This window comes from Arthrobacter sp. NPDC057013, assembly GCF_042674585.1.
Lineage (GTDB): Bacteria > Actinomycetota > Actinomycetes > Actinomycetales > Micrococcaceae > Arthrobacter.
Window position 1 is genome coordinate 1 of record NZ_JBHUSE010000016.1, and the last position, 114,444, is coordinate 114,444.

Genomic DNA, 114,444 nt, shown 5'->3' on the forward strand with positions numbered 1-114,444 from the left:
AGATCATTTTCAAGACAAACCCTTCGCGGGGGCGTCAGTCAGAACCAGAGCCACACCGGCGGCACAAGCCAATTTCATCATTACTGTCAGACCCCCCGATCAGACTGTTTCTATGGAAGCCGTTGGGGGATTCAGCGATGACCGGGCCGTAGGGCCCGGTGCCGGTGGGTTAGCGTCCGCCCAAGCCGGTGGGTTTGTTTCCATCGGCGCCACCGCGCTTCAGAGCGTCCCTGCCGAATTGGACGCGGTTGATCACGCCATTGCTTGGCTGGAGTCGAACCCGATCACCGCCGAGGACACCGCGCTGTGGGGTTTCCGCCAGTCCGCTGACTTCGCAGCCCGGGTCGAGCAGCTCTCAAGAAGAGTGGAGCATCTGCAGGTGATCGCCGCCGGCGCCGTGGACAGGTCCCGCACAGCCGCCGTCACCGTCGCCGCCTCACCCCTCGTCCCAACCGCTGCTTCGGGTCAGGATGCGGACGCGGACCCGACCGCCGGCGCTGCCCGGAACACCGTCGAGTTCCTCCGGATAAGGCTGGGCATCAGCGCCTGCGAGGCCCGCCGCCGCCTCACCCTGGCCGAGTCCATCCTGCCCCGGCCCGGGTTCGGCGGCCAGCAGCTCCCGCCCCGCTACGAAGAGCTCGCCGCCGCGGTCAGCACCGGACAGGTCTGTTCCCGGGCCGCGACTACCATCACCCTCGCCCTGGACAAGGCCCGGCACTTCACCACCCCCGCCCGCACCGCCGAGATGGAACACGAACTCACCGTCACCGCCGTGGACAACGACGCCGACTTCGTCACCCAGGTCGCCCGGCACTGGGCCGAAGCGATCGACCAGGACGGCACCGAACCCTCCGAAGCGGCCCTCCGCCAGATCCAGGGTGCCTTCGTCCGCCGGCCCAAACACGGCCTGCACCACCTGGAAATCTTCGCCACCCCCGAACAGTTCGAAACCATCACCACCGCCATGAACACCGCCACCAACCCCCGCACCCCACCACCAGGACACGAGAACACGGCCGACGGAAACGGGAACGGCAATAACAGTGCGGGGAACGGTGAGGGGGTCCTTGCCCGCTGGGACACCCCGGGCGTCCCGGAGATCGATCTGGACCACCGCTCCCAGGGGCAGAAACGCCTCGACGGTCTCGTCGGCGCGCTGAAGGCTGCCCTCACCACCGACGCGCTGCCCGCCAACGGCGGGCACCGGCCCCAAATCCTTGCCACCATCGACTACCGCGACCTCTACGCCACAGTCGAGCAATGGCAGAACCAAAACCTCCTGGGAACCCAGGACGTACCAGGACGGGAGCCTGCCTACACCGGCCACGGCGGTGACGGCACGGCATTGTTCGCGTTCAGCGGGCCGGTGAACCCGGCCACGATCCGCAAAATCGCCTGCGATGCCGACATCATCCCCGTCCTCCTAGGCACCGACGGCAGAATCCTCGACGTCGGCCGCGCCTCACGGATCTTCCCGCCCCACATCCGCAAAGGCATTATGGCCCGCGACCAGGGCTGCGCGTTCCCCCAATGCACCATGCCCGCACCCTGGTGCGAAGCCCACCACATCACCTACTGGTCACAAGGCGGACCCACCAGCACCGCCAACGGCGTCCTCCTCTGCGGCCATCACCACCACCTCATCCACAAAGAAAACTGGACCATCGAAGTCACCAACGAAGTGCCCTGGTTCAAACCTCCGCCAGAACTCGACCCGCAAAGAAAACCCCGCCGCAACCAATACTTCAGATCACGACCGCGACGGGAATGGCGGGAATAGGCGGTCGCGGGTGGCGCCTGACTTCAGCTACCGTCCGCTGGAGAAGTCCGACGAAATGCGCTCCGCCGTGGCCACGATTTCTTTCCGCACCGACTCAAGGTAAGCCTCGCGGTCCGGCTTGGCGGCGACGGACTGTGCCTGCAGAGATACGTTGACGGCTGCCACGACTTTGCTGCCGTGGTAAACAGGCGCGGCCACGGACATCAGCCCCAGTTCGAGCTCCTGGTCCAGCACGCACCAGCCTTGGGCGCGGACCTTATCGAGGACGGCCAACAACTCTTTCACCGTGCCGACCGCGCGCGGGGTGAGCGGCTTGATCTCCGCCGCGGCCAGGTATTCCTTCAGCTGCTCCGGCGGGAGCCCGGCGAGCAGCACCCTGCCCATCGACGTCGCATAGGCGGGGAACCTGGTGCCCACGGTGATGCCGATCGTCATGATCCGGCGGGTGGTTACCCTGGCGATGTAGGCGATGTCGGTCCCGTCCAGCACCGCTGCCGACGTCGACTCCCCCAGTTTCAGCGACAGCTCTTCAAGGTGCGGCTGGGCCAGCTGCGGCAGGGAGAGCCCGGATAGGTAGGCGTAACCGAGCTGCAGTACCTGGGCCGTCAGCGCGAAGGTCTTGCCGTCGGTCCTGACGTAGCCCAGCTCCACCAGGGTGTGCAGGAACCGGCGTGCCGTGGCGCGCGTCAGGTCCGTGCGGGCGGCGACCTCGGTGAGCGTCATGTCGGCATGCTCGGTGTCGAATGCGCGGATGACCGCGAGGCCGCGTGCCAGCGACTGCACGTACTGGTCGCTCGCCGCCGGCGTCCCTTCCTTCGGCGGGCGGCCCGCCCGGGGCGTGGTCCCTGCTGCTGCGTCGGTCATGGTTACCAATCCTAATCGGCGCGAACGGACGCTTCCGGCCCCGCCCCACACCGGGGAGGCGGGAGGGAAAGCGCTACTGCTCGACGGCGGGGGCTGCGGTGAGGGGGACGGGGACCAGGGCCTGGAGTTCCTCGAGGGTGCAGCCGAAGGTTTCGCGGACGCGGACGCCGTCGGGGCCGGTGAGGAACACGGCCTTGTCGGTGTAGACGCGGGTCACGCAGCCCACGCCGGTGAGGGGGTAGGTGCAGGCTTCCACGATCTTGGAGGCGCCTTCGCGGGTCAGGAGGGTCATCATGACGAAGACGTCCTTGGCCCCCGTGGCGAGATCCATCGCGCCGCCGACGGCGGGGATGGCGTCGGGTGCTCCGGTGTGCCAGTTGGCGAGGTCGCCGGTCGCGGAGACTTGGAACGCGCCGAGGACGCAGATGTCCAGGTGCCCGCCGCGCATGATCGCGAAGGAGTCGGCGTGGTGGAAGTAGGACGCGCCGGGGAGTTCGGTGACGGGGATCTTGCCGGCGTTGATGAGGTCCTCATCGATCTGGTCGCCGGTGGCCACCGGGCCCATGCCGAGCATGCCGTTCTCGGTGTGGAGCGTGATGTTCTGCTCCGGCTTGAGGTAGTTCGAGACCAGGGTGGGCTGGCCGATGCCCAGGTTCACGAACGATCCCGGTGCGATGTCCCGGGCCACGAGCCGGGCCAAGTCGTCGCGGCCCAGCGGGGTTTCGGACGTCTGGATGGACGTTTCTACAAGGCTCATCTCAGGCCACCTGTTCTGTGCTGCCGGCGGCGGCAGTACCGCTGGAATCGATACGGACGATGCTGTTGACGTAAATGCCGGGGGTCACGATGTTCTCCGGGTCCAGCGCACCGGTGGGCACGATCTCGGAGACCTGCACGATGGTGTGTTTCGCGGCGGCGGCCATGATCGGGCCGAAGTTCCGGGCCGTCTTGCGGTAGACCAGGTTCCCCACGGCGTCGGCCTTCAAAGCCTTGATCAGCGCGACGTCGGCGTGGATGGGCGTCTCGAAGACCTGGCCGCGGCCGTCGATGATGCGGGTTTCCTTGCCCTCGGCCAGCATGGTGCCGTACCCGGTGGGGGTGAAGAACCCGCCGATCCCGGCGCCGGCGGCGCGGATGCGTTCGGCCAGGTTGCCCTGCGGGACGAGTTCGAGTTCGATCTGTCCGGCCTTGTATTTGGCGTCGAAGTGCCACGAGTCGGACTGCCGCGGGAAGGAACAGATCATCTTCCTCACCCGGCCCTCCTTGATCAGCAAAGCGAGGCCCTGGTCGCCCTGGCCGGCGTTGTTGTTCACCACGGTCAGGTCGGTCGCACCACTGTCAAGCAGCGCGTCGATCAGTTCGAACGGCTGGCCGGCGTTGCCGAAGCCGCCGATCATCACGGTGGAGCCGTCCTTGACGGCCGCGACGGCCTCCTGGGGGGAATCTACGAAGTTCAGCATTACTGATCCTTTCCGGCAGTCACGTTTTCGAGGACGACGGCGAGGCCCTGGCCGACGCCGATGCAGATCGCCGCGACACCCCACCGCTGGCCGGAGGCCTGCAGGGACCGGGCGAGGGTGCCCAGGATGCGGGTGCCGGAGGCGCCGAGCGGGTGGCCCATCGCGATCGCGCCGCCGTGGCGGTTCACGATTGCCGGGTCGATGCCCCAGGCCTTGATGCAAGCCAGGGACTGCGCGGCGAACGCTTCGTTAAGTTCGACGGCGCCCACCTGGCCCCAGCCGATTCCCGCCTTCGCGAGGGCCTTGTTCGCGGCCTCCACCGGTGCGAAACCGAAGAACTGGGGGTCGTTGCCGTGCGCACCCCGCCCGGCGATGCGGGCCAGAGGTTCCAGGCCCAGGATCGAGGCGGCGTTCTCGGACCCGATCCACGCGGCCGACGCGCCGTCGGAAAGCGGCGAGGCATTCCCGGCCGTGACCGTGCCACCCTTGGTGGCACCCGATGCAGCGTCGTCGGCCTCGGTCCGGAACACCGTCTTCAGCCCGGCGAGCTTCTCCGCCGACGAGCCCGGGCGGATGCCCTCATCACGGACCAGGTCAGTGCCCGGGACCGGGGCGACCAGGTTGTCGTAGAACCCCTCGTCCCACGCCGCGGCGGACAGGTTGTGGGAGTTCGCGGCGAACTCGTCCTGCTGGGCCCGGGTCACGCCGTACTTCTCACGCAAACGCTCGGTGGCCTCACCCAGGGAAATGGTCCACTCCTTCGGCATGGCCTTGTTCACCAGGCGCCAGCCCAGCGTGGTGGACGCCAAAGTCATGTCGCCTGCCGGGTAGGGCTTCTCCGTCTTGGGCAGCACCCACGGCGCCCGCGACATTGACTCGGCGCCGCCCACCAGGACCAGGTCGGCGTCGCCGGCGTTGATCTGCCGCGACGCGATAATCGCCGCGTCCAGCGACGAACCACAGAGCCGGTTCACCGTGGTACCCGGGATCGAGACCGGAAGCCCGGCCAGCAGCGTACCCATCCGGGCGATGTTGCGGTTCTCCTCGCCGGCGCCGTTGGCGTTGCCGAACACCACCTCGTCGATCCGCTCCACATCAAGGCCGGGAGCCCGGCGGACGGACTCGCTGATCACATGCGCGGCAAGGTCATCGGGCCGGACCCCGGCGAGGCCGGAGCCGAACTTACCGAACGGCGTGCGTACGGCGTCGTAAACAAAAGCCTGGTTCATGAATTCCTCGAATTGTCTGGGTCCCAATTGGCAGGCAGTTAATGTCGTTTTGAGGGTTCAAAACGGCAACAACTGCGAGCTAGTTGGGTGGGGTGGTGGTGTTGTCGGGCCCGGCGCTGTCCGCTGCTGCATTGTCCATGTCTGCGTTGTCCATTGCATGGAATACCTGCTGGGCAGTCTTGAAGGCGGTGTTGGCGGAGGGGACTCCGCAGTAGATGGCGGTCTGCAGCAGGATCTCCTTGATCTCGTCCCTGCTCAGTCCGTTGGTGATGGCCGCGCGGATGTGCATGGCCAGTTCTTCCCAGTGCCCGTGCGCCACCATGGCGGTGATGGTGACAGCGGAGCGCATCTGGCGCGGCAGGCCCGGACGGGTCCAGATCCCGCCCCACGCGATGCGCGTGATCATGTCCTGGAAGTCCTCGGTGAAGGCGTCCTTCTTGGCGTTGGCCTGGTCCACGTGTGCGTCCCCGAGCACTTCGCGCCGCACCACCATGCCGCCGTCGTAAATCTCCTGGCTGGTGGCATCCGGCTGGACCACACCGTTGCGCCGGGCGCCGGCCGTTTCGGTGGCTTCGGCGCTGGTCCCTTCAAATGTGCTCATTTCGCTGCTCCGCGGGTTTCGGCCCAGGAAATGAGGCTCCGCATCAGCTCGGCCACGTGGGCCGGTGCCTCAGCGGGCGCCAGGTGCGCCACGCCCTCGAGCGTGACTGCCGACGCGGTGCCGCCGCCTGCGGTGATGCCGGCGGCCACTTCTTCGGCGAACGACGGCGGCACAACAGCATCGTGGGCGCCGGCAACGGCCTGCGTGGGGACGCTGATGCTGCCGAGTTGCTCGCGCACGTCGAAGCCGGCCAGGGCCTCGCAGCAGAAGGCGTAGCTGAAGCGGTCAGCGTCGCGCAGGGAGTGCAGGAGCCGGCTGCTGACTTCGGGTTCGCGGTCCATGAACCCGGGTGCAAACCAGCGTTCGGCCGATCCCTGGATCATCACCGGGGTGCCCTGGGTGCGCACGGTCTCGGCCCGTTCCAGCCAGCCCTCGGGGGTGCCGATCTTGGCGCCGGAGCACTGCACGGAGAGGCTCTTAAGCCGGTCGCCGTGCTTAATGCCCAGCTGCAGTCCGGTGGCCCCGCCCAGGGACACGCCCGCGTAGTGGAACTTCTCGCCGGGGGCGATCGAGTCGACAAGCTCGACGACGGCGTCCGCCAGGTCGGCGACACTGAACGTTTCGGCGGCCGGGGCAGAGACGCCGTGACCGGGCAGGTCCCAGGCGACGACGTCGTAATCGTTGCCCAGGAGCGAGCCGGCCTGAGTCCACAGCACCGAGGAGGTGCCGAGCGACGGCCCGACGACCAGGAGCGGTTTGTCCCCCAGCGCGCGCTGGGGGGAAAGCAGCACTGCCTTCACTGCTGGTTTAGCCACGGGAGTCTCCGTTTCGGTCGGTTTCGGTTGAAGTGAGCGCAAAATCAGGGAAAGCTGCCAGGATACGCCGCGAGATTTCGGCGGCCTGGCCAAGGTAGCTGGCGGGGTCGAGCAGTTCCTCCAGCCGGGCGTCGGAGAGCCTGTCCGCGGGGACGGCGTCGCGCAGCAGCCGGCGGTACGTTGCGGCCTGTTCGGCCGGCGGCGCCTGCAGCGCCTTGTTGACGACGGCCTGCAGCTGCTGCTTCCCGTCGCCGTTAGATCCGGCAGCGCCGGCGTCCCCGGCGGGAAGAAGCGGTGCCACCGCGGCGGTGACCCCTTCGCTGAGCAGAAGAGGCCCGGACAGGTCCAGGTTCCGCCGCATGCCGTCGGGGAAGACCTGCAGACCCTCCGCGAGTTCCCGCACGTGGCCGGCGGCGCCGAGGGCCAGGGCGAGCAGCTGGCGCAGGGCCGGCCATTCGGCGTGCCACGCACCGTCGGGGCGTTCGTCATTGAAGGTGGCGGCCGCAAGGTGCAGCTGTGCCGCCAGACCGGGGGCCTGCAGGGCGGCGCTGCGGACCAGCACGGACAGCACGGGGTTCTGTTTCTGCGGCATCGCGGAGGAGACTCCGCGGCCGGGGGCGCGGGGTTCGGCCACTTCGGCCACCTCTGGACGGCTCAGGAACAGGACGTCCGCGGCGATCTTGCCGAGTGCGTCCACCACGGAGGCGACGCCGTCGCCCAGCGACGTCACGGCCAGCCGGTTCGTGTGCCACGGCGCGGGTGCGGCCGCGAGTCCAAGCTGCGTGGCCAGGGCGTCAGACAGCGCGAAGGGGTCCGTGGCCGGACCGGAGGTCAGCCCGGCCTTTGAAGTAAGCACGGTCCCGGCGGCGAGCGTGCCCGCCGCGCCGCCGAACTGCACCGGCAGCTCCAGCGCCTCGAGCCGGCGTGCCGCGGCCGCCAAACCTTGGAACCACTGCGCGGCCCGAAGCCCGAACGTGAACGGCAGCGAATGCTGGGTCAGGCTCCTGCCGGCGCACAGCGTGTCCGCATGCTGTTCCGCCAGCCGGGCGAGCGCCGCCGTCGTGCCTTTCACGTCGGCGAGCAGCGCCTCAACGGTGTTGCGGGCCACCAGCATGAGGGCCGTGTCCAGCACGTCCTGGCTGGTCAGCGAGGTGTGCACGGCTTTCCCAGCTCCCGCGCCGGCAGTATCCAGCGCCTTGACCTGGGTCCGGAGGTCGGCCAGCAGCGGGATCACCGGATTCCCGCCGCCCTGGGCGCGGCGGGAGATATCGGCAAGATCGTACCGGGACGCGTCGGCGGCGTGGGCCACCACGGCAGCGGAACCGGCGGGAGCGAGGTCATGCTGCTCCAGCACCGCGGCCCAGCCGGCCTCGACGGCGAGAATCGCTGCGAGGACGGCCCGGTCACCGGTCAGGGCCGCCACCAGGGGCGACGCCGACACGGGACTCAGCAGGCCGACGTCGCCCGCTGCCTGGAAGCCGGTCACTTTGCGGCGCCCCCTGTTCCGGTTCCCTCGAAGTCGAGGAAGACGGTTTCACCCTCGCCCTGGAGGCGGATGTCCCAGGTGAGTCCGCCGTCGGCGTCGCGGCGCGCGATCAGCGTCTTGCGGCGCTCGGGATCCAGTGAGGACAGCAGCCGGTCCTTCGCCAGTGCTTCCTCGTTCTCCGGGAGGTAGACGCGGGTAAAGAGGCGGTTCATCAGCCCGCGGGCAAAGACCGCGACGGAGATGAAGGCAGCGGCGCCGGGTTCGGTCGGGCCCGGGTTCACCGTGGTGAAGGTGTAGACGCCGGTATTGCCGACGGCACTGCGGCCAAAGCCGGTGAACGTGTAGCCGTCGCGGACCAGCGAACCGGTCCGGTGCACGATGTTGCCCTCGGCGTCCGGCTGCCAGATTTCGAGGATGGCGTCCGGAATCGGGTGCCCGGCTCCGTCATAGACGGTGCCCTGGAGGCGGATGGAGCCCGGGGATCCGGGGGCCAGCAGTTCGCGGTCCTTGTTGTAGGGCAGGGCGTAGCCGTAGAACGGGCCCACTGTCTGGCCCGGGGTGGGAACAAGCTTGGTGGAGTTACTCATGGTCGTCGCCTTCCGCGCCCAGCGCCTCGTTCTCAGTCCAGGTCCGCTTGGAACCCGTCAGGACGATGTCCCAGTTGTAACCCAGCGCCCATTCCGGCTGGGTCAGGTTGTGGTCGTAGGTGGCCACGAGGCGGTCGCGGGCATCCTGGTCCACGATCGACTGATAGATCGGGTCCAGCGGGAAGAGCTGGTCGCCCGGGAAGTACATCTGGGTGACGATGCGCTGCGTGAACTCGCTGCCGAACAGCGAGAAGTGGATATGCGCGGGACGCCAGGCGTTGAGGTGGTTCTTCCATGGGTAGGCCCCGGGCTTGATGGTGACGAAGCGGTAGGAGCCGTCCGGGCCGGTGATGCAGCGGCCCACGCCGGTGAAGTTGGGGTCCAGCGGCGCAGGGTGCTGGTCGCGCTTGTGGATGTAGCGGCCCGAGGAGTTGGCCTGCCAGATCTCCACCAGCTGGCCGGCAACCGGGCGGCCGTCGCCGTCGAGCACCTTGCCCTGGACGATGATCCGCTCACCCAGCGGTTCGCCGTTGTGCTGGATGGTCAGGTCTGATTCCAGCTCGTGGACGTCCTGGTGGCCGAACGCCGGCGAGTACAGCTCGATGCTTTCGGGGTCCGCGTGGTGCAGGCTCTTGGTGGGGTGGCGCAGGAGGCTGCTGCGGTAGGGCGGGAAGTCCAGGCGCGGCTGGGTTTCCGGCGCCGCACCGTCCTTCAGGGCCCGGGCGTAGGCGTCTCCGAGGGCCTTGATCTCCGCGGTGAGATCCTGCTGGGTTTCCACGCGCGGCTTCGCTGCCGGGGCCGGGGTTGCGGGTACCGCGTCCGACAGGTCCTCGGTCAGCGCGTCGGCGTTGTACGTTGCGAGATTCACGTCTTCAGGCACAGCAGCCTCCTTTCAATCTGTGGTTGGAATCAGTGGTTGGTTTGGGTCAGGCGGTGCAGATGGTCGTACTGGACGGCGTGGCGCACCGGCGCGTTGGGCGCCCCGTAGCCGTCGTAGTTGCCGCGGCGTTCCACCATTTCGAAGAACACGCTGCCCACCGTGGCGGTGTAGAAGTGCAGGAACTCGCCGTCGGCGTCGCGGTCGTAAAGCAGGTTGAGGTCCCGGAGCGTGGCCAGGAAGCCGGGGTCGAGGTCGAAGCGGGCGTCCAGGTCCTCGTAGTAGTTCTCCGGGATCTGCAGGAAGGCCAGTCCCCGGTCGCGGGCCGCGCGGGCGGTGGCCACCAGGTCATCCACGGCGAAGGCGATGTGCTCCTGGTAGGCCTTCCGCGGGGCCGTCCCGGAGTCCGCGCCGTCCTGCTGGATGACCGGGGCCAGGTTCAGGACCAGGCGCACGTCCCGGTCCGAGGTCTGCATGACCTGCGACCGGACCAGTCCGCTGGGGCTGGCCACCTCGGCGTACGGCTGCGGCTCCAGCGCCAGGGCGCTCGTGTAGAAGAGGACAGCCTCGTCGAAGTGCTGCCACGGCTGGGCCAGGTTCACGTGGTCGATCACCGCGGTCCGGTCGCCGGTGGGCACCTCGAGCCCCTCACCGAATTCGCGCGTCCAGGCGGCTGTCCCGTCGGGGTTGCCCTGGCAGAGGAAGATCTCGGTGGAGTCGGGGGCCGCGAAGCCCTGGAACACCTCCTCGTTGGCCTGGCTCTTGCGGGGAACCACGGGGGCCTTGAGCTGCTGGGCGCGGGCGGAGGCAATGACCGGGGAGTCGACGTCAAAGCCGAGCGCAGCGATGGCCGGCTCGGCGGCTTCGGGGGCCTGCTCGTTGATGATCACCCGGGCGTGGCCCATGGTCCAGAGCTGGACGTCCTTGGTGCGGTGGCGGCCGTTGAACTCGAAGCCGAGCTGGCCGAGCACCTTTTCCAGCACTCCGGTGTCCGCGGCCTTGACCTCGGCGAAGTTGAAGCCGGCGGGTTCCGCCACCTGGGGAAGGGTGGCCAGTTCCATGGGATAACGACGGCGGGCAGGGGCCGGAGGACCACCGGCAACAGCGCCTCCGGTGGCGGCCGGCGCGTTTGCGTCCAGCCACTTGGCGCTCTGCTCCTCCAGCCAGATCAGCGAGCGCATCGCGTCCACGGCGGTGCGTTCGACGTCGGACTGGCGGAAGACGTCGTTGAAGACCTCCAGCGATACCGGGCCGGTGTAGCCGGCGCGGACCACGTGGCCCATGAACTTGGCGAGCTCGAACTGGCCCTCGCCCGGAAAGACGCGGTAGTGCCGGCTCCAGGAGAGCACGTCCATGGAGAGCTTGGGGGCGTCGGCCACCTGCACGAAGAAGATCTTGTCAGCGTTGATGCCCTCGATGGGCGCGGTGTCCCAGTCCCGGGACAGGATGTGGAAGGAGTCCAGGCAGGTGCCGAGGTGGGGATGGTCTACCGTCTCCACGAGGCGGTGGGCGTGCTCGTAGTCGTTGACGTACTTGCCCCAGGCGAGGGCCTCGTAGGCGACCTTGACTCCGTGCTCGCCGGCGAGGTCCGCCAGGGCGGCGAGCTGCGCGGCCCGGAGGTCGTCGTCGTCAATCGTGGCGGTGGCAACGTTGGTGCAGACCAGGATGGTGTCCATGCCCAGCCGGGACATGAGCTTGAACTTGGCCCCGGCCCGTCGGAGGTTGGCCGCGAGCAGGTCCTCGGTCACGCTGTCGAAGTCGCGGAACGGCTGGTAGAGGTCCAGCGTGAGGCCCAGGTCGGCGGCCATCTTGCGGACGTCCTCGGGGCTGAGCGACGAGGTGACCAGGTCCTGTTCGAAAATTTCGATGCCGTCGAAGCCCGCGATGGCGCAGGCCTGCATCTTTTCCTTCAGCGTGCCGGAGAGGCAGACGGTGGCGATTCCGGTGCGCATCAGACGGCCACCTCTTCCGCCGCGATGAGCTCCAGGAAGTGGGCGCGCATCCGTTCGGCGTCGGGCTCGAGTCCGGTGAAGATCCGGAAGGCGTCGGCGGCCTGGCCCACGGCCATGCGACCGCCGTCGAGCACCTGGCAGCCCTTGGCCCGCGATTCGCGGACCAGCTCAGTTTCGATGGGGCGGTAGACGATGTCCGCCACCCAGTGCCGTGGCTCGACGAGGGCCATGTCCAGCGGGGTGCCGGGGTGGGCGGCCATGCCCACGGGGGTGCAGTGCACCAGACCGTCGGCCGCAGGCATCAGCTGCGGCAGCTCCGCCGTCGTGCGCGCGGTGACGGTGCGGTCCGGGAAAAAGCCGGCCAGTTCGGCGGCGCGTTCGGCGCAGCGCACCGGATCCATGTCCACGAGCTCCAGCGTCTGCACGCCGGCGGTGAGCAGGGCGTAGGCGACGGCGGATCCGGCACCGCCCGCTCCCAGCTGCACCACGCGGTCCAGCTTGGCGTCGGGGAGGCCGGAGGCGAGAGCAGCGGCAAAGCCGGAGAAGTCTGTGTTGTGGCCGATGAACCGGCCGTCCTGGATGACCACGGTGTTGACGGCACCGAGGCGTTGGGCGTCGGGGGCAATCTCGTCGAGGTGCCCGAGGACCAGCTGCTTGCACGGGTGCGTGATGTTCAGCCCGTTGAAGCCCATCCGGTAGGCGCTTTGCAGCAGGTCGCCAACGGAGGTGGCCGGAAGGTCCAGGTCGTGCAGGTCGATGGGCCGGTACAGGTAGCGGACGCCCTGGACGTCGCCTTCGCGTTCATGCATGTAGGGCGAGAGCGACGGCATCACGCCATCCCCGACAAGTCCTATCAGGTAGGACTCGGTTCGATTGCTCATGCGTGCGGCTCCTTTGACAACGGCACTCGGCCGGTTCGGGCGCCTGCTGCGCCCCGTGCTGGCCGGGTGATACGGATAATGGTACAGGAAAAGTTCATATGATGCACTATTGTTCTACATACGAACAACATTCTTGGAACGGCTTGTTTTCCGCGCGGTTCAGCGCTGGGGGAGCCGGGCGGAAAGCTCGACGGCGGCCGCCTGCAAGAGCGGAACCAGCGCCTCCATCGCCTCCAGGCTGAGCCGGAACACCGGAGCGGCCGTGGCCAGGGAGGCAAAGGCGACGCCCTGGGAGTTGAAGACCGGCACGGCGATGGCCCGCATGCCCAGCTCGTTTTCCTCATCCATGACCGCGTACCCCTGCCGCCGGACCTTCTCGATCTCAGCACGGAAGAGGTCCCGGTCGGTGATGGACAGGGTAGTCAGTGGCTCCAGCGGAAGCTCTTCAAGCAGCTTTTCCCGGTCCTCATCCTCGGCGAAAGCCACGAGTGCCTTGCCGACGGAGGTGGTGTGGAGCGCACCGAGAAAGCCGGGGTCACTGGTCACGCGGAAGGTCTGCGGGCCGTCCACCTTGTTCACGGTGAGGTGGTGGATGCCGTCGCGGACCGAGAGGATGGTGGCCTCGCCCGTCTGCTCGGTAACCCGGCGCAGGATGGGCAGCGCGGTACCGGCGAAGCCGTGGTGGTTGGAGACCGCCTGGCCCAGCTGGAAGATGCGCAGGCCGAGGTGGTAGCGCCGGCCGTCCGGCTCGTAGTCCACGAACCCGTCGCGCGTGAGTGATCCGAGGAGCCGGTAGGTGGTGCTGAAGGGAAGGTCCGCGCGGCGCGAGATCTCCGCGGCACTGGCTCCGCGCGGCTCGTCCCCCAACAGGACCAGCAGGCCCAAGGCCTTGCCCACCATGTCGGTGCGGGATTCCCCCTTGGCGGACCTTGTTTCTACAGATGATTTTGCGGTTTCGACCTGGGCGCCGGCTTCAGCGGGGGTCCCTGGGGAGGCGCCTTCGCCTGTGGCTTCCTTCACACTCATAACTCGATGTTGCCACAATGTGAGAGCTATTTCTAGATGGTGGGTAGGTTTCTTGACAGGTGACCGTTCTCACAGCCATCATTGCTGTATCGCACAAGTAGCTCTCACCATGTGGCTACAGAGTCCGGGTCTTCCCGAGGACCTCCACCCGCCCGTTCCCCAACCAGGACGGCGGCCGCGATCACTGATACATCCCGCGACAACGTCGTCCCCCTGAAGGAACACCATGAGCCAGACCATCCCGTCCGCCGCGCCGGGCACTGTTGCCCCGGCCGGGACACCGAAGAAGGCAGCCCTTGCCAGCTTCCTCGGCAGCGCCGTCGAGTACTACGACTTCTTTATCTTCGGCTCGGCAGCCGCCCTGATCTTCCCGCACGTGTTTTTCCCGGACGCGGACGCCAACGCCGCCATCATGTCCTTCGCGACGTTTGGTTTCGCCTACGTCGCCCGGCCCGTCGGCGCCGTTATCCTGGGCCACTTCGGTGACCGGGCGGGCCGGCGCAAGGTCCTGATGTTCACCCTGGTCCTCATGGGTGCCTCCACCTTCCTGATCGGCTGCCTGCCGGACTTCAACACTGTTGGCTGGTGGGCTCCGGCGCTGCTGGTGCTGGCCCGCCTCTGCCAGGGCCTCTCCGCCGCCGGCGAACAGGCCGGCGCCTCCTCCATGACCCTGGAGCACGCTCCGGACAACCAGCGCTCCTTCTTCACCTCGTGGACCCTGACCGGTACGCAGGGCGGCCAGATCCTGGCGGCGCTCGTCTTCATTCCGGTCCTCGCCCTGCCGGACGAGATCAAGTACGGCATCGGCTGGCGGATCCCGTTCTGGCTCAGCGCCGTGGTTGTGCTGATCGCGTTCTTCATCCGCCGCTCCCTGCACGAGCCGCCGGCCTTCGAAGCCGCCCAGAAGTCGGCGCAGATCGCCAAGCTGCCCGTGGCGGACCTCCTCAAGGCCCACTGGCGGGACGTCCTGCGCGTCATCTGCTGCGCCTTCATCGCCGCCGTCTCCACCGTGTTCGGCACCCTCGCCATCAGCTACGCCAAGACCGTCGCCGGCGTGGACGGCACCATCACCCTCTGGCTCGTAGTGGGCGCCAACCTTGTGGCCCTGGGCACCCAGCCGCTCTTCGGCAAGCTGGCCGACCGGATCGGCCGCAAGCCGGTCTACATCTACGGCGCCCTCTCCAGCGCGGCCTTGGCCCCGGTGTTCCTGCTGAGCCTCGAGTCCGGCAACGTGCCGCTGATGTTCCTGGCCGCCATCGCCTTCTTCTCCTGCGGCTACGCCGCCGCGAACGCCGTCTGGCCTTCCTTCTACGCAGAGATGTTCAGCACCAAGGTCCGGTTCTCCGGTTTGGCCATCGGCACCCAGCTCGGCTTCCTGATGGCCGGCTTCGCCCCGGCCATCGTCGCGGCCATGGGCGGCATCAAGCCCGGCGGCTGGGTGCAGATCAGCATCTTCACCGCTGTCATCTGCGTCATCGCCGCCGTCTCCGCCCTCACGGCCAAGGAGACCTTCAGGGTCCCCACCAAGGAGCTCGGCCTCAAGTAGCCTCCAGCTCTTGAAAAGCTAAAGCACGACGGCGGTCCGACCCTTTTCGAAGGGGCGGACCGCCGTCGGGCGTTAATAGAAGGCGCTCAGGTGGCGAGGACTTCGGCGAGGTCGAACTTCACCGGCTCGTCGAGCTGTTCGTAGGTGCAGGACTCCGGATCCCGGTCCTGCCGCCAGCGCACGAACTGGGCGGTGTGGCGGAACCGCTCGCCTTCCATGTGGTCGTACTTCACTTCCAGCACCCGTTCCGGCCGCAACGGGGTAAAGGACAGGTCCTTGCCCGCACTCCACCGGCTGCCCTCCGCGTTGCGGGGCGTCCGGGTGCCGTCCTCCTGCTTGGCCCAGGCCCACGGGTGCTCGTCGAAGCTGGTGACCAGGGGCTGGAGTTCCTCGAAAAGCTCCTTGCGCCGCTTCATCGGGAACGCCCCGACGACCCCCACGCTGGCGAGCTCGCCGTCGGGTTTGTACAGGCCCAGCAGCAGCGAGCCGATCGCGTCCGGGCCGCTTTTGTGCACGCGGTAGCCGGCCAGGACGCAGTCGGCGGTCCGTTCGTGCTTGATCTTGAACATCACGCGCTTGTCCGGCTGGTAGGACCCGTCCAGCGGTTTGGCAATGATCCCGTCCAGGCCGGCGCCCTCGAACTGGTGGAACCACTTTGCGGCCAGCTCCGGATCCTGCGTGGCGGCGGTCAGGTGGACCGGGGATCTGGAGGAGGTGAAGGCCTGCTCCAGGGCTGCCCGCCGCTCCGCGAAGGGACGGCCGCTGAAGTCCTCGTCGCCGAGGGCCAGCAGGTCGAAGGCCACGAATTTGGCCGGCGTCTGTTCGGAGAGCATCTTGACCCTGCTGGCCGCGGGGTGGATCCGCTGCTGCAGGGCGTCGAAGTCCAGCCGGTCCCCCGACGCGCCCACCAGGACGATCTCGCCGTCGATCACGCACTTGGGCGGCAGGTTGGCCTTCAGTGCCTCCACGAGCTCGGGGAAGTAGCGCGTCATCGGTTTCTCGTTGCGGCTGCCGATCTCCACGTCGTCGCCGTCCCGGAAGATGATGGAACGGAATCCGTCCCACTTCGGCTCGTAGCTCAGGCGTCCTTCGGGGATGGCGCCGACCGATTTGGCCAGCATGGGGGCGACGGGGGGCATGACCGGCAGCTGCATAGGCCCCATTCTTGCCCGGGACCTTGCCGGACGCCACCCCTACGCCCCGGCGTCTCCGCCATGGCCTCCGCCCTCGACACGGCCCCCGCCCGCCGGTAGACATTAACGATGGCAGCTATCGGTTTCCACGCATCGCATGAACAGATCAGCCCCGGCCAGCTCCTGAAGGACGTCCGGCTCGCCGAGGAGGCGGGCTTCGGCGCCGCCATGTGCTCGGACCACATCGAACCGTGGTCCGCGCGGCAGGGACATTCGGGCTTCGCGTGGTCCTGGCTCGGGGCCGCCCTGGCCACCACCAGCCTGGGCTTCGGCGTGGTCACCGCGCCGGGCCAGCGGTACCACCCCGCCATCATCGCCCACGCGTCGGCCACGCTGGCGTCCATGTTTCCCGGCCGGTTCTGGATGGCTCCGGGCAGCGGCGAGAACATGAATGAGCACGTCACCGGCGATCCGTGGCCGCTGAAGGAAACCCGGCAGCAGCGGCTGGAGGAGTGCGTGGACGTCATTCGCCGGCTGCACGCTGGTGAGGAGGTCACCCACCACGGCCTGGTCACCGTGGAACAGGCGCGGATCTGGGATGTGCCCTCGCCCCCGCCCCCGCTGATTGCGCCGGCCATTAGCGTGGAAACAGCACGCAGGGCTGCCGGCTGGGCTGACGGCCTGGTGACGGTGAACCAGCCGGCCGAGAAGCTCACGGAAATGCTGGCGGCCTACCGGGCGGAGGGCGGCAGGGGAAAAGCCGTGCTGCAGATCCACCTGTCCTGGGCTCCCCGCGAGGAGGACGCCGTCGCCATTGCCCTGGACCAGTGGCGATCGAACGTCTTCGCCCCGCCCATCCCCTGGGACCTGCCTACGGCGGCGCACTTCGACGGCGTCAGCACCGACGTCGGGGAAGCCCAGGTCCGGAAGTCGGTGAACATCTCCGCCAGCCTGGACCGCCACGTGCAGTGGCTGGGCGAGTATCTGGACCTCGGCTTCGACGAGCTGTACCTGCACTTTGTGGGGCAGGAGCAGGCGCCGTTCATCGACGCCTTCGCGGACAGTGTCCTGCCGCAGCTGCGGAAGGTGCCGGTGGCATGAACATCGCCGAGACATCTGACCTGTGGTGGAAGACCGCCGTCATCTACTGCCTGGACGTGGAGACGTTCTTTGACCGCGACGGCGACGGCACCGGGGACTTCGGCGGCCTGACCCAGCGCGTGGACTACCTGGCGGCGCTGGGCGTGAACTGCATCTGGCTCATGCCCTTCTACCCGTCGCCGGACCGGGACGACGGCTACGACGTGACCGACTTCTTCGACGTCGACCGACGCTTCGGTACGCTGGGTGACTTCGTGGAGTTCATCCGCACCGCGAAGGACCGCGGCATCCGGGTGATCGCGGACTTCGTGGTCAACCACACCTCCAACCAGCATCCGTGGTTTGTCGAGGCCCGCAAATCCGTGGACAACCCGTACCGGGACTACTACGTGTGGCGCAGCGATCCGCCGCCGGACACATCCTCCGAAGTGGTGTTCCCGGGGGAGCAGACCTCCATCTGGACCCAGGACGACGCCACCGGCGAGTGGTACCTGCACATGTTCATGGAGCACCAGCCGGACCTCAACGTCACCAACCCCAACGTCCGCAACGAGATCGCCAAGGCGATGGGCCTGTGGCTGGAGCTCGGCCTGGACGGGTTCCGGCTGGATGCGGTGCCGTTTTTCCTGGAGACCCGGGGCGCGCCCAAGGACGAGGCGGCCAACATCGACCCGCACGATTACCTCAGCGCCCTGCGCAGCTTCGTCAACCGGCGCAATGGCGGCGCGGTGCTGCTGGGCGAGGTGAACCTTCCGTACAAGGACCAGCTGGAGTATTTCGGCGGGGCCGAGGGCAATGAGCTGAACATGCAGTTCGACTTCATGTCCATGCAGCACATCTACCTCTCGCTGGCCAGGCAGGACGCCCGGCCGCTGGCCGAGACGCTGAAGACCCGGCCGCGGCTGCATCCGGACAACCACTGGGCCATGTTCGTGCGCAACCATGACGAACTTACGCTGGACAAGCTCAGCGACGGCGAACGGGAGGAGGTGTTCGCCGCGTTCGGGCCGGACAAGAACATGCAGCTGTACGGCCGGGGTCTGCGGCGCCGGCTCCCGCCGATGCTGGGCGGCGACGCCGACAGGATCCGGATGGTCTACTCGCTGATGTTCTCGCTGCCGGGCACGCCGGTGCTCTTCTACGGTGAGGAGATCGGCATGGGCGAGGACCTGCGGCAGAAGGGCCGCGCCGCCGTCCGCACGCCCATGCAGTGGAACGATGAAAAGAACGGCGGCTTCTCCAGTGCCAAGGTGTCCGATCTGGTGGTCCCGCTGCCCCGCGGGGAGTACGGTCCCGAGAAGGTCAACGCGGCGAGCGCCAAGCGGGACCCGGAGTCGCTGTGGAACTTCATGGCCACGCTGATCCAGCGGTACCGCGAATCACCGGAGCTGGGCTGGGGCGAGTTCGCCATCCTCGAACAGCCCGAGCCGGCCGTGTTTGCACACCGGTGCCGCTCGGCGGAGGCCACCGTGGTGCTGCTGCACAACTTCGGCGATGCGCCGGTCAAGGTCGCCGCGAACGTCGGGGCCGGAGACAGCCAGCCGCGGGCGTTCCGGGACGCGATCTTGCTGGACCTGTTCGACGGCGGGAACGTTCCGTTGGAGGCCGACGGCGGGTTCACCGTTGAGCTGGGACGGTACGGCTACCGCTGGTTCCGGGTTCACCGGCCTGGCGACCGACTGGCGCCGTAGTCCCATAGAAATTCCGGCGCCGGCCGCGGAGCCGTACTAAAGGTTCCGGCGGAACACCTTCACCTCCCAGGGGCGCAGGTCGAACGGCTGGCGTTCGCCGGCGTCCGGCGGGTAATTGCCCAGCACCAGCTCAGCAGTTCCCCCATCAGCCCAGCCGCCATCGTCGACCCCGGACGTCCGGCCGGTTCCCGAAAAGTTGGCCAGCACCAGCAGTTCCGCCTCCGGAAGGGAGCGCGTGAACGCGTAGATGTGTTCGTCGTCGGGCAGCAGCATGCGGAAATCCCCGTAGGCAACCACGGGATCCGAGTGCCGGAGGGCTATGACTTTGCGGTAGAAGCTGAAGACGGACCCGGGGTCGTCAACCTGGGCGGCGGCGTTGATGGTGTTGGCGTTCGGGTTCACGGCAATCCAGGGCGCCCCAGTGGTGAAGCCGCCATGCCGGCTGGCGTCCCACTGCACGGGTGTCCGGGCGTTGTCCCGGTTCAGCGGCGCCAGGGCGGCGAGGACCTCGGCGTCAGTGTGGCCCAGGTGCGTGGTGGCTTCGCGGTGGTGGTTGAGGACTTCAATATCGCGGTAGTCGCTGATGGCGCCGAAGGCCATGTTGGTCATGCCCAGCTCTTCGCCCTGGTAAACGTACGGCGTGCCGCGGTGCAGGTGGAGGACTGCTGCCAGCATCTTCGCCGACACTTCCCGGTACTGCCCGTCGTCACCGAACCGGGAGACGGCCCGGGCCTGGTCGTGGTTTCCCCAGTAGAGGCTGTTCCAGCCGCGCTCCGCGAGCCCCTCCTGCCAGCGGCCGAGGGATTTCTTGAGGTCGGTCAGGAGCAGCTTCTTGGGCCGCCACTTGTTGCCGCCCTCCTGGTCCAGCGCCACATGTTCGAACTGGAACACCATGTCCACCTCCCGGCGGGCGGGATCCGTGAACAGCGCCGCGTCCCCGACGGTGACGCCGGGCATCTCGCCCACGGTCAGCAGGTCCTTGTCGCGGCCCGCGAAGACTTCCTCATGCATCTCCTGCAGGAACTCGTGGATGCGCGGGCCGCAGATGAAGTGCGGGCCGCCGTCGCCGTAGAGCATGCCTTCGGCCTGCGGGCCGTCCGGCAGCGACTGCTGTTTGGAGATGAAGTTGATGACGTCCATCCGGAAGCCGTCCACGCCGCGGTCCAGCCACCAGTTCATCATGTCGTACACGGCGGCCCGCACCTCCGGGTTCTCCCAGTTGAGGTCCGGCTGCTTCCGGGAGAACAGGTGCAGGTAGTACTCCCCCGTCTCCGCGTCGTACTCCCACGCCGGCCCCGAGAAGGCCGAGCCCCAGTTGTTGGGTTCCGCCCCTGGTGTTCCGGGCTCCGTACCCTCGCGCGGCGGCCGCCACCAGTACCAGTCCCGCTTAGGGTTGTCCTTGCTGGAGCGGGATTCCGCGAACCACGGGTGCTCGTCCGAGGTGTGGTTCACCACGAGGTCCATCACCAGTTTCATGCCCCTCGAATGCAGGCCGTCCAGCAGTTCGTCGAGGGTCTCCAGGGTGCCGAATACGGGGTCGATGTCGCGGTAGTCGCTGATGTCGTAGCCGTTGTCATCCTGCGGTGAGCGGTATACCGGGGACAGCCAGACGACGTCGACCCCCAGCTTTTGCAGGTAGTCCAGTTTGCCGATGATCCCGCGGAGGTCGCCGATGCCGTCGCCGTCCGAGTCAGCGAAGCTGCGCGGGTAGATCTGGTAGACCACCGCGCTCTTGAACCACTCCCTGCCGGCCCGGTAGGCCGCCTCTGCCTCGGTTTCCTGCGTGGTCATCGCTGACTCCTCCTGGTCGACGGTGGCGGACTGCTGGCCCACTGAAAGTCTTGTTCCAGAAGAATCGCCGGTCAATGGCCCGGCTTAGGGAAGTGGCCCGGCCGGGCGCCGATGCCGCGCGGAAACCGACTCGGTGCCGGAAACTAACCGGGCGCTAACGGGCAGGAAACGCATGCGCAACAATGCCGCGCGACACTGGTTGTGCCGGCAATTGCAGGCACCAGCTCCAGCTCAGGAGGCCACGCCATGTTGAAGGAAGCAAAACCCCACATCACCCGGGTCCGTGCCCTGGACCAGCTGCATCGCGGCGACGAGATCGAGGCCCGCCTGTCAGTGGGCCCCAGCTATGACGACGTCATCATCCGCCGGGGCAGCGTCCAGGAGACAGCCCCGGGCATCGGCGTCGTGTGGATCATGGATCATCACACGGGCATGCGCAAGGCCATCAATACGGACGAATGCAGCGTTTGGCGCGTCGCCTGAGCCGCCTAACCGCCGGCCACCGACTGAATAATCAGTACTTCCTGGCCTGCGGAGACTTCCGTTTCCAGGCCGCGGAGACGCCGGACCTCCTCACCGTTCACGTAAATATTCACGTAGCGGCGGAGTGCACCGGTCTCGTCCCGCAGCCGCCTGGCGAGCACCGGGTAAGTCCCGGTCACGGAATCCAGCAGCCAGCCCACAGTCACCGCCCCGTCGGCGGGTGTAGTCAGTACGGACTGCCCGCCGGCGAGCGGCTGGAGGACGCTGGGAAGGACCACGCTGATCTCAGCCACTGCACACCCTCATGCGCCGGTCCCAGCGGCAACCGGGGCCCCGGCCACAACGGCAGCGCGGATGCACAACACATCCGGCAGGTGGGACGCCACCTCCGCAAAGGTTTCGCCCTCGTCGGCACTGGCGTACACGACGCCGCCGCGCGTTCCGAAGTACACCCCGGCGGGTTCGGCAGAATCCACGGCGGCCGCGTCACGGAGCACGGCATTGAACTCTGACTGCGGCAGGCCGGAGTCCAGGCGCTTCCACGTGGAGCCGGCGTCGTCCGTACGGTGCACGGCGAGCTTTCCGTCCGGCGGGATGCGTTCGCCGTCGGCCTTCAACGGAACAACCCAGGCCGTGCCGGCACGCCTGGGGTGCGCCAGCATGACGAACCCAAAATCGGCTGGCAGGCCCTCCGCTATCGATTCCCAGTTCTCGGCATTGTCATCGGTCCGGTACACGCCGTGGTGGTTCTGCGCGTAAAGGCGGCCTTCGACGGCGGCGTCCGCCGCAATCTTGTGCACGCACTGGCCGAATTCCGGGTTGGGGTCGGGCATGAAGTAGGCGGAGATGCCTTTGTTCCGCGGCTCCCAGGACGTCCCCCCGTCGAGTGAGCGGTACACTCCTCCCGTGCTCATGGCCACGTGGACGTTGTCCCCGGAGGGGTTGACCACGATCGAGTGGGCGGCGGCGCCGCCGTATCCGGCACCCCACTCGCTGCGGTGCGGGTGGTCCCAGAGTCCGCGGTTCAGCTCAAAGTGCTCGCCGCCGTCGGTCGACTTCCATACCGAAATCGGCTCCGCTCCGGCCCAGACGACGCCCGGGCGGGATTCGGCGTCGGGGTAGATCTGCCAGATGCGTTCGACGGCGGCGTCGGTGCCTTCGGGGAACTTGATGGCGCCCTGTTCGGGCTCGGTCCAGCTGGCGCCGAGATCATCGGAGTGGGCTACGTACGGGCCCCAGTGCTCGGACCGCACCCCCACCATGATGCGCGTGCGGCCGTCCCGCGTGTCGATTCCGATGCTTGGTATCTCGCTCATGAGGAAGTGCGGTCCGGAAAAGGACCACTGCTTCCGGTCCTGGCTGGTGGCCAGCCAGAGACCTTTTTTGGTCCCGATTGCTAAAACGAAGCTCTTTGAGGCATTCATGAACCCCATGCAACCACTCGCGCGGAGGGGCTGCAATGGTTCTGGCCCCCATGGGTTTGGCTGGATTCGTTGCTTGGGCCGGGCCTAGGACCCGAGTTTCGCGCCGTCCTTGGCGGTGCCGTCGTTGGGCGTGCCGCCATTGCGGGTGCCGCTTTGGGCGGTACCCGCCTTCGCGGCGCGACGGTTTCGCCACCACCGGCGAAGCAGGTCCGCCGCGGCCAGGATGCCGGCCAGTGGCGTGAGGACGGCAGCGGCGTAAACGAACAGCAGCCAGGTGAGCGTGGCAATCGGGGGCTGGCTCCGGCTCAGCAGCGAGAGGCCGCCAAACAGGCCTGCAACCCAGAAGAGCACCACCAGCGTCAGCACGGCCGCTGCCGGAAAGTACTCGTTCCGCACCACCCTCTTCAAGGTTTCCACCACTGATCCTCCTGCGTCTTGCATCCCCATGAGACCAGTATGCGACGGAGACCCGCTGTGACGGAGACGGCACGACGAACGTGTGATGAACACAACCGCTGTCTCACACAGCTGCATTCTGTCGGCCCCGGGGGCTACACTGAACTATCGAACATATATTCGAAAAAAGGTGTGTTGTGGGCGTCATTATTGGTCCCCGAGTGATAGAGGCGGGACTTTCCCTGCGGCTGGTGCTGGTCTCCCCCGTGGCCGTGGCGGCGGGCTTCCCGTCCCCCGCCCAGGACTACTTTGACGGCCGGATCGACCTGAACGAGCACCTGATCCAGGACATCACCAGCACCTACATCGTGCGGGTGTCCGGCGACTCGATGGAAGAGGCCGGCATCAGCGACGGCGACGAACTGATCGTGAACCGCGCGCTGGAACCGCGCGACGGATCCGTGGTGGTGGCAGTGCTGGACGGCGAGCTCACCATCAAGCGCTTGAAGATCACCGCGGCCGGCGTGGTGCTCCAGGCGGCCAACCCGCTGTATCCGGACATCGTTGTCCCTGCGTTGTCCGACCTCACCGTTTGGGGCGTGGCCACGAGGTGCCTGCATCATGTCTGAGGCCCGGCAGCAGATAGCCCTGGTGGATGTGAACTGCTTCTACGCCAGCGCGGAGCGGGCCTTCGATCCCTCCCTCGAAGGTAAGCCGCTGGTGGTGCTTTCCAACAACGACGGCTGCGCCGTGACCCGCAGCCCGGAGGCCAAGGCCCTGGGGATCAGCACCGGTGAACCGTGGTTCAAGATCGCCCCGCGGGCCAAGGAGTGGGGCCTCGTTGCCCGGTCCAGCAACCATGAACTGTACGGCGACATCAGCGCCCGGGTCATGGAGCTGCTGGGACGCTACTCGGCCTGGCTCGAGGTGTACAGCATCGACGAGGCGTTCCTTGGCATCAAGGGCAGCCCCGAACAGGTGATGGGTCTTGGCCGGACCATCAGGGCCGCGGTCCGGCGCAACGTCGGGGTGCCTGTGTGCGTCGGCATCGCCGGCACCAAGACGCTGGCCAAACTGGCCAACCGGTGGGCCAAGAATAACGCCGCCCTTGACGGGGTGTGCCGCTGGGAATCGATGGCCCCGGAGACGCGTGAACTGCTTATGTCCCGGTTGGCGGTCTCGGAGGTCTGGGGCGTGGCGGGCCGGCTGGAAAAACGGCTGAACGCCATGGGGATCTGCTCCATCCTGGAGCTCAGCCGGGCGGATCCGGTGATGGTGCGCGACCGCTTTTCGGTGGTGCTGATGCGCACGGTACTGGAGCTGCGCGGAACGCCGTGCATACCCCTGGAGGAGGAACGCGTGGGCCGGGACCAGCTGATCTTCTCCCGCTCGTTTTCCACTCCCCTGACGTCCGTCCGCGAATTTCGCCAGGTCCTGAGCGTCTATGCGCAGCAGGCGAGTGCGCGGCTCGCCCGGCACAATCTTCAGGCCAAGGTCCTCACCGCGTTCGCCGGCACGTCCCACTACAACCCGAAGGACAAGTCGTTTCCGTCCGTCTGCGTGCCGCTGCCCATGCCCACCGCCGACCCGGTGCTGCTCACCAGGGCAGCCCACGCCCTGCTTCCCGCCATCCTGGACGGCGTCAGATACGCCCGGGCCGGCATCATGGTCACCGACCTGCGGCCGTCCGGCAACCAGCAGCCACTGGATCCCTTCACCAACCCGCACGAGGAACGCGGAATCGGCCCGCTGGTTGAGCAGATCAGCCGGAAGTACGGCAGGGGCACCATTGGGCTCGGGTTCGCAGGCCTGAGGAGCGGTCTGGACTGGAGCATGAAGCGCGGCATGCGTTCGCCGCGCTACACGACCCACTGGGATGAGCTGCCGGTGGTCCGCGCGGCATGACCGGCGCGCGGGCCCGCGACAGTCAGACCGGCGGAACTGGTCAGTCCAGCCGAACCAGTCAGTCCACAAACTCCGACTGGGTTTCGATGAAATCCCACTCGGCTTCGGTCAGGACCGCCTGCGGGGTGTCCGGGTGCGGGCCGCCAGCCTGGGCAATCCCCTCCATCACGAACACCGGAACGTCGCCGGCCCGCAGGTTCTCGCGAAGCCACTCCTTGCTTTTCAGGTCCAGATCAAGCCACCACATGTGAATCTGCATCGGACGCCGCCTTTCTACGTCTCCAAACTAGGCTCACCCGGCGCGGGATTCAAGGGAGAAATCACCGCCCTTCCACCTGCGCCAGCAGCCGCGCCGCGGGGTTGAAAACCGGCGCTGAGCTGGGCGAAGGCCCTGTGCGGCTATGGTTTTTCCTGACGCCGCGGGCACACAATTGATTATGGATGCAGAGCACTTTAGCGGCCCGCCTCCGCTCCTTGTAGGCACCGTTCCCGGCCAGCATCCGGAGGTCCTGAAGACCGCCGTCAGCCTGGCCCAGAAGCTGTCCGCCCCGATGCTCTGCGCCTACGTGGATGAGGCGAGCTACCTGGTTGAGTGGGATCCCGCGCGGTCCGCGCACCGCCTCTCCCTGCACCCGGACAGGGACGACGATGACGTCCGCTCCGTTACCGCCGAACTGAAGTCGGCCATCACTTCGGCCGTCCCGGACGGCGGGCCGGCATGGACCCTGCGCACACTGGCCGGCGACCCAGCCCGTGCGCTCGGCAGGCTGGCCTCGGAGGTCAATGCTCCCATGATCATTGTGGGAACGCCGGAGCGCGGCTTCGGGCACCGCATTACGGAACTCCTGAACGGCTCGGTGGCTGCCTGGCTTACCCACCACCAGAGCCGGCCCGTGCTGGTGGTTCCGTTTCGAATGGCCGCGCATCAGGACCAGCCGGAATAGGCGGGTCAGACGCCTGCCAGAAGCGGTCGGAAAAGTAAAGTCAAAGTACTTATTCGAGGTGGTGGCCAACGTGGCTACCGGCAAGTAAGCTGAACAGGCAGGCTGATCCACGGCCTCCCAAAGACTGCTCCGGAGTGCGTATCCCCCAATAACGCGCTCCGGAGCTTTTTGTTGCCCGAAAACTTCAACTTTCCACTGTTGTGACGTCGCGCACCACTCCTTGACGGATACCCCCTAGGGGTATAGCTTGAGGACATGGAGACTTCCCAAGGACGGACGCCAGCGGCGTCCAACGAAGAAGCGATTGCTGAATCCGCGCGGCACGGCTACACGGGGGACAAAGACGCGTACCTGCGCCGGCTCCGGCGGATTGAGGGGCAGGTCCGGGGAATCGCGCGGATGGTCGAGGAGGACAAGTACTGCATCGACATCCTGACGCAGGTCGCGGCCGTGACCAAGGCCCTGCACGCCGTCAGCCTGGGCCTCGTGGAGGAACACATCGGCCACTGCGTTGTCGGGGCGGCCTCCGAACCTGACCCTGATCTCCGGGCTGAAGCCATCGACGTTAAGGTCAAGGAGGCGGCAGGTGCCATCGGGCGCCTGCTGCGCTAGCGGCACAACCACCACCCACCAAGCTGGCCAACCCAGCCAGCGCAGCAACGAGGAGCCAGCAATGAGCACCATCTCCACCAAAGTCTCCGTCTCCGGCATGACCTGCGGCCACTGTGTCTCCGCCGTCACTGAAGAGCTCGAGGCGCTGGCCGGCGTCGAGGAGATCGACATCGATCTCAAAGCCGGCGGCATTACCACCGTCACCATCACCTCCACGCAGCAGCTCTCCCCCTCCGAAATCGGCGAGGCAGTGGCTGAGGCGGGCTATCTGGTGGTGGCCAACGAGGCCTAAGCCCGCCTTCCATCCGCACCAGGGCCACCAAACCACAGCACCAGAGCACAAAGCACCTCCAGAGAAGGACCAGCCATGGGCACCGAACACCTTCCCGCAGGCAACCCCCGCAGGGTGATCGAACTGGACGTTGAGGGCATGACCTGTGCGTCATGCGTGAACCGTGTGGAAAAGAAGCTCGCCAAGCTCGAAGGCGTTGAGGCCACGGTCAACCTGCCCCTCGAAACGGCCCACGTAACAGCCCCGGTCACCATCACGGACCAGCAGATCACAGACCAAGTAGCCTCAGCCGGCTACAAAGCCCGAATCAAACGACCCCTCCACGACGACCCCACTGAACCAACCCGCCACGGCGGTGCCGGTATGCGGGAGCGTGCGTCTACGCGAGGTACGAGCGAGCACGCGGAGCATGGCGGACCGCCGGAGGAACGGGGTGGTCAACCGGAGGACGGTGCGGCGCACCACGAAGACCACATGGCCCACGGCGGCAAGGCCTCTGAGCTCAAGCCGCGCCTGTTCGCCGCGGCAGTCCTGACGGTGCCGGTGTTCCTGATCTCGATGTTCCCGGCGTTCCAGTTCCCCGGCTGGGGCTGGGTGGCCGGTGGCCTGGCGCTGCCCGTGGTCAGCTGGGCGGCGTGGCCGTTCCACCGGGCGGCCGCCATCAACGCCCGCCATTTCGCCTCCACCATGGACACGCTGGTGTCACTCGGCGTGATCGCGGCCTACCTGTTCTCCGCCTGGCAGCTCCTTACCTTTCCCCGCCTGACCGAACATCCCGGCATGGAAGAGATGGGCGGTGCTGGTTCCGGCGGCCTCTACTTCGAGGTGGCCAGCGTGGTCACCACGTTCCTTCTGCTGGGCCGGTTCCTGGAGGCGAACGCCAAGTCGAAGGCGGGCGACGCGCTCCGTGCCCTTCTGGACCTCGGCGCCAAGGACGCCTCCATCCTGCAGGACGGTGCCGAAGTGAAGATCCCGGCGGACCGGCTGGCTGTCGGGGACGTGATCGTGGTCCGCCCGGGCGAGAAGATCGCCACCGACGGCGTGGTGGTGGACGGCATCTCGGCGGTGGACGCATCGCTGGTCACCGGCGAATCGGTTCCCGTGGACGTCGGGCCGGGCAGCCTTGTCACCGGCGCCACCATCAACACCTCCGGCCGGATGCTGGTCCGGGCCACGCGCGTCGGCGCCGAAACCACCCTGGCCCAGATGGGCCGGCTCGTGTCGCAGGCCCAGACCGGCAAGGCGCCGATCGCCCGGCTGGCTGACCGCATCAGCGCGGTCTTCGTGCCCGTGGTCCTGGCCATCGCCGTCCTCACCTTCGCCGGCTGGCTGCTTGCCGCCGGACCGGACATCACGGGCCCCGAACTCCGCGCGGCCTTCACCGCCGCCGTGGCCGTGCTGGTCATCGCCTGCCCCTGTGCCCTTGGCCTGGCCACCCCCGTGGGCCTCCTGACCGGCACGGGCCGCGGCGCACAACTGGGCATCCTCATCAAGGGTCCGCAGGTCCTGGAGGACACCCGGACCGTGGACACCATCCTGCTGGACAAGACCGGAACCGTCACCCGCGGGCAACTGTCCGTGGACGCCGTGGCCGCGTTTGCCCCGTTCAGCGGCCCTGACGTCCTGCGCTTGGCCGGGGCGGTGGAGTCGGCGTCGGAGCATCCGATCGCCGTGGCGATCGCTGCCGCCGCAAAATCCGCCGTGCCCGCTGCGGGCCAGCGGTCGTACGCCGGCCACAACGCCACTGACGCGAACGACGGCGCCGGCCTGCCCGCCGTCGTCGGCTTCCGTTCCGCCCCCGGCGGCGGAGTCGTGGGAACCGTTGAAGGCCAACACGTCGCAGCCGGCCGCAGCGGCTGGCTGCTGGAGAACGGAGTCGGGATAACGCCGGCGCAGGAGCAGGTGCTCCGGGACGCGGAAGAGTCCGGTGCAACTGCCATCTGGGTGGCCGTGGACGGCGAGGCGGCCGGCGTCATCGAACTGCGGGATACGGTCAAGGAGGGATCAGCCGCGGCCGTCGCGCGTCTCAAGGCCCTGGGCCTGCGGCCCATGCTGCTCACGGGCGACAACGCTGCCGTCGCCGCCCAGGTGGCTGCCGCCGTCGGAATCACCGCCGACGATGTTTTCGCCGGAGTGCTCCCCGAGGGCAAGGTGGAAGCCGTCCGCCGGCTCCAGGCATCCGGCGCGACGGTGGCCATGGCGGGCGACGGCGTGAACGACGCTGCGGCTCTGGCGCAGGCCGACCTCGGAATCGCGATGGGTTCCGGCACGGACGTGGCGATCGAGGCCGCCGACCTGACCGTGATGGGCAACGACCTCGGGCAAGTGGCAACCGCGATCGAGCTGTCCCGGCGCACGCTGACCACCATCAAGACCAACCTGTTCTGGGCCTTCTTCTACAACGCGGTGGGCATTCCGGTGGCCGCCCTCGGCCTGCTCAATCCCATGGTGGCAGGCGTGGCCATGGCGGCGAGTTCGGTGCTGGTGGTGGCCAACTCACTCAGGCTGCGCCGCTTCGGCAGGTAATACCCGGTCAGGTGGCCGGGTCCTAGGCCGTCCCGAAGCGGACGGCCGACCGGGCCTTCGCCTTGGCAGCTTCCTCGTCGCGGTCCTTCGCGGGAGCGTGCGTCACCAGCGACTCGAGCAGGTGTTGGGTCACGTGCGCTATCTCGTGCACGGCGTGCTCGAACGCCTCCTGGTTGGCCTTGGACGGCTTGGTGCTGCCGCTGATTTTTCGTACGTACTGCAGCGCCGCGGCATGGATCTCCTCAGACGTGGCGTGCGGTTCGTAGTTGTGGAGGGTACGGATATTCCGGCACATACCCCCATGCTAGGCTCTGGAACGCCGAGGATCGACCCTTCCGGGCCCGCTTCGGGCGGGTCACGTGACCATGGGGAGGTCTCCATGGGGAGCGCTGCCCATCGACACCCTTTCGGGCCGGGGATAGTTTTTAGGCAATGGATCTTCCGGACGAGCCGGAGGCCGCTGGGGATGCCGACTGGTTCGGGTCCGTTGATTAAAGGAGAAATGTAATGGCTATTTGGGGTGCAGACATTGCGCAGCTGAAGAACTTGGGCACCAAGCTCCAGGCTGGTTCGAATGAAATCGAGAAGCAGAAGTCCCTGCTGACCAAGGTGCTCGAGGGCACCGACTGGAAGGGCCCGGACGCCGACAAGTTCCGCAGCGAGTGGCACGGCCAGCACGCCGCAGCCCTGGCCAAGGTGGCGCAGGCCCTGGACGAGGCCGGCAAGCAGGCCAGCCGCAACGCTTCCCAGCAGGAGGAAGCCTCCCGCTAACCCGGGAAGCACCGGAGGGCCGGACGCATGGTGCGTCCGGCCCTCCGGCATTTAAGGGGTGCGTCGGGGAGACTGGTCCGCTTTTGACGACTTACTTGAGGACTTAGGGGACGGGTTCGACGTCGTTCGCGTGGTCAAGCGGTCCGCTCACCGCTGCCGGGGCCGCGGCTTTGGCTCCCCGGAGCTCATCCAGCCGGACACACAGCACACCGCCCACGATCAGCAGTCCGCCCGCGAGCTGGATGGCACCGGGCAGTTCGCCAAGCAACAGCCACGCCCAGATCACGGCAAACAGGACCTCGGTGAGGGAGACGAATGAGGCCACCTTGGTGCCGAGCGCACGTGCAGCCATGATTCCTGAGACGTAGGCCAGGACGGTGGCCAGCACCACAAGGCCGCCGAGCGGAACCCACCACGGCGTGGTCCATGGGCCGAGTGTGGTGTCGGCCGTGCTCATGGCCATGGGCAGAAGGCCGGTGGCCGCCATCAGCCACATGACCGCGGCGCCGGTCAGAAGCCCGCCCGATGCGAGGACGATGGGCGGCAGCGTGTCGTTCTGCTTGGCCGTGAGGAAGAAATAGATGGCAAGGCAGACGGCTGCGGCAAGGCCCCAGAGCACGCCGACGGCGTCCACCTTCACCTCCCCTGTGAGGTCCAGGACGAGGACCAGGCCGCCCAGGGACAGCAGCGTCCCAGCGATGGTGAGGGCGCGCGGCCGCTTCCGGCTGGCCACCCAGAGCCACAGCACGATCAGTACCGGGCCGAGGTATTCGAGCAGCAGTGCCACGCCAACTGACAGCCGGGCCACGGCATTGAAGTAGAACAGCTGGCAGCCTGCGACGCCGATCAGGCCAAACAGCACAATCGTCAGCCAGTTCGACCGCAGCTGGTGCCACCGGCCCCGAAGCGCCAGCACAGCGGGGACGGCGAGGATGAGCGCGGCGCCTGTCAGCCGGGCGGTGACGGCGGCCCCGGGAGTCCAGCCGGTTTCCAGCAGCGCCTTGGCAAAGGAGCCGGAAAGCCCGAAGATCGCGGACGAAAAGAGGGCGACACCCAATCCTGACGCAACGAAGCCGGTGACCTTCGCCGTGGCCTCAACGGAAGGGGCAACGGGAGCGGCAGCCTCAGCCGGCGGGCGGGCCTGCCCGGGAGCCGGAGCCGCAACCGGGGCCGGAAGCCGCGCCGGAGCCGGCGCCACCGAAGTTAGGGCCGTTTCGGCGCGGTTGTTCGATACGGGCACGGACGCCTCCCGTCAGGAGTAAAGTGGGGTATTGGTCCTGACACTACGCCCCGGCACTGTAAGGAGTCAAGGTGGTCTTTGCCCCTGACACGGAAGTCTCGCTGCGCTTTGTGGTGAACCTCATCAACTCGGCCGCCAACGGCGAGGAAAACCTGCCCACCGTGGAGGCTTTGGACGAGTTCCTGCGGCAGGAGGGCTTCACCGGTTCCCGCACCCATGACGCCGCCGAACTGGCCAGCATCCACTCACTGCGGGCGGTGCTGGCTGCCCTGTGGACGGCGGATGAGGATACGGCCGTGGCCGGCGTGAACCGCCTGTTGCGCGAGGCCCAGGCGCTCCCCCAGCTGCTCAAGCACGACCAGTGGGACTGGCATCTCCACGCCACCACGCACGATGCCCCGCTGGCGGACAGGATGGGCACGGAAGCGGCCATGGCGCTCGTGGACGTGATCCGCAGCAAGGAGATGGACCGCATGCTCGTGTGCGCAGCCGATGACTGCGACGCGGCGGTACTCGACCTCAGCCGCAACCGGTCCAAGAGATACTGCGACACGGGAAACTGCGCCAACCGGGCGCATGTGGCGGCCTACCGGGCACGCCGCGCCAGCGGAGAATGAACAGCGCCGGCGGAGGGTAACCGGCGCCGGTGGCAACTGGCCGTCGGGCGCTAGGAGGCTCCGCCGTCGGGCCCGGACTCACCGGTTCCGGCCGAATCCGAAGTGCCCGGGGCATCCGGGCGGCCCGGGGTTCCCTGACCGCCGTGCCCCTGTGAGGGCTTCCGTGCCGAGCTCAGGTTGATGCCCGAGCCCTTACCCAGGTGGGCGGCGTTGTCCTTGTAGCTCATGGACAGCATCGCGGCGATGACCAGGGTGACAATGAAGGCGATGCCGGCGCCGGTGAACGCCAGGTCGAACCGCGGGGACCGGGCGCTGCCGCCGGAGGCGAAGATCAGTACCGCGAAGAAAGCGACCACAGCCCAGAAGGCGGAGAACATCAGGGGTCCCTTGACCGAGGTCCGCAGATTGCGCGGTTCTCCTGGTTTCTGGTGTGCCAAGGTGATTCCTCCCGTGCGGGCGGCGCAATGCGGCCTGCCCGCTGTGCTGTGTGCTGGTCCTGAAGGGCTGCTGGCAGCCAACGGCTGTTCTACAACGAGTAGAACCCTTGGTACTAGTTTACGGCCTTTGACGCGTCCGTCCGCGCATCATGCCGGAGCGACAGGCCTGCCAGGATCCAAAGCACGCCGGAGATGATGGCCCCGCCGCCGGCAACCCCCAGCAGCGCGTGCGGGCCAAGGTCCACGAAGAACGGCAGTGTGCCGGCCGTGCCCAGCCCGATGACGCCGGAGGCCAGCCAGTCACGGGCCAGGACATGCCGTCCGCGGAACCTGATGCCCAGCCACAGCTCGGCTGCTGACGCCGCGGCCAGCCCCAGGGCGCCGATCACGGCGAACACCAGACTGCCCGGCAAAAACAGCAGGGCCACGCCGGCACCGGTGAGGGCCGCTCCGCCGGCGGACGGAACCCGGCCGGCCGGAGCGTCACGGCGGAAACCGGCCAGCGGAATGCCCCACAGCAGGATCAGGCCTGTGGCCAGCAGATACACCCCGCCCGTCAGCGACATGCCGGTCACCGAAGGTGCCGCCCAGAACACTGTCACGGCGCCGAACACCAGCGCGGCAGCGGCCCGCAGCAGGGCAGGTTTCCACAGCTCCGCCGAAGGGGCAGGCACGTCGGACTGAGCAGGGGTTGCGGGGGAAGTCACCGCTCCAGTTTAGTGCGCCGGCCTGTGCCGGCGAATCCGGGCAACAGGCTAGGACCCGAGCACCATCCAGCGGTCCGTCCTGGCCCGCAGCCCCAGCGTTACGGCGCGGGCAGTCATGTAGCCTAGGGAAAAAGCCGCCCACACCCAAACCAGTGCCGCCGCGCCGCCGGCCCCGGCCAGCGGAACCGCCAGCAGCAGCGGAAGGTACACCGCAAGATTTACGACGCCGGCAATCGCCAGATACTTCGCGTCACCGGCGCCGATCAGTACCCCGTCGAGCACGAAAACGTACCCGGCCAGGGGCTGGCCCGCGGCAAGTACCCAGAGGGCCGCGGTCAGCACTGACTGGACGCCGGCGTCGGACGTGAAGAGGGCACCGGCGAACGGGGCCACCAGGGCCAGCAGCACGCCGGTGGCCACACCGAAGCCGGCACCCCAGCGGATCATGGTCCGGGTCAGAATCCTGGCTTTTCCGGGATTGGAGGCCCCCAGCTCCTTGCCGATCAGCGCCTGCGCGGCGATGGCCAGGGCGTCCAGTGCGAAGGCGAGGAAGGTGAACACCGTCATGGCGAGCTGGTGGGCAGCGAGGTTCACGGCACCCTGGGCTGTGACCACGAGGACGGTGGCGAGGATGGCGGTACGCAGGCTCAGGGTCCGCAGCATGAGCCAGGAGCCCACCTTGGTCATGGCCCGGATGCCGTGCCAGTCGGGCAGCAGGCTAACGCCGTGACGACGGGCGTTTCGCTGCACCATCACCAGATACACCGCGGCCATGGCCCACTGCGCGATGCTCGTTCCCACGGCCGACCCGACCACAGACAGGCCAAGACCGTAAACCAGCGCCAGGTTCAGCACGATGTTCAGCGTGAATCCCGCCGTCGCCACCACCAGCGGTGTCCGGGTGTCCTGCAGCCCCCTGAGCACGCCGGTGCCGGCGAAGATCAGCAGCATCGCTACCAGCCCGGGCATGGACCAGCGCAGGTAATCGACGGCGAACATGCGGATCTCGGGGCCCGGCCCCATGAGCCCGATCAGCGGCTCTGCGGCAAGGAACCCTGCCAGCGCCAGCACGGTCCCCAACAGCAGGGCGAGCCAGACGCCGTCGCGCCCGGCGGCCAGAGCCCTGCCAAGCTGGCCGTCCCCTACTGCCCGCGCCACCGCCGGGGTAGTGGAGTAGGCCAGGAAAACCATCAGCCCAACTGCCGTATGCAGCACCGCCGAGGCAAGCCCGACCCCGGCCAGCTGGGCAACGCCAAGGTGCCCAACGATCGCCGAGTCGGCAAGCAGAAAGAGCGGTTCGGCGATCAGCGCGCCAAAAGCCGGAACGGCAAGCCGGAGGATTTCACGGCCGTGGCTCTCGGGTTTTGGGGTGGAAACGGTAGCGGAAGGCGATTGGGGCACGGTTTCAGCCTAACCGGCAAATAAAAGATAACCACGACACATTAGTTGACACTTCAACAAAACTTCGGGACAGTGGAAGGGAAGCTTCATCCGACGGGCTCCGGACCGCGCGCCCAAAAGAGACAACCCCCCAATCGATCCGAACGGTGAGAATCTCCATGAACCAGTCCACCCAGACCACCACAGCCCTGACGATCCTGCGAGTGATCGCCGGATTCCTCTTCGCCGCGCACGGCTGGCAGAAGTTCAGCGAATTCACCATCGCCGGCACGCAGGCATCCTTCGCCAAGATGGGTGTTCCGGCCGCTGAGGTCGCCGCGCCGATCGTCGCCACCCTGGAACTGGCGGGCGGCATCGCACTCATCCTCGGCGTCCTGACCCGCATCTTCGCCGCCCTGCTCGCCCTGGACATGCTGGGCGCCCTCTTCCTGGTGCACGCCTCCGCCGGAGTTTTCGTCGCCACCGGCGGCTACGAGCTGGTCCTCCTGCTGGCAGCCGGAGCAGCGGCCATCGCCCTTGCCGGAGCGGGCCGCATCTCGGCGGACGCCGCCCTGTTCGGCCGCAGCGACTCAAAGCTCAAGGTTCTCGCGTAACCTTCCCGGGCAGCGCCGCTCCAACGCGGCGACTGACCAGGAAAACAACGACGGCGGCTGCTCGCCCGGTGCTTCGGCGCCCGGTGGGCGGCCGCCGTCGTTTGTTGCTTGTTCAGCGTGTCTTTTGTTCAGCGTGTCGTTTGTTCAGCCGGTGACGCCGGTCAGTTCATCCGGCGTGTGGGCCAGCGTTGCCGTGCGGACCACCTTGCCCGCCTTCAGGTCGACGGCGTGCAGCTTCCGGGTTGCCGGCTCGGTGACATATGCGGTGGAACCCTGGACATACAACGTGGGCCGCGGATCCTGCCACACCTCGGGCTCCCGCCATGCCGGCACGACGGGCACCGTGGACACGGTGGCGCCGGTCAGCGGATTGAGGATATGGAGCGCGCCGTCGGTGCCGAGGACCAGCGCTTCGCCGGAGGGCCCGCGCCCCAGCGACCGGAAGGAATAGCTGGTACCAAGATCCACCAGCTTCAGAGCTTTGCTGCCGGTGTTCACCAGCGAAATCCGTGTGGGCCGCTCCAGAACCGCGTCCTTGTCCACCTTGTAGTCCCCGAGCACCACAGGCGACACCGGCGAACCGGCCTGGTTTCCCATCCGGCCATAGGGGTCAGGACTGGAGATCTTGGAGAACTTGCCCTCCTTGAATACCACCATTCCGTCCTCACACCCGAAGGTCACGGTGCTTTCGCCGGCCACCGCCTCACCGTGGACGCCGGGGCAGTCCTGGCTTCGGAGGATCTCCTTGCGGCCCAGGCCAGCCGTGCCGGAAGAAGCATCTCCCCCGGAAGAAGCAGCCGGGCCCAGGAGTGCCACGGCATTGCGGGCGTTCTCATTGCCCACGGTCACCAGCAGCTTGCCGTCCTCCAGCTCCACCGCCACGCCATGGTGGGCCTCCGGTGCCGTGTACGTTGCCGTCTTCGGAAGGCCGTCTTCGGCAAGTGCTCCGAGGGCGGCCGACTCGAACGACTCCACCTTGCCGGACCCGTCACTGAACAGAACGGTCCTGCCGGCGTGCCGCACCACGTGGCCCGGTTTGCTGGCCCCGAACGCGTGCTCCGTCAGCGCGGGCTGGGCCGCGTAGGAATGCCCGTGGTCGCCGTGCCGCTCGGTCCAGGTTCCGGCATCGAGGATGCGGAACGAGTCGCCCGCCGCCACCAGGATGTGGCGGTTGTCGCCGGCCGGGTTAATGCGGTTGTAGCCCTCCAGCGCAACGTCTCCCGCCGGTTCAAGGGTGGCTGCATCCAGCACTCCGACACCGCCGGCGTACGTGTAGGCCAGGCGGGGTTTTGGAGCGCGAAGCTCGGTAGGTTCTGCGGCCTGTGGCCCTTGGGAAGGGCTGGCGGAACTTTGGGTGGAACTCTGCGCGGGGCCGGCGGCACAACCCGAGAGCAGCAGGGCGGCGCCGCAGGCCGCGGCCAGCGGCGCCCCATACGGCGTCCTGCTGCGGTGGGAAGATCGTCTCATCATCATGGCACTAATGATAATCATTATCGTTAGTGCTTTGCCAACCCGCCATGACGTCGAATGCCCGGTTCGCCGGCCTTATGGCGTCGATCCCTGCGTTTGTGAAGGCCGGGATCAGCCCCCGGGACAGCGGTCAGTAAACTGCGACCATGAGCGAGACTGCCGCCAACTCAGTAACCCTCCGCTTCCTGGCCGCCCCCATGGACGTAGGCCACAGCGGGTCCGTTGACGCCGGAACGGTGCTCGAGTGGGTGGACAAGGCGGCCTACGCGGCCGCCGTGGGCTGGGCCCAGTCCTACTGCGTCACGGCCTATGTGGGGAACATCCACTTCGCAGACCCGGTGAATGTCGGCGACATGGTCGAGGTCACCGCCACCATCGTCTACACGGGCCGCTCCTCCATGCACATCCGGACGGTGGTTTCCTCCGGGGACCCCAAGGGCGGGCCAGCGACCATGCGCAGCCAGTGCATGGTGATTTTTGTGGCGGTTGGCGAGGACGGGAAACCCGTCCCGGTGAAGCAGTTCGAGCCGGTGACGGCGGCGGAACTGGAAGAGCGGGACCACGCCCTGGCCCGGATCGGGATCCGCGAACAGATCGTCAAAGCCATGAGCGCACAGGAATATACCGACGCCGGCACAGCCGAGCGCGTCGTCCTGCGGTTCATGGCCGCGCCCACCGACGTGAACTGGGGCGGCAAAGTCCACGGCGGCATCGTCATGAAATGGATCGACGAGGCCGCATATGTCTGCGCTTCGCGCTATTGCGGCCGGGACACGGTGGCTGTCTTCTCCGGCGGAGTCCGGTTCTACCGGCCGCTGCTGATCGGCCACGTAGTGGAGGTGGAGGCCCGGCTGGTCTACACGGGCACCAAGGGCATGCACATTGCGGTACACGTCCGCTCAGGAGACCCCAAGGGCCGGGAACTGAACCTCACCACGTACTGCCTCACGGTAATGGTTGCCCGTGACGCCGAGGGGACCTCGGTCCCCATTCCTGCATGGACCCCGGTGTCCGGGGAGGACAAGAGGCTCCATGCCCACGCACGGGAGCTGCTGGAAATTCGGGCAGCAGCTCCGGGAAACAGGCTGCCCAACCACCTGCTGCAGTCACAACCGCGCTAGCAACACGGGCGCAGCCTAGAAGCCGCCGCCTGCGCCGGCATCCCCTGCCATGTTGGCGAACCGCGAGTAATGGCCCTGGAAGGCAACCACGATGTCCTTGGTGGGGCCGTTACGGTGTTTCGCCACGAGAATGTCCGCTTCACCGGCGCGCGGGGACTCCTTGTCGTACACGTCCTCGCGGTGCAGCAGGATCACCATGTCGGCGTCCTGCTCGATGGACCCCGATTCACGCAGGTCGGAAACCATGGGGCGCTTGTCCTGGCGCTGCTCGGAACCACGGTTCAGCTGCGACAACGCGATAACCGGGACCTGGAGTTCCTTGGCGAGCAGCTTCAGAGCACGTGAGAACTCGGAGACTTCCTGCTGGCGGGACTCCACCTTCTTGCCCGAACTCATGAGCTGCAGGTAGTCAAGGATCACCAGCTTGAGGTCGTGCTGCTGCTTGAGGCGTCGGCACTTGGCTCTGATTTCCATGAGGGACATGTTGGGACTGTCGTCGATGAACAGCGGGGCATCATTCATCCGCCCCATGGTCGTGGCGATCTTGGACCACTGCTCATCCTTGATGGTGCCCTTGCGGAGGTCCTGCAGGCCGATAGTGGCCTCGGCCGACAGGAGACGCATCGCGATCTCGTTGCGCCCCATTTCCAGGGAGAACATCACCGTACTCAGGTTGTTCTTGATGGCGGCGGAGCGTGCAAAGTCCAGCGCGAAGGTGGACTTGCCCACCGCAGGCCGGGCGGCGATGACGATCATCTGGCCCGGATGCAGCCCGTGTGTCAGCTCGTCCAGCTCATAGAAGCCCGTGGGGACGCCCACCATGCCTTCGCCGCGGTGGCCGGACGCCTCGATCTCATCCACGGTGGACTCCATGACGTCCTTGAGGACAACGTAGTCTTCCGCCGTCCGGCGCTCGGCGACCGCATAGACCTCCGCCTGGGCCTGGTTGACCAGGTCTTCCACCTCGCCGTCCTGCCCGTAGCCGAGCTGCACGATCTTGGTGCCGGCGTTGACCAGCCGCCGGAGCACGGCGCGCTCGGCCACGATCTCCGCGTAGTAACCTGCATTGGCGGCCGTGGGCACCGTCTGAATGAGCTCGTGGAGGTAGGCGGGACCGCCGATCCTGTTGATCTCGCCGCGCTTGGTCAGTTCATCGGACACCGTGACGGCATCCGCGGGTTCGCCGCGGCCGTAGAGGTCGATGACGGCCTCGTAAATGGTTTCGTGGGCGGGGCGGTAGAAGTCCTGCCCGCGCAGGATCTCGACGACGTCCGCAATGGCGTCCTTGGAGAGCATCATGCCGCCCAGGACGGACTGTTCGGCGGGGATGTCCTGGGGAGGTTTACGGCTGCCTTCGGATTCGCGGGTACCTTCGATTGAGTCCAGGTGCGTAACTGACAAAGCTGCCGTCCTCCATTGTGTCCGCAGTCCGTGCAGGAGGACTGCGGCGCGTGTGCCGTGTGCCGTGGGTAGATCGCGCAGCTAAACTGCTGCCCGGGCTAATGCAACTACACCAGCAGGCCCTGACATTTTTCGGTCCGGGCTGTTGACCCCCGGCGACGCCTCATCCACAGGTTTTCCACAGGGCAGCACGAAGCTCCCGGAGTCCGGGCAACCGCCCGCTCCGGCCTTCAGGCCAGAAGGGAAAACCCACCCGAATGGGGTGTCTCCGCAACGTTAGCGCCCAGCTGGCCACTCACAAAGCCCGCAGTTCCGCACCTCTGTGGATAACGTGTGCACAAGATACTGCTGCTTGTGCACAGTCTGTGGGCAAAGCTGTGGATACAAATTTTCTTTTCGGCATATATGGCCGCTGACCTGCGAAAACACCGGATTCCTGCTGTGGACAAGTTTAATTTTTGCCGAAACCTTCATCCACAGCCTTAACCGTCAGCTGGGGATACCGGCGGGTAATTCCGCCCTCGGAGGGCGATTTTGCCGCGTACATTCCCACTTTGTGATGGGCATCACCGGCATATGCACGGGGCCCGGCTTCATGCATGCCATCCCGAGGAATCTTTCCTCCGGGGGCCCCAACCCGCGTCACCGCCCGCCCGCCCCATGCGCGGCCGGGCATATGCTGTGGATAACGCGGATGTGGCGTTAAGCTCTAGGTATGGGCGACGTTCTGACAGTCTTGGTTCCTGCCCTTGTCCTCGCCGCAACCCTCTGGGCATTTGCCACGGCACTGAAGCCGCGTGACGGAGGAATGTCCGACGCAGACCGCTACCAGCTGGAGCTGGCCCGGCGTTCCCAAGCCCACTACGCAGCCCAGGTTCAGGCGGCCCTGGCGGCCCGGGCACGCATGGAGGCGGCGGCCCTGCCGAGCCAGAACCGGCAGCAGCAGATCCAGCAGCATGAGCATCATCCGGCGCCTTCGCCCGGGACCATGCTGACCCCGCAGCTGGCGCTACAGCTACAGACATTGGTGCGCAATGGGCAGAAGCTCGAGGCCATCAGGCTTTTGCGCCAGGCCACCCACTCCAACCTTTTGACCGCCAAGCAATATGTAGATCGGCTGTAACCATGGAATCGCTCCTGATCCCCTTCCTGATCCTCGTGGCCGTGGCTGTCGCCGTGGCCCTGGCGGCACGTGCATTGAGCCGCCGCCGCCGTACGGTCAGGGAGCCGGCCAAACCGCCTGCAGAGTCAGCAGAGCTGGCAAGGGAAGCCGCAGCCAAGCTGTCCGAGGACGAACACCGGCGGCTGTATGCCCTCATCGCGCAGGGCCAGGCCATGGCCGCGATCAAGCTGTACTACGAGGTGTCGGGGCAGGGCCTGCGCGCATCGCGGGACGCGGTGGCGGCGCTGGCAGCCCACCCGCAGCCTTTCCGCTCCCCGGCACAGGAGCCCAGCGAACCCGAGGACGACGACGAGCCGCCGCAGCGCTTCCCATACCGGTACCGGGCCATCGCCAGCAAAGGCGATGTGACCCGGGAGGTCAGCAGCAACATGCTCAATGACGAGATCTACGGCCGCATCCGCACGCTCGCCAAGAGCGGCAACATCGAAGCAGCCGCCACCGCGCTGACCCGGCACTCGGACATCACCATGAAGCAGGCGCGCGAATTCATCGCCCTGCTGGACGACTGACCGCCGCGCCCAACCGTCGCGGCTCGCTACCGCGGCCGCAGCCGGCTAGAAGTCGAAAAGGTCCCCCAGCCAGCCTTCCTTCTTCTTGTTGCGGCGGCGGTCATAATCGCGGTCGTATCCCTTGCCGTAACTGCGGTCGTCGTAGCGCGGCTGTTCACGCCGGGGTCGAAGTCGCGGTACAGCGGCGGAGGAACCATGCCGGGGGCAGGTGACGCCGGAGCGGGAGGAACGGGCGCCGGGGGTGCAGCCGGCACCCCCGTGTTGACCCGGTCGATGATCTTGTCCAGTTCGCCGCGGTCCAGCCATACACCCCGGCACTGCGGGCAGTAGTCAATTTCGACCCCGCTGCGTTCGCTCATGACCAGGTCCGAAGAATCAATGGGACATTTCATGCCCGGCACAACGAGCGGGTGCCGGGATTAGTTCGCGTTACCGGCCGCCTGAGATGCCCGCCAACAGCTGCTCGAAGGGCAGAGACTCCGCCAGGGCCGGTTTGCGGCCCGGCTGGTCCCCTTCCAGGAGGCGGCTGAACTCTGCCGCCGCCCGTTCGATCCGCACCGAAAGAGGCGTTCCGCCGTCGTCCGTGTTTCCCCAGTCCTGGGGGCCGGCAAAGACGGCAGTGGCGGCCGTGCGCGTGCGCAGGTAGCTGAACAACGGGCGCATCGCGTGGTCCAGCACCATCTGGTGGCGGTCCGTTCCGCCGGTGGCCCCCAGCAGCGCCGCTTTGCCGTCCAGCGACTTGGGGTCAAGCACGTCAATGAAGGACTTGAACAAACCACTGTAGGACGCGCTGAACACCGGTGAGACCGCGATGATGCCGTCGGAGGCCTCGACGCCGGCGATCACTTCCGCCAGCCGGGGCGGGGCAAAGCCCGTGACGAAGTTGTTGGCGATGTCCACGGCCAGGTCGCGAAGCTCAACGACGTCGGTGACCACCTCGTAACCGGCGGCCGTCAGCTCCCGGGTGGCGGCGGCGGCCAGCTGGTCGGCCAGCAGGCGGCTCGACGACGGCACTCCCAGGCCGGCGGACAGAACGGTTATGCGGCGGGTCTCCATGGCGGTCTCCTCTGTTTGGCGCTGTATATGCATATGCATCTATTCGCTCAACCCGGCAGCAGCGGCGTTTATTCCGCCGCCCGGCACCCGGTTCAGTACACTGCGTCCATGGCGGAGAACAAGACACAGGTGACAGGCGTTTCGGCGGATGACTTCATCGCAGCCGTGGAGCACCCCGTGCGCCGGCAGGACGGCGCGAGCCTCCGTACCCTCATGGCGGAACTGACGGGCCAGGAACCGGAGATGTGGGGTCCCACCATCGTCGGGTTCGGCAGGGTGCACTACAAGTACGCCACCGGGCGGGAGGGGGACACAGCAGCGGTGGGGTTTTCGCCCCGCAAGGCCAGCCTCTCGCTGTACGGCCTGACCAATGCGCCGGAGGCGGCTGAACTGCTCGAGCGTCTGGGCAAGCACAAGACCGGCGCCGGCTGCCTCTACATCAACAGGCTCGCCGACGTCGATGAAGCCGTGCTGGCCGAACTGATCAGCCTCGGCTACCGCTACGGCACCACCGTTCTGCACCGCCGGTAGGAAGCCGGCGGGGAAGTGGCGGGAACGACGAAGCCCCCGCCGTCGGCTTCCCGGAGGAATCCGACGGCGGGGGCCGTCAGCAGTTCAGGACTGCGGAGCAGATCCGGCGAAAGCCGGACCTGCTACTTGCCTGCGACTACGTCGAGTTCGATCACAGCGGCAACGTCGTCGTGCAGACGGACGTTGGCCTGGTAGGAACCGACCGACTTGATGTGAGCCGGCAGTTCAACCTTGCGCTTGTCGATGCTGCCCAGGCCTGCGGCCTCAACAGCGTCGGCGACGTCGGCCTGCTTGACCGTGCCGAACAGGCGGCCGCTTTCGCCGGCCTTGACAACCAGCTTGACCGGCTTGGCGGACAGAGCGGCGGCCTGCTTCTGAGCATCTTCCAGGGAAGCGTGCTCGCGGGCAGTGCGGGCAGCCTTGATGGACTCAACCTGCTTCTCGCCGCCCTTGGACCAGGTCAGGGCGAAACCGCGGGGCAGCAGGTAGTTACGTGCGTAACCGTCCTTGACCTCGACAACGTCGCCAGCAGCACCGAGACCGGTTACTTCGTGGGTCAGAATGAGCTTTGCCATGTTAGTTAATCCCTTTCCTTAGCCCCGGCCAGCGCCGGAGTAGGGCAGCAGGGCAACTTCGCGGGCGTTCTTGATTGCCTGGGCGATCTTGCGCTGCTCCTGCACCGTGACGCCAGTGACGCGACGGGCGCGGATCTTTCCGCGGTCGGAGATGAACTTGCGCAGCAATGCTACGTCCTTGTAGTCGATGACGGTGATGTCAGCGGCCTTCAAGGGGTTGGACTTTGGTTTGGGCTTACGGAGTTCAGCCTTAGCCATCGTGGAGCTCCTATTCTAGGGAGCCCGTGAATCGTGATCCACGGGATGGTGGTGGTCCGACCGCGGCGTGCGCAGAGCGTGCCACAGGGAACGCTTTGGCGCTGCTGCGCCGGACCTTTGTTTGTGTTTTAGAAGGGAGGTTCGGAATCCGGGCCGTTCCCCCAGCCGCCGCCCGCATTGCTGACTCCGGGCGTGGCCCAGGGGTCATCCTGCGCTGCGGGCTGCTGGTTGCCGCCCCAGTTTCCTCCGGTGTTGCCGCCCTGGTTTGCACCCTGGCCGCCACCGAATCCACCGCCACCGAATCCGCCGCTGTTGCCGCCGCCGAAACCGCCCTGGCCGCCGGAGCGCTGGGTGCGGTTGACTTTGGCATTCGCGTAACGCAGGCTCGGGCCGATTTCGTCGACTTCGAGCTCGATAACGGTGCGCTTCTCGCCTTCTTTTGTTTCGTAGGAACGGCTCTTCAGACGGCCGGAAACAATCACGCGAGTGCCCTTGGTGAGGGACTCGGCGACGTTTTCTGCTGCCTCGCGCCAGACCGAAGCACGGAGGAACAGGGTTTCCCCGTCCTTCCACTCATTGGACTGGCGGTCGAAGGTGCGAGGCGTGGACGCGATGGTGAAGTTCGCTACTGCCGAACCTGACGGTGTGAACCTCAGTTCGGGGTCATTGGTGAGATTACCGATGACCGTAATAGTGGTTTCGCCTGCCATCTACTGCCTCCTTGTTCGTTCCTGCGGGGTAAAGAATGAAAATTGGGAGCTGATATTACTCAGCAACAACCTTCTGCTCTTCGGGGCGGATGATCTTGGTGCGCATGATGGTCTCGTTGAGACCCAGCTGGCGGTCAAGTTCCTTGGCGGTAGCCGGCGTCGCGGTGAAGTTCACCACGGCGTAGATACCTTCGGACTTCTTCTTGATGTCGTAAGCCAGACGGCGACGGCCCCAGATGTCAACCTTTTCGATGGTTCCACCATCGTTGGTGATGACGTTCAGGAACTTCTGAAGCGACGGCTCTACGGTACGCTCTTCGACCTCGGGGTCGATGATTACCATCAATTCGTAAGGACGCATATGTGAACCCACCTCCTTTGGGCTAAGCGGTTACGGTATTTCCGTAACAGGAGGTTCATTTGCGATGCCGTGCACACCCGCATCCAAAAATGGACCAGGGCGCAGCACAGACTTCACTATCTTAGTGCATCGGGGAGGAATTCCACGATTCGGACAGCTCCTAGGCTACTGGCCCCCCTGGCGGGCCGGAAGCGCCGCCCCGGCTATGTGGAAAACCGGCGGAATACTGGAGCCATGACGATTCTGAAATCCGTGCTCCTTTTCACCCTTGCCGCGGTGGCCGAGATCGGCGGGGCCTGGCTGATCTGGCAGGCCGTGCGGGAGGACAAGGCGTGGTGGTGGGCCGGACTCGGGATTGTGGCGCTGGGGCTCTACGGTTTCGTGGCCGCCTTCCAGCCTGACGCCCACTTCGGCCGGGTCCTCGCGGCGTACGGCGGGGTCTTCATCGTCGGTTCCCTGGTGTGGGGCATGCTTCTGGACGGCTTCCGGCCCGACCGCTGGGACCTCATCGGCGCCGCCGTCTGCCTCGTTGGCGTCGCCGTCATCATGTTCGCCCCCCGGCAGGGCTGACCCGACACAAAAACCATCCGCCCGGCCAGGCCGTTGCGGCCAACCGGGCGGATGGTTCAAAAGGGAAGGATGAGGGAATTACGACGCCGGGCCGGACCCCACGCCTGCGTCTGCGGTTTCGGCGGGTGTTGCCGAAGCGGCCGTCGCCTCAGCCCGCCCCGGTCCGCCCTTGCGGTAGCGCCACACACCGATGCCGACCACCACGACCGCCAGGGCCACGGAGAGCAGGAGCGACTCGCGGGTGGACTCCAGGATCACCATGCCGATAACGAGCGCCACGATGCTGCCAATCGCCAGCCAGGTGAGGTAGGGGAAGAACCACATCTTCAGCGTGAGGTCCTTGGCCGCGGCCCCCATCCGGCGGCGCAGCACCAGCTGGGACGCGGCAATGACCAGCCAGACAAACAGCGCGATGGCACCGGAGGTGTTGACCAGGAACAGGAAGACGGTGTCCGGGGCGATGTAGTTGAGCCCCACGGTGACGAAGCCGACCACGGTGGAGGCCAGCACCGCCGCGGCGGGCACCCCGCGCTTGGAGATGCGGGTCCAGGACTTGGGGGCGTCGCCGCGCTGTGACAGTGAGAACAGCATGCGGCTGGCTGTGTAGAGGCCCGAGTTCAGGCAGGACAGCACCGAAGTCAGCACCACGATGTCCATGATGGTGCCCGCGCCTGGGATGCCGAACAGCTCGATGACGGCCACGTACGGGCTCTTGGCCACGTTCGCGGAGTTCCAGGGGAGCAGCGTGACAACAATTGCGATGGAGCCGATGTAGAAGACGAGGATGCGCCAGACGGTGGACCGGACGGCCTTCTTGACCGCCTCCACCGGGTTTTCCGACTCACCGGCAGCGATGGTGGCGATTTCAGCCCCGAAGAACGCGAAGACCACCACGAGGATTCCGGCCAGGACGGCTCCCGGGCCGTTGGGCAGGAAGCCGCCGTTGCCCGTCAGATTGCTCAGGCCCGGTGCCGGAACACCCGGAACCAGGCCGAGGATCGCTGCGACGCCGAAAAGGAGGAACAGGATGATGGCCGTGACCTTGATGGAAGCGAACCAGAACTCGAACTCCCCGTAGGACTTCACCGAGCCCAGGTTGGTCAGCGTGAGCAGGACCATGAGCGCCAGGGCCCAGACCCACTGGTCGATGCCGGGCACCCAGCGGTGCATGATCGCGGCGCCGGCCGTGGCTTCGATGCCCAGCACGATGATCCAGAACCACGCGTAGAGCCAGCCGATGCTGAAACCGGCCCAGCGGCCCAGCGCCTTGTCCGCGTAGGTGGAGAAGGATCCGGTTTCGGGGTTAGCGGCCGCCATCTCGCCAAGCATCCGCATGACCAGGATGACCACGATGCCTGCGGCCATGTAGGCCAGCAGGATGCCGGGACCGGCCTGCTGGATGGCCGCGCCGGAGCCGACGAACAGGCCGGCACCGATGACGCCGGCGATGGCGATCATCGACAGGTGCCGGGGCTTTAGGGATTTCGACAGTTGTTGGTCTGCGTGCATGGCTGCGCCATCCTTGTTTTGATTGCAGGTTTTGTGGGGGTGGCCGGGCGGCGAAGTCTGTGCCGAAGACCACATTGTGCGTTTCACCCTAAGGGAGCCACGGGTTACTTCGGGCTGTGCAAACACACAGTTTATGGCACCCGAAAACGGGCATATTTCCAGCCATGCACCATATTAGGCGACAAACGTTGCCTGACGGGCACTTTTGTAACGGCGCGGAAATCTATCGCCTGCGAACTAGGCGCGCGCCACAGCTCCAAAGAACAGCTCGGTCACCCGGGCTAGGCGGTGCGGGTCCTCGACGCCGCAGAGCTCCCTGGCCGAGTGCATCGACAGCAGGGGAACGCCCACGTCCACGGTCCTGATGCCCAGCCGGGTGGCCGTCAGCGGTCCGATCGTGGAACCGCACGGCATCACGTTGTTGGAGACAAACTCCTGGAAGGGAACCCCCGCCTCACCGCACAGCCGCGCCCAGAGGGCGGCCCCGGCGGCGTCGGTGGCGTACCGCTGGTTGGCGTTGATCTTGAGCAGCGGACCGCCGGTGAGGACGGGACGGTTGACGGGGTCGTGCCGTTCGGCGTAGTTGGGGTGGACGGCGTGGCCCGCATCGGCGGAAACACAGAACGACGCCGCGAACGCCTGACGCCGCTGGCTCGCCGAGGCGCCCAGTCCGTCCGAGATCCGGACCAGGATGTCTTCCAGGGCCGGACCGCATGCCCCGGATCGGGACGCGGAACCGATTTCCTCGTGGTCGAACGCGGCGAGCACCGCTATCGGTGCGGATTCGCCGGGAACGGCGGAACCGCCGTCGGAAGCGTCAGCGTGCGCGATCAGCGCCGTGATCCCGGCGTGCGTGGCGGACAGGTTGTCCAGGCGCCCGGAGGCGAAGAACTCACTCCTGACCCCGAAAACTGCAGGCGGCTGCGTATCCGCGATGACGACGTCGTACCCGCCAACCCGGGCGGGATCAACAGGTGCGCCCTCGCCGGAAACCCGCTCAGCCAGCACCGCCAGCAGGTCCTCCCCGCCCGGATCGCCGAGCCCGAACACCGGGTTCATGTGCTGCTGCTTGTCGAGCGTGAGGCCCTCGTTCACGGCCCGGTCCAGGTGGATGGCCAGCTGCGGAAAACGCAGCATCGGGCCGGTGGCGGTCAGGTGCTGCGTGCCGTCGAGCATCACGAGGCGCCCGGCCAGCTGCAGTTCCCGGTCCAGCCACGAGTTCAGCAGCGGTCCGCCGTAAACCTCCACGCCGGCCTGGAGCCAGCCGAACCGGCCCGTGGTCGGCCTGGGCTTGAGCTTGAACGACGGCGAATCCGTGTGGGCGCCCAGGATGTTGAAGCCGGTGGTGGGCCCGGCGTCCCCGGGCGTGACCCAGGCGATGAGCGCGCCGTCCCGAACGACGTAGAACTTCCCTGCCGTGGCCTCCCAGGGCTGCAGCTCGTCCAGGCCGCTGAAGCCCGCCTCCGTGAGGCGCCGGGCGCCCTCGTGGGCGGCGTGAAAGCTCGACGGCGAGGCGCTGACGTAGTCACCCAGGTCCCGGATGTGCTCTGCTGCGGAGGAATGGAGAGGCATGGCTCCGAGTCTAGCGTTGCGCTAGATGGCACGCCGGAGGCTTGCAGCACGTTCGGTCCGTTGGAGCCGTCGCCGGGGTACGGCCCGGCAGTCTCCTGCGGAATCTCGGACCCCGCACTCGGCGATCGCCCGGATCATGGTTGGGGTGCGGCTCGAGCCGCGGCTGACTCCCGGGCGTGTGGGGTGTGGTTGGCATGGCACCATCCAACGCCAGAGGGCTATGGCCCGCATAGCGCCTTCCTGTGCGCAGGCTGTGGAGCCTGTTTCAGCCAGCCGCCTCAGTAGTCCGGGTTGCTCGGGGTCACCAGGCCGGTCTCATAGGCGTAGACCACGGCCTGAACGCGGTCACGGAGATGCAGCTTGGTCAGAATCCGCCGTACGTGTGTCTTCACCGTGGCTTCCGACAGGAAATAGCGGTGCGCGATCTCCGCATTGGACAGCCCCTCCGACATCGCCTCCAGCATCTCGGTTTCCCGGGGTGTCAGGTCGTCCAGCAGCGGGTCGCGGGGAGCAGGCGCGGGCGGGGCGGCCTCGGGACCGGCGCCGCGGACGTACGTCTCAAGAAGCCGCTGGGTGACGCGAGGCGCCACCACGGCGTCCCCGCTGGCCACCACCCGCACGGCCTGAACCAGTTCGGCGGGTGCCACATCCTTCAGCAGAAACGCCGAGGCACCGGCCTGGAGCCCGGCGAACGCGTACTCGTCCAGATCGAAGGTGGTCAGGATGATGATCCTGGCCCGCGCGCCAGAACTGGTGATGGCACGGGTGGCCTCGATCCCGTCGAGCGTGGGCATCCGGACATCCATGAGCACCACGTCGGGATCGAGCCGGCCCACCTGGCGGACGGCGTCGGCCCCGTCGGAGGCCTCGCCCACCACCTCGAGGCCGTCCTCACCCTCAAGGATGAGCCGGAAACCCATCCGCAGCAGCGGCTGGTCATCCGCCAGCAGGACCCGGAGATGCCCGGACTCGTTCATTCGTTCCCCCATTTGTTGCCGTCCTGCGTCCTGCCGTTCAGTATCAGGACCGCCCGCACACGCCAGCCACCGCCGGCTGCCTGCCCGGCCTCCACCGTACCGCCGTAGATTCCGGCCCGTTCCTTCATCCCGGCCAGGCCCTGTCCTGTTCCGGTGGAGGTGACGGCGTCAACGGTGCCCCGGCCGTCGTCGAGCACGTCAATGGTGACCGTGGAATCCTCGCGCGCCACCAGCACGTCCACCCGGCTCAGCGCCCGGCCGTAGCGCAGCACATTGGTCAGTGATTCCTGCACGATCCGGTAAACCGTCAGTTGGAGCGCCACGTCCTCCGGCAGCGCCGGGCCCGTGTGGGAGTAGTGGACCGGAAGACCTGCGGTCCGGAAGCCGTCCAGCAGCTTCCCGAGGCTGGCGCCGCCCGCGAGCGGTTCACGGGGCGCCTGGCCGGCGGGCGCGTCATCCCGCAGTACGCCGAGCACCCGGCGCATGTCGGCCAGGGCGGCACGGCCGGTCCGGGACAGTTCAGCGAGGACCTCCGCGGCGCGTTCCGGATCCCGGCGGGCCACGACGGCGGCCCCGTCGGACAGGGCGACCATGACGGTCAGCGAATGGGCCACTACGTCGTGCATTTCCCGGGCGATCCTGTTGCGTTCGTTAACCGAACCCAGACGGGCGGACTGGGCCGCCCACGCCGCGATTTCCTGCTCGTGCTCGCGCCGCTGGCGGACCGAAATACCGATTCCGGTGGCGATGATGTTGGAAAACGCGATACTGGTGCCGGCCGCAATGCTGGTCACCAGGTGGAACTCCTCGGGCGAGACGGGCCGATTCGGCAGTTCCCGCTCGAGCGGCCCCACGGCGGACAGGAAGTACAGCAATGCCAGCGGCGCGGTGGCCAGGGCCATGGTGACCAGGGCAAAGCGGCGGGTGTGGACCACGGCAACCGCGTAAAGCGAGAACCACAGCCCTGCTGAAACGTTGGATCCCCATGGATGCAGCAGGGTCACGCCAACCTCGGCGGCCGCAATGAAGACCACCACGGTCACCGGGTGCTGTCGCCGCAGGGACAGGGACAGCGCCACGGCCACGAGCAGCCCGACAGCAGCCCACCGTCCCGCATTCACGGCGTCGATCACGGTGGGCACCACCAGCACCCCGTAGCAGGCGACCACTACGGCATCCATCACCTTCGGACGACGGTACAGGTAGCGCCGGAGCAGCCCGCGGCGCCGGGCAGCGAGCTCGGCGAAGGACGCGTCAGCCGCGGGGGCTGGCGCGTCCTTTCCGGGAACAATGTCAATCATGGGCAGGGCCTGGTGCGGCTACACGTCCCGTTTCTTCAGCAGGATCATGGCCAGGACCACCGGCGCCACCACCCAGGCGCCCAGCACCAGGGCCGCCTGCCACGCTTCCAGCGTGTCCGGGACGTGCTTCACGGCGGTCATCGGGATGACCGTGTTGCCGGGGAGGTACTTGCGGGCCTCCTCGAAGAAGTCGCCGGGGATGAGCTGGAACGCGATCGGTGCCACGAAGAACAGGCCCACGAGGGCCATGATGCCGCCGGCCGAATTGCGGAGCAGCGTGCCGAGTGCCATGCCGATTGCGGCAACCGCAGCCACGTAGGCGCTGGTGACGAGCAGCAGCTTGACGGACTGCGAGCTGGCGAGGTCGAGTTTGAGGCCGAAGTTGTCCAGGATCGGCACCGCCGCGAGGCCGGCGATGTAGGTGGACACCGCCGTCAGGATAAAGGCGCTGAGGATGACCACCACGAGCTTGGCGACGAACGCCGGCAGCCTCTTGGGCACGGCGGCGAAGGTGGAGCGGGCCATGCCGGTGGTGAACTCCGAGCTCATGAGCAGGACGCCCAGTGAGCCCAGGATCAGCTGCGCAAAGGATACGCCGGAGGTGGGGACGGTGACGGCGAGGTCGCCGCCCTGCGCCGCGATGGCTGCAGCCGTCTCGGGGTCGGAAGCGGCCCGGTCTGCGAACTGGCCTGTTCCCCAGGCGGACAGGGCACCGAAGCCAACCATGACGACGGCCGTGGAAGCGAGCAGGATCATCGTGGACAGGAGCGTGCGGAACTTGATGAATTCCGAGTTCAGGACACGGAAGAAGGTTGGTCCGGGACCGGGGCTTGCCGCGTTGCGGATGACGGCGCGGCCGGGGCCGGGCTGGATGGAAGTCGATGTGCTCATGGCGTCAGTTGCCTCCGGACTGGGCGGGAACCGGGGCTCCCGTGGTGATCAGCGAGTGGTATTCGACCTCGTCCTTGGTCAGCTCCATGTAGGCCTCTTCGAGGCTCGCCTGGAGCGGGGTGAGTTCGTAGATCAGGACCTGGTTGTCCAGGGCGCATCGGGCGATCTGGCGGGCATCCAGCCCGGTGACCTCGAGGAGTTCGTGGTCCTGCAGCTCCACCGACACTCCTGTTCCGGCAAGGACGTGCATGAGACGGTCGGGCTGGTCGGAGCGCACCCGGGTCCGGCTCTGGCCCTTGCCTGTGATGATGTCCTTGATGGGTGCGTCGGCGATGATCTTGCCGCGGCCGATCACGATGAGGTGGTCGGCGGTCAGGGCCATCTCGCTCATGAGGTGGCTGGACAGGAACACCGTGCGCCCCTCGGAGGCCAGGTACTTCACGAGGTTCCGCACCCAGACCACGCCCTCGGGATCAAGGCCGTTGACGGGTTCGTCCAAGATGATGGTCTGCGGATCGCCGAGGAGTGCGGCGGCGATGCCCAGCCGCTGGCCCATGCCCAGGGAGAAGCCCTTGACCTTCTTCCGGGCCACGTCCCCGAGGCCTGTCATATCGATGACCTCGTGCACCCGCTTCCGCGGGATGCTGTGCGTGGCGGCCATGGCCAGCAGGTGGTTGTACGCGGAGCGGCTCGTGTGGACAGCCTTCGCGTCCAGCAGCGCCCCGATTTCGCGCAGCGGTGCCGTGTGCCGGGCGAACGGCACGCCGTTGACGGTGACCGTTCCCGCCGTCGGGGTGTCCAGGCCCATGATCATGCGCATGGTGGTCGACTTGCCGGCCCCGTTGGGTCCCAGGAAGCCGGTGACCTGGCCGGCTTGGACGGTGAAACTGACGCCGCCGACGGCGGTTTTGTCGCCGTAGACCTTCGTCAGGCCTTCTGCCTCAATCATGGACGCTTTCCTTTGCATAGCTGCGGGCGTGCTGTCTGGTGTGCACGTCCCACGCTACCGACGCCGCCTGCCGAATTCGCCGGTCTCAGGGATGATTCAGGGGTGAATCAGGGTTCCGGTTGTCATCCGGTGGGATGAGCAGCCCAGCCCCGCCGATGCAGCGTCACCGGCACAGCGTCAGCTGCCTTCCGCCGGCGAGTAATAGCGCAGGGCGGCACGCTTCAGCGTGAATTCGGCGGCACGGACGCCGGGCATGGTTTCGCCGTCCACGGCGAGCACCATGGGTGCCGTGCCGCATTCGACGCGGACGCGGGTGGCCTCGCTGAGGTGGGTGATCCTGGACGTCGCCACCGTGCCGGTCAGCACAGACCAGAGCATCCGCAGCCGGGCGAAGGACTCGTCGGCCGTCATCATCCTGACGTCCAGCACGCCGTCGTCCAGGACGGGCCGGAAGAGCGGGGCGTGGTCCCGCGGGTAGTAGCGGCCGCGGCCCAGGTACATGATCCACAGCCTGTGCCGGACGCCGTTGACGATCAGCGTGATCGGCTTCTCCACAGCGAAGGTCCGGAACATTGCGACGACGCCGGCGAGGGGCTTCCCCAGGGCGGGCTGCAGGTGTTCGCGGCGCCGCACCAGGTTGGGGTACAGTCCGATGCTGGCGGTGTTGAGCATGATGAGCTCTACCTGCTCGGGATCGTCCGCGAGGCCCCGTTCCACAGCCACGGCACCCACATCCGCCAGTGCGGCTTCACCGTTTTCTGCTGCGGCCACCGCTTCCACCAGGGAGGGCGTTCCGGCATCCCGGGCGAAGTGGTTGAGGGTGCCGCCGGCCAGGACCAGCAAGGGAAGATCATGTTCGACGGCGGCCGCCGCCGCAGTGCCTACCGTGCCGTCCCCGCCCCACACGCCCAAAGCAACGATGCCCGGCACGGTGGCTGCCTCCGCCATTCGGTGGGCAACATCGTCCTCAGGCGCCATCAGCGTTATATGAGCGAGGGGGAATACTTCTTTCAGAGCTGCCGCGGTTTCCTCCGTGAAGGATCCGCCCAGCGTGTTCACCGCGATGCTTAGGCCCTCGCCCCGCGGAAGTTTGGGCGCCTCCGCCCGCCGCCTCGAGGTGGCAGGCATCGGCGGCCGGACCGGCCACCATCTTCTCGTCACGAGGGCTGCCCCCGCCCCGATTGCCGAGCCGAACAGCACATCCGAGGGCCAGTGGGCACCTGTATGCACTCTGGAGTATGCAACGCCGGCGGCCACCGGGGCGACGGCTGCCCCGAGCAGCGGCTGTACCAGTCCGGTGCCGAGGGCGAACGCCACCGCGGAGGCCGAGTGGCCCGACGGCATGGACGAGCTGGTGGGCTGTGGATGGACGAAGCGGAACACCGGCAGATGCTCCGGCATCGGGCGGGCGCGGGGCAGGAGGGTCTTGAAAACGAGGTTGGTCACGGCCGACGCCACACCCTGGGCCAGCAGCCCGTGGACGGCCGCGCGCCTGGTGCGTCCCGGGATGGCGGCAGCCACGGCCGCAACACCGAACCAGAGCTTTCCCTTGTTGGCCGAGGCCGAGAGCCGCCGGAAAAAGGTGTCATGGTGCCCGCCCGGAAAACCGGAGACGGCCCGCATCAGGGTGCGGTCCAGGGCGGCGACCCAGCCCGGTCCGCGGCGCAGCATTCGTCGCATTTCCCCACCCTACCGCCCGGTACGGGGGCGTGTTCCCGCTACGGCAGATTTCCGTCCCGGCGCGTCATTCCCTGGCGGGAAGCGGTTTGGCGGCGCCGGCGAGCAGCAGGGCGATCAGGATGGGCACACCGATGGCCAGCAGTGCCAAGCGGATCCCGGTCAGGTCACCCAGGTAACCGAGCAGTGGGGGACCGGCCAGGAAGGCCACATAGCCGATGGTGGAGACCACCGACACCCTGGCCGCCGCATGCCGCGGGTCGTCCGCCGCGGCCGACATTCCCATCGGAAACGCCAGTGCCGCCCCCACTCCCCACAGCGCTGCCCCGACGGCAGCCAGCCAGAGGTTTCCGGCGAAGACGAACAGCGCCAGGCCTACGGCAGCAGCCGCCATGCTTCCGCGGAGCACCGTCACCCTGCCGTACTTGTCGATGACGCCGCCGCCGAAGAACCGCATGGCCGTCATGGCCAGCACAAAGAGGGCAAAGAGCAGCGCGCCCGTTGACTCGGAGCTCCCCAGCCCGTCCACTGACGCCTTGGCGATCCAGTCGTTGCCGGCACCCTCGGTGAGCGTCGCGCCGAGCACCACCACGCCGATCAGCAGGGTGCGGCCGTCCCGCCAGGCCGAGGGTCCGCGGGCCGCCTTGGGTTCGCCGTCGGCGGCCCGTTCGGGCGCGGTGTGGGGGAGGAAGTACCGGGGGACCACGAACGTCAGCACGGCCACGGCCGCGGCGATGACCAACAGGTGCTGCGGCAGGCCAACGCCCAACCCCGACAGGCCCGCGCCGATCAGCGCACCGACGAAAGCGCCGCCGCTGAAGGCGGCATGGAACTTGGGCATCACCGTCTTCCGGAGCCGGTGCTCGACGTCGGCCCCTTCAACGTTCTGGGACACATCCCACAGCCCGACGCCCATGCCGAAAAAGAAGAGTGAAACGGCGGTGCCGGGAACCGACTCGGCGAGCAGCGACACGGAGATTCCCACACCCGCCAGCGCTGCCAGGAGGCCGCTGGCGCGGACGCTGTTGGCAGTGCCGATCCGCGTGATGACGTGGCCCGCGGTGGGGAGTGCGATCAGCGAACCGATGGCGGTGCATAGCAGCAGGGTTCCCATCTGTCCGGACGAGATCCCCAGGATCTCCGTGACAGCCGGGATGCGGGCAGCCCAGCTCGCAAAAACCAGGCCGTTGGCACCGAAGATGATGAACGTGGCCAAGGCGGCAGCCGACACCTGCCGGCCGGCAAGCTGCTGCTGGGTTGAGGTCATTCGACAACTCTAGCCAACCACCAGCGCTCTCTCACTTCCTGCGGCAAATCGGCCGACCCTCTCTCACCGGGTGAGAGAGCGTCGGCCGAAAACGTGCAGGGAGTGAGAGGGCGCCCCGGTCAGCGGGCGCGTTCCACCCGTTTCTCGTCCCAGACCGGATCGGCGGACTCGTACACCCTGCCGTCGGATCCGAAGACCAGGAAGCGGTCAAAGGTCCGGGCGAACCAGCGGTCGTGGGTGACGGCGAGGACCGTGCCCTCGAAGTGGTCGATGGCCCGCTCCAGGGCCTCGGCCGAGTGCAGGTCAAGGTTGTCCGTGGGCTCGTCCAGGAGCAGCAGCGTGGCGCCGGAGAGCTGGAGCAGCAGGATTTGGAACCGGGCCTGCTGGCCGCCGGACAGCGACTCGTACTTCTGCTCCGACTGGCCGGCCAGCCCGTAGCCGTCGAGTGCGCCGGCGGCGGCCTCGCGGCCGAGCCCGGAACGGTGTTCGTCGCCGCGGTGCAGGATCTCCAGCAGGGTCTTGCCGAGCAGGTCGGGCCGGACATGGGTCTGGGCAAAGAACCCGGGCCGGATGCGGGCGCCGAGTTTCACGGTGCCCTCGTGCGGCACTTCGGCGATTTCGACGTCGGACACCGGAAGGTGTTCCCGCTCCGGATCGGTGCCCCCGGTGGCGAGCAGCCGCAGGAAGTGAGACTTGCCGGAGCCGTTGGAGCCCAGCACGCCCACCCGGTCGCCGAACCAGATCTCCGTGGAGAAGGCCTTCATGAGGCCGGTCAGCTCCAGCTTTTCGGCCACGATGGCCCTCTTGGCGGTGCGGCCGCCCTTGAGCCGCATTTGGACGTTCTGCTCGATCGGCAGTGCCTCGGGCGGCCCGGCCTCGAGGAACTTCGCCAGCCGGGTCTGGGCAGCGTGGTACCGGTTGGCCATGTCCGAGCGGAAGGCGGCCTTGTTCTTGTACATGTTGACGAGTTCCTTGAGCTTGGCGTGCTCCTCTTCCCAGCGCTTGCGAAGCTCCTCGAAACGGGCATTGCGGTCCGCCCGGGCCTCCACGTAGGACCCGAAGCCGCCGCCATGGATCCAGGCGCCTGCGCCGTTGATGCCCGGTTCGAGCGTGACGATGCGGCCGGCGGCGTTGTTCAGCAGTTCCCGGTCGTGGCTGATGAAGAAGACAGTTTTCTTCGATTCGTTGAGCTTGTCCTCGAGCCAGCGCTTGCCGGGGACGTCGAGGTAGTTGTCCGGTTCGTCGAGGAGCAGCAGTTCATCGGGGCCTGCAAAAAGCGCCTCCAGAACCAGTCGCTTCTGCTCGCCGCCGGACAGCGTGGACGCGCGGCGGTGCTGGGCGCGGTCAAACGGCAGGCCCAGGGCGGCCATGCAGACCTCGTCCCAGACAGTTTCGACGTCGTACCCGCCGGCGTCTCCCCAGTCCACGAGTGCCTGGGCGTAGCGCATCTGGGTGGGCTCGTCGTCGTGCTCCATCATGGCCAGCTCGGCCTCGTCCACGGCGCGGGCGGCGTCCGCCAGCGCCGGGGGTGCGGCGGACACCAGGAGGTCGCGGACCGTGGAGTCGTCGCGGACCTGCCCCACGAACTGCCGCATGATGCCCATGTTTCCGGAGCGGCCAATGACGCCCTCGTCGGGGGTCAGGTCACCGGCGATGATGCGGAACAGGGTGGTTTTGCCCGTGCCGTTGGGTCCGATGAGCGCCGTCTTGGTACCGTCCGGAACCTTGAAGGTCACCCCGTTGAGCAGCTGGGTGCCGTCGGAGAGGAAGTAGTCGATGCCGGAAACGTCAATATGGGCCACCGGGCAATTCTCCCATGCCCCGCCCGCCGGAGTTTTTGTCCAGATATCGTGCCCAAAAGGGCCCTAAAGTCGCGACAAATGGACAAAAACTCCAGCGCGGGAGGGGTGGATGCGCCGGGGTCAGCCAGCGGCGGTCAGGAACTTCTTCAGGAGCGGGCCGGAGGTGGTGGCGCCCAGCCCGCCGTCCTCCACGAAGACGGCCACGGCCAGGTCCCCGTGCACGGCGATGATCCAGGCGTGGGTCTTGGGGGGCTTGGCGTTGCCGAACTCGGCGGTTCCGGTCTTGGCGCCCACGGGTTCGCCGGGGACGTCTGCCAGGAATCCGGCGTGGCCGGAGGTCACCACCGCACGCATCATGTCGGCAAGGGACGCGGCTTCCGCCTTGGTGATGGGGGTCTGGGCGGCCTTGTTGGGTGCTTCCGCTGTGACGGTCGACGACGGGGCGGAACCTTCCGCTGTCGGCGCCGGGCTTGCCGAGGCGGATGCGGAGGGAGCGCTCTCTTCCACCAGGACGGGGGAGACAGGTGCGCCCTTGGCCACCGATCCTGCCATTACGGCCGCTGCCAGCGGGGACATCAGCACCCTGCCCTGGCCGATCATGGCCGCCGCGTGTTCGGTGCCCTCGGCCTCGCCGGGAACGGAGCCCATGAAGGCCTCGGCGCCCAGCTTCGGGGCCTCCACGGCGACGCCGAGAGAGGTGGCGGCCGACTCCAGCTGGGCCTGGGTGACCTTGTCCCGGGCCGCAATGAAGGCGGTATTGCAGGAATGTGCGAAGGCCTCACGCAGGGTTACCGAGCCGAGGGAGTCGGTGGGGTAGCCCTCGGCGTTCTTGAATTTCCGTCCGTCGACGGTAAGCGTCGGCGTGCATTCGACGGTGGAATCGGGGGTGAATCCGTTGCGGATCATGGCGAGGGAGTCCACCACCTTGAAGGTGGATCCCGGCGCGTACTGGCCGAGCATGGCCGTGTTGTAGCCGTTGCTTCCGGGTCCCGACGCAGCGGCCAGCACTGCCCCTGTGGACGGCCGAAGCGCCACGATGGCGGACGCCGGCTTGATGTCGGACAGGGTATCCTCGGCAAGCTGCTGCAGTTTCGTGTCGAGGGTGGTCTGCAGCGGCGTGCCGGGAACGGGCTTCACTTCGAAGACGGTGCGCCGCGGGTCGGTGGGCGCAGCCTGGATTTCTTCCCGGGTCAGGTCCGCGCGCTGCACGCGGACAACGGTGCCGTCCGTGCCCCGGAGCTGGGCGTCGTACTGCTGCTGGAGTCCGCCCGTGCCGATGACGTCACCCGGGGTGAGGGTGCCGTTGGACTTTTCGATCTGTTCCGCGCTGGCTTCGCCCACCGTGCCAAGGACGGCCCGGGCGAAGTTCCGCGTCGGCGCCAGCGGCAGTTCGCCCGGGATGGCCCGGCCACCCGGGATGGCTTCAATCTCGGCGTCGGTCACGGCCCGGTCATTGGTGTTGCGCAGGGTGATTGCGGGAACGAACGCCTCAGCGCCGGACGCCTCCACCTGCTGCACATAGGCCGCGGGATCCACGCCCACGAGCTTAGCGAGCTTGGTGGCAGAATCTGCGGCATCGCCGCCGCCCAGCTGGGGCTTGTCGATGCCCACGTTGACCACCGGGCGCAGCGTCACGAGCTTCTGGTTGCCGGCACCGAGGATGTCCGCGCGCGGGGACGACTGGGTTGCCTTGCTGAGGATCTCCCCCTCGGCCAGGTTCGGGACCAGCAGCCCGGGCGACCAGACGGTCAGCCATTTGTCGCCGGATTTACGCAGGTCGGCCGAGACGGTGTACTTCCACTCGCCGGTGGAAATCTTCCAGCTGTAGTTGAGCGGTATCCGCGCGGTGTCGCCGTCGAGCGCCAGCTCTCCTGCTTCAACGGACGGCTTGGCCGGAGCCAGCGCCTTGAAGACCTGCTTGAGCTGGTCGTTGGCCACGGATGAGTCACGGCCGTCGAAGGCCACCGGGCGCAGGTCCATGCCCGCGACGGCCGAGGCCAGCTGCTTGGCCGCGGCTTCCGCGTTGCCGCGGCCGTCGTCGCACGCCACCAGTGATCCGCTTAGTATGAGACCGGCCAGGACAAGTGAAAGTTTTTGAGTGTTCCCCACCGCGTTATTATCCCCCGGCGGATGCGGGGCTCGAGCCACAACACGGCCACGCAACGAACGTGCCCCGCAGCGGCGGCTAAAGGCCAAGTGCCGGGACGTCCAGCCCAAATATGTCCTTAAGCGCATATTCAGCGGCGCGGAAGCCGGGCATGCCGGTGACACCGGGTCCGGGCGGCGTGGAGGATGAGCAGAGGTAAACCCCGCGCGCCGGAGTGCGCCACGGTACCCGCGAGACGACCGGCCGCTGGACCAGGCCCCGGGCATCCAAAAGGCCGGCGCTGAAGTCGCCACCCACGTAGTTTTCGTTATAGGCGGCCAGTTCTGCAGCCGTGGTGACCTTGTGCCGCAGCACCAGGTCACGGAACCCGGGCGCGAAGCGCTCCAGCTGATTCATGACGGCCTCGCCCATGTCCACCGTGGACCCTGCGGGAACATGGCAGTAGGTCCAAAGAATGTGCCTGCCCTGCGGCGCGCGGCCGGGATCGACCACGGACGGCTGTGACACCAGGACGTAGGGCCGCGCCGGGTGCCTGCCCTGGGACACGGCGTTCTCCGCCGCCGCCATCTCCGCCCGGATGCCGCCCACGTGTACCGTTCCGGCCTGTGCCAGTCCGGCAGCGGTCCACGGCACGGGCCCGGACAGGATGAAGTCCACCTTGCAGGCGCCGTTGCCGAACCGGAAGGACTCCAGTGCGCGGCGGTAGGACGCGGGCAGGCGGCTGCCGGCAATGCGGGACAGGGCGGGAGGAGCCACGTCCAGAAGGACTGCCTTCGCCGGTTCGAGTTCCGCCAGGGAGGTGACCCGGAACCCTGTCTGCAGCTCGCCGCCGTGGGCTTCAACGTCCTTGGCCATGGCCTCGGCGATTGCCGACGATCCGCCGACTGGAATCGGCCAGCCCCCGCTGTGCGCCAGCGCGTTGAGCAGCAGGCCGGCGCCCGCCCCGGACAGGGACGGGAGGCGCCCCACCACATGGGCTGCCACACCGCTGACGAGGGCGGGTGCCCGGTCCTGCCGGAAGCGCAGGTTCCAAAGAGGTGATCCCTGCTCCAGGGTCCGCAGCCCCAGAACGGCGGCAGCCAGCGGGTCACCGGGAACGCGCAACAACTGATCGGAGGTGGTTTGCACAATGCCGTCGATGTGCCGCACCAGCGGAGCGATGAGCCTGCGGTAGGCGCGGCCGTCCCGTCCCAGCTCATCGGCGGTCCGGTCGAGCGACCGGTACGCCAGCGCGGACCGGCCACCATCCAGCGGGGAGGCGAACTGCACTGGCGGCAGCTTTAGATCCACCCGCCGTGCCAGTTCGAACGCACGGAAAAAGGGCGAGGCCAGCGCCATCGGGTGCACGGCCGAGCAGACGTCGTGCCAGTGCCCCTCCTCGATGACCTGGGACGTCCGAGATCCTCCGCCGAGCTGGTCCGAGGCCTCGTACACGCGCACCTTGAGGCCCGCCCGCGCCATGACTACGGCGGCGGCGAGTCCGTTGGGTCCTGAACCAACGACGGCGACGTCAGACATCGCGGGCAACCGTTCGCCACGGGACCAGGGAGGCAGAGGGATGGAGCAGATCGATCCGCAGCCAGTCCGGGGCATTGTCGAAGGGACCGCCGTGGGGGTCGTCCATCGCGTGCCGCCGGATGGGATCGTAGCGGGGGTCCCAGATGTCCCAGGCGACCCGCAGCATGAGATATGCAGTCGCAAGCATGTGGGCGGCGACGGCCAGGACGTAATAGGGCATGTCGATGTTGTGCTGTGAGACGCCACCGCTGGTCACTTGGCCAAGATACATCCAGATGGCCGCCCAGTGCAGCCCCTCGATGCCCTGCCAGATCAGGAAGTCACGCCACTTCGGCCGGGCGAGGGCCAGTAGCGGCACGAGCCACAGGACAAACTGGGGCGAGTAGACCTTGTTGGTGAGGATGAAGGCCGCGACGATCAGGAAGGTCAGCTGTGCAATGCGCGGCCGCTGCGGGGCGGTCAGGGCCAGGACCGCGATGAGGACACAGGCAACCAGGAACACATTCAGGGCGAGCGTGTTGATGGCCTCCGGGGTGAGGAGCGTCCAGTGCACCCGCCCGGCCACCAGGTTGTACGCGAACCAGGGTGAGCTGTAGCCAGCCGGGCGGTCCTGGGTGAACTCGAAGAAGTACCTCCAGCCGGCCGGGTCCCGCGCGGCAATGGGCAGATTAACGGCCAGCCAGGCTGCGGCGGCGGATGCTGCCGGCACCACGAAGGCACGGATCTTCCCCGTGCGCAGGGCCAGCAGGAAGATGGCGCCGAAGACCAGGACGGGGTACAGCTTGGTTGCCGTTCCCAGGCCGATCAGGACGCCGGCTAGGACCAGCCGCTCCCGGGACAGTAAGTACATGCCGAGGGCAAGCATGGCCACGGCCCACATGTCCCAGTTGATCACGCCGGCGAGGACGATGCCGGGCGCCAGGGCCACCATGGCCGCGTCCCAGGGCCGCCGCCGGTTCATCCGGTCCGTGGCCAGCACGGTGACGATCCAGACGGCGGCGACCAAGGTGGCGTTGACGTCGAAGTAGCCGAGGATCCGGGCGTCGGTGGCTCCCTCGCCGGGAACCAGGCGGGCCGTGATGCCGGCAATCAGGCCCATCAGGACCGGATACTCGAAGAGGGCACCGGGGGTGAAAAACGGAAATGCGCCGTCGCCCAGGCCCCGGTTGCGGAACAGCTCGGGGAAGTCTGAATAGCAGGTCGCGTAGAACTGCGACGGCGTCTCCCAGCCGTTCACCCGACAGTAGTCCTTGACCGCGATGGCAGTGAGGGCGGCGAGCACGGTCAGGATGATCAGCACGCGTTCCACCGTGAAGAAACCGGGCGCGACCACTCCCGGGGCAGACCGCTGGCCCAGGGGCCCGCCGATAAGCTCTGTAAAGTTCCGCAGGAAGCGGTCGCTGCGGCTCGGCACCACCAGGCGGGCGAGCTTTCGATCGGGCGGCGGCTGTGTCTCCTGCATGGTCTCGAGCTTACCGGTGGGTCGCTGGCCGTCGTGTTGCAGGCCTACGGTTTCAGCGCAGGCTGACCATCTGCTCGTGCATAAGCGTGTAGACGTCCTCCCGTTTCCGGTCCAGCAGGTGGCCGTCGAACTCTTGCTGCTGGACCAAGGCCGAACCGAGGCCGGCAAGGATCTCCTGGAGTTTGCGCAGCATAATTTCACCTCCTTTCAGGAAATGACGAAAGATTCCGGGCATGGCAATTAGAGCCATTCAGGCATGCGAAGAAATGGTCCTAAAAGGGCAGAGAAATGCCCGGTTAGGGAAATGGGATCCGCAAAAGCGGCAAGGGCCCACGAAACGGCAGCGCGGCAATTCCCAACGGGAAGCAGGGTTCCGAATTATGGGTGCTGCGCAACCGCGTGGTTCCGCTACATCAGACCGCCAGGGTCAGGGGTTCTGAGAGACCGGCAGAATCCGCCGATGTCCTGCCTGCTCTTCCGCGTGAGCGCGGCTGAGCGGAGGGGCGGCCAGAATAAAGCCGGGAGTCAGAACTAGGCTCGGGCGAGTCCGTGAAGAGGGCGCGGGTGAGCAACGAAGGCCGGAAACGCGGTAATGGTCATCTTCCATCCGCTAGTCAAAGTAATCATTTTCCCAACCTCCTTTTCTGCTCTGCCGCTGTTCCGACTGACTGGCCGGACAGAGTGCGCCATGACCCCGGCAGATCGCTCTGGGGTCAGGAATAAAAGTACACCAGGAATGCTGGGGTTGACTACTTATTTTCCAAAAAACCGAAAAACAAATCAAGAAAGGCGCTTTTACAGGCCCCAGCGAAGAATCACAGGAGTCCTTTTGTCCCACCCGAGTGTGCAGACTTTGGCCGTTCCGAGAAGGAAATGCCGGCCCTCCGCCGGATCGAGTTCGAGCCAGCGGGCGGTGAGGATGCGGGAAAAGTGGCCGTGGGCCACGACCAGGACGTTGTCCAGCCCGGACTCGAGGACCCGCGCAATGATCTTGTCTGCCCGCGCTGCGACATCCTCCAGCTTTTCGCCGTTGGGAACCCCGTGCGTCCAGATGAGGTAGTCGGGGTTGTCCTTGCGGATCAGGTCGGAGCTGATGCCTTCGTAGTCACCGTAATCCCATTCGACGGCCAGCGGTTCGTGGACGGCGTCGGGGAAACCGGCGAGTTCGGCAGTGCGCCGGGCACGGCGCAGCGGGGAGGTCAGGACCAGGTCGAAGTCGACGGTGTCCAGGATCCTGCGCGCCTCGACTGCCTGTTGCTCGCCCTCCACCGTCAGGGGCAGGTCCGTCAGTCCGGTGTACTGGCCGCTCTTGGACCATTCGGTTTCGCCGTGCCGCAGGATCCAGAGCTGGGGGCGGGCGATGTTGGCGGCGTTCACTTGGACTCCTCGGTTAGGGAAGATTCGACGTCGGCGGGAGAAGCAGGAGACACAGAAGCAGAAGGAGCGGCTGATTCAGGCTGCTCAACCCACCAGGCAAGCAGCCGGGACTTGGCGTCGGCGGGATCGAGAGGGCCGTTTTCCATTCGTTCCTCCAAAAGGAACTTGTACGCCCTGCCCACGACGGGCCCAGGCTTGAGGTCAAGCAGGGCCATGATCTCGGCGCCGTTGAGGTCCGGCCGGACCGCGTCCAGGGACTCCTGCTCCCGGAGCGTGGCAATCCGGGATTCCAGGTCGTCGTAGGCGAAGGACAGCCGGTCAGCCTTGCGCTGGTTTCGGGTGGTGACGTCCGAACGGGTCAGCCGGTGCAGGCGCTCCAGCAGGGGACCGGCGTCGGTGACGTAGCGGCGCACTGCGGAATCGGTCCAGCCGGCGTCCCCGTAGCCGTAGAAGCGCATGTGCAGTTCCACGAGGCGGGCCACCGCCTTGGTGGTGTCGTTGTCGAAGCGCAGCTTCTTCATCCGCTTCGTCGTCAGCTTCGCCCCCACCATGTCGTGGTGGCGGAAGCTGACCGCACCGCCCGGTTCGAACCGGCGCGTGGCCGGTTTCCCGACGTCGTGCATCAGTGCCGCAAACCGGAGGACAAAATCGGGGCCGGGGAGGGCGCCGTCGGAATCCGTCTCCAAAGCTGCCGCCTGTTCCAGGACCTGGAGCGAGTGCTGGTAGACGTCTTTGTGCCGGTGGTGCTCGTCCGATTCCAGCCGGAGTGCGGACACCTCGGGCAGAACGAACTCGGCGAGGCCGGTGTCCACGAGCAGGTCGGTGCCCACGCGGGGGTGCTGCCCGCAGATGAGCTTGACCAGCTCATCCCGGACGCGTTCGGCAGAGATGATGCTGATGCGTTCGGCCATCCGGGTCATGGCAGTGCGGACGTCCTCCCGAACCGTTACGCCCAGCTGGGACGCGAACCGGGCGGCCCGCATCATCCGCAGCGGATCGTCGGAGAAGGATGCCTCGGGAGCGCCCGGGGTGGCCAGCACGGAGGCGTGCAGGTCGCGGACTCCGCCGAAGGGATCCACAAGCTCCATCGACGGGAGCCGCAGGGCCATGGCGTTGATGGTGAAGTCACGGCGCAGCAGGTCATCAGTGAGGGAGGAACCAAAGGCCACCACGGGTTTCCGGGACTCGGGGTCGTAGGCCTCGGCGCGGTAAGTGGTGATTTCAATCTGGAAGCCGGCCTTGCGCATGCCGATCGTTCCGAAGGCCCGGCCGATCTCCCAGAAGTTGTCCGCCCACTTCTTGATCAGCGCCACGGTCTGGTCCGGCGTCGCGTCCGTCGTGAAGTCGAGGTCGGGGGAGGTGCGGCCCAGGAAAAGGTCCCGGACCGGGCCGCCGACGAGCGACAGCTCATGACCGGCATCCACGAACCGCTGACCGAGCTCCAGGACCACCGGGTCCACCTGGAAGTCAACGGTGTGAAGATCAGTCTTTTGATGTGCGTGCGCCATAGTTACTTAAGCTTGTCAGAAAACCAAGCCCCACCGCACCAAATCCCTTCATTGTGCGACGGCGCCGGCGAAGCCCGTCACACGCAGTCCACCTGGAAGCCATGTCCCGGTCATCACGGCGGGGCAAGAGTCGTTAGAGTGGACTGCATGGCCCATCCAGTACCGAGCGCTCCCGGCAGGAGGACGAACCCACCGTTGCCGTCGGCAATCGGTGCGCACGTCGCGCCTGCACCGCACTCGGCCCCGGCCTCGCTCCCCACTGTGGAGGAGATCTCGGCCGGCGGCGTCGTGGTGGACACGTCCGACGACGAACTGAGGGTTGCGATTATTGCCCGCCTTAATAGGGGCGGACGGCTGGAGTGGTGCCTGCCCAAAGGCCACCCGGAGGGCCGGGAGAACAACGAGGAAGCCGCGGTCCGTGAGATTGCCGAGGAAACCGGCATCGACGGTGACATTCTGGCCCCGCTGGGCAGCATCGATTACTGGTTCACGGTCAGCGGGCACCGCGTGCACAAGACGGTGCACCACTACCTGTTGCGCGCCACCGGCGGCGAACTCACCATCGAAAACGATCCTGACAAGGAAGCGGTTGATGTTGCCTGGGTTCCCATCCACGAGCTTGCCCGCAAGCTTTCATTCCCCAATGAACGCCGCATCGCCGACCTGGCACGCGAAGTCCTTCCCGAGCACCTCTGACCGTCCGGCCATGCCTGCCGGATACCCCCTTGGGTGCCGCAATATCAGCACCCGGGTGAGACGATGAAGACGATGTCAGCAGTCAATCCGTCCTCCGACCAGCCCGCGCAGCCGGGCGAAACACCGCCCGGTGTGACGCCAGCCAGCGAGGCAGCCTCCAGTGCCGCGCAGCCGGGCGAGGCCCGTTCCAGCGCCATCATGGCCGCCGGGACGCTGGTGTCCCGCGTGCTGGGATTCGGCAAGACCTGGATGCTCGGCGCGGCGCTCGGCCTGGGCTCGACCGTCAATGACACCTTCATCAACGCCAACAACCTGCCCAACCTGATCTTCCTGCTCGTGGCCGGCGGCGTCTTCAATGCCGTGCTGGTGCCGCAGATCATCAAGGCCAGCAAAGCGCCGGACAGGGGAGCAGACTACATCAGCAGGCTGCTCACGCTGGCAGTCCTCGTCCTGCTGTCCCTGACCCTGCTGGTCACTCTGCTTGCGCCCGCCGTCATCGAGCTCACCACGCAGGGCTACTCGCCCCAACAAAAGGCCCTGGCCGTTACCTTCGCCTTCTGGTGCCTGCCGCAGATCTTCTTTTACGGCCTGTACGCGCTGCTGACCCAGGTCCTCAACGCCAACGGTGCTTTCGGCCCGGCCATGTGGGCGCCCATCCTGAACAATGTCGTGGCCATTGCCGGCCTCGGCATGTTCATCTGGATCTTCGGTGCCAATAATGTCAACCGGCACTCGCTGGATAACTGGGGGGCGTCCCAGACGTTCTTCGTCGCCGGGTTCTCCACCATCGGCGTTCTCTCCCAGACGGCCATCCTCCTGGTTCCGGTATTCAGGCTGAAGCTCGGGTTGCGCCCGCGCTTTGGCTGGCGCGGGGTGGGGTTGGGGCACGCCGCACGACTGAGCGTGTGGACGCTCATGACGGCCGCCGTCGGGCAGCTCGCGTTCCTGTACGTCATGCGCATCGCCACCATCCCCGGCGCCGAACGGCTCCGGCTGCAGGAGGCCCGCGACCCCGCCGGTGACATGCTTCCGGGCAACGCGGTCCTGGAAGTGGCGAGCCAGCTGTACCTGCTGCCGCACTCGATCATCGCGCTCTCGCTGGCCACGGTGCTGTTCAACCGCATGACCCGTGCTTCGCAGGACGGCAACCGCGTGGCACTTCGGGATGCGTTGTCCCACGGCCTGCGGACCATGGCGGTGGCCACGGTGTTCGGCGCGTTGGCGCTGTTCGCCCTGGCCGGTCCGCTGGGCATGTTCTTCTCCGGCGGTACCCGTACGGACGGCGTCATGCTGGCGCAGACGCTAACCATCCTGGCGCTCAGCACCCCGTTCATGAGCGCCAACTTCATGATGTCCCGGGTCTTTTACGCCAACGAGGACGCGCGCACGCCGTTCTACATCCAGCTGGTGCTGGCCCTGGTGAATGTGGTGGCCGCGTTCTTCATCCAGTTCCTGCCGTTCGACCGGATCATTTTCGCCATCGCCGTCCTTTACACAGCGGGGAACATCCTCTCGGTGATCGTTTCGGCAGTCTTCCTGCGCCGGCTGCTGGGGCACCTGGACGGCCCGCGGATCATCAACTCGTACATCCGCATGGGCTACGCCGCACTCGGCTCGGCCGTTGCGGGCGCGGGGGCACTGTGGCTCATGGGCAGCTACAGCCCGGTCGGCTTTGCCTGGAGCAGCCGGCCCGCCGCCCTGGTGACCATCGTCGTCGTCGGCCCCGTCATGCTGGCCGTGTACCTGGTGCTGCTGAAGCTATTCCGGGTCACGGAACTGCGCGACCTGTTGCGGCCCCTGCTGGGACGCCTGGGCCGTGGTTCCGGCGCACCCGCGGCTGCCCCGTCTGCCCCCGCCAGCTCCGGGGCTTCGGCTGCCGGCGGTGGCGCCGGCATTCCATCCCGGCGTCGTCCGACGCCGGAGCGCGCCACGGTCTCTTCGGACACCGGCCTGATTCCCCGGATTTCCGGCGAGTTCGATTCCGCCTCCTTCCGTGCCGGGCCTGCGCCCCAGCCGGAACCGGAAGATTACGACGGCGCCACTTACCTTCCCGAGGAGGACGTCCCCGGAACGGCCCGCGGGAACGCCCTGCGTGGCGAGATCCCGCTTCCTGGCCGCCGGACCTACCAGGGGAACCCAGGCCAGAACCCGCATTTCCCGTCGCGGCGGCGGCGGAAAAAGTAGCCCTGGCAGGAGGCTGCCAGCCCCGTCTTCCGCGGCCGTTGCACAGCATCGGCTAGGATCGAGGGGAACAAGGGTAGTTGCAGACCAAGGGGTCCGCCGGTTCACCGGAGGCCTTCCCGGGCGATGCATCGCCAAGGCCAGAAGCAATTCCCGGACAGGCTAGGAGGAACACGTGTCCCACCCGATCGATGTCGGATCAGTACTTGGCGGCCGCTACAAGGTCACGGCCACAGTGCTGAGTTCGCATGACCAGGATCTGGTGCTGGACGGTGTGGACCAGGTGCTGAACCGTCCGGTCAGCATTCTCGTGGCCGGCCCGTACAACGCCGACCAGGTGGCGCAGAGCGCCCGCGAGGTGGCCACGGGGGAGCGCCCCGGGAACGTCCAGATCCTTGACCTTGGAGTCAGCGACGCAACGACGTACCTGATCACCAACCACACCTCCGCCGCGGACCTGCTGGACCTTGTGGTCGCGTCCAACCCGCCCTACGTGGAGCCGTTCTTCACCGACACCCTGGGCAGCGAGATCTTCGGCCAGGCGCGGTCCCACGAACCCGAGACCTACGACGAAGACGACGAGGTCGAAGCCGGGTACATCAATTACAACGGCGACCAGGAGTACAGCGGAAGCCAGTCCCGGCCAGGCGGGCAGTACCCTGCCACCGCGCCAAGCCCCGCCGCCAGCCGGTCCGGCCACGGGGCCTCAGCCCACGCGGCCACGGATTCCGGCAGCCCGGCGCCCGTGCAGGCACCCACGGCGCCGGTGCGGAAGGCTCCCGTTGTGCCGCCGCTCCCGCCCGCCCGCCCCGCCGCTGGTCCGGCCGCGGGTGCAGCTGCCGCCGGTGTGGCAGGTGGTGCCGGTGCGGCAGCCGGTGCTGCTGGTTCGCAGGGAAACAGGCAGGCCGTCCCTGAGACGACCGCACCGCAGCCGGTTCAGCCGGGTAGCGGCTACGAGCAGGACGCGGTAGAGGCAACCGTCCAGCACGACAACGTCGAGCAGGCACTGCTGCAGCGCAACACCAACCGCTCCGGAAACGACGCCCGCGGCGCCGCCGGCGCAGGTGCAGCGGCAGCCGGAGCTGCCGCAGCTTCCGGCGACGGCCACAACTCGTCGAAGGTGTCGCTGTGGTCCGAGAACGACTATGACTACGTTCCCGAAGACGACTACGACGACGACGAGGGCAGCAGTGCGCACGAGCCGGACCGCCGTGCAGGCAACTTCCCCGCCGTCGCCCGTACCGGCGCCGCTCCCGCTACGGGTTATTACGACGATGACGACGATGAGCCCCAGAAGGAACCGCGTTCCATGCGGTGGCTTGTCGGCGGCCTTCTCGCGGCCGTCCTGATCGTCGGACTCATCTTCGCCGTGACCAACCTGGGCAGCCTCTTCAAGAGCGCACCCCAGACGGAAGCGACCCCCGGAGCCAGCGCACCGCCGTCGGCCGCTGCCAAGCCGAGTACCGGAACGCCGACCAAGAGCACGGCTCCGGCGGCAGGGCCGCCGGCCATCGAGGGGATCACCCGCCAGGGCAGCTTTGATTTCGCTGCGACGTACGACGACGACCTCGGCAAGGCGTTCGACGGAAATGCAGCCAGCTACTGGTCAGACATGGAATTTGCCACCGAGGACTGGGGCGGCCTTGCTCCCGACGGAGTCCCGCTGGTGGTCAAGCTCAAGAGCCCTTCCCAGGTCTCCTCGATCACCCTGAACCAGTTGGGTGCCTCGGGCGGAAGCATCACGGTCTACACCAATGACCGCCCGTCGCTGGACGGTGCGAAGCAGGTGGGAACCAACAGCTTCACCTCGCCTGACCTCACCATGCCGCTGGCCGAACCGGTGACCGCCCAGTACGTCATCATCTCCATCAAGAACCTGCCCAAGCTCGCAGCCCCGAAGACCCGCTTTGGCTACGGCCTGCGGCTCGCGGAGATCAAGGTCCAGTAGGCGAACCTGCCATCCGGCAGCCACATTCCTTCCGGGCGTAACCGGCATGCCCTGAGGCTGTCGGAGACGGTACCCTTGTGGAAAGTCCCGTGGCGGTGTGTCCGTGCAGGCACGGGCGTTCTCGCCTGCCTCCAAGTACGTTTGGAATATTCCACACTGCCAATCAGTTGTGCCCTGTGGCTGGCCGGAAGGCTGGCGCATCGACAAAGGAAGAGGTTCACCGTTCAGTGAGCACCGCAGAAAACAGCACGTCAGAAGTACGTGATGTCATCATCGTCGGCTCCGGCCCCGCAGGCTATACAGCCGCCGTGTACACGGCCCGCGCCAATTTGAAGCCGCTGCTGCTGGCTGGCTCCGTTACCGCGGGCGGTGAGCTCATGAACACCACCGACGTCGAAAACTACCCGGGCTTTCCCGAGGGCATCATGGGGCCGGACCTCATGGAGAACTTCGAAAAGCAGGCTGCCCGCTTCGGCACCGAAATCCAGTTCGAGGACGTCACCTCCCTGGACCTCGACGGCGACATCAAGACTGTCACCATCGCAACGGGGGAGACCTTCCGCGCCCGCGCCATCATTCTGTCCACCGGATCGGCATACCGCGAGCTCGGCTTGGCCAACGAAAAGCGGCTCTCCGGCCACGGTGTTAGCTGGTGCGCAACCTGCGATGGTTTCTTCTTCAAGGACCAGGACATCGCAGTGATCGGCGGCGGCGACTCGGCCATGGAGGAAGCACTCTTCCTCACCAAGTTCGCAAAGTCCGTCACCGTGGTGCACCGCCGCGACACGCTGAAGGCCTCCAAGATCATGGGCGACCGCGCGCAGGCCCACGAGAAGATCAACTTCATCTGGAACACCGCCGTCGAGGACGTCCTCGGTGAAGACAAGGTCACCGGGCTGAAGCTGAAGAACCTGATCGACGGCACCGAGTCCGGACTCGCCGTGACCGGCGTCTTCGTGGCGATCGGCAACGACCCGCGCACCGAGCTGATCAAGGACAGCCTCGAAATCACGGACGCCGGGACCATCGCCGTCGACGGCCGCAGCTCGCGCACCAGCGTCAGGGGCGTCTTCGCCGCCGGCGACGTCGTGGACCCGACCTACCGCCAGGCGATCACTGCTTCCGGCTCCGGCTGTGTCGCAGCGATCGACGTGGAGCACTACCTCGCAGACCTTCACGCCTGACCGGCGCGGAAAATCATTCGAAGAGAGAGACAAGGGTTATGAGCAACGCAAAAGACGTAACTGACGCAAGCTTCAGCACTGACGTACTCGCCGCTGACAAGCCGGTAATCGTTGACTTCTGGGCCGAATGGTGCGGTCCGTGCCGGAAGCTCGGTCCCATCCTGGATGAGATCTCGGTGGAGTACGGCGAGAAGGTCAACGTCGTCAAGGTGAATGTCGACGACAACCCGGCCATCGCAGCCGAGTACGGCATCACATCCATTCCCGCCGTGTACCTGTTCCAGGGCGGCGAGGTGAAGAGCACGGTCATCGGTGCCAAACCGAAGCAGTTCTTCGAGAAGGAATTCGCGGACGTTCTGTCCTAGCGGTAGCGGTCCTGCCAGGTCCATGCCCGCACGGTAACCGTGACAGGCCGGACGGTATCAGGCCCGCAGAGGTGGCCATCACTCCGAGGGGAGCGGTGGCCACCTTTTGTTTGTTTCCCCGAATGGGTGCGGCCCTACTTTGGGCCGTACTCGGCATCATTCCGGGGCTGCTGCCTGGGAGCGTCTGTCAGCCGCTCGAAATAGCCCGTCGTCGGTTTCATTCTTCGTGTTTTATCGTCCAGATCCCTTCGGTTCCTCTGACTGCCGCAGAATCGGTTTATGGCCGGGTGCACCCTGTAACTCCCGCGTCCCGTGCATAGTTGGCTTCAATTGCGCCCAGCAGCGTACGGTCCTGATCTGAAGTCCGTTCTCATGTGCTTTAACTTTTGTTTCGGGCCGCCGGAGGATAAGTCCGATGATGTTTCACGTGAAACGGGCGATCCGTTGATGGCCGAGGTCGGAAGGATCGCAGTGGTTCTCAACCTCGCACGGCTCCGACCTGCGCGCAATAGTTTTGTGGTGACCCCTGGCGCTGACACCCCGGAAGACCCGTGCTGCGCTTTGCCAGCGCGAAGCATTTGGGGTCGCCGGTATCTGGTCAGCGGGGGCCTGTCACGCAAGCGGTTGAAATCGCACACCGACCCGCAGCGCCGCTTGCACCGCTGACTGTACGCCCGTCACGTTGAGCATCACGTCCACGCCCCGTAGTTCTACTTACATCGGCGCGTATCGACCCTGTCTCATCAAGATCGAAGCCGTCAGTTCGCTCGGACTACACGATCGACGGGAACGGAACAGAAGACGACGAGGGTTTCACGTGAAACGTTGCGGTCCGACCGTGGTCACGGAACTTGCCGGCGCTGACTGCTTCCGTGCAGCGGGGAACCTGAGCCGCAACGGCCGCCGCTCCCTTTCGCAACCTTTGGGGGGGACCCGCGCCGAGCAGTCCCAGACAGCCCCAGCTGAATACATATATGCAACCGAGATTCAGAGCGTATTGAGAGCAAAGTAGTCGTCAGATGCCGGGGACCACAGAGCCAAGGAGCTCATGCAACGCGTCCGCAACTACACTACTAAGCACGAAGCACGACCTGCACGCTCACGGAGCGGGTTGCAGAACGGTCCCGGCAGAGACGTCTGGGCGCCGTGCAACCACGATCTGTGGTTTTGTACGAATCCGGGTCTCAAGCCGAATTCAATCTGACATTCCGGAGCATCAGTCGAAGACGCCGTTCTCACACGCGCGTGTCCGCCGGAAGCCGCGGAAAACTATCAGGTCGGCGGATCGGTTGGCCGCCTGCGCGCCACGAGGAGCATCCCCGCCACCGGTATCTTCAATGACCCCTAAATCAGCGCCTATGCCAGTCAGTTCCCGGCGCTCTATGGGTCCATCCATCCTCAGGGGAGCAGCGAAGGCAGTGAAGGCTAGGACTCCCGCCAACCGCGTTGCCATGGGGAACTTAGGTCGTCCCCAGTGCCCTCCGGAGTTTCGCGTGCCGCATCCCTCCGGGCGGTTGGTCCTCCTGGTCGGGAGCGCCAAAGTCATGGCGCCACGCTCTCTGTCGAGCGCTTCCGCGCCCCATACCGTGCGCCCGTCCATATCGAGCGGCGCCTTCACCTTTGGCAGCGACTTATCAGGCAAGCCGCCCCCCCTCCACCGGAAGTAGACCACGACTCGGTTTCACGTGAAACAGGGGGCCCACAGGGCTTCTATTGCCGCGCGTACCCTGGGCGTTTCACGTGAAACATCGCCGCCCATGCAGGGGCCGGGCCCTGGGACGCGGGATGCTATCCAGTCGGCGGGCCCTCCGTCCGAAGACGGATGACGGGGCTTGCATGATTTCTTGCAAATACGCACTTATTCGGTTTCGTCACTACCATATCCTCCCAACCACCGGTTCGCGTTGCCACGAATCGGGTGGGGGTCCCCACGATGCACGCTGAGGGTTCAGACCTGACACTTCGCAGTCCTATCACCGAGGATCCGCAACAGGTAGCCGCGACAAGTGAGCTCGGTATACACGTGGTTGAACTGCGGACTACAGCGTCCGGAATTATTGGCACGTAACTGGGCCGAGCTCGACGTTTCACGTGAAACCGGCCGGTAATGCAGGAAATGTATGACCCCCTCTACCTCGCAGAGAACACAATCCACATGCCAGGTGGGCAGATGGGTGGTCATAGTCGTCAAGGAACGGAGGAGGTCTGCAGCCAGCCGCGGAGTGGGCTCACCACTCCGACCGTGCCGACCGGGCCACGAACAACGCCTGAGTCCACCCCTTTTACAGCGCCGTTCTGGAGGCTCGCTCGTTCCTGGGCCGAAGCGCGACGTCGCGCCCACCGCAACGACAGCTCAGACCCCGATGCGATCGCACGTAATCCTCCGCATGCGCAGGGCCGTCCCGTGCCTTGAACCAGGCCGCCTGGGACCACTCTGCAAGGATCGACTTCTGCACGCGCTGGACACACTTAGGCAGGGATTTTGCCAGCAGACTGTTGGCCCCGCATGCCATCGTCCTGCCGGCAAAGCCACTGTCCGAAAGGACGATCCTCCTCGAGTCCTACTCGCCTGCAACCCCGGGAGACGTAGGGGACCTGCCGGTCTTCACAGAGGTTGAAGTCTAACGACCCACCGCTCTCCTAGTCTTCACCACGCCGGGGGAGCGCAGCCCTCAGGACCCCCCGGCCAACTCACCAATATCACCCAATCCGCAAGCCCTGGACAGTAGAAACCCCTGGACAGTAGCAACCATACCGAGAGCCCAAGCCAGACTTAGGCGCGACACCAAAGCCGTAGCACCGGTCCATATGGCCATGTGAAACGTCCGCACACCGATGAGCCTGCGTGACATGGACGTGGCAGTCACGGACGAACTGTGCCCACGCGCGGCCGCCATCGGCGGAGCGCACGTCCAAACCTAGGCCAGGTGCCGGACCATTTACTTGGCCGTCCCCTATCCACATCCGTGCTCAGCTATAAGCTCCGGAGGGTCTAGCGAGCTTCCTGGGGCCTACCTCGGCGGCAGAAGAGAGCCGAGCACACTCCTAGTTGGTGCATCCAGCAGCCGGCCCCCGTCCACGGGCGCACCATGGATCGAGATTCACACGTGCAGATGTCCCCTGGAAAACTGAGAATGATGACCGGAGTCATCGGGACAGACCGCATGATGTCCGGTAATCGGCAAGTTTGCGGCACATCATGTACCGATGTATCGAGTCTCACCATGACATTATTCACAGTCTTATCCACAGCGAAATCCACATGCTTATCCACAGCACAAGCCTGGATCCTGTGGATTGAATCGTGCTCTCAGCGACCAGAATCACAGTCAGCAAAGCCTCGGGTACCCAGGGCGTCAAGTTGCGCAGCTACACGTCAGGCGCCCGCCGCCGTTGCGCGGCTGGAACTAGTACGGTGCAATTGGCTTCTAAGCCACCAATTTTGATTGATCAAGGTCGTTCACAACGTGCATGTAGCGGCCAGACACGCACAAGCGCAGGCGGGCATGGCGCGTTTCACGTGAAACACGTTCGGCAGCCGAGGAAGAGGTCACGGGTCGGGACGCCATAGGGTTCGCCGGACACGGCCGGCGCGGTCCGCGCGCTTCGTCATATCCCCAACTTTACCCACAGGTTTATCCACAGCCTTATCCACCGGGTTATCACCACCGAAGTGTGTCCATATGTCCATTGGTAAATCATGAGCGCGCATTCGGCCGCCGGGGCTTACTGAGGCGCTAAGGGAACGCCGCCAGATGCTTGACCGGCGGCATGGACACTCGAAGAACTCCGGGAGGCCGCCGGATGACTGTTCGTGGCAGCAGTCCTTAGTATGAGCAGCAGGAGCGATCATCAGTATCCGAGAGTGGCCAGCCACGGCTTATGTCGGCCTGGGCCAACTGGGATGAACGGGGGCGGGCCCCTCCTCCGGCGGCTCGGAGCAAATGCGATGCGGGCATTCGGGGTAGGCGAAGCTCCTGTGGCAGCGTCTGCGTTTGGGGCGCGGAATTCCCTGCGGAACTCCAGAAGCTCAATGAGCAGGATTCAGAGGTGGCCTGAGGTGTTCTTTAGGCACAGGCGCCTCAACGTTCCTCTTCCGCCTGGGGGGAGGGGAGACCAACGAGATGGGGACCATGAGGGGCCCACGCCGCGTGAGGTTGAGACGACGCACTCCAAAGCTGCCTTGGTCCGGCTGCAACTCTCAGCGTGCCTGCGTCCCCTTACATCTCTACGTCGGGTGGCAAATGCACGGCCGCTGGAGTACGTTTCACGTGAAACTGTCCTCGGCCGAGATTGAACCGAGGGTGAGCATGGAGAGCACGCGGCCATTCTGCGCAGCGGCCCTAGGATATGGCCTTCGATCAGCCGCGTCTCCGAGTTGAACTGTAGACTGCCGATCCGTTCTTGCGGAGCCTTCATCTCCCTAGTATGCGCGCGGCTTTGGCGTACCGGCGGAGTAATCACACCACGGGCTCCCGGCGAACGAAATGGCGAACGGGCATGCACAGCCAAGCGGGCGCATGCCGACGGCCAAGGCAACACCGGCCTAGGCAGTGGTGGTAGCGTCCTCGCGCCGAACCTGTGGCGTCCGGTCTCGTGGGCTCGTTGCAGCTCCTTGAATTCTGCGTCCGTCGCCTCTCTCGCATGGCCGGCATTCCGGCCCATTTTCATTTACGTCCGCCCACGGCCGCCCATCCCGGAAACCCTCCGCCCTTGGAGACTCCTAGTTGTCTTGCCAGGCCGAAGCTAAGACCCTTCCGGCTCACGCGGTCTGTTTCACGTGAAGCCTGGGTGCCCGGGGTTTGCGAAGAAGACGGTCAACGGTCCGCACCGCGTTTCACGTGAAACGTGGCCACCACGCTACGGCCGCCGGCAACCCGTTTGGCACTTGGTGGATGAAGAACTGTCCTCGACTCACAGCCGATGGGCTAGTGCGGCTCTACATATGGGCAACGCGGGCCGACCAGGATCGAACGCGATTGACCACCGGTCTCAGACGATAGGGGGAGGCGTACGGAAGCGGAAAGTAGTCAGCTTCGTTCAACGCGACTCGATCGGTTCGCGGCTACGGAATGGGCGGGAATGCAGCTCTCTGCACCCCCCGAATCGGACCCTTGCGTGAAGCGAGACGTGGTCAGGAATTGCTAACGCCCCGTGTGATCGCCATTCCCTTCGCATGAGGACCGATTGAACCTTCGCATGAGGACCGATTGAACAGGTATGGGATTTCAGAGAAAGACAAAGCAGTGCAGAATGACCGATCCCTGCCTGGCGACTGTACCCTGCCCAGCACTTGCACTTGCACTTAGACTCCTGCCCGCACTGGCGACGATATCCACCTGGTTTCACGTGAAACACGGACCAGGGGGCAGCGGCAACTTCGGGCGGTCAGGGCAGACACCATGCTTGGCCATGTCCTAGAACTCCATTAGAAGCATCTGCGAGCGATCCGGAAGAGCCACAGCACGCCCCATTCAGCCATTCTTGAAGTCTGCACCGCCACCAAATAATTGGAGGTTCTGCAACCCCTTGCATCCCAAGAGGTCCGCACTACCGTCGTTAGCCCTCTGGAGGAGCTTATGCATCGATGGGACAGGACAATCCCAGCGCCGTGCAGTCACAGCACGTAGGGCGCACGCTGCCCACCACACCACCCGTCCAGACGTAACCTGCCGAGAAGCTGCACAGACCCACTTGGAAGCGCTCTGGCACAGCCTCAGGCAACACAGGGCACGACTGTAATCAGCAGCAACGGCGGATACGACACATACGTTCGGCTGCGCACCGTATCCACTCTTAGGCCCTGAGTCCCAAGGTTCTTCGAGAGGCAAATTGCCCAGGTTTACTCCGCGACCACGTGATGCATCCACGTGAAACCGATCAGCAGCGCTGCCGATCCGTCCAGGGGCCGGCCGGTGTGAACAGCCCAATGTGGGAGATCCGCCGTCGAAACGGTCCGCGAGTGCAAACAGAACAGGGCCCGTTCACCTGAACGGGCCCTGTTCTTCCATCGAGAATCTAGTTGTCGCTGCCTGGTGCGAGGACGTCCATAATGCGGTTGAGGTCTTCAACGCTCGCGAACTCGATGCTCACACGGCCCTTGCGCGCGCCGAGCGAGATCTTCACGTTGGTATCGAGTCGGTCCGACAGCGAGGAGGCCAGGTAATCCAACCGCTCGTGGCGCGCGCCCGGGCGGGGAATGTTGTTCTTGGCCGGCGTTGTCGGTTCACGGTGCAGCGTCACCGCTTCCTCAGTGGCACGGACGGACATTCCCTCGGCCACAATCTTCTGTGCCAAGCGCTCCATGGACGCTGCATCGGGAAGGGAGAGGAGAGCCCGGGCGTGACCCGCCGAGAGCACATTGGCGGCAACGCGACGCTGCACCAGGGGCGGGAGCTTCAAGAGCCGCAGGGTGTTGGACACCTGAGGGCGCGAGCGTCCAATACGGTCAGCCAGCTGCTCGTGCGTTGTGCCGAAGTCTTCCAGCAGCTGCTGATACGCGGCTGCCTCTTCGAGCGGATTAAGCTGGCTGCGGTGCAGGTTCTCCAGGAGAGCGTCGCGGAGCAGGTCGTCATCCGTCGTATCGCGGACAATCGCAGGGATCGTGGCCAGGCCGGCGGCCTGCACGGCCCGCCACCGGCGTTCACCCATCACCAGCTCGTACGGTTCTCCACCTGTTTCGGTTGAAGTCCGCACCACAATTGGCTGGAGGACACCTATTTCGCGAACGGAGTGAACAAGCTCCGCCATATCGTCCTCATCAAACACGGTACGGGGCTGTTTGCGGTTGGGGTGGATATCCGTGACCGGGATTTCCGCAAAACGGACACCCGGCACCTCGACGAGTTCGACGTCGTTGTCCCGGACAGCGGCGGAGTCAGCCTTACGCGAGTCACCGGCAGTCTTCGGTGCATCAACGTCGCCAGACTCAACCGCTGCGGATGCACCCACACCAACAGTCTCCGACTTCGTAGCGGTCCCCGCCACACCAGCGGACTTGGCCGCACCGGCAGACTTTGCTGCGCCGCCATCCTTGGCGGCAGTCTTCGCCGCGGGCGTGGCCGTGGAGGGCTTTGCCGAATCCGAAGCGTCCTTTGTATCCGCTTCAACCGCTGCCGAACCCTCAGTCTTCCGGCCGGACCGGCTTGACGCTGCTTCGTTGGGGACAGACATGTCGGTCTCTACAGCAGGAACGGGTTCAGCCGTCTTCCGCGCCTCCGGGAAGAAGAGATCCACAGGGCGCGACGGAGCAGCTCCGTTACCCGAAGCGCCTGCGGAAGCGGAACTTGGAATGAGTGCGCCAAGACCGCGACCGAGCCCGCGTCGCTTATCGCTCATGGATGATTCCCTCCATCGGAAGAGCCCGGCTATGCCGGGCTCCGGCTGTTGCTGTGTTTGGAAAATTCTAACGCTCAGCGATTTCTGCTGCGGCTTCCAGGTAGGACAACGCGCCGCTGGAGGATGGATCGTAGGTCATCACTGTCTGCTGGTAACTCGGCGCCTCCGAGATCCGCACAGAGCGGGGAACGACGGCGTCAAGGACCTGGTCCGGGAAGTGCTGGCGGACTTCAGCGGCGACCTGGGCTGCCAGATTGGTCCGTCCGTCGTACATGGTCAGCAGGATGGTGGAGACTTCCAGATCCGCGTTCAGGTGCTTCTGGATCATCTCGATGTTCTTCAGCAGCTGGCTCAGGCCCTCGAGCGCGTAGTACTCGCACTGGATGGGGATGAGTACCTCGCTGGCCGCACAGAAGGCGTTGACCGTCAGCAGCCCAAGGCTCGGGGGGCAGTCAATGAAGATGTAATCCAGCCGCTGCTCGCCCTTCTTCTGCCGCGCTTTGGCATAGACGTCGATGGCACGGCGGAGGCGCTGCTCCCGGGCCACCAGGGAGACCAGCTCGATCTCGGCACCGGCCAGGTGGATGGTGGCCGGGGCGCAGATGAGGTTGCTGATGTCCGGGCACTGGGCCACTACATCCTCAAGCGCCACATCGTTGATCAGCACGTCGTAGATGCTGTCGACGTCGGCATGGTGCTCGATGCCCAGCGCCGTGGATGCATTCCCCTGCGGGTCGATGTCGATGACCAGGACGTTCAGGCCGGCCGCAGCGAGGGCCGCAGCGATGTTCACTGTGGTGGTGGTCTTACCCACCCCACCTTTTTGGTTTGAAACCGTGAAGATTCGTGTCTTCTCCGGCTTCGGCAGGTTACGGCCAAGGAGCCGCTCACGCCGCCGGTTCTCGTGCGCGAGCTCGCGGGCGATCGGGCTCGAGTCATCCAAGGTGTCCAGGACGTTGCCGCGGGCCGCGGTTTCACGTGAAACCTTGGCGGCGACCGTGCCTGCAACCGGATTAAATTGATTTGCCGTGGTAGCGACCGGTGATACACCAAAGGCACGCGCCGACCCCAGGGACACGAACGGGGGAATCCGCTGCGTGGAGGTTTCGCTACTGGTCACTGGGACACTCTCACTCTCGTTCGGCTTTTCACTGCCGTTCTCTAGCCTAACCGCTACACCCTATGGACCCGCGGCACCGTGCGGGGCTAGGCGCTCTTTTGGGTCTTCTTAACTACGATCCGCACCACCGTGGTGGGCTCCTCGAGCAGGTTTTGTCCTACTGTGACAACAGATGTCTCCACACCGCCAAGCTTGCGGATGGCCTTGGCCGCCTTCTCAATCTCCTCGGCAGCGCTGCGGCCCTTGATGGCCACGACTTCACCCTCGCCGCCGAGCAGCGGAATGGTCAGGCCGGCAAGGTTGCTCAGCGCGGACACAGCCCGGGCAGTCACGACGTCGGCCGTCACCATTCCGACAGCAAGTTCGGCACGCGTGCGCATGACGGTGACGTTGCTCAACCCGAGATCATCAACCACTTCCTGCAGCCAGATCACCCGGCGCTCCAGCGGTTCTATCAGGGTCAGTTCGAGGTCAGGACGGGCAATGGCCAGGCAAAGGCCCGGCAGGCCGGCGCCGCTTCCGACGTCGGCCACGTGGCTGCCCTGGGGTATCTCACTTTCTATCACCGCACAGTTCAGGACATGGCGTCCCCAGAGCCGTGGGATCTCCCGCGGACCAATGAGCCCACGCTCGGTCCCGGAGGTCGCCAGGTGTTCGACGTACCGCTCAGCGAGGCCAAAGCGGTCGCCGAAGATCTTTTCCGCCGCCTGGCGCTCGGCTGCAGTAATTTCAACCATCAGTAAGTCAGCCAACGGTTCAGTCGGCGGAAACGACGATGTGCCGGCCTGCACCCTCGCCCTCGGACTCGCTGACGAATCCAAGGTCGGCGACGGCGTCATGCACGATCTTCCGCTCGTAGGCGCTCATGGGCTCCAGCGCAACGGCCTCCCCGGTTTCCTTGACGGAGGCAACGGCGTCCTCTGCGATCTTCTGCAGGTGGCCCGCGCGTTCCTTGCGGTAGCCGTTGATGTCCAGCACCAGGCGTGAGCGGTTCTCCGTCGCGGACAGAACGGAGAGACGGGTCAGCTCCTGAAGGGCTTCCAGCACCTCGCCGTCGCGGCCCACGAGGCTCTCGAGTCCGGCGGACTCTTCCTCGGTCACGATCGAGATGTAGGTGCGCCCGTTGCGGACCTCAATGTCAATGTCGCCGTCGATGTCGGCAATGTCGAGCAGTTCCTCAAGGTAGTCGGCGGCGACGTCGCCCTCTTCTTCCAGGCGGCTTGCCGACGTGCCCTTGCCCGCGTTTGCGGTGCCGGCAACGGAGTCCTGGTCTTCGCTGGCTTCAGCGGAAAGGGCATGTTCAGAGCTCTCAACAGACATTACTTCTTCTTCCTGTTCTTACGTTGTGGCTGAGTGCGCTGCGTCCGGGCCTGCGCAACCGCAGCGGCGGCGGCTGCCTCCGCTTCGGCGTCGACCTTCTTACCGCCCAGGATGGGAAGGGCCGGAAGACCCTTGGCGGCACGGCGCTCAGCGAGGGCCTTGGCGGCCGGGGATCCCGGCGTCGGCATGCGGCGGATGACAAAGAACTGCTGGCCCATGGTCCACAGGTTGGTGGTCGTCCAGTAAATCAGGACACCGATGGGGAAGTTGATGCCGCCCACGCCGAAGACGATGGGCAGGATGTACAGCATCATCTTCTGCTGGCGCATGAACGGGCTGGCCATGGCCTCCTCGGACATGTTCTTGGCCATGATCTGCTTCTGCGTGATGAACTGCGAGGCCGTCATGGCAAGGATCATCACGATGGAGAGGATCCACACCGCCACGACGTTTCCGCCGGGAGGCGTGCCGTGAAGGAGGGTGGCGGAGAGCGGCGCGCCGAAGATGCTGGACTCGTCGAACTGCTTGACCTGCTCAGGGCTCATGGCGCCGATGCCCTGTCCGCCCGCCTTGGCGGAGCTGATGCCGGAGAGCACCTGGAACAGCGCAAAGAAGAACGGCATCTGGATGAGCATCGGGAGGCAGGCAGAGAACGGGTTGGTGCCGTGCTTCTTGTACAGGGCCATCTGCTCCTGCGCCATGGCCTGGCGGGAAAGCTGGTCGGTCTTGCCCTTGTACTTGTCCTGCATCTTCTTCAGGTCGGGCTGCAGCAACTGCATCCCGCGCTGGGCCTTGATCTGCTTGACGAACACAGGGATCAGGGCGGCACGGATCACCAGCACCAGCCCGATGATGGACAGCGTCCAGGTCCAGCCGTTCGCGGCCGGCAGGCCGATGAAGCTCAATCCGTCATGGAAGCCGACCATAATGACTGAGACCAGCCATTTGAACGGGGCCATGATTGTTCCAAAGAAGTCCATACGATTTCCCTATTCGTCAGGCCGCAGCGCGGCCTTCTTCATCAGTCTGAGCAGCCAGGTACTTGTCCGGGTTATTCAGCACAACAATTCTGGGGGTCTGGTTTTCAGGCCATTCCCGGTGGCCGGCGGGGACATGGTCCACGCCACCGGCGTTCCACGGGTGGCAGCGTGCCAGGCGCCTGGCCGCGAGCCAGCTGCCCTTGACAGCACCGTGGACGGTGACTGCTTCAAGCGCATAGGCCGAGCAGGAGGGAAAAAAGCGGCAAACCTGGCCGTACAAGGGCGAAACCACCTTGCGGTAGGCCAGAAGAAGAAGAATGAGGATATTGCGGGGCAGGTTCCAGATGAAGCTGCCCGTGGCCGCTGCTGCGGACTTGGGGGAACGGACGACGGCGGCAGTCGGGTCAAGCACGCTGTGTCCCTTCCTGTGTTGTTGCGTCCGGTGGCGTTCCAGCTGGCCGTTTTCCGGTCACCGCCGGAAGGCGGCCAGCCAGCCGCCTCATGGTGTTTTCCAAGGCGGCGTTGTAGTCCGCCAGGAGTTCATCCCAGCTGGCTGTTGCGGAGGCGGGCAAAGCACGCACCACAATAGCGAATCCGGTGCCGTACTCGCGCAACGAGACAGCGCCGGCTTCTCTAAGTCTCCTCTTAACGAGGTTCCTGGCAACAGCGTTCCCGACAGCTTTGGAAACGATGAACCCGATGCGGCTGGGCTCGTCGGCTCCTATAGTTGCCGTATATAACACTACGTTCCGGCGTCCATTGCGGACGCCGGAACGTACAGTTGTTGAAAAATCGGTTGAAGTCCTCAGGCGGTTCCGGGTGGCAAGCACCGCTAATCTCGCAGAAGGAAGAAGACCGACAAGTCAGTATTTAGGCCGACAGTTCGGTGCGGCCCTTGCCACGGCGGGCGGCCAGGATGGCGCGGCCGGCACGGGTGCGCATACGAAGGCGGAAGCCGTGCTTCTTGGCCCGACGGCGGTTATTCGGCTGAAAAGTCCGCTTGCTCACGTTAGTTACTCCAGTGGATCAAAGGTGCGCCCACCCGATCAGTAAAGGGGAAGAACTGGCCGACGCTAAGTTTTGTATGTGTCTGCTTCCCCCAGGTTTTTCCGAACACGGGAAGTGTCCGGAAGTCCAAAATGGGGTCAGAAAGCAGGCACAAAGGACTCCACAACGTTAGGGCAAAACGCCGCCGGGAGTCAAACCAGCTGGCCGTCCGGCGTGTTTCCCCAGCTGTGGCTAACGGGGCACTGAACCTGTGGATGAAGCGGCTCACAACTGCCGTTTTCGAACCACAACGGTGTAATTATCCACAAGGCACTTCCCAGCTATCTTCTAGGCTTTTCATCCCCTAGAGTGTCCCAGTAGCCGATTATCCACGGACTGTGCATAACCCTGTGGATTCAGCCGGGCCAGCATCCTGGTTCCGGGCTTGCGGCTGCATGTAATGCAGGCAGCAAGCTTTGAGGAACCAAATTTGATGACAGTAGACGAAGCCAACCACGCCAACACTGTCGGAAGTTCCTGGCGGCGCGTGGTGACTCTTCTCGAACAGGACGACCGCGTCTCGCCCCGGCAACGCGGCTTTGTCATCCTCGCGCAGGCGCAGGGCCTGATCGGTTCCACCCTCCTCGTCGCCGTGCCCAACGAACTGACCCGCGAAGTGCTCCAGACCCAGGTCAAGGACGCTCTCGACGACGCGCTCCGCAACGTCTTCTCGGATGACATCCGTTGCGCGATCGACGTCGACACCGATCTGGTGCCCATCCACGAAGAGCCGGAACCCGCCGTCGAGCTTTCCCTCGTAAACGATCCCTCCATCGAGCAGAAGCCGCAGCCCATGCTGCCGAGCACTTCACACGAATTCGGGCGGCTAAATCCCAAGTACGTCTTCGACACCTTCGTGATCGGATCCTCCAACCGGTTTGCCCATGCCGCAGCCGTCGCCGTGGCCGAAGCCCCAGCCAAGGCCTACAACCCGCTATTCATCTACGGCGACTCGGGTCTGGGCAAGACGCACCTGCTGCACGCCATCGGCCATTACGCCCGGCGCCTGTACAGCGGCATCCGCGTCCGGTACGTCAACTCCGAGGAATTCACCAACGATTTCATCAACTCGATCCGGGACGACGAGGGCGCCAGCTTCAAGACGACCTACCGCAACGTCGACGTCCTGCTGATTGATGACATCCAGTTTCTTGCCGGCAAGGACCGGACGCTGGAGGAGTTCTTCCACACGTTCAACTCGCTGCACAACAACAACAAGCAGGTAGTCATCACCTCGGACCAGCCGCCCAAGCTGCTGGCAGGGTTCGAGGACCGGATGAAATCCCGCTTCGAGTGGGGCCTGCTCACGGACATCCAGCCGCCCGAACTCGAAACCCGTATCGCCATCCTCCGGAAGAAGGCCCTGAGCGAAGGCCTGTCCGCCCCGGATGACGCGCTGGAGTACATCGCATCGAAGATCGCCAGCAACATCCGCGAACTCGAAGGCGCCCTTATCCGCGTCACGGCTTTCGCCAGCCTCAACCGCCAACCGGTGGACGTGGCCCTGGCGGAGATGGTGCTCAAGGACCTCATCACCGACGACGGCGCCCAGGAAATCACCTCGGGCCAGATCCTGCAGCAGACTGCGGACTACTTCAAGCTCAGCATGGAGGAACTCTGCAGCAAGTCCCGGACCCGGACGCTGGTGACGGCACGGCAGATCGCCATGTACCTGTGCCGCGAGCTGACCGACATGTCGCTTCCCAAGATCGGCCAGGAGCTCGGCGGCCGCGACCACACCACCGTGATCCACGCCGACCGCAAGATCCGTGAACTCATGGCCGAGCGCCGTGTGATTTACAACCAGGTTACGGAGCTCACCAACCGGATCAAGCAGCAGCAGCGCGACTCCTGATCCAAGGTACTTAACCTTATTAACAGGTGCATGTGGATAAGCCTGTGGACAGTTAAGGGGACAACCGCGGTTAATGGGCTTAAAACCCTTAAGGCGTCTGTGGATCACCGAAACCGGCAAAAATCTTGTCCCCATCCACAGCCTGTTTAAAACCTGCCGAACCCACAGTCCATGAACAGGGCTTAACCGCGGATCCGCGCCGGGAAACCGGGTTATCCACAGTTTCCACAGCAGTTATTAACACTACTAATCCCAAAAAATTGAAATCCCTCAAACAACAATCTCGTTCCCGGACCTTCACCGCACCGACCGATGGCCCGGCCACAGGCCGCCGGCCAAGCCGGCATCAAGAGCCGGGGATGGGGAATGCCTGTAGTTCCGGCTAAGCTGTCTGCAGCGCTCCCATCCCTGGGTCTGTTTGCGGTCGGCCATGCGCGGACCATGCAGGTTCCGGGACTTGGGGGCAACGGTCTTGTGGGCTCTTACCGAGTTCCCGTTCAGAAAATGGCAGCAGCAATGAAAGGCGGCACCCTTCCGTGAAGTTCAGAGTCGAACGGGACGTCCTGGCAGAAGCCGTCACATGGACAGCCCGGTCGTTGTCTCCGCGGCCGCCCGTACCCGTGCTTTCCGGCCTCCTTCTCAAGGCCGAATCCGGGACCGTCAGCCTGTCCAGCTTCGATTACGAGACCTCCGCACGGCTTGAAATTCCTGCCGACATCAGGGACGAAGGCACCATCCTGGTCTCCGGCCGGCTCCTGGCTGACATCTGCCGCAGCCTGCCTTCGGCACCGGTGGACATCGAAACCGACGGCAACAAGGTGACGCTCACCTGCCGCCGAAGCAGCTTCCACCTGGCCACCATGCCCGAGGCTGAATACCCGCCGCTGCCTGCACTGCCCACGATCACCGGAACTGTTGCCGGCGACGCGTTCGCCCAGGCCGTCTCCCAGGTGATCATCGCCGCGAGCAAGGACGACACCCTTCCCATCCTCACCGGCGTGCGCATGGAGATCGAGGACGATCTCATCACCCTCCTGGCGACGGACCGTTACCGCCTCGCCATGCGGGAAGTTCCCTGGAAGCCCATCACTCCGGGCATCTCGACCAGTGCCCTTGTCAAGGCCAAGACACTCAACGAGGTTGCCAAGACTCTGGGCGGCAGCGGTGACATCAACCTCGCCATCGCCGACGACGACAGCCGGCTCATCGGCTTCGAAAGCGGCGGCCGCACCACCACCTCGCTGCTGGTCGACGGCGACTACCCCAAGATCCGTTCGCTGTTCCCGGACTCCACCCCAATCCACGCCACCGTGCAGACCCAGGAGCTGGTGGAGGCTGTCCGCCGTGTCTCGCTGGTGGCGGAACGCAACACCCCGGTCCGGCTCGCGTTCACCCAGGGCCAACTGCACCTCGACGCCGGCACCGGCGAGGACGCCCAGGCCTCCGAAGAGCTCGAAGCACAGCTGTCCGGCGATGACATCACGGTTGCCTTCAACCCGCACTACTTGGTTGAGGGCCTCAGCGTGATTGAAACCAAGTTCGTGCGCTTTTCCTTCACCACGGCACCCAAGCCCGCCATGATTACCGCGCAGAACGACGTCGACGGCGAGGACCAGGACGACTACCGCTACCTCGTGATGCCGGTGCGCCTGCCTAACTAGGCCCATCCTGCCCCAACCATCCGCGCAGAAAAGAGTTCACACGGTGCATATCGGACTGATCGGCCTTGGAAAAATGGGCTTCAACATGCGCGAACGGCTGCGCAAAGGCGGGATCGAGGTCACCGGCTTCGACCGCAACCCCGAGGTCACCGATGTCGCATCTACGGACGAGCTCATTGCCGCGCTTCCCGCGCCGCGCCTCATCTGGGTCATGGTCCCAGCCGGTGAAATCACCGACGCCGTCATCACCGAGCTCGGGGCCAAACTGCAGCCCGGCGACATGGTGATCGACGGCGGCAATTCCCGGTTCACGGAGGACCAGAAGCATGGCGCCGTGCTGGCTGAAAAGGGCATCCGCTTCGCTGACTGCGGTGTCTCCGGCGGAGTCTGGGGCCTGCAGAACGGCTACGGGCTCATGGCCGGCGGCGACGCCGAGGACATCGAACGCGCCCTGCCGGTCTTCGACGCGCTCCGTCCTGAAGGCGACCGCGCGGACAGCTTCGTCCATGTGGGCGGCGTCGGCGCTGGCCACTACGCCAAGATGGTGCACAACGGCATCGAGTATGGCCTGATGCAGGCCTACGCCGAAGGTTACGAACTCCTTGCCGCCAAGGAAATCGTCACCGACCTGCCCGGTACTTTCCGCGCCTGGCAAAAGGGAACCGTTGTCCGGTCCTGGCTGCTGGACCTCATGGTGAAAGCCCTGGACGAGGATCCCGGACTGGCGTCGATCGACGACTACGTCGAAGACTCCGGTGAAGGCCGCTGGACCGTGGAAGAGGCGATCGCCAACGCGGTGCCGGCCCCCGCGATCACCGCTGCACTGTTTGCCCGCTTCGCCTCCCGCGAGGACAACTCGCCGGCCATGAAGATGGTGTCCGCGCTGCGCCACCAGTTCGGCGGGCATGCCAGCCGGCCAGCCAAGTAGTGTATCTAGAACACCTGTCCCTGACGGATTTCCGCAGCTACGCCCAAGTGGATCTCCGGTTTGACCCGGGCGTCACGGTCCTGGTTGGCTCCAACGGAATCGGCAAGACCAACCTGATGGAGGCCATCGGCTACCTGGCCACCCTCAGTTCCCACCGGGTCAGTGCTGATGGTCCGCTGCTCCGGTTCGGAACCGACCGCGCCCTGATTCGGGCGAAGCTGGTCCGGGGTGAACAGTCCACCATCCTGGAGTTGGAGATCAACGGCGGCCGGGCCAACCGTGGGCGCATCAACCGCAGCAATCCGGTCCGTGCCCGCGACCTTCTGGGCATCTGCCACACCGTCCTGTTCGCTCCCGAGGACCTGGCGCTCGTGAAGGGCGACCCGTCGAACCGCCGCCGCTTCCTGGACGAGCTTCTGGTGAGCCTCATTCCCCGGCACGCCGCCACCCGCAGCGACTACGACCGTGTGCTGAAACAGCGCAACGCACTGCTGAAGTCGGCACGTTCCGGGAAGTTCACAACCGGCCACGAAGCCACCCTCGATGTGTGGGACCAGCACATGGCCCGCGCAGGGGCGGAACTGCTCCATGCCAGGCTGGAACTTGTCGAGCGCCTCCGGCCCCACCTCAACAATGCGTACGCCCAGCTCACCGACGGCTCCAAGGCTGCGGACGCGGTTTACCGGTCAACGCTGCAGAACATGATGGACGACGACGGCGAGCCCGCCGGCGCTTCGACGGCACCATCCGGGCCGGGTACCCAGGCCGAGGATCTTCGCCGGCTGACCGTGGATGAGCTCGCCGAGCGCTACATCCAGGCCTTCGCGGCGTCCCGCCGCAAGGAACTCGAAAGGGGCATCTCGCTGGTGGGGCCGCACCGGGACGAGCTGGAACTCGTACTGGGGCAGGCCCCCGCCAAGGGGTACGCCTCGCACGGTGAAACGTGGTCCATGTGCCTGTCCCTCCGGCTGGCGTCCTATTACGTCATGCTCGACGACGCCCGCACCGGAGGCTCGGCGCCGATCCTCATCCTGGACGACGTGTTCGCCGAACTCGATGTCCAGCGGCGGCGTAAACTGGCCGCAATAGTTGCCGGCGCCGAGCAGGTGCTGGTGACCGCCGCCGTCGACGCCGATATTCCGGACGAGCTTGCGGGCCGGCGGGTGAAGGTCATTCCGGGAGGAATCGATGAACAGGGATAAGGACGGCAGCCGGCAGCCTGGCCGGGATCCCGATGAAATCGATGCCGCCCAGGCGGCGCTGAACAGGATGCGTGAGGCAGCGGCCGCACGTGGCGAGGTCCGCCGGAAGGCGCCGCGGGCAGGTGCCAACCAAAAACCGCGCACCGCAGCCCAGAGTACGCGGGGCTTCAGCCAGTTCCACTCCACCGGCCGCGATCCCCTGGGGCTGGGAAAAGTCGTGGGCCGGCTGGTCGCCGAACGCGGCTGGACCTCCCCGGTGGCCGTGGGCTCGGTCATGGCCGAGTGGCCGGCGCTGGTGGGACCGGAAATCGCCGCCCACTGCACCCCGGAAAGCTTCACTGACACCACCCTCCATGTCCGGTGCGACTCGACTGCCTGGGCCACGCAGCTCCGGCTGCTCAGCATGAGCCTGCTGGAAAAGTTCCGCACCGAACTCGGAGATGGCGTGGTCACCAGCATCCAGGTGCTGGGGCCGGCGGCACCGAACTGGCGCAAGGGCGGACGCACCGTCAACGGACGCGGCCCCAGGGACACGTACGGATAGCGCCGACAGCTCAAACGGCGTGCAGGGCGCTCAAACCGCCGTCGGCCGTATAGGAGCCCAAAACGGGGACTGCTGGAGCCTTGCAGGCGGGGCCAATGGCCAGCGAGGGGCACATCGGGCCGCGTCGGCGCCCTGCCAATGCGGGGATCGACCATGTTTCACGATAGAATTCCTCTAGATAACTGGGCGCCGGTGAAACGTTGACTGAGTCCGTTTTCCCGCGCTTTTTCCGCGCGCGGGAACGGTTCCGCAGGCCAACCGAGCAGCTGGCGCTGGCAGTGACGTGCCTTTTGGCGGACGCCTTTTCCGGCGGACGGCTGAGGCCGGCCATCATCGAACATAGAGGAGTCGAAAGCGCCTGTGGCTAACGACAATGCAGATATCGAGGCAGTGGAGCCTGTAGCGGAGGATGCCCGGACGTCCGGCACACCGGCTGAGACTGCCACACCGCGGGAGTACGGCGCCAGCGACATCACCGTTCTTGAGGGCCTCGAGGCCGTGCGGAAGCGGCCCGGCATGTACATCGGTTCCACCGGTCTGCGCGGCCTGCACCACCTGGTGTATGAGGTGGTGGACAACTCCGTGGATGAGGCCCTCGCGGGGTACTGCACGCACATCGAAGTTGTTCTGCAGGCAGACGGCGGTGTCAAGGTATCCGACGACGGCCGCGGCATCCCGGTGGACATCCACCCCACAGAGGGCAAGCCCACGGTCGAGGTGGTCATGACCATCCTGCACGCCGGCGGCAAGTTCGGCGGCGGCGGCTACGCCGTGTCCGGTGGCCTCCACGGCGTGGGCATTTCCGTGGTCAACGCCCTCTCCACCCGCGTGAACACGGAAGTCCGCAGGCAGGGCCACGTCTGGCGCATGTCCTTCGCCGACGGGGGCAAGCCGCAGGGTGCCCTGGTCCAGGGCGAGCAGACGGCCGAGACCGGAACCACCCAGACCTTCTACCCGGATCCGAGCATTTTCGAATCCACCGAGTTCGACTTCGAGACGCTCCGCGCGCGTTTCCAGCAGATGGCCTTCCTCAACAAGGGGCTGAAAATCACCCTGACGGACGAGCGCCAAACGGCAGCCGGCACGGACGACGCCGGCGACCTGGACCTGGACGGCGTGCTGACCGAGGGCGAGGTCCTCGCCGAGCACCGCACGGTGGTCTACCAGTACAACGACGGCCTCCTCGACTACGTCAAGCACCTGAACTCCAGCAAGAAGGTGGATGTTGTCCACGAGGACGTCATCGCCTTCGAAACTGAGGACACCGAGCGGCATATCGCGGTCGAGATGGCGATGCAGTGGACCACGGCCTACTCCGAAAGCGTCCACACCTACGCCAACACCATCAACACCCACGAAGGCGGCACCCACGAAGAGGGCTTCCGCGCCGCGATGACGTCGCTCATCAACCGCTATGCGCGCGAGAAGACCATCATCAAGGAAAAGGACGAGAACCTTACCGGCGATGACATCCGTGAGGGCCTGACGGCCGTCATCTCCGTGAAGCTGTCCGAGCCGCAGTTCGAGGGCCAGACCAAAACCAAGCTCGGCAACTCCGAGGTCAAGGGCTTCGTGCAGCGGGTGGTCACCGACCAGCTCGGCGACTGGCTGGAGCGCAACCCCGGCCCCGCCAAGGACGTCATCCGCAAAGCCATTTCAGCTGCGCAGGCCCGCATGGCCGCGCGCAAGGCCCGTGACAATGCGCGCCGGAAGAGTCCGCTGGAGTCTTTCGGCATGCCGGGCAAGCTCTCCGACTGCTCCTCGAAGGACCCCTCCAAGTGCGAGGTCTACCTGGTGGAGGGTGACTCCGCAGGCGGTTCGGCCAAGCGCGGGCGCAACCCCGAAACGCAGGCCATCCTCCCGCTCCGCGGCAAGATCCTGAACGTCGAGCGGGCACGCCTGGACAAGGCTCTCGGCAACAACGAGGTCCAGTCCATGATCACCGCTTTCGGCACGGGCATTGGCGAGGACTTCGACCTCAGCAAGCTGCGCTACCACAAGATTGTGCTGATGGCCGATGCCGACGTCGACGGCCAGCACATCACCACGCTGCTGATGACGCTGCTCTTCCGCTACATGCGCCCCCTGATCGAGAACGGCTACGTCTACCTCGCGCAGCCGCCGCTGTACCGGATCAAGTGGTCCAACGCGCCGCACGACTACGTTTTCAGCGACCGTGAGCGCGACGCCGTCCTGGTCTCCGGCCAGGCGGCGGGCCGCCGCATTCCGAAGGAAAACGGCATCCAGCGCTACAAGGGCCTGGGCGAGATGGACTACACCGAACTCTGGGACACCACCATGGACCCGGACCGGCGCACGCTTCTGCAGGTGACCATGGAGGACGCAGCCGCCGCAGACCAGATCTTCGCCGTGCTGATGGGCGAGGACGTCGAGTCGCGCCGAAACTTCATCCAGCAGAACGCCAAGGACGTCAGGTTCCTCGATATCTAGCGGTTTGCGCCCTTGATATTCCAGAGCCGACATATACCTGAAACGGAAAATACAGACTATGAGTGACGAAACACCCGAGGTCCCGGCCGAGTCTCCGGATGGCACGGAGCCGGTGCTGGAGGGCGACGTGCTGGTCGACCGCGTGGAGCAGGTGGACCTGCAGACGGAGATGCAGCGCTCCTACCTCGACTACGCCATGGCCGTCATCGTCGGCCGGGCGCTGCCGGACGTACGCGACGGGCTGAAGCCCGTCCACCGCCGTGTGCTGTATGCAATGTTCGACGGCGGGTACCGCCCGGACCGTGCCTTCAACAAGTGCGCCCGTGTGGTGGGCGAGGTCATGGGCCAGTACCACCCGCACGGCGATACGGCGATTTACGATGCCCTGGTGCGGCTGATCCAGGACTGGACCATGCGCTATCCGCTGGCGCTGGGCCAGGGAAACTTCGGCTCACCCGGCAACGACGGTGCCGCAGCCCCTCGGTACACGGAAACCAAGATGGCGCCGCTCGCCATGGAGATGGTCCGCGATATCGACGAGGAGACCGTCGATTTCCAGGACAACTACGACGGCAAGAACCAGGAACCTACGATCCTCCCGGCGCGGTTCCCCAACCTGCTGGTCAACGGGTCCTCCGGCATCGCCGTCGGCATGGCCACCAACATCCCGCCGCACAACCTGCGCGAAGTGGCCGACGGCGTCCAGTGGTATTTGGCCAACCCTACCGCCAGCCGCGAGCAGCTCCTCGAGGAACTGCTGAAGCGGATCAAGGGACCGGATTTCCCCACGGGCGCCACCATCCTGGGCCACAAGGGCATCGAGGATGCCTACCGTACCGGCCGCGGCTCCATCACCATGCGTGCCGTGGTCAACGTCGAGGAACTGCAGGGCCGGACCTGCCTGGTGGTCACCGAGCTGCCCTACCAGGCGAACCCGGACAACCTGGCCATCAAGATCGCCGAACTGGTCAAGGACGGCAAGGTCCAGGGCATCGCCGACCTCCGCGACGAGACGTCCGGACGCACCGGCCAGCGCCTGGTCATCGTCCTGAAGCGCGACGCCGTCGCCAAGGTGGTGCTGAACAACCTCTACAAGCACACCCAGCTGCAGGAAAACTTCGGCGCGAACATGCTGGCGATCGTGGATGGAGTGCCGCGCACCCTCAGCCTCGATGCCTTCATCCGCCACTGGGTCACGCACCAGATGGACGTCATCGCCCGACGCACGCGCTACCGCCTGCGCAAGGCCGAGGAAGAGGCACACATCCTGCGTGCCCTCCTCAAGGCCCTGGACATGCTGGACGAGGTCATCGCGCTGATCCGCGCCTCGAGCACCACCGAGGCTGCACGGGATGGCCTCATGCAGCTGCTGGATATCGACGAGATCCAGGCCCGCGCCATCCTGGACATGCAGCTCCGTCGGTTGGCTGCCCTGGAACGCCAGAAGATCCAGGACCGCCACGCCGAGCTCGAAGCCATGATCGCCGAATACAACGCGATCCTCGGCTCGGAGGAACGCCAGCGCACGATCATCAGCGAGGAGCTCGCCGAGATCGTGGCCAAGCACGGCGACGACCGCCGCACGCAGATCCTGATGGGCTATGACGGCGATATGTCCATGGAAGACCTCATTCCCGAAGAGGAAGTGGTGGTCACCATCACCCGCGGCGGCTACGTCAAGCGCACGCGGAGTGACAACTACCGTTCGCAGCAGCGCGGCGGCAAGGGCATCAAGGGTGCCCAGCTGCGCGGCGATGACGTGGTGGAACACTTCTTCGTCACCACCACCCACCACTGGCTCCTCTTCTTCACCAACTTCGGCCGTGTGTACCGGGCCAAGGCCTACGAACTTGCCGAGGGCGGCCGTGACACCAAGGGCCAGCACGTGGCAAACCTGCTGGCCTTCCAGCCGGACGAGCACATCGCCCAGGTGCTGGACCTGAAGGACTATCAGCATGCGCCGTACCTGGTGCTGGCCACCAAGCGGGGCCTGGTCAAGAAGACGCGGCTGGAGGACTACGACACCAACCGGTCCGCCGGCGTCATCGCCATCAACCTCCGGGACGAGGACGAGCTCGTTTCCGCGCAGCTGGTTTCCGAGACGGATGACCTCATGCTGGTGTCCCGCAAGGGCCAGTCCATCCGCTTCACGGCCACCGACGACGCGCTCCGCCCCATGGGCCGCGCCACGTCCGGCGTGACGGGGATGAAGTTTCGTGAGGACGACGAACTGCTCGCCATGAACGTGGTGGCCGAGGGGTCCTACGTCTTCGTGGTGACTGAAGGCGGCTACGCCAAGCGCACCGCCGTCGAGGAATACCGGCTGCAGGGCCGCGGCGGCCTGGGCATCAAGGTGGCCAAGCTCGCCGAGGAACGCGGGGATCTTGTGGGCGCCCTGGTGGTCCAGGAGGAAGACGAGGTCCTGGTGGTCATGGGCGGCGGCAAGGTGGTCCGCTCATCCGTGGCCGGCGTCCCGGCCAAGGGCCGCGACACGATGGGGGTCATCTTCGCGAAGCCGGACAAGAACGACCGCATCATTGAGGTTGCCCGCAACACCGAACGTGGCCTCGAAGACGAAGTTGAAGCCAGCGCCGAGCGCGAGTCCGAGGCTGATCACACGGATGAACCGAGTGCGTCAGAAATCTTGGCTATCGCCGCTGATGACGTAACGTTGGCTGAAGATGCCGGACCAGACGAGGAATCCGCAGAGGCGGCTTCAGGAATGGTCGATGAAGCAGAAGGAACGTCCGGCGATGCTGAGGCGAACGAAGACAACACCGGAGGTAACGAGTGAGCAATTCCGACTCATTTCCCAAGCCGAGCAGTAATGGTCCCGGCGGGATGCGTCAGCCGGCATCCGCTCCCCGGGTGAATGCCCCGGTGCGTCCCCAACAGAGCCCGGCCACGCCGTCGGGCGCTCCGGGGCAGCGTCCTGCAGGTGCGGGACAGCGCCCGGCGCCCGCAGGCCAGGGCCCGCAGGGCCAGCGGCCGGCCGCGCCGGCACAGCGTCCGGCGGCCCCGGGACAGCGGCCGCAGGCCGCCCAAGGTGCGCCCGGGCTGGTCAAGCCGGCCCCGAAGGCCAAGGTGCGCCGCGCCCGGCTCCTGGTCAGCAAGGTCGACCCCTGGTCCGTGCTGAAAATGGCATTCCTGCTGTCCGTCGCGCTCGGCATCGTCACGGTCGTGGCCGCCATCGTGCTGTGGACCGTGCTGGACCTGACCGGCATCTTTGACCAGGTGGACAGCCTGCTGGGAACCCTCGCCGGTTCCGAGGGTGGCGGCTTTGAACTGAAGAAGGTCGCTTCGCTCGGCCAGGTGGCATCTTTCGCGACGATCATCGCCGTCGTGAATGTGGTGTTGCTCACGGCCCTGTCCATGCTGTCAGCCGTCCTGTACAACATCTCGGCAACCCTTGTTGGCGGCATCGGCGTGACTCTGACGGACGACTGAAAACCCTGTATTTCCGCGGGAAACCCCGCTGGAAAGCCTCGATTTGAGATCGGGCCGGGATGTGCTGTAGAGTCTTGTCTCGGCCCGATGAGGCATCGGGGCGTATAGCTCAGGCGGTTAGAGCGCTTCGCTGATAACGAAGAGGTCCCAGGTTCAAGTCCTGGTACGCCCACGGAACCTGCACAGGTTCGAGTAGGGGTTTAGGTAGGACTCTTAGGAATCCAGCCGGAACGGGGTGCGTGTGAAGAAGTTGCTGGTTATTGCAGCTGCGGTCGCGGGCGTCCTTTTCTACAAGAAGAAGGTGCAGGAATCCGAAGCCCGGAAAACAGTCTGGAGCGAATCAACCGACAAGGTTGAATAGCCCGGATCCCGGTGCGGAGGCTGGTCAGCCAGCCTTCGGAACTAGGGTACGATAGACGGGTTGCTTCTTATGGGGGCATGGCGCAATTGGTAGCGCACCTGCTTTGCAAGCAGGGGGTTCGGGGTTCGAGTCCCCGTGCCTCCACCATAAGGAAGGTCCCGGTCGGAAACGGCCGGGGCCTTTTCGTTTGCCCGGCCCCCTGTTCCCGGCCCACTACTGTGGAAGCGTGAACCTCTTCTTTGCTGCCTTGGGTGTCCTGGGCGTGGCTTCATCAGGACCGCTCATCGCCGCCACGCTCGGTGCCACCACTGTCACGGCCCTCGGCATCGCCTTCTGGCGCAACGCCATCGCCGCAGCCGTGATGGCAACCCCCACCCTGATCCGTGAGCCGCGCCAGTTCAGCCGCATCGGGCGCTATGAGGTCCGCTGGTCGCTCGTCGCGGCGGTGGCCCTGGCCCTGCACTTCGCCTGTTTCATCACGTCCCTCCAGCTGACCTCCGTGGCTGCCGCCACGGCCCTCGTCTGCCTGCAGTCCGCCTGGATCGCCGTCCTGCAGCTCTTCCGCGGCGTGCGGCACCGCTGGCAGGTCCTGGTGGGCCTGGGCATCTCTTTCGGCGGCGTCGTGGCCATCACCGGTTTCGACATGGGCACGTCCCCCGACGCCCTGCTGGGCGACATGCTGGCCATGGCCGGCGGACTCCTCGCGGGCATCTACACCCTGGCCGGCGGCCGGGCCCGCCAAAGCATGACCACCGGAACCTACACGGCCCTTTGCTACGGCATGTGCGCCGTCCTCGTGGCGGCACTGGCAATCTCCACCAACCAGCCCCTCACCGGTTTCAATGCCGGCGGCTGGCTGGGGATTCTGGCCATCACCATCTGCGCCCAACTCGTGGGACATACGGCATTCAACCATCTGCTGGCCACCATGAGCCCGCTGCTGGTGTCCATGATTATCCTGCTGGAAATACCGGGTGCAGCGCTCCTGGCCGCGGTGTTCCTGAACGAGACACTCCCGGCGGGCACCTACGCAGGGCTGGCGCTCATCCTTGCGGGCCTCGCCGTGGTGGTGGCGGGACAGCGGAACGGCAAAGGCGGCCGGGGCAAACCGCCAGAGGAGCGTCCGGTGGCGGAGCTGGGGGCCGACTGAGTACCGGCGGAGCTACTGTCCGCCGCGGCGGACAGGCTGGCTGGTGTTGACCGTGTGGATGGCGCGCAGCAGTTTGGCCGGGAAATACACCGAGAAGAAGACCACCATGGGCGCCTTGAGGGCCATCTTTTTCACGTTGTGGGCCTTGTAGGTGCGGTCGAAGCGCGTCACGTAGTACCTGTAGTCGCGGGGTGAGTCCTCGAGCCGGCGGGCCGACATCCCGGAGACCATCTGCGGCCAGTACTGGACCTTGAGGTCGTGGTCCGCGAGATGCAGGGACAGGTCGATGTCCTCATGCATCTCGTCCTTTTCATCCCGGCAGGTTTCACTGCGGATGGTCTCCCACGCGGACCGGCGGAGGGCCATGTTTGAGCCAAACAGGAAATGGTACTGGTGTTTTGCCAGCTTCAGCATCAGCTGGCGCATCTTGTCATCGGCCTTGAGGCCGAAGCGGCGCATCGGCATGTCGTAATAGACCACGGGCCCGGTGGCGGCGGACGTGGACGGGTCCTCGAAGGCTTTCTGCACCTGCTCCACCCAGTCAGGTTCTACCACCGAGTCGGCGTCGATCCGGCCCAGGATGTCGCCGGTGGCGTTGTCCAGGCCGAAATTGCGGGTGGGGATGAGTCCCTGCTGGCCGTCCTGGCGGAGCAGGATAATGGGGCTCTCCGGATACTCCTGCTGCATCTGCGTGACGATCGACGCCGTGCGGTCCTTGGACATGTTGTCCACCACGATGATCTCGTGCGCCGGAACCGACTGATACACCGCCGCTATGAGGCACTGCCGGATGACACTTTCCTCGTTGTATGCCGGGATAACGATCGATACGCGCGGCTCAGTGTCAGTCAAGGCATCCTCTGCGGATCTATCGGGTGACATCCCCTCAAACTTAGCACCGCAGAGACAGCAGGAGGGGTCCCCGCCGCAGCGAAACCCCTCCTGGTGCTGCCCTAGCGGGCTCTTGGCTAAGCCTTCTTGTCGGCGCCGTTCCCGATGTTGGACGCAATGTTCTTCACCGCGGTCTTCTCATCGGTGGCAACTTCACCGGCGTTGGAATCCGCGTCGTCGGCAACGTGCTTTGCCTTGTCAGCGGACGCGTCGGCTGAAGTGTCGGCTTCGTCCTCGGCGGCCAGGGCAAAGGCAGCATCCAGCGGCGTATCAGCGGAAGCCGGTGCAGAACTGTCGGCCGGGGCTGCCGGAACCGGAGCCGGCGTGGAAGCGGCCGATCCAACACCGCTGGCGGATGCCGCCGGGGTGGTTGCAGCCGGCGTCGACGGTGCGGGCGTTACGGGTGCGGGCGTCTTCCACGGGTCCTCGACCGGCTTTGAAGCCTTCCAAGCGGCAACGCCGGCGGCCACAGCCGCAGTGATCACACCAATGATGAGGAGTCCGCGCTTCTTCGGCTTCTGGGGCTCCACCACCAGCGCCTTGCCCGTCACTGCCCGGCTCGCCTCGTTGGCGGCTGACTTGAGGTGGCCGCCGGCCACATGGGCCTGTTCCTGGATGGCGTGGATGATGCCGGCGTCGCCGAGCTTCTGGGCCACGGCGTCAACGCGCGCCGGGGTGCTCTCGAGCGTCCTGTGGACAGCCTCGGATGCGGTCCCGATCTGGTCCGAAAGCCGGGGCAGGTACTCAACCACAACACGGTCGCGTGCCTGGGCAATAACGGGGGTGGCCCGGTCCAGCGCATCGTGCATGCGCGGAGTGGCGCCTTCTACGACGTCGTGGATCTTCGGGGCCAGCTGCGCCAAACCGTCCTGGAGCCGCGGCGTTACCGTGGCGACGCCGTCGGCCAGGTTGTGGGCCGCCACCTTGAGCCCCTCCTGAATCTTGGGGGAAGCAGTGTCAATGCCCTGCTGGAGGCGGGGAACTGCCCAGTCCACCGCTGCTTCCACGCGGTCTTTTGCGTTCTCGACTGCAGAACTGACCGACAACTCCAGTTCGCGGGCAATACGATCCGATTTCTTCACAACTACCTCCCGATTAATGTGACGGTTCTGTTGTTAGCCTACGTGCACGAATAGCCGGGCTGCTATCGTTCCGGCGGATTCACGGTGGATTTCACCCAACGCGGAACTGTCTTTTGCGCCCGGCTTCGCGTTGACCCGCCGTGAAAGAATGGCCCTATGACTGCCTCAGCAACTGCAAAAGCAACCATCCACACCAGCCTCGGCGACATCGTTGTGAACCTCTTCGGCAACCATGCGCCCAAGACTGTCAAGAACTTCATCGGACTGGCCACCGGCGAACAGGCCTGGACCCACCCGGAGACCGGCGAGGACAAGACCGGCACGCCGCTCTACAACGGCACCATCTTCCACCGCATCATCAAGGACTTCATGATCCAGGCCGGCGACCCGCTGGGCCGCGGCACCGGCGGACCGGGCTACCGCTTCGACGACGAGATTCACCCCGAGCTGAGCTTCAGCGCCCCTTACAAGCTGGCCATGGCCAACGCCGGCATCCAGATGGGCAAGGGAACCAACGGTTCACAGTTCTTCATCACCACCATCCCTACCGACTGGCTGCAGGGCAAGCACAGCATCTTCGGCGAAGTTGCCGACGACGAATCCAAGAAGGTTGTGGACGCCATTGAAGGTGTCCGCACCGGCATGGGCGACCGCCCGGTTGAAGATGTGACCATCAACAGCATCGACATCGAGCAGCTCTAGCCACATGACCTACGGAACTCCGGCGGCGGAGCCGTCAGCGCAGGTACCGGTGTGCCCCCGGCACCCGGACCGGCCCTCGTACGTCAGCTGCCAGCGTTGCGGGCGGCCGGCATGCCCCGAGTGCCAGCGCGCGGCCGCCGTCGGATTCCAGTGTGTTGACTGCGTCAACGAAGCAAAGCGTACGACGCCGGCAGCCCGGACCGTTTACGGCGGTGCCGTTGCGTCCGGCAGGCCCGTGGTGACGTACGCAATCATCGCCTTGTGTGCCCTGCTGTTCGTTCTGCAGTGGGTGCTTCCCGGGAACGCGGTGTACCGGACCCTCGCGTACGCGTCGGTTTATGCGACGCCCGAGTACGGGGTGTTCCAGCCGTGGCGCATGCTCACCTCGGCTTTTCTGCACTCCCAGGGCTTTCTGCTCCACATCGTCCTGAACATGTACACGCTGTGGATTTTCGGCCAGGCGCTTGAACCGCTGCTGGGCCGGATCCGCTTCCTTGCCGTATACCTGCTGTCCGCCATCGGCGGGTCGGTGGGATACCTGCTGCTGACACCGATCCTGCCCGAGGGCGGGCCCGTGGGACTCGTTGGCGCCTCCGGTGCGATCTTCGGGCTGTTCGGCGCCATGCTCGTGGTGCAGCGCCACCGTGGCGGTGAGACGAGGCAGCTTTGGGTACTCATCGCGATCAACGGCGTCATCGGCTTTATGGTGCCGCAGATCGCCTGGCAGGCGCACCTGGGCGGCTTCATCACCGGCGCCCTGTGCGCAGCCGCCATCGCCTACGCCCCACGCGGCCCGCGGCGCAACATCCTGCAGGCCGGCGGGCTGGCCCTCGTGATGGTCCTGCTGGCGGTGGCCTCCTGGTACCGGGTGCTCATAGCTGCCTGACGCGGCTTCAGGCCTCCTGGTACGGTACTCCCCCGCAATGCCCCCGCTTTCCGAAGCGGGGGCATTCTTGTGCGTGCGGGCCGAGGTGGGTGCTGCGGCGTGTGTTGGCCCGATCCGGAGTCGAGCCCGCGAACCGGCCGGGGGTTTTCCACAGCGGTTATCCACACTGTTAATAACTTACACAGTTGTAAGTCACTGGCCAGGCCCCGTGATACCGGGCTGCTGAGTCGCTGGCGAGCCGTATGCACGCTTGCGTCCACACCTGTGGATAACTTTGCTGCCTGCCGCTGTGGTTAAGTGGACAACTTCACCAAAACTTCACCGGAGTGGGGTGTTCCGGGCATTAATAGACACCGGGGTGCCTCAGGAGGAGTTCTGTGGACGTTCTTTCAACAGGGTTATTCACACTGTTAATAACTCACAGGGCTGTGATTCCACCGTTCAAGACGCCCGCAAGGGCGGGTTTCTGCCGATCCGGCCGGCAATCCCCACAAGTTTTCCCCACCTGTGGATAACTTGTGGGTAGTCGCCTGTTGCTAAGTGGATAACTGTCCGCGTATCCACACCCTGCCCGTGTAGTCTCTAGAACGTGAGTACCCACAGCCACATCTTCCTGGACAAGCACCACCCCGCAGCCTGGCGGGCACTGAACGGGCTCGGACTGAAGGCCAAGGAAGCAATGCTTGAAGCCGGCCTGGACGAGAAGCTGACCGAACTGCTCAATGTCCGCATATCGCAGATCAACGGCTGTGCATACTGCCTCGACATGCACGTCACGGACGCCGTCAAGGGCGGCGAATCCACGCAGCGGCTGGCCGTTCTGCCAGCCTGGCGGGACACCGCCGTGTTCGAGGACCACGAGCGCGCTGCGCTGGCGCTGGCCGAAAGCGTCACGGTTCTCCCCGATGCCCGCACACGGGAGCAGGAGGACGCCTACGCGCGGGAGCACCTCACCGAGAAGCAATACTCAGCAGTGAGCTGGCTGGCCATCGCCATGAACGCCTTCAACCGCGTTTCGATCACCAGCCAGCATCCCGTCCGGCCCGAAAAGGGCTGAAACCCGGGGTTTTCCACAGTCATTTCCACAACTGTTAATAACTTCGAAAATGCAAGTTTCGGCCCTACGGCGGCGCCAACCGGGGGCGCAGCCTGTTTTCCCCGTGCCGGAGCCACCGAAGTTATCAACACTGTGGATATCTTTACCAACACGTGTGGACCTCTCGGTCCGGGGCGGCCGCACTCCTGGCAGCAGTCAGGCCCAGACGCCTGAAGTTCCGCGGCGGTGGCTGTCCACAAGGTGGGTGTCCACCATGCCAATGGCCTCCATCAGGGCGAACATGGTGGTGGGCCCCACGAAAGCGAAGCCCTTCTTCCGCAGCGCCTTGGACAGGGCGATGGACTCCGGGGACGTTGTTGGCACCTCGGCGTAGGTGACGGGAGCAGGGGTGGAGGTCGGCTGGAACTTCCAGACAAAGTCCACGAGGCCGCCCTCGTCCCGCAGCGCGATGGTGGCCTTCGCATTGGTGATCGCGGCGCGGATCTTAAGGCGGTTGCGGACGATGCCGGCGTCCTGGAGGAGACGCTCGACGTCGGCCTCGGTAAAGGCGGCCACGGTTTCGGGGTGGAAATTGTCGAAGGCTGCACGGAAGGCGGGGCGTTTGCGCAGGATCGTTGCCCACGACAGGCCCGCCTGGAAAGCTTCGAGGCTGATGCGCTCGTACAGGCCCTGCTCGTCCCGGACGGGCAGGCCCCACTCAGTGTCGTAATACTCGCGCAGAAGAGGATCCGTGGAAGCCCACAACGGGCGCGCCAGGCCATCCTCGCCGATGACGATGCCTTCTGCGGTCATAGGAGTTGGCTCAGGAGCGCCAGCGCGTGGTCATCAGGAAGCCGACGATCGCAATGCCAAACCCTGCCAGGATGTTCCAGGACTGCCAGGCCTGGACCGGCAGTTGGCCCTCGCTGATGTAGAAGGTGATGATCCAGAGCAGGCCGATGATCATCAGGCCAAACATGACGGGTTTGAACCACACGGGGTTCGGCTTGTAGGCGGCCTGGGTGGAAACGGGCTCGGCCGGGCGGGCAGGCTTCTTACGTGGCTTTGACTCGGGCACATGTCCTCCTTAGCGGCTGAATCAAGAGGACGGACCTCGGCTTGATATCCTGCTGTGAGGGGATAGCCGGCGGTCTGCACACTCTTGGTCAGGTCTGAAGTCTTACTAGCAGCCAATTCTAGCTGTAGTTCAGTCCGCACCGGTGCCCCGCAACCGCCTTGGAGGAGATCGCGTGGTAGTGCAGGAGAAGGTGACGGCCACCGGCAAGCCGGCGACCGGCGGCGTGATCCTGCGGAAGTCCGTCCAGATCGTCGGCGAGCTGCTTATTACCGCCGGAATAGTGCTGCTCCTCTTTGTTGCGTGGCAGCTGTGGTGGACCAACGTGGAGTCCGATGCCAAGCAAAGCGCTGCCGTCAAGGACTTCGCCCGGGACCTCGCTGGGCCTGTGACCCCCGCGCCGTCGACGACCGGCGGCACGGCCACCGCCGGCCCGAAGGACTACGGGGCGCCCGTTGCAGGCGAGGCCCCCGGCCACGGCGGCACCATCGGGATCATGTACATCCCCCGGTTCGGCGAAACTTACACCCGGCCCATCGTCGAAGGCACCAGCGCGGACGTCCTGGACACCCTGGGCCTCGGCCACTACGGCAACACCTCCATGCCCGGCGCTGTGGGCAACTTCGCGGTGGCAGGCCACCGCCAGACGCATGGCGCCGTGCTGGACAATATCCACACACTGGTTCCCGGGGACAAGATCTACGTCCAGACGCGGGACGGTTACTACGTCTACGTCTTCCGCAACAACCGCATCGTTCTGCCGACCGAAGCCGAAGTACTCCTGCCGGTCCCCAACCAGCCGGGAGTGCGCCCCACCGAAAGACTTCTCACCATGACCAGCTGCAACCCCCGCTTCGGCTCCGAGGAAAGGATCATTGCGTACTCGGTGCTGGACCACTGGCAACCGGCCTCGGCCGGACCGCCCGCTGAGATCGCAGCCCAGGTTGCCCGCGCACGGGGGGAAGGGTAGGCATGTACGGCTGGATTTTCCGTCATCTCCCCGGCCCGCTCTGGCTCCGCGTCCTCACGTCGCTGGTGCTGGTGGCCGGTGCCCTGTTCCTGATGGTCGAGTTCCTTTTCCCCTGGATGTCCCAGTTCACCCAATTCACCGACTCAACGATTGGTGCGCCGAAAAACCCATGAGCACAGCAAAGATCCTCGTCGTGGATAACTACGACAGCTTCGTCTACACCCTGGTGGGCTACCTCCAGGAGCTGGGCGCCGAAACAACAGTGGTCCGCAACGATGACGTGACCCTCGCCGAAGCGATCGAAATGGCAGAAACGCGCGACGGCGTACTCATCTCGCCCGGCCCCGGTTCGCCGTCGGAAGCGGGCGTCTGCATCGAGCTGATCCGGTGGTGCGGCGAGAAGACGAAGCCGATGTTCGGCGTGTGCCTCGGGCACCAGGCCCTGGCGGAGGCCTACGGCGGAACGGTGACCCACGCCCCGGAGCTGATGCACGGCAAGACCTCCCTGGTCCAGCACGACGGGGCCAGCGTTTTTGCCGGCCTGCCCTCCCCCGTGACGGCCACGCGCTACCATTCCCTGGCCGCCGTCCGGGACACGATCCCGGAGATCCTGGAGATCACGGCGGAAACGGCCAGCGGCGTCGTTATGGGGCTGCAGCACCGCACCGCGCCGCTGTGCGGCGTCCAGTTCCACCCCGAATCCGTGCTGACCGAGGGCGGCTACCAGATGCTGGGCAACTGGCTCGAGTCGCTGGGCATGAAGGGTGCAGCCGAAAGGGCCGCCACGCTCAGCCCGCTGATCCAGCACTGACCTAACCCGATTCAGCCCTGATGCAGCCCGATGCAGCACCAGGGCTGGTTCGGCGGTGGGCCTACTTGCCCTTGGTGGGGCTCGGCGTCGCCGTCGGCGTCGGACTGGGTGTGGGCTCCGGGGCCGGTGCCGGGGCCGTGGCCACCGTGACGGTGATGGCCTTGCCCTGCTCCACCAGCGAGTTCAGCGGATCGCTCTGGCCTGTCACCTTGCCGGGCTGAACCTGGGAATTCTCCACCTCACGGATCACGGCAACCAGGCCGAGTTCCTTGAGCGCCGTCTCGGCCTCGGCACGGGTCATGCCCCGAAGCTCGGGCATCGCCACCTTGCCGGTGGACACCAGGATCTCGACCGTGCTCCCCACCGCCACCTGCTGGCCCGGCGCCGGCTTGGTGGTGATCACCAGACCCGCCGGAACCGTGGCGCTGTTGGCCATGGTGGTGGACGGGGCGCCTACCAGCCCTGCCTGCCGCAGTATGTCGCGGGCTGCCGCCTCCGTCCGTCCCGGCAGCGTCTCCGGGATCTTGACGGCGCTGGGGCCCGCCGAAACGTTAAGGACCACTTCCGAGTTCGGTTCCAGCGACGACCCCGCCGGCGGCGCGGTGCCGATGGCCGTCCCCTTGACGATCGAGTCGTTCTGCACCCGCTTGATCCGTGGCCGCAGCTTGGCGTCGTAGAGCGTCTGCAGCGCCTCGGATTCGGAGAGCTTCTCCACCGAGGGAATCGCGACCCGCGCCGGTTCAGCGGGTGGCTGGTTGAGGAAGTTGTAGAACCACAGGCCGCCGCCGGCCAGCACCAGGAGGGTAAAGATCACGAACGTCGTGATCCAGGCCCGACGGCGGGACTTCTGTAGACCGGACCGCTCGCGTTCGCGGGGCAGCCCGAGCGGCAGCTCGTCATGCTCGGCCGTCTCGTACACCGCCGCGGCCTCGGCCGGCAGCACGGATTCGTCATCATCGGCGTCCCGGGAGCGGCGCAGCCGGCCCGTGGGAGCGTCATCGAGGAAGCTGGCTCCGGTCATGGAGAACGCTTCCGTAGGCGGCGTGCGGTGCGGCTCGGGGATGTCATTGGGGTCGGTCGGCGCCTCGCTGGGCGACAACGCCGGAACAGGGATCCCGTTCTTCGCGGCCCGGAGCGCACGGCGGAAGGCCGCGGCATCCTGGAAACGGTCAGCACGGTTCTTCTGCAGCGCCTTTTCCAGCACGCTGTCCAGTGCATCGGAGATGTCCGGATTGAAATTGCTGGGCGGTTCGGGCTTCTCCCGGACATGCTGGTATGCCACCGATACCGGGCTTTCACCCACGAACGGCGGGCGGCCGGTCAGCGTTTCGTACAGCAGGCAGCCTGCCGAGTACAGGTCGCTGCGGGCATCCACAGCCTCGCCGCGCGCCTGCTCCGGCGACAGATACTGGGCGGTGCCCACCACGGCCTGCGTCTGGGTCATGGTTGCCGAGGAATCGGCGACCGCGCGGGCAATGCCGAAGTCCATGACCTTGACCATGTCCGAGTTCTCGCAATACATCACGTTCGCCGGCTTGATGTCCCGGTGCACGATTCCGGCCTTGTGGCTGTATTCCAGTGCCGACAGGACACCCAGCGTGTAGTCCACCGCCTGGTCTATGGTGATGTCGTGGGCCCGGATCAGGTCGCGGAGGGTCTTGCCGGCCACGAACTCCATGACGATGTAGGGAACCCGGACCTGGTCGTGCCCGTCTCCCGGCACGGTGTGCTCGCCGGTGTCGTAGATGGCCACGATCGATGGATGATTCAGGGCCGCGACGGCCTGGGCCTCGCGCTTGAACCTGGCCTGGAACTGGGGGTCCCGGGCCAGGTCAGGGCGGAGCAGCTTGATGGCGACCGTCCGGCCCAGTCGGGTATCCAGGCCACGGTGCACATCGGCCATGCCCCCGCGGCCGATGAGTTCCCCGAGTTCATAGCGTCCGTTGAGGACACGCTGACTGGTCACCGGGATGTTGTCTTCCCGGTGTGACGGAGTTCGTGGCGTGGTCACGGCTTGCTTACCTTCCAGTCGGCGAGCCGCTTGGAGTTGGCGTGGTTGTGGGTGTGGGGATGAGGGCCTCGGCCAGGTGGTAGGTCACCACCGACCCGGCGTCGACCTCCCGGCCGCTGTCGGGCTCGGTCCGGACAAGCGTTCCGGGGTCCTGGCCGGGGTCGCCGGCCTCGTCGGCGCCTTTTTGCCAGCGCAGCCCGGCCTTCTCAATGGCTGACTGGACCTCGGCTTCGGTGCTGCCCGGGCTGATGTCCGGTACCTTGATCTTTTCCGGGCCCTTGGAATAGGTGACCCTGACGGTGTCACCGGCCTGCAGCGGGCCCGACGGGTTGAGGTCCGTGACGGTGCCCGGAGTGGCAGGGTTGAAGACTTCCTTGCCGTCCACCTTGAGGCCCAGCGCGATCAGTTCGGTGCGGACCTCGCTGAACTGCTTGCCGAGGTATGCCTCCGGAATCACGTTGATGGCCTCGGGAGTGGACTGCGTCGGCGTCGGTGTGGGGGTCGGCGTCGGGGTTTCCGACGTAGGCGTCGGCGTGGGCGTAGCACTCGTGCTTATGCTGCGGCTGGGTGTGCTCGACGTGGTGGCGGCCGGGCCCTGGCCCGGGAACAGGAAACCCGCCTGGCTCAGCAGGATCCCGGCGACGGCGAACAGCACCAGCAGGATCAGGGCGATCAGCGGCCAGGTCCACAGGCTGCGCTTCCGCCGCTCGGGCTCATCCTCTGGTTCGTCGTCGTACTGTTCCGGTTCCTGGTCCCAGGTGCGCTCGGCGGCCAGGGCATCCGCACGCGACAGCGTGCTCCCTGCCCGCGTGGGGGCGGCGTCCGGGTTGCCGGCGGCCGCAGCCGCTGCCCCGCCGGCGGCAGCACCCGCGGCCGCTGCGCCAAGCACAGGCAGGGCCGAGGTGGCCGTCGTCGAGCTCTTCTCCGAACCGATCACGCCGGTTGGTGCGGTGGCGATGTTTACCGGTGCCGTCATGGCGCCCGTGCCGCCTTCGTACAGGAGCATGCCGGGGACGGCCGCGTGGGCTGCGGAGATGTCACCGTTGCGGATGGCCTCTGCCGCCTCGGCCAGCTTGATGGCGTTGGCCGGACGGTTCTTCGGATCCTTGGCCAGCATGGACATCAGGAGCGCACGGACCGGCTTGGGCAGCGACTCCGGCAGCGGCGGCGGCGCGTCGTTGACCTGCGCCAGGGCGATGGCGATCTGGGATTCGCCGGAGAAGGGGCGGTGCCCGGTGAGGCACTCGTAGCCGATCACGCCAAGCGAGTAGATGTCCGAGGCGCCGGTGGCCGTCTGGCCGGTGGCCTGTTCGGGGGCGAGGTACTGGGCGGTGCCCATGACCTGGCCGGTCTGCGTCAGCGGCACCTGGTCTGCCAGGCGCGCGATGCCGAAGTCGGTGACCTTGACCCGCCCGTCAGGGGTGATCAGCAGGTTTCCGGGCTTGACGTCACGGTGCACCAGGCCCTGGGCGTGGGCCACGGACAGGGCCCGCGCCGTCTGCGCCATGATGGACAGCGTGCGATCCGGTGAGAGGACCTGCTCGTGCTCGATGATGCTGCTCAACGGCTGGCCGGGGACCAGCTCCATCACCAGGTACGCGGAGCCTTCCTCCTCACCGTAGTCGAAGACATTGGCGATGCCCACGTGGTTGAGCAGGGCGGTGTGGCGGGCCTCCGCGCGGAACCGCTGGAGGAAGCCGGGGTCACCCGTGTACTCCTCTTTGAGTACCTTGATGGCCACGATCCGGCCCAGGATCTGGTCCTTGGCCTTCCAGACTTCACCCATGCCGCCGATCGCAATACGCGTGGTCAACTGGAATCTGCCGCCGAGGGTGATTCCCGATGTAGGCCTCACTTATTCAACACCGCCTCAAAAATCTTCTTTGCGTTCGGACTGGTTAGCTGTGCACCGGTGGTGATGTCCACGCCCTGCATGACAACGGTGACGGACACTTGCGGATCGTTAGCCGGGGCGAACCCCGTAAACCAAGAGTTATTCAGGCCGTTCCCGAGCTCGGCGGTGCCGGTCTTGCCGGCCACTTGGACACCGGGAACGCCGGCACCCGAGGCGATGCCCTCACTGACCACGCTCGTCATCCATTCGGTGATCTGAGCGGCGATCTCCGGCGTCGTCGAGGTCCGCAAAGCCACCGGCTTCGGTTCGTCGATGACCCTGAGGTCCGGGGACCGGACCGCCTTGATGAGGTTCGGTGCCATCTGCACTCCGCCGTTGGCGATGGCCGAGGTCATCAGGGCGATCTGGAGCGGCGTCGCGCGGACGTCGCGCTGGCCGATGGCGGACTGCGCGAGTCCGGCTGCGTCGAGACCCGAGGGGAAAACGCTCTTGGCGTAGTCCAGCTTGAGCTGGTCGCCCAGCTCCTGGCCGAAGCCGAACTTGCTGGCCTGCTGGGCTATCGCGTTTTCGCCGAGGTCGCGGGCAATGCTGGCGAAGGGCGTGTTGCAGGACTGCTGCAGCGCGAACGCGAAGCTGGCCGTGTTGCGGGTGTAACAGTTGCCGCCGGCGTAGTTGGGCAGCTGGTACTGGATGCCCGGGAAGCTCATCTGGGCCGGGTTGGGCAGCACGCTGTCCGCGTTGTACTTGCCGGAGTTCAGGGCTGCTGCCGTATCCACCAGCTTGAAGACCGAGCCCGGGGCCAGCAGGGCGCCGGTGGGGCCGCTGACCGAGGGGTTCAGGTTGATGCCGGGGACCTTGATGGCCTCGTTGTAGGCAGCCTGTTCCTTGGCGACGTCCTGGGTGGCGATGAGGTTGGGATCGTAGGACGGCTTGCTGACCATGGCCAGGATGTTGCCCGTCTTGGGATTCGTCACCACGATCGCGCCCCGCTGGCCGTCCGGGATGAGGTCGTACGCCAGCTTCTGGATCTTGGGGTCAATCGTCAGCTCGACGGACGCACCCTTGGGCTGGTTACCCAGGAAGAGCTGGCCGATCCGGTCGAAGAACAGTTGGTCGGAGCTTCCGGCGAGCTGGGCATCCATGGCGCCTTCGAGGCCGGTGACCCCGTAGCTCCGGGAGAAGTAGCCGGTCAGCCCGGCGTACAGCTCGGGCTGGTTGTACTTGCGCTGGAACTTGCAGGACTCGTTGCCCGGCACGGATTCGGCGATGGCGGAGCCGCCGACGAGGATCGCGCCGCGGTCATTGCAGTAGTTCTGCAGGATGGCCCGCCGGTTCCACGGGTTGGCCTTGAGCTCGTCCGCGCCCACCACCTGGACGTAGCTGATCGCACCAAAAATCAGGGCGAACATGGCGATCGCGGCGATCCATGAATGTCGAATGGCCTGGTTCACAGGTGTTTCACCGCCTCGGTGGGAGCGTCTGGGAGAGTCTGGGTGGCGTTGCGGTCCTGCCGGTTTCCTGCGGCGGTCACCGGCTTCTGGGCTTCCGGTGTCCTGCCGGGCTGCATCGGTGAGGTGTCCACCGGGCCGCGGGCCGTGTGCGAGATCATCAGCAGGAGGCCCACGATGATCCAGTTGGCCAGCAGTGAGGAGCCACCCGCGGCCAGGAACGGCGTGGTGAGGCCGGTGAGCGGGATCAGCCGCGTGACGCCGCCGATCACCACGAAGCACTGCAGCGCCACGGCGAAGGACAGGCCGCAGGCGAGGAGCTTGCCGAAGGCGTCGCGGGTGCCGAGGGCCGCGCGGAAACCGCGGGTGAAGAGCAGCAGGTACATCATCACGATGGCGAACAGGCCGATCAGGCCCAGTTCCTCGCCGAAGGAGGCGATGATCATGTCGCTGTTGGCGAACGGGACCAGGTTGGGCCGGCCCTGGCCGAGGCCGGTGCCCACGAGGCCGCCGCTGGCCATGCCGAACAGGCCTTCCACGATCTGGCCGCTGCCGCCGGGGGAACGTCCGAAGACTTCCTCGGTGAAGGCATTGAGCCAGCTGTCAATGCGGAGGGCGACGTGTGAGAAGACCTTGGACGCCACGAAGCCGCCGCCGAGGATCAGCGCGAGGCCGATGACCACCCAGCTGATGCGGCTGGTGGCCACGTAGATCATCACGATGAACAGGCCGAAGAACAGGACAGATGATCCGAGGTCGCGCTGGAAGATGAGAACGCCGATGCTCACGAGCCAGGCGGTGATCATCGGGCCCATGTCCTTGAACCGGGGGAACTGCATCGGGCCGATCTTGCGGCCGGCCAGCATGATGAGGTCCCGGTTCGAGGAAAGATACCCGGCAAAGAATATGGCGAGGGTGATCTTGGCGACCTCACCCGGCTGGAACGTCATCGGCCCGAGGCGGATCCACACCCGGGCGCCAAGGATTTCGCCGGCGGAAATGCCCGGAACCAGGGGAAGGATCAGGAGCAGGGCACTGACGGCCAGGGAAATGTACGTGAAGCGGCGCAGCACGCGGTGGTCCTTGAGGAACCAGATCACGGCGATGGCAACGGCCATGGCGATGACGGTCCACCGCAGTTGGTTGTTGCCGGTGTCCTCGCCGGGGGCATCAAGGCGGTGGATCATCGCCAGGCCGAGGCCGTTGAGGGTAATCACCAGCGGAAGTATTACCGGATCGGCATATTTGGCACGGAGCCGGAGGACAACGTGGAACACCAAAGCGGCGACGGCGAGAAGGCTGGACTGGAACCAGAAGTCCGTGTCCAGCGACGTCTGCTCATCGATGCTGATCAGTGCGTTGGCGCCGATGCTGACCGACAGGGCAAGCACGAGCAACAGCAGTTCCACGTTGCGCCGGGGTTTGGGCATGGTGTCGGCGTGGCTCATTGGCCCCCCTCACAGGTTGCGGTTGGGGTGGGTACGGCAGAGGCTCCGGCTGTTGCGGACGGCGAAGCCGTCGGCCTGGCGGTTGAGGTCGCCTTCGGGGATGCCGCAGCTGTCGGCTTTGGGGTGGCCTTGGCTGTCGCGGTGCCCGTCGCCTTGCCGGTCGCCGTGACCTTCGGCGTGGCTGAAGGAGTTGCGGTGGGCGAGGGAGTCAGGCACTCATCCGACGGCGCGGTGCTTCCCGTGCGCTCCAGGTTCTTGACGATCCGCTGGGCATCATAGAGATCCCGTGCGGGGACTGTCTGGCGGACGCGCTGCTGCGAGAACTGTGGCAGTGAGTCCATCCTGATGTCCGTGACCGCTTCCAGCGTGGAGAGCTGTATGGGTCCGAGGCGCTGGGATACCCCGTTGAAGATGGCCACCCGCTGGTCGAATTCGCCGATGTAGTAGCGCGTCTGGGTCCAGGCGTAACCGAGCCAGAGGCCGACGGCGAGGACCAGGATCGCGGCGCCCGCGATTCCCAGGGTGAGCCAGCGGCGCGGACGCCGGGCCGGTGCGAATTCGTCAGCCTCGTCGCGGGCCTGGTCCGACTTGTGCGTCAGGACCGTGGCCGCGCGGCGTGCGACGGTGCGGCCGGCGATGGTGGGGATGGAACCGGTTTCGGCAGCAGCAACGGCTGCGCCGACGAGGATGTGCGGCCGGGAGGAAAGCTCCTCGCGCAGCACCTCGGCGGAAAGATGCTCGCCCAGGTGGGGGTCGGTGCTGGTGGCCGGCTCGTTGGACGGCTTCTCTGCACTTTCGGCTGCGGCAGCTTCGCCTGCGCTGGCTGGTTCGGCTGCAGCAGGAGCCTGGGCGGGGGAAGCCGGAGCGGCCGAAGGTGCGGAGTCCGGCTTCGCGTCGGAGGGTTCGGCTCCCGGCGCCGCGGCGGCGGGCCCGGCAGGAGGGGCGGCAGCAGCTTCATCGGGGGCCGCAGCCTTCGTCCCGGTAATCGCGTCCGGTTGTCCGGCGTCAGGCACGATGTCGACGGCGGCGGTGCTGACGTCGTCGGGCGTTTCCTCCACGATCTCCAGCATGACAACGGTGACGTTGTCCGGCGCCCCCGCCTCCAGGGTGAGGTCGACGAGTGTCTCGACGCATTCGCGGAGGTCCGGGGTTTCGCGCACGGTGCGCTCTACGGCGTGGCCGGCAACGTAGTTCAGGCCGTCCGAGCAGAGCAGCCAGCGCTCTCCGGGCTGCACGTCGATCGTGGCGAGGTCCAGTTCGGGGCTGGCATCGACGTCACCGAGGACGCGCATCAGGACGTTCTTGTGCGGATGAGTTTCCGCTTCTTCGGGGCGCAGCCGGCCTTCGTCGATGAGTCGCTGGACGAACGTGTGGTCCACGCTGATCTGTTCGAACTCGCCGTCGCGCAGGCGGTAGGCGCGGGAATCGCCGATGTGGGCAAAGTGCAGCTTGCCCCCGGCGAGCAGCAGGGCAGTCACGGTGGTGCCCATGCCCGCCAGCTTGGGATTGATGTGGACGAGTTCCGAGAGCAGGGAGTTGGCGGTCTGGATCTCGTCGGCCAGCACGGTGCCGGCATCGTCGTCGTAGTCGTTGGTGTCCAGGTGGATCATGTCCAGGACGGTGGCGGCGGAAGCAACATCGCCGCCGGCGTGGCCGCCCATGCCGTCTGCCACGACGGCCAGGTGCCTGCCCACGTAGGCGGAGTCGTCGTTCTTCGCGCGGATGCGGCCGACGTCGGAGCGCGCCGCATAGCGCAGGATGAGGGGCCGGGGCGAGGCTGGAACCTCGCCCGCGGGCATGTCCGGGGCGGCCATGGCTACGGCCTCAATTCAATGACCGTCTTGCCGATTCTCACGGGTACACCAAGGTCCACAGGCAGGGCCCTGGTGAGCTGCTGGTCGGCCAGATAGGTGCCGTTGGTGGAGCCGAGGTCCTCGATGAACCAGCGGCTCCCCTGTGGAAATAGCCGGGCGTGCCTGCCGGAAGCGTAGTCATCCTCAAGGACAAGCGTGGCCTCCTGTGCGCGGCCCAGCAGGATGGGGCTCGCGGCCAACGGGACGGTACGGCCCTTGAGCGGGCCTTCGGTGACCACCAGCTGGCGTGCCTGCTGCTTGACCGGCGCCGGAGCCGGCTCGGCGAGTTCGGGATTCTTCCGCACCTGCCGTGCGGTGGGGGCCCCGGTGGCGGCCTTGCGGCCGATCATGAGGTCCCGCCGCATGGCGGAAACGATGCTGAAGATGAGGACCCAGAGTAGAAGCAGGAACCCGAAGCGCAGGGCCGTGATGGTCAGTTCGCTCATGGGCGGCCGCCATTGTTGGCGGGCAGGAGGCGGAAGATGATTTTGGTCCGTCCCATCGTGATGGTGGAGCCGTCGGTGAGCTCCGTGCTGCCGGCCACTTTGTGTCCGTTGACGTAGCTGCCGTTGGTGGAGCCAAGGTCGACGGCGGTGGTGGTTCCGCCGTGGGTCTGGATTTCCAGATGCCGGCGGGAGACTCCGGTGTCGTCCACCAGGATGTCAGCCTCTGATGAACGGCCCAGGACGACTGAGGGGGCATTGAGTGAATACCGTTGGCCGTCGATGTCGAGAACAGGCTGCAGCCGGACCGGCTGGCGGCTTGGCGCTGCCGGCACGCTGGCCCGCGGGGCGGCCGGTGCCGAACCGGAGGACTTCTCTGTCTTTGAGGTGATCTCGAAGTCACCGGCCCGGTGGGATTCGTCCCGCCGGAACGAGATGCGGACCGGGCCCTGGAGGATGTAGCCCTGGCTGCGGACGTGGTTGATGACGACGTCGCAGAGTTCCTCGGCCAGCGGCGTCCCCCATTCCTGGGCGCGCTGGAAATCCTCGTCACTCAGGAGAACGTCGAAGACGTTGGGCACCAGGGTGCGGCCGGCAGCGATGGTGATGGCCTTGTGATCCACTTCGCGGCGGAGGCGGCTCGCGATTTCCACGGGCTCAACCTGGGCTTTGGAGCCGGTGGAGAAGACGCCGCGGACGGCCTTTTCAATGCCGCGCTCGACCTTGTCCAGCAAACCCATGGTCTTCTCCTTTCCTTGCTGCTGAGGGACAGTACGTCCCGTGGAACTCATTCTGGCAACGCAGTCACAACGAAACTCACAACAAACACCGTGCCCGCCGGAAGCGGGCCCCTTTGTATCCGATACTACTTGCCACGTCTGGGAAAGACCTTAATCCACAACGCGCCGGGAACCCGATTCGTTCACGTTCCACCATCGAATGTGGGCGTGATCACAGGCGCGAATCGTCCCTCGGCCGCGGCTTCGGGGGTCTTCCTAACCGCCGCCGTGCCCGGGATAACCGTGCCTCAAAGTGACCGCGATTGCCCGATTAGGAAATTGCGGGGAATGTCCGTTATGCTTGATCTCGCTGCTTTTACGAGGTACAAACCGGACTCCGGTGGGGCTGAGTGGAAGAAGTTGCGCGCGAGTGGCGGAACGGCAGACGCGCTGGCTTCAGGTGCCAGTGTCCGAAAGGGCGTGGGGGTTCAAATCCCCCCTCGCGCACGCATGTGGTGAGTCGAGACATCCTTCACGGATGAGTCGAGTCATCGGTGACACCCCGGTCTTCGGACCGGGGTGTTTTTCTTTGCCGGGTTTTTCTGG

The 114,444-nt window shown here is 66.0% G+C and carries 104 protein-coding genes, 3 tRNA genes and 2 pseudogenes; 43 read left to right on the top strand and 66 right to left on the bottom strand.

What is annotated here, in order from left to right:
• Positions 1–112: 112 nt before the first annotated feature.
• On the top strand, positions 113–1,780 hold the full coding sequence (locus ACFTSA_RS17705; RefSeq protein ID WP_377952928.1) for a DUF222 domain-containing protein: 1,668 nt from the start codon (positions 113–115) through the stop codon (positions 1,778–1,780).
• Positions 1,781–1,807: 27 nt separating this feature from the next.
• Here ACFTSA_RS17705 and ACFTSA_RS17710 read toward each other — a convergent pair whose 3' ends face one another.
• The 12 genes from ACFTSA_RS17710 to ACFTSA_RS17765 form a co-directional block, all read right to left on the bottom strand.
• On the bottom strand, positions 1,808–2,644 hold the full coding sequence (locus tag ACFTSA_RS17710) for an IclR family transcriptional regulator C-terminal domain-containing protein (RefSeq protein ID WP_377952929.1): 837 nt from the start codon (positions 2,642–2,644) through the stop codon (positions 1,808–1,810).
• Positions 2,645–2,717: 73 nt separating this feature from the next.
• Entirely contained in the window at positions 2,718–3,401 is a 684-nt protein-coding gene (locus tag ACFTSA_RS17715; protein WP_377952930.1) for a 3-oxoacid CoA-transferase subunit B, read from the bottom strand.
• Position 3,402: 1 nt separating this feature from the next.
• Positions 3,403–4,104 (bottom strand): 3-oxoacid CoA-transferase subunit A, encoded by a 702-nt coding sequence (locus tag ACFTSA_RS17720; RefSeq protein ID WP_377952931.1) that lies wholly within the window; start codon positions 4,102–4,104, stop codon positions 3,403–3,405.
• A complete protein-coding gene (locus ACFTSA_RS17725; protein WP_377952932.1) occupies positions 4,104–5,333 on the bottom strand; it encodes a thiolase family protein in 1,230 nt (409 codons plus the stop codon). The genes ACFTSA_RS17720 and ACFTSA_RS17725 overlap by 1 nt, the downstream gene beginning before the upstream one ends.
• 79 nt (positions 5,334–5,412) lie before the next feature.
• Positions 5,413–5,934 carry a 4-carboxymuconolactone decarboxylase gene (gene pcaC / locus ACFTSA_RS17730; RefSeq protein WP_377952933.1) on the bottom strand — a complete coding sequence of 174 codons (522 nt, stop codon included), beginning with the start codon at positions 5,932–5,934 and terminating at the stop codon, positions 5,413–5,415.
• Positions 5,931–6,749, bottom strand: a complete 819-nt coding sequence (locus ACFTSA_RS17735; protein WP_377952934.1) for an alpha/beta fold hydrolase — start codon at positions 6,747–6,749, stop codon at positions 5,931–5,933. Before ACFTSA_RS17735 ends, pcaC begins: the two co-directional genes overlap by 4 nt.
• A complete protein-coding gene (locus ACFTSA_RS17740) occupies positions 6,742–8,235 on the bottom strand; it encodes a lyase family protein (RefSeq protein WP_377952935.1) in 1,494 nt (497 codons plus the stop codon). Before ACFTSA_RS17740 ends, ACFTSA_RS17735 begins: the two co-directional genes overlap by 8 nt.
• Positions 8,232–8,822 carry a protocatechuate 3,4-dioxygenase subunit alpha gene (gene pcaG / locus ACFTSA_RS17745; protein ID WP_377952936.1) on the bottom strand — a complete coding sequence of 197 codons (591 nt, stop codon included), beginning with the start codon at positions 8,820–8,822 and terminating at the stop codon, positions 8,232–8,234. Before pcaG ends, ACFTSA_RS17740 begins: the two co-directional genes overlap by 4 nt.
• Positions 8,815–9,702 carry a protocatechuate 3,4-dioxygenase subunit beta gene (gene pcaH / locus ACFTSA_RS17750; protein WP_377952937.1) on the bottom strand — a complete coding sequence of 296 codons (888 nt, stop codon included), beginning with the start codon at positions 9,700–9,702 and terminating at the stop codon, positions 8,815–8,817. The genes pcaG and pcaH overlap by 8 nt, the downstream gene beginning before the upstream one ends.
• A 29-nt stretch (positions 9,703–9,731) precedes the next feature.
• Positions 9,732–11,651, bottom strand: coding sequence for a bifunctional sugar phosphate isomerase/epimerase/4-hydroxyphenylpyruvate dioxygenase family protein (locus ACFTSA_RS17755; protein ID WP_377952938.1), 1,920 nt, complete (start codon positions 11,649–11,651; stop codon positions 9,732–9,734).
• Positions 11,651–12,532 carry a shikimate dehydrogenase gene (locus tag ACFTSA_RS17760; protein ID WP_377952939.1) on the bottom strand — a complete coding sequence of 294 codons (882 nt, stop codon included), beginning with the start codon at positions 12,530–12,532 and terminating at the stop codon, positions 11,651–11,653. Before ACFTSA_RS17760 ends, ACFTSA_RS17755 begins: the two co-directional genes overlap by 1 nt.
• A gap of 159 nt (positions 12,533–12,691) precedes the next feature.
• Positions 12,692–13,558 (bottom strand): IclR family transcriptional regulator, encoded by an 867-nt coding sequence (locus ACFTSA_RS17765; protein ID WP_377952941.1) that lies wholly within the window; start codon positions 13,556–13,558, stop codon positions 12,692–12,694.
• A 226-nt stretch (positions 13,559–13,784) separates the two neighbouring features.
• On the opposite strand from ACFTSA_RS17765, the gene ACFTSA_RS17770 reads away from it, so the two are divergent.
• On the top strand, positions 13,785–15,104 hold the full coding sequence (locus ACFTSA_RS17770; protein WP_377952944.1) for an MFS transporter: 1,320 nt from the start codon (positions 13,785–13,787) through the stop codon (positions 15,102–15,104).
• A gap of 86 nt (positions 15,105–15,190) precedes the next feature.
• Here the strand turns inward: ACFTSA_RS17770 and ACFTSA_RS17775 are convergent, their stop codons facing one another.
• On the bottom strand, positions 15,191–16,258 hold the full coding sequence (locus ACFTSA_RS17775; RefSeq protein WP_377952946.1) for an ATP-dependent DNA ligase: 1,068 nt from the start codon (positions 16,256–16,258) through the stop codon (positions 15,191–15,193).
• 108 nt (positions 16,259–16,366) lie between these two features.
• Between ACFTSA_RS17775 and ACFTSA_RS17780 the strand changes: the two genes are divergently transcribed.
• Together ACFTSA_RS17780 and ACFTSA_RS17785 are read left to right on the top strand one after the other, a co-directional pair.
• Entirely contained in the window at positions 16,367–17,338 is a 972-nt protein-coding gene (locus ACFTSA_RS17780) for a TIGR03885 family FMN-dependent LLM class oxidoreductase (protein WP_377952948.1), read from the top strand.
• Positions 17,335–19,029, top strand: coding sequence for an alpha-amylase family protein (locus ACFTSA_RS17785; protein ID WP_377952950.1), 1,695 nt, complete (start codon positions 17,335–17,337; stop codon positions 19,027–19,029). The genes ACFTSA_RS17780 and ACFTSA_RS17785 overlap by 4 nt, the downstream gene beginning before the upstream one ends.
• Before the next feature lie 36 nt (positions 19,030–19,065).
• Here ACFTSA_RS17785 and ACFTSA_RS17790 read toward each other — a convergent pair whose 3' ends face one another.
• Positions 19,066–20,820 (bottom strand): alpha-glucosidase, encoded by a 1,755-nt coding sequence (locus ACFTSA_RS17790; protein ID WP_377952952.1) that lies wholly within the window; start codon positions 20,818–20,820, stop codon positions 19,066–19,068.
• 246 nt (positions 20,821–21,066) lie between these two features.
• Between ACFTSA_RS17790 and ACFTSA_RS17795 the strand changes: the two genes are divergently transcribed.
• Positions 21,067–21,303 (top strand): hypothetical protein, encoded by a 237-nt coding sequence (locus ACFTSA_RS17795; protein ID WP_306920070.1) that lies wholly within the window; start codon positions 21,067–21,069, stop codon positions 21,301–21,303.
• Positions 21,304–21,308: 5 nt separating this feature from the next.
• Here the strand turns inward: ACFTSA_RS17795 and ACFTSA_RS17800 are convergent, their stop codons facing one another.
• From ACFTSA_RS17800 to ACFTSA_RS17810, 3 genes are all read right to left on the bottom strand, one after another.
• The gene (locus tag ACFTSA_RS17800; RefSeq protein ID WP_307098354.1) at positions 21,309–21,596 is read right to left on the bottom strand and encodes a MoaD/ThiS family protein; all 288 of its coding nucleotides are present in this window, start codon (positions 21,594–21,596) and stop codon (positions 21,309–21,311) included.
• Between the two features lie 9 nt (positions 21,597–21,605).
• Positions 21,606–22,727 (bottom strand): WD40/YVTN/BNR-like repeat-containing protein, encoded by a 1,122-nt coding sequence (locus ACFTSA_RS17805; RefSeq protein ID WP_377952955.1) that lies wholly within the window; start codon positions 22,725–22,727, stop codon positions 21,606–21,608.
• Between the two features lie 84 nt (positions 22,728–22,811).
• Positions 22,812–23,144, bottom strand: coding sequence for a hypothetical protein (locus ACFTSA_RS17810; RefSeq protein ID WP_377952957.1), 333 nt, complete (start codon positions 23,142–23,144; stop codon positions 22,812–22,814).
• Positions 23,145–23,320: 176 nt separating this feature from the next.
• Between ACFTSA_RS17810 and ACFTSA_RS17815 the strand changes: the two genes are divergently transcribed.
• Together ACFTSA_RS17815 and ACFTSA_RS17820 are read left to right on the top strand one after the other, a co-directional pair.
• Positions 23,321–23,752 carry a LexA family protein gene (locus ACFTSA_RS17815; RefSeq protein ID WP_377952959.1) on the top strand — a complete coding sequence of 144 codons (432 nt, stop codon included), beginning with the start codon at positions 23,321–23,323 and terminating at the stop codon, positions 23,750–23,752.
• Positions 23,745–25,028 carry a Y-family DNA polymerase gene (locus ACFTSA_RS17820; protein ID WP_377952961.1) on the top strand — a complete coding sequence of 428 codons (1,284 nt, stop codon included), beginning with the start codon at positions 23,745–23,747 and terminating at the stop codon, positions 25,026–25,028. The genes ACFTSA_RS17815 and ACFTSA_RS17820 overlap by 8 nt, the downstream gene beginning before the upstream one ends.
• A gap of 58 nt (positions 25,029–25,086) precedes the next feature.
• Here ACFTSA_RS17820 and ACFTSA_RS17825 read toward each other — a convergent pair whose 3' ends face one another.
• Positions 25,087–25,287 carry a hypothetical protein gene (locus tag ACFTSA_RS17825; RefSeq protein ID WP_354263068.1) on the bottom strand — a complete coding sequence of 67 codons (201 nt, stop codon included), beginning with the start codon at positions 25,285–25,287 and terminating at the stop codon, positions 25,087–25,089.
• A 178-nt stretch (positions 25,288–25,465) separates the two neighbouring features.
• Here ACFTSA_RS17825 and ACFTSA_RS17830 point away from each other — a divergent pair, with 178 nt between their 5' ends.
• From ACFTSA_RS17830 to ACFTSA_RS17845, 4 genes are all read left to right on the top strand, one after another.
• Complete coding sequence (locus ACFTSA_RS17830) at positions 25,466–25,972, top strand: universal stress protein (protein WP_377952963.1); 507 nt, start codon at positions 25,466–25,468, stop codon at positions 25,970–25,972.
• 255 nt (positions 25,973–26,227) lie between these two features.
• Positions 26,228–26,584 (top strand): metal-sensitive transcriptional regulator, encoded by a 357-nt coding sequence (locus ACFTSA_RS17835; RefSeq protein WP_377952964.1) that lies wholly within the window; start codon positions 26,228–26,230, stop codon positions 26,582–26,584.
• 61 nt (positions 26,585–26,645) lie between these two features.
• Positions 26,646–26,876, top strand: a complete 231-nt coding sequence (locus tag ACFTSA_RS17840) for a heavy-metal-associated domain-containing protein (protein WP_377952965.1) — start codon at positions 26,646–26,648, stop codon at positions 26,874–26,876.
• 75 nt (positions 26,877–26,951) lie between these two features.
• Positions 26,952–29,402: a heavy metal translocating P-type ATPase gene (locus tag ACFTSA_RS17845; RefSeq protein WP_377952966.1), complete on the top strand. Its 2,451-nt coding sequence runs from the start codon at positions 26,952–26,954 to the stop codon at positions 29,400–29,402.
• A gap of 22 nt (positions 29,403–29,424) precedes the next feature.
• Here the strand turns inward: ACFTSA_RS17845 and ACFTSA_RS17850 are convergent, their stop codons facing one another.
• Positions 29,425–29,697: a DUF2277 domain-containing protein gene (locus ACFTSA_RS17850; RefSeq protein ID WP_377952967.1), complete on the bottom strand. Its 273-nt coding sequence runs from the start codon at positions 29,695–29,697 to the stop codon at positions 29,425–29,427.
• Positions 29,698–29,909: 212 nt separating this feature from the next.
• Here ACFTSA_RS17850 and ACFTSA_RS17855 point away from each other — a divergent pair, with 212 nt between their 5' ends.
• On the top strand, positions 29,910–30,173 hold the full coding sequence (locus tag ACFTSA_RS17855; protein WP_307098374.1) for a hypothetical protein: 264 nt from the start codon (positions 29,910–29,912) through the stop codon (positions 30,171–30,173).
• A gap of 103 nt (positions 30,174–30,276) precedes the next feature.
• Here the strand turns inward: ACFTSA_RS17855 and ACFTSA_RS17860 are convergent, their stop codons facing one another.
• Positions 30,277–31,230: a DMT family transporter gene (locus tag ACFTSA_RS17860; protein ID WP_377953050.1), complete on the bottom strand. Its 954-nt coding sequence runs from the start codon at positions 31,228–31,230 to the stop codon at positions 30,277–30,279.
• A gap of 254 nt (positions 31,231–31,484) precedes the next feature.
• Here ACFTSA_RS17860 and ACFTSA_RS17865 point away from each other — a divergent pair, with 254 nt between their 5' ends.
• Positions 31,485–32,030, top strand: a complete 546-nt coding sequence (locus ACFTSA_RS17865; protein ID WP_377952968.1) for a CGNR zinc finger domain-containing protein — start codon at positions 31,485–31,487, stop codon at positions 32,028–32,030.
• A 50-nt stretch (positions 32,031–32,080) separates the two neighbouring features.
• On the opposite strand, the gene ACFTSA_RS17870 is transcribed toward ACFTSA_RS17865, so the two are convergent.
• The 3 genes from ACFTSA_RS17870 to ACFTSA_RS17880 form a co-directional block, all read right to left on the bottom strand.
• A complete protein-coding gene (locus ACFTSA_RS17870) occupies positions 32,081–32,467 on the bottom strand; it encodes a hypothetical protein (protein ID WP_377952969.1) in 387 nt (128 codons plus the stop codon).
• A 113-nt stretch (positions 32,468–32,580) separates the two neighbouring features.
• Entirely contained in the window at positions 32,581–33,174 is a 594-nt protein-coding gene (locus ACFTSA_RS17875) for a hypothetical protein (RefSeq protein WP_377952970.1), read from the bottom strand.
• Between the two features lie 48 nt (positions 33,175–33,222).
• On the bottom strand, positions 33,223–34,575 hold the full coding sequence (locus ACFTSA_RS17880) for an MATE family efflux transporter (protein ID WP_377952972.1): 1,353 nt from the start codon (positions 34,573–34,575) through the stop codon (positions 33,223–33,225).
• A 158-nt stretch (positions 34,576–34,733) separates the two neighbouring features.
• Here ACFTSA_RS17880 and ACFTSA_RS17885 point away from each other — a divergent pair, with 158 nt between their 5' ends.
• Positions 34,734–35,168, top strand: coding sequence for a DoxX family protein (locus ACFTSA_RS17885; protein WP_377952973.1), 435 nt, complete (start codon positions 34,734–34,736; stop codon positions 35,166–35,168).
• Between the two features lie 144 nt (positions 35,169–35,312).
• Here ACFTSA_RS17885 and aztD read toward each other — a convergent pair whose 3' ends face one another.
• A complete protein-coding gene (aztD, locus tag ACFTSA_RS17890; RefSeq protein ID WP_377952975.1) occupies positions 35,313–36,641 on the bottom strand; it encodes a zinc metallochaperone AztD in 1,329 nt (442 codons plus the stop codon).
• A 143-nt stretch (positions 36,642–36,784) separates the two neighbouring features.
• Between aztD and ACFTSA_RS17895 the strand changes: the two genes are divergently transcribed.
• Complete coding sequence (locus ACFTSA_RS17895; protein ID WP_377952976.1) at positions 36,785–37,759, top strand: acyl-CoA thioesterase; 975 nt, start codon at positions 36,785–36,787, stop codon at positions 37,757–37,759.
• 15 nt (positions 37,760–37,774) lie between these two features.
• Here ACFTSA_RS17895 and dnaB read toward each other — a convergent pair whose 3' ends face one another.
• Positions 37,775–39,160, bottom strand: coding sequence for a replicative DNA helicase (gene dnaB, locus ACFTSA_RS17900; RefSeq protein ID WP_377952977.1), 1,386 nt, complete (start codon positions 39,158–39,160; stop codon positions 37,775–37,777).
• 715 nt (positions 39,161–39,875) lie between these two features.
• On the opposite strand from dnaB, the gene ACFTSA_RS17905 reads away from it, so the two are divergent.
• Complete coding sequence (locus ACFTSA_RS17905; RefSeq protein WP_377952979.1) at positions 39,876–40,283, top strand: hypothetical protein; 408 nt, start codon at positions 39,876–39,878, stop codon at positions 40,281–40,283.
• Positions 40,284–40,285: 2 nt separating this feature from the next.
• Entirely contained in the window at positions 40,286–40,852 is a 567-nt protein-coding gene (locus ACFTSA_RS17910; protein ID WP_377952981.1) for a hypothetical protein, read from the top strand.
• Between the two features lie 45 nt (positions 40,853–40,897).
• On the opposite strand, the pseudogene ACFTSA_RS17915 reads toward ACFTSA_RS17910, so the two are convergent.
• Positions 40,898–41,244, bottom strand: a pseudogene (locus ACFTSA_RS17915) (zf-TFIIB domain-containing protein).
• Positions 41,245–41,281: 37 nt separating this feature from the next.
• A complete protein-coding gene (locus tag ACFTSA_RS17920; RefSeq protein ID WP_377952982.1) occupies positions 41,282–41,908 on the bottom strand; it encodes an FMN reductase in 627 nt (208 codons plus the stop codon).
• Between the two features lie 108 nt (positions 41,909–42,016).
• Between ACFTSA_RS17920 and ACFTSA_RS17925 the strand changes: the two genes are divergently transcribed.
• Complete coding sequence (locus ACFTSA_RS17925) at positions 42,017–42,439, top strand: DUF1801 domain-containing protein (RefSeq protein WP_377952984.1); 423 nt, start codon at positions 42,017–42,019, stop codon at positions 42,437–42,439.
• Positions 42,440–42,561: 122 nt separating this feature from the next.
• On the opposite strand, the gene rplI is transcribed toward ACFTSA_RS17925, so the two are convergent.
• The 4 genes from rplI to rpsF form a co-directional block, all read right to left on the bottom strand.
• A complete protein-coding gene (gene rplI, locus ACFTSA_RS17930) occupies positions 42,562–43,014 on the bottom strand; it encodes a 50S ribosomal protein L9 (protein WP_377952985.1) in 453 nt (150 codons plus the stop codon).
• A gap of 18 nt (positions 43,015–43,032) precedes the next feature.
• Positions 43,033–43,272 carry a 30S ribosomal protein S18 gene (rpsR, locus tag ACFTSA_RS17935; protein ID WP_003800144.1) on the bottom strand — a complete coding sequence of 80 codons (240 nt, stop codon included), beginning with the start codon at positions 43,270–43,272 and terminating at the stop codon, positions 43,033–43,035.
• Between the two features lie 128 nt (positions 43,273–43,400).
• Positions 43,401–43,982: a single-stranded DNA-binding protein gene (locus ACFTSA_RS17940; RefSeq protein WP_377952987.1), complete on the bottom strand. Its 582-nt coding sequence runs from the start codon at positions 43,980–43,982 to the stop codon at positions 43,401–43,403.
• A gap of 55 nt (positions 43,983–44,037) precedes the next feature.
• The gene (rpsF, locus tag ACFTSA_RS17945) at positions 44,038–44,343 is read right to left on the bottom strand and encodes a 30S ribosomal protein S6 (protein ID WP_003800148.1); all 306 of its coding nucleotides are present in this window, start codon (positions 44,341–44,343) and stop codon (positions 44,038–44,040) included.
• Positions 44,344–44,577: 234 nt separating this feature from the next.
• Here rpsF and ACFTSA_RS17950 point away from each other — a divergent pair, with 234 nt between their 5' ends.
• Complete coding sequence (locus tag ACFTSA_RS17950) at positions 44,578–44,913, top strand: YnfA family protein (protein WP_190602852.1); 336 nt, start codon at positions 44,578–44,580, stop codon at positions 44,911–44,913.
• A gap of 78 nt (positions 44,914–44,991) precedes the next feature.
• On the opposite strand, the gene ACFTSA_RS17955 is transcribed toward ACFTSA_RS17950, so the two are convergent.
• The 16 genes and pseudogenes from ACFTSA_RS17955 to ACFTSA_RS18030 form a co-directional block, all read right to left on the bottom strand.
• Positions 44,992–46,422, bottom strand: coding sequence for an amino acid permease (locus tag ACFTSA_RS17955; RefSeq protein ID WP_377952988.1), 1,431 nt, complete (start codon positions 46,420–46,422; stop codon positions 44,992–44,994).
• 237 nt (positions 46,423–46,659) lie between these two features.
• The gene (locus tag ACFTSA_RS17960; RefSeq protein WP_377952989.1) at positions 46,660–47,994 is read right to left on the bottom strand and encodes a M18 family aminopeptidase; all 1,335 of its coding nucleotides are present in this window, start codon (positions 47,992–47,994) and stop codon (positions 46,660–46,662) included.
• 29 nt (positions 47,995–48,023) lie between these two features.
• Positions 48,024–48,147, bottom strand: a pseudogene (locus ACFTSA_RS17965) (3,4-dioxygenase subunit beta); the annotation flags it as partial.
• Between the two features lie 125 nt (positions 48,148–48,272).
• A complete protein-coding gene (locus ACFTSA_RS17970) occupies positions 48,273–48,971 on the bottom strand; it encodes a response regulator (RefSeq protein ID WP_377953052.1) in 699 nt (232 codons plus the stop codon).
• Entirely contained in the window at positions 48,968–50,272 is a 1,305-nt protein-coding gene (locus ACFTSA_RS17975) for a sensor histidine kinase (RefSeq protein WP_377952991.1), read from the bottom strand. Before ACFTSA_RS17975 ends, ACFTSA_RS17970 begins: the two co-directional genes overlap by 4 nt.
• Positions 50,273–50,290: 18 nt before the next feature.
• Complete coding sequence (locus ACFTSA_RS17980) at positions 50,291–51,163, bottom strand: ABC transporter permease (protein WP_377952992.1); 873 nt, start codon at positions 51,161–51,163, stop codon at positions 50,291–50,293.
• Between the two features lie 4 nt (positions 51,164–51,167).
• Entirely contained in the window at positions 51,168–52,112 is a 945-nt protein-coding gene (locus ACFTSA_RS17985) for an ABC transporter ATP-binding protein (protein WP_377952994.1), read from the bottom strand.
• A gap of 177 nt (positions 52,113–52,289) precedes the next feature.
• Positions 52,290–53,792 carry a bifunctional phosphatase PAP2/diacylglycerol kinase family protein gene (locus tag ACFTSA_RS17990; RefSeq protein ID WP_377952996.1) on the bottom strand — a complete coding sequence of 501 codons (1,503 nt, stop codon included), beginning with the start codon at positions 53,790–53,792 and terminating at the stop codon, positions 52,290–52,292.
• A gap of 64 nt (positions 53,793–53,856) precedes the next feature.
• A complete protein-coding gene (locus ACFTSA_RS17995) occupies positions 53,857–55,056 on the bottom strand; it encodes an MFS transporter (RefSeq protein ID WP_377952997.1) in 1,200 nt (399 codons plus the stop codon).
• 119 nt (positions 55,057–55,175) lie between these two features.
• On the bottom strand, positions 55,176–56,858 hold the full coding sequence (locus tag ACFTSA_RS18000) for an ABC-F family ATP-binding cassette domain-containing protein (RefSeq protein ID WP_377952999.1): 1,683 nt from the start codon (positions 56,856–56,858) through the stop codon (positions 55,176–55,178).
• A gap of 120 nt (positions 56,859–56,978) precedes the next feature.
• Positions 56,979–58,967, bottom strand: coding sequence for a penicillin-binding transpeptidase domain-containing protein (locus ACFTSA_RS18005; protein WP_377953000.1), 1,989 nt, complete (start codon positions 58,965–58,967; stop codon positions 56,979–56,981).
• 76 nt (positions 58,968–59,043) lie between these two features.
• The gene (locus ACFTSA_RS18010; RefSeq protein ID WP_377953001.1) at positions 59,044–60,483 is read right to left on the bottom strand and encodes a phytoene desaturase family protein; all 1,440 of its coding nucleotides are present in this window, start codon (positions 60,481–60,483) and stop codon (positions 59,044–59,046) included.
• Positions 60,476–61,945, bottom strand: a complete 1,470-nt coding sequence (locus ACFTSA_RS18015) for a glycosyltransferase family 87 protein (RefSeq protein WP_377953002.1) — start codon at positions 61,943–61,945, stop codon at positions 60,476–60,478. Before ACFTSA_RS18015 ends, ACFTSA_RS18010 begins: the two co-directional genes overlap by 8 nt.
• Before the next feature lie 52 nt (positions 61,946–61,997).
• On the bottom strand, positions 61,998–62,138 hold the full coding sequence (locus ACFTSA_RS18020; RefSeq protein WP_377953003.1) for a hypothetical protein: 141 nt from the start codon (positions 62,136–62,138) through the stop codon (positions 61,998–62,000).
• Positions 62,139–62,740: 602 nt separating this feature from the next.
• Entirely contained in the window at positions 62,741–63,322 is a 582-nt protein-coding gene (locus ACFTSA_RS18025) for a histidine phosphatase family protein (protein ID WP_331575249.1), read from the bottom strand.
• Entirely contained in the window at positions 63,319–64,830 is a 1,512-nt protein-coding gene (locus tag ACFTSA_RS18030) for a CCA tRNA nucleotidyltransferase (RefSeq protein ID WP_377953005.1), read from the bottom strand. Before ACFTSA_RS18030 ends, ACFTSA_RS18025 begins: the two co-directional genes overlap by 4 nt.
• 195 nt (positions 64,831–65,025) lie before the next feature.
• On the opposite strand from ACFTSA_RS18030, the gene ACFTSA_RS18035 reads away from it, so the two are divergent.
• The 5 genes from ACFTSA_RS18035 (at position 65,026) to trxA (ending at position 71,204) form a co-directional block, all read left to right on the top strand.
• Entirely contained in the window at positions 65,026–65,526 is a 501-nt protein-coding gene (locus ACFTSA_RS18035) for an NUDIX hydrolase (protein ID WP_076799448.1), read from the top strand.
• Between the two features lie 72 nt (positions 65,527–65,598).
• Entirely contained in the window at positions 65,599–67,710 is a 2,112-nt protein-coding gene (murJ, locus tag ACFTSA_RS18040; protein ID WP_377953006.1) for a murein biosynthesis integral membrane protein MurJ, read from the top strand.
• A 172-nt stretch (positions 67,711–67,882) separates the two neighbouring features.
• Positions 67,883–69,655 (top strand): ABC transporter substrate-binding protein, encoded by a 1,773-nt coding sequence (locus tag ACFTSA_RS18045; RefSeq protein WP_377953007.1) that lies wholly within the window; start codon positions 67,883–67,885, stop codon positions 69,653–69,655.
• A gap of 227 nt (positions 69,656–69,882) precedes the next feature.
• On the top strand, positions 69,883–70,839 hold the full coding sequence (gene trxB / locus ACFTSA_RS18050) for a thioredoxin-disulfide reductase (protein WP_377953008.1): 957 nt from the start codon (positions 69,883–69,885) through the stop codon (positions 70,837–70,839).
• A gap of 38 nt (positions 70,840–70,877) precedes the next feature.
• Entirely contained in the window at positions 70,878–71,204 is a 327-nt protein-coding gene (gene trxA, locus ACFTSA_RS18055) for a thioredoxin (RefSeq protein WP_003800194.1), read from the top strand.
• A 6,018-nt stretch (positions 71,205–77,222) separates the two neighbouring features.
• Here trxA and ACFTSA_RS18060 read toward each other — a convergent pair.
• The 8 genes from ACFTSA_RS18060 to rpmH all read right to left on the bottom strand — a co-directional run bounded on the left by ACFTSA_RS18060 (position 77,223) and on the right by rpmH (position 82,970).
• Complete coding sequence (locus tag ACFTSA_RS18060) at positions 77,223–78,542, bottom strand: ParB/RepB/Spo0J family partition protein (RefSeq protein ID WP_377953009.1); 1,320 nt, start codon at positions 78,540–78,542, stop codon at positions 77,223–77,225.
• A gap of 67 nt (positions 78,543–78,609) precedes the next feature.
• A complete protein-coding gene (locus ACFTSA_RS18065; protein WP_377953011.1) occupies positions 78,610–79,662 on the bottom strand; it encodes a ParA family protein in 1,053 nt (350 codons plus the stop codon).
• Positions 79,663–79,748: 86 nt separating this feature from the next.
• Positions 79,749–80,399, bottom strand: a complete 651-nt coding sequence (gene rsmG, locus ACFTSA_RS18070) for a 16S rRNA (guanine(527)-N(7))-methyltransferase RsmG (protein WP_377953013.1) — start codon at positions 80,397–80,399, stop codon at positions 79,749–79,751.
• Between the two features lie 19 nt (positions 80,400–80,418).
• Complete coding sequence (locus tag ACFTSA_RS18075) at positions 80,419–80,982, bottom strand: protein jag (protein ID WP_377953014.1); 564 nt, start codon at positions 80,980–80,982, stop codon at positions 80,419–80,421.
• Positions 80,982–81,962, bottom strand: a complete 981-nt coding sequence (gene yidC, locus ACFTSA_RS18080) for a membrane protein insertase YidC (protein WP_377953016.1) — start codon at positions 81,960–81,962, stop codon at positions 80,982–80,984. Before yidC ends, ACFTSA_RS18075 begins: the two co-directional genes overlap by 1 nt.
• 16 nt (positions 81,963–81,978) lie before the next feature.
• Positions 81,979–82,374: a membrane protein insertion efficiency factor YidD gene (yidD, locus tag ACFTSA_RS18085; protein ID WP_377953017.1), complete on the bottom strand. Its 396-nt coding sequence runs from the start codon at positions 82,372–82,374 to the stop codon at positions 81,979–81,981.
• On the bottom strand, positions 82,367–82,792 hold the full coding sequence (gene rnpA / locus ACFTSA_RS18090; RefSeq protein ID WP_377953018.1) for a ribonuclease P protein component: 426 nt from the start codon (positions 82,790–82,792) through the stop codon (positions 82,367–82,369). Before rnpA ends, yidD begins: the two co-directional genes overlap by 8 nt.
• 40 nt (positions 82,793–82,832) lie before the next feature.
• Positions 82,833–82,970: a 50S ribosomal protein L34 gene (rpmH, locus tag ACFTSA_RS18095; RefSeq protein WP_003800212.1), complete on the bottom strand. Its 138-nt coding sequence runs from the start codon at positions 82,968–82,970 to the stop codon at positions 82,833–82,835.
• 472 nt (positions 82,971–83,442) lie between these two features.
• On the opposite strand from rpmH, the gene dnaA reads away from it, so the two are divergent.
• The 12 genes from dnaA to ACFTSA_RS18155 all read left to right on the top strand — a co-directional run bounded on the left by dnaA (position 83,443) and on the right by ACFTSA_RS18155 (position 96,608).
• Positions 83,443–84,864, top strand: coding sequence for a chromosomal replication initiator protein DnaA (gene dnaA, locus ACFTSA_RS18100; protein ID WP_377953019.1), 1,422 nt, complete (start codon positions 83,443–83,445; stop codon positions 84,862–84,864).
• Between the two features lie 536 nt (positions 84,865–85,400).
• On the top strand, positions 85,401–86,525 hold the full coding sequence (gene dnaN / locus ACFTSA_RS18105; RefSeq protein ID WP_377953021.1) for a DNA polymerase III subunit beta: 1,125 nt from the start codon (positions 85,401–85,403) through the stop codon (positions 86,523–86,525).
• Positions 86,526–86,532: 7 nt separating this feature from the next.
• Positions 86,533–87,453 (top strand): phosphogluconate dehydrogenase (NAD(+)-dependent, decarboxylating), encoded by a 921-nt coding sequence (gene gnd / locus ACFTSA_RS18110; protein ID WP_377953054.1) that lies wholly within the window; start codon positions 86,533–86,535, stop codon positions 87,451–87,453.
• Positions 87,453–88,655, top strand: coding sequence for a DNA replication/repair protein RecF (gene recF, locus ACFTSA_RS18115; RefSeq protein WP_377953022.1), 1,203 nt, complete (start codon positions 87,453–87,455; stop codon positions 88,653–88,655). Before gnd ends, recF begins: the two co-directional genes overlap by 1 nt.
• Positions 88,642–89,199, top strand: coding sequence for a DUF721 domain-containing protein (locus ACFTSA_RS18120; protein WP_377953023.1), 558 nt, complete (start codon positions 88,642–88,644; stop codon positions 89,197–89,199). The genes recF and ACFTSA_RS18120 overlap by 14 nt, the downstream gene beginning before the upstream one ends.
• Positions 89,200–89,559: 360 nt before the next feature.
• Positions 89,560–91,650, top strand: coding sequence for a DNA topoisomerase (ATP-hydrolyzing) subunit B (gyrB, locus tag ACFTSA_RS18125; RefSeq protein ID WP_377953024.1), 2,091 nt, complete (start codon positions 89,560–89,562; stop codon positions 91,648–91,650).
• Between the two features lie 58 nt (positions 91,651–91,708).
• Positions 91,709–94,444: a DNA gyrase subunit A gene (gene gyrA, locus ACFTSA_RS18130; RefSeq protein ID WP_377953025.1), complete on the top strand. Its 2,736-nt coding sequence runs from the start codon at positions 91,709–91,711 to the stop codon at positions 94,442–94,444.
• Complete coding sequence (locus ACFTSA_RS18135) at positions 94,441–95,097, top strand: DUF3566 domain-containing protein (protein WP_377953026.1); 657 nt, start codon at positions 94,441–94,443, stop codon at positions 95,095–95,097. Before gyrA ends, ACFTSA_RS18135 begins: the two co-directional genes overlap by 4 nt.
• A gap of 98 nt (positions 95,098–95,195) precedes the next feature.
• A tRNA-Ile gene (locus ACFTSA_RS18140) sits at positions 95,196–95,269 on the top strand.
• 69 nt (positions 95,270–95,338) lie between these two features.
• The gene (locus ACFTSA_RS18145; RefSeq protein ID WP_217491532.1) at positions 95,339–95,458 is read left to right on the top strand and encodes a DLW-39 family protein; all 120 of its coding nucleotides are present in this window, start codon (positions 95,339–95,341) and stop codon (positions 95,456–95,458) included.
• Between the two features lie 71 nt (positions 95,459–95,529).
• Positions 95,530–95,605, top strand: a tRNA-Ala gene (locus ACFTSA_RS18150).
• 79 nt (positions 95,606–95,684) lie between these two features.
• The gene (locus ACFTSA_RS18155) at positions 95,685–96,608 is read left to right on the top strand and encodes a DMT family transporter (protein ID WP_377953027.1); all 924 of its coding nucleotides are present in this window, start codon (positions 95,685–95,687) and stop codon (positions 96,606–96,608) included.
• 12 nt (positions 96,609–96,620) lie between these two features.
• Here ACFTSA_RS18155 and ACFTSA_RS18160 read toward each other — a convergent pair whose 3' ends face one another.
• Both ACFTSA_RS18160 and ACFTSA_RS18165 read right to left on the bottom strand, forming a co-directional pair.
• Positions 96,621–97,490, bottom strand: a complete 870-nt coding sequence (locus ACFTSA_RS18160) for a glycosyltransferase (protein ID WP_377953028.1) — start codon at positions 97,488–97,490, stop codon at positions 96,621–96,623.
• Between the two features lie 86 nt (positions 97,491–97,576).
• Complete coding sequence (locus tag ACFTSA_RS18165; RefSeq protein WP_377953029.1) at positions 97,577–98,581, bottom strand: hypothetical protein; 1,005 nt, start codon at positions 98,579–98,581, stop codon at positions 97,577–97,579.
• Positions 98,582–98,737: 156 nt separating this feature from the next.
• Here ACFTSA_RS18165 and ACFTSA_RS18170 point away from each other — a divergent pair, with 156 nt between their 5' ends.
• The 3 genes from ACFTSA_RS18170 to ACFTSA_RS18180 all read left to right on the top strand — a co-directional run bounded on the left by ACFTSA_RS18170 (position 98,738) and on the right by ACFTSA_RS18180 (position 101,226).
• The gene (locus ACFTSA_RS18170; protein WP_003800238.1) at positions 98,738–99,283 is read left to right on the top strand and encodes a peptidylprolyl isomerase; all 546 of its coding nucleotides are present in this window, start codon (positions 98,738–98,740) and stop codon (positions 99,281–99,283) included.
• Positions 99,284–99,287: 4 nt separating this feature from the next.
• Positions 99,288–100,169 carry a rhomboid family intramembrane serine protease gene (locus tag ACFTSA_RS18175; protein WP_377953031.1) on the top strand — a complete coding sequence of 294 codons (882 nt, stop codon included), beginning with the start codon at positions 99,288–99,290 and terminating at the stop codon, positions 100,167–100,169.
• A 589-nt stretch (positions 100,170–100,758) separates the two neighbouring features.
• The gene (locus tag ACFTSA_RS18180; protein ID WP_377953033.1) at positions 100,759–101,226 is read left to right on the top strand and encodes a carboxymuconolactone decarboxylase family protein; all 468 of its coding nucleotides are present in this window, start codon (positions 100,759–100,761) and stop codon (positions 101,224–101,226) included.
• Between the two features lie 195 nt (positions 101,227–101,421).
• On the opposite strand, the gene ACFTSA_RS18185 is transcribed toward ACFTSA_RS18180, so the two are convergent.
• Both ACFTSA_RS18185 and ACFTSA_RS18190 read right to left on the bottom strand, forming a co-directional pair.
• On the bottom strand, positions 101,422–102,018 hold the full coding sequence (locus ACFTSA_RS18185; RefSeq protein WP_377953034.1) for a DNA-3-methyladenine glycosylase I: 597 nt from the start codon (positions 102,016–102,018) through the stop codon (positions 101,422–101,424).
• Between the two features lie 10 nt (positions 102,019–102,028).
• Positions 102,029–102,283: a cell division protein CrgA gene (locus tag ACFTSA_RS18190; RefSeq protein ID WP_331575223.1), complete on the bottom strand. Its 255-nt coding sequence runs from the start codon at positions 102,281–102,283 to the stop codon at positions 102,029–102,031.
• 172 nt (positions 102,284–102,455) lie between these two features.
• Between ACFTSA_RS18190 and ACFTSA_RS18195 the strand changes: the two genes are divergently transcribed.
• From ACFTSA_RS18195 to ACFTSA_RS18205, 3 genes are read left to right on the top strand one after another with little or no spacing between them, the layout of a single operon-like run.
• Positions 102,456–103,250, top strand: a complete 795-nt coding sequence (locus tag ACFTSA_RS18195) for a class E sortase (protein ID WP_377953036.1) — start codon at positions 102,456–102,458, stop codon at positions 103,248–103,250.
• 2 nt (positions 103,251–103,252) lie between these two features.
• On the top strand, positions 103,253–103,423 hold the full coding sequence (locus ACFTSA_RS18200; RefSeq protein WP_043418205.1) for a hypothetical protein: 171 nt from the start codon (positions 103,253–103,255) through the stop codon (positions 103,421–103,423).
• The gene (locus ACFTSA_RS18205) at positions 103,420–104,061 is read left to right on the top strand and encodes an aminodeoxychorismate/anthranilate synthase component II (protein ID WP_377953037.1); all 642 of its coding nucleotides are present in this window, start codon (positions 103,420–103,422) and stop codon (positions 104,059–104,061) included. The genes ACFTSA_RS18200 and ACFTSA_RS18205 overlap by 4 nt, the downstream gene beginning before the upstream one ends.
• Before the next feature lie 61 nt (positions 104,062–104,122).
• Here ACFTSA_RS18205 and pknB read toward each other — a convergent pair whose 3' ends face one another.
• From pknB to ACFTSA_RS18240, 7 genes are read right to left on the bottom strand one after another with little or no spacing between them, the layout of a single operon-like run.
• Positions 104,123–106,072 (bottom strand): Stk1 family PASTA domain-containing Ser/Thr kinase, encoded by a 1,950-nt coding sequence (gene pknB, locus ACFTSA_RS18210; RefSeq protein ID WP_377953039.1) that lies wholly within the window; start codon positions 106,070–106,072, stop codon positions 104,123–104,125.
• A gap of 7 nt (positions 106,073–106,079) precedes the next feature.
• Entirely contained in the window at positions 106,080–107,927 is a 1,848-nt protein-coding gene (locus tag ACFTSA_RS18215; protein ID WP_377953041.1) for a protein kinase, read from the bottom strand.
• Positions 107,924–109,378, bottom strand: coding sequence for a peptidoglycan D,D-transpeptidase FtsI family protein (locus ACFTSA_RS18220; RefSeq protein WP_377953043.1), 1,455 nt, complete (start codon positions 109,376–109,378; stop codon positions 107,924–107,926). The genes ACFTSA_RS18215 and ACFTSA_RS18220 overlap by 4 nt, the downstream gene beginning before the upstream one ends.
• Positions 109,375–110,823 (bottom strand): FtsW/RodA/SpoVE family cell cycle protein, encoded by a 1,449-nt coding sequence (locus tag ACFTSA_RS18225; RefSeq protein ID WP_377953044.1) that lies wholly within the window; start codon positions 110,821–110,823, stop codon positions 109,375–109,377. Before ACFTSA_RS18225 ends, ACFTSA_RS18220 begins: the two co-directional genes overlap by 4 nt.
• Positions 110,820–112,637 carry a protein phosphatase 2C domain-containing protein gene (locus tag ACFTSA_RS18230; protein WP_377953046.1) on the bottom strand — a complete coding sequence of 606 codons (1,818 nt, stop codon included), beginning with the start codon at positions 112,635–112,637 and terminating at the stop codon, positions 110,820–110,822. The genes ACFTSA_RS18225 and ACFTSA_RS18230 overlap by 4 nt, the downstream gene beginning before the upstream one ends.
• Positions 112,638–112,639: 2 nt before the next feature.
• Positions 112,640–113,122, bottom strand: a complete 483-nt coding sequence (locus ACFTSA_RS18235) for an FHA domain-containing protein (RefSeq protein ID WP_331575215.1) — start codon at positions 113,120–113,122, stop codon at positions 112,640–112,642.
• The gene (locus ACFTSA_RS18240) at positions 113,119–113,859 is read right to left on the bottom strand and encodes an FhaA domain-containing protein (protein WP_377953048.1); all 741 of its coding nucleotides are present in this window, start codon (positions 113,857–113,859) and stop codon (positions 113,119–113,121) included. The genes ACFTSA_RS18235 and ACFTSA_RS18240 overlap by 4 nt, the downstream gene beginning before the upstream one ends.
• A 403-nt stretch (positions 113,860–114,262) precedes the next feature.
• On the opposite strand from ACFTSA_RS18240, the gene ACFTSA_RS18245 reads away from it, so the two are divergent.
• Positions 114,263–114,345, top strand: a tRNA-Leu gene (locus tag ACFTSA_RS18245).
• Positions 114,346–114,444: the final 99 nt, after the last annotated feature.

Bases quoted from the DNA above. Each gene is read 5' to 3' on its own strand.
- ACFTSA_RS17895 (WP_377952976.1), top strand. From the start codon at position 36,785: ATGAGCGAGACTGCCGCCAACTCAGTAACCCTCCGCTTCCTGGCCGCC.
- ACFTSA_RS17720 (WP_377952931.1), bottom strand. From the start codon at position 4,104: ATGCTGAACTTCGTAGATTCCCCCCAGGAGGCCGTCGCGGCCGTCAAG.
- trxA (WP_003800194.1), top strand. From the start codon at position 70,878: ATGAGCAACGCAAAAGACGTAACTGACGCAAGCTTCAGCACTGACGTA.
- ACFTSA_RS17755 (WP_377952938.1), bottom strand. From the start codon at position 11,651: ATGCGCACCGGAATCGCCACCGTCTGCCTCTCCGGCACGCTGAAGGAA.
- ACFTSA_RS17940 (WP_377952987.1), bottom strand. From the start codon at position 43,982: ATGGCAGGCGAAACCACTATTACGGTCATCGGTAATCTCACCAATGAC.
- gyrA (WP_377953025.1), top strand. From the start codon at position 91,709: ATGAGTGACGAAACACCCGAGGTCCCGGCCGAGTCTCCGGATGGCACG.
- ACFTSA_RS18225 (WP_377953044.1), bottom strand. From the start codon at position 110,823: ATGAGCCACGCCGACACCATGCCCAAACCCCGGCGCAACGTGGAACTG.
- ACFTSA_RS17950 (WP_190602852.1), top strand. From the start codon at position 44,578: ATGACGATTCTGAAATCCGTGCTCCTTTTCACCCTTGCCGCGGTGGCC.
- ACFTSA_RS17790 (WP_377952952.1), bottom strand. From the start codon at position 20,820: ATGACCACGCAGGAAACCGAGGCAGAGGCGGCCTACCGGGCCGGCAGG.
- ACFTSA_RS17980 (WP_377952992.1), bottom strand. From the start codon at position 51,163: ATGAGCACATCGACTTCCATCCAGCCCGGCCCCGGCCGCGCCGTCATC.
- ACFTSA_RS18185 (WP_377953034.1), bottom strand. From the start codon at position 102,018: ATGACCGCAGAAGGCATCGTCATCGGCGAGGATGGCCTGGCGCGCCCG.
- rplI (WP_377952985.1), bottom strand. From the start codon at position 43,014: ATGGCAAAGCTCATTCTGACCCACGAAGTAACCGGTCTCGGTGCTGCT.
- ACFTSA_RS17905 (WP_377952979.1), top strand. From the start codon at position 39,876: ATGGGCGACGTTCTGACAGTCTTGGTTCCTGCCCTTGTCCTCGCCGCA.
- ACFTSA_RS18020 (WP_377953003.1), bottom strand. From the start codon at position 62,138: ATGCTGCGCAAACTCCAGGAGATCCTTGCCGGCCTCGGTTCGGCCTTG.
- ACFTSA_RS17910 (WP_377952981.1), top strand. From the start codon at position 40,286: ATGGAATCGCTCCTGATCCCCTTCCTGATCCTCGTGGCCGTGGCTGTC.
- ACFTSA_RS17920 (WP_377952982.1), bottom strand. From the start codon at position 41,908: ATGGAGACCCGCCGCATAACCGTTCTGTCCGCCGGCCTGGGAGTGCCG.
- ACFTSA_RS18175 (WP_377953031.1), top strand. From the start codon at position 99,288: ATGACCTACGGAACTCCGGCGGCGGAGCCGTCAGCGCAGGTACCGGTG.
- ACFTSA_RS18240 (WP_377953048.1), bottom strand. From the start codon at position 113,859: ATGGGTTTGCTGGACAAGGTCGAGCGCGGCATTGAAAAGGCCGTCCGC.
- ACFTSA_RS17925 (WP_377952984.1), top strand. From the start codon at position 42,017: ATGGCGGAGAACAAGACACAGGTGACAGGCGTTTCGGCGGATGACTTC.
- aztD (WP_377952975.1), bottom strand. From the start codon at position 36,641: ATGATGATGAGACGATCTTCCCACCGCAGCAGGACGCCGTATGGGGCG.
- ACFTSA_RS17785 (WP_377952950.1), top strand. From the start codon at position 17,335: ATGAACATCGCCGAGACATCTGACCTGTGGTGGAAGACCGCCGTCATC.
- ACFTSA_RS17845 (WP_377952966.1), top strand. From the start codon at position 26,952: ATGGGCACCGAACACCTTCCCGCAGGCAACCCCCGCAGGGTGATCGAA.
- ACFTSA_RS17955 (WP_377952988.1), bottom strand. From the start codon at position 46,422: ATGCACGCAGACCAACAACTGTCGAAATCCCTAAAGCCCCGGCACCTG.
- ACFTSA_RS17705 (WP_377952928.1), top strand. From the start codon at position 113: ATGGAAGCCGTTGGGGGATTCAGCGATGACCGGGCCGTAGGGCCCGGT.
- ACFTSA_RS17985 (WP_377952994.1), bottom strand. From the start codon at position 52,112: ATGATTGAGGCAGAAGGCCTGACGAAGGTCTACGGCGACAAAACCGCC.
- rpsF (WP_003800148.1), bottom strand. From the start codon at position 44,343: ATGCGTCCTTACGAATTGATGGTAATCATCGACCCCGAGGTCGAAGAG.
- ACFTSA_RS18230 (WP_377953046.1), bottom strand. From the start codon at position 112,637: ATGGCCGCCCCGGACATGCCCGCGGGCGAGGTTCCAGCCTCGCCCCGG.
- ACFTSA_RS17995 (WP_377952997.1), bottom strand. From the start codon at position 55,056: ATGACCTCAACCCAGCAGCAGCTTGCCGGCCGGCAGGTGTCGGCTGCC.
- pcaC (WP_377952933.1), bottom strand. From the start codon at position 5,934: ATGAGCACATTTGAAGGGACCAGCGCCGAAGCCACCGAAACGGCCGGC.
- ACFTSA_RS18160 (WP_377953028.1), bottom strand. From the start codon at position 97,490: ATGTCACCCGATAGATCCGCAGAGGATGCCTTGACTGACACTGAGCCG.
- ACFTSA_RS17820 (WP_377952961.1), top strand. From the start codon at position 23,745: ATGTCTGAGGCCCGGCAGCAGATAGCCCTGGTGGATGTGAACTGCTTC.
- pcaG (WP_377952936.1), bottom strand. From the start codon at position 8,822: ATGAGTAACTCCACCAAGCTTGTTCCCACCCCGGGCCAGACAGTGGGC.
- ACFTSA_RS18060 (WP_377953009.1), bottom strand. From the start codon at position 78,542: ATGAGCGATAAGCGACGCGGGCTCGGTCGCGGTCTTGGCGCACTCATT.
- ACFTSA_RS17975 (WP_377952991.1), bottom strand. From the start codon at position 50,272: ATGATTGACATTGTTCCCGGAAAGGACGCGCCAGCCCCCGCGGCTGAC.
- ACFTSA_RS17770 (WP_377952944.1), top strand. From the start codon at position 13,785: ATGAGCCAGACCATCCCGTCCGCCGCGCCGGGCACTGTTGCCCCGGCC.
- yidC (WP_377953016.1), bottom strand. From the start codon at position 81,962: ATGGACTTCTTTGGAACAATCATGGCCCCGTTCAAATGGCTGGTCTCA.
- ACFTSA_RS17850 (WP_377952967.1), bottom strand. From the start codon at position 29,697: ATGTGCCGGAATATCCGTACCCTCCACAACTACGAACCGCACGCCACG.
- rpsR (WP_003800144.1), bottom strand. From the start codon at position 43,272: ATGGCTAAGGCTGAACTCCGTAAGCCCAAACCAAAGTCCAACCCCTTG.
- ACFTSA_RS17715 (WP_377952930.1), bottom strand. From the start codon at position 3,401: ATGAGCCTTGTAGAAACGTCCATCCAGACGTCCGAAACCCCGCTGGGC.
- ACFTSA_RS18235 (WP_331575215.1), bottom strand. From the start codon at position 113,122: ATGAGCGAACTGACCATCACGGCCCTGCGCTTCGGGTTCCTGCTTCTA.
- ACFTSA_RS17725 (WP_377952932.1), bottom strand. From the start codon at position 5,333: ATGAACCAGGCTTTTGTTTACGACGCCGTACGCACGCCGTTCGGTAAG.
- ACFTSA_RS17765 (WP_377952941.1), bottom strand. From the start codon at position 13,558: ATGAGTGTGAAGGAAGCCACAGGCGAAGGCGCCTCCCCAGGGACCCCC.
- ACFTSA_RS17970 (WP_377953052.1), bottom strand. From the start codon at position 48,971: ATGAACGAGTCCGGGCATCTCCGGGTCCTGCTGGCGGATGACCAGCCG.
- ACFTSA_RS17835 (WP_377952964.1), top strand. From the start codon at position 26,228: ATGGAGACTTCCCAAGGACGGACGCCAGCGGCGTCCAACGAAGAAGCG.
- ACFTSA_RS18015 (WP_377953002.1), bottom strand. From the start codon at position 61,945: ATGCAGGAGACACAGCCGCCGCCCGATCGAAAGCTCGCCCGCCTGGTG.
- ACFTSA_RS17805 (WP_377952955.1), bottom strand. From the start codon at position 22,727: ATGAATGCCTCAAAGAGCTTCGTTTTAGCAATCGGGACCAAAAAAGGT.
- ACFTSA_RS17825 (WP_354263068.1), bottom strand. From the start codon at position 25,287: ATGCAGATTCACATGTGGTGGCTTGATCTGGACCTGAAAAGCAAGGAG.
- ACFTSA_RS17795 (WP_306920070.1), top strand. From the start codon at position 21,067: ATGTTGAAGGAAGCAAAACCCCACATCACCCGGGTCCGTGCCCTGGAC.
- murJ (WP_377953006.1), top strand. From the start codon at position 65,599: ATGTCAGCAGTCAATCCGTCCTCCGACCAGCCCGCGCAGCCGGGCGAA.
- ACFTSA_RS18205 (WP_377953037.1), top strand. From the start codon at position 103,420: ATGAGCACAGCAAAGATCCTCGTCGTGGATAACTACGACAGCTTCGTC.
- ACFTSA_RS17775 (WP_377952946.1), bottom strand. From the start codon at position 16,258: ATGCAGCTGCCGGTCATGCCCCCCGTCGCCCCCATGCTGGCCAAATCG.
- ACFTSA_RS17885 (WP_377952973.1), top strand. From the start codon at position 34,734: ATGAACCAGTCCACCCAGACCACCACAGCCCTGACGATCCTGCGAGTG.
- ACFTSA_RS18200 (WP_043418205.1), top strand. From the start codon at position 103,253: ATGTACGGCTGGATTTTCCGTCATCTCCCCGGCCCGCTCTGGCTCCGC.
- rsmG (WP_377953013.1), bottom strand. From the start codon at position 80,399: ATGGTTGAAATTACTGCAGCCGAGCGCCAGGCGGCGGAAAAGATCTTC.
- ACFTSA_RS17855 (WP_307098374.1), top strand. From the start codon at position 29,910: ATGGCTATTTGGGGTGCAGACATTGCGCAGCTGAAGAACTTGGGCACC.
- ACFTSA_RS17830 (WP_377952963.1), top strand. From the start codon at position 25,466: ATGGATGCAGAGCACTTTAGCGGCCCGCCTCCGCTCCTTGTAGGCACC.
- ACFTSA_RS17780 (WP_377952948.1), top strand. From the start codon at position 16,367: ATGGCAGCTATCGGTTTCCACGCATCGCATGAACAGATCAGCCCCGGC.
- ACFTSA_RS17840 (WP_377952965.1), top strand. From the start codon at position 26,646: ATGAGCACCATCTCCACCAAAGTCTCCGTCTCCGGCATGACCTGCGGC.
- ACFTSA_RS18010 (WP_377953001.1), bottom strand. From the start codon at position 60,483: ATGTCTGACGTCGCCGTCGTTGGTTCAGGACCCAACGGACTCGCCGCC.
- ACFTSA_RS18030 (WP_377953005.1), bottom strand. From the start codon at position 64,830: ATGGCGCACGCACATCAAAAGACTGATCTTCACACCGTTGACTTCCAG.
- ACFTSA_RS18170 (WP_003800238.1), top strand. From the start codon at position 98,738: ATGACTGCCTCAGCAACTGCAAAAGCAACCATCCACACCAGCCTCGGC.
- ACFTSA_RS17760 (WP_377952939.1), bottom strand. From the start codon at position 12,532: ATGAGCAATCGAACCGAGTCCTACCTGATAGGACTTGTCGGGGATGGC.
- ACFTSA_RS17990 (WP_377952996.1), bottom strand. From the start codon at position 53,792: ATGCGACGAATGCTGCGCCGCGGACCGGGCTGGGTCGCCGCCCTGGAC.
- ACFTSA_RS18120 (WP_377953023.1), top strand. From the start codon at position 88,642: ATGAACAGGGATAAGGACGGCAGCCGGCAGCCTGGCCGGGATCCCGAT.
- dnaA (WP_377953019.1), top strand. From the start codon at position 83,443: ATGACAGTAGACGAAGCCAACCACGCCAACACTGTCGGAAGTTCCTGG.
- ACFTSA_RS17710 (WP_377952929.1), bottom strand. From the start codon at position 2,644: ATGACCGACGCAGCAGCAGGGACCACGCCCCGGGCGGGCCGCCCGCCG.
- ACFTSA_RS17960 (WP_377952989.1), bottom strand. From the start codon at position 47,994: ATGCCTCTCCATTCCTCCGCAGCAGAGCACATCCGGGACCTGGGTGAC.
- ACFTSA_RS18075 (WP_377953014.1), bottom strand. From the start codon at position 80,982: ATGTCTGTTGAGAGCTCTGAACATGCCCTTTCCGCTGAAGCCAGCGAA.